This window comes from Pseudonocardia phyllosphaerae, assembly GCF_046546475.1.
GTDB lineage: Bacteria > Actinomycetota > Actinomycetes > Mycobacteriales > Pseudonocardiaceae > Pseudonocardia > Pseudonocardia phyllosphaerae.
The window spans coordinates 451576-566918 of record NZ_JBKGXS010000001.1; the positions used below are offsets into that span (position 1 = coordinate 451576).

A 115343-nucleotide genomic window follows, 5' to 3' on the forward strand; every position below is an offset into this window, starting at 1 on the left:
ACGCCGTCGCGACCCCGGCGTTGTCGACGAGCCGGTTGACGACCATGTCGGCCACGTCGGCCTCCGGGGCGATCCCGCCCGCGGCGACCTCGGCGATCTTCCAGGCCAGCTGGTCCGGCCGGGCGAGGTTCTCCTCGCTGCGGTGCACCCGGACCTTGTGGTCGACGGTCATCCGTTCCTCCATCACGACGCCTGCGTCCTGCTGTCCGGGCAGAGCGTGGCGGGATGGAGGCGGCCCGCGCGAGGGGCCGAAGATCGCGAATGTGTGCGTGTCTTTCCGGGGGATCCTGCGAACGTTGCGAAGAGCTGGGTTCGCGGGGGTGCGACCCGAAGGGGGTGTGGCTCAGTCGGCGGCCGGGGCCGCGCCCCAGCGCTCCTCGACCCGCCCGAGGCGCCACACCGCCACCGCCACCAGCCAGGCGAGCACGAACAGCGCGACGATGGCGTAGCCGGCGTAGTCCAGCGGGACGTCGGCGATCGCGGCGAGCGGGCCGTCCTCGATCCCGAGCTGGTCGCACAGCACCCCGACCAGCTCGATCGTGCCGATGACCAGCGCGACGACGACGGACAGCGCCGTGATGGTGATGTTGTAGTAGACCTTGCGCACCGGGCGGGCGAAGGCCCAGCCGTAGGCGAAGTTCATGACGACGCCGTCGATCGTGTCGAGCAGGCTCATCCCGGCCGCGAAGAGGACCGGCAGCACGAGGATCGCGTAGAACGGCAGCGAGAACGCCGCGGCGCCCCCGGCCAGCACCAGCAGGCTGACCTCGGTGGCGGTGTCGAAGCCGAGCCCGAACAGGAAGCCGATCGGGTAGATGTGCCAGGGCCTGCGCACCGCGCGGGTCAGGCCGCCGAGGAAGCGGTTCATGAACCCCCGCTTCTCCAGGTGCTCCTCCAGCTCGGCCTCGCTGTAGGTGCCGCGCCGCATCCGGCGGAACACCCCGACGATCCCGACCAGCACCACCAGGTTCAGGATCCCGATGATCCACAGGAACACCCCGGACACCGACGCGCCGACGATCCCGGTGACCGCGTGCAGCGTCGAGTTGTCGTCGCTGACCTCACCGGCCAGCGCGCGGACGCCCAGTGCGAGCAGCACGGTCAGCGCGAACACCACCGAGGAGTGGCCGAGGGAGAACCAGAAGCCCACCGAGAGCGGCTTGCGACCGCCGTCGGCCATGAGCTTGCGGGTGGTGTTGTCGATCGCGGCGATGTGGTCGGCGTCGAAGGCGTGCCGCATCCCGAGCGTGTAGGCGAGCACTCCGAGCCCGACGCCGAAGATGCCGCTCGGGCCCAGGTCGTAGTGCGCGGGGACGACGAGCACGAGCAGCACGCCGAACCCGGCGACGTGCAGCAGCAGGATGAACGCGGCCATGCCGAGCAGCGACCGCCGGTCGTGCGCGTCGAGGGCGGCGGCCATCCGGGACCAGCGGCCGGGGGTGTGTGCGGGGGCGGACAACGGCGTTCTCCTGCGGTGCGGTGGGACGTCGTCCGGCGTCCGGGCGGCGTTCGGTGCCCGCCGAGGTGTAGCCGGTCGTCTCACCACATGGCAGTAGTTGCATGCTGTTGGCGGCAACTCGTCCGGTGTGGGTGGTTCGTCCCCCGGCTTTCGGTCAGGTCCGTACGGCGCAGCGGCCGTGCCCCTGACACGAGTTGCCCCGCCACGAGTTGCCCCGCCACGAGTTGCCCCGAGGGGCACCCTCGTTCCCACCGGTGGTGGCGAGGGTGCCCCTCGGGGCAGGTGGCGCGGTGACGGAGTGGCCCAGTGGCGCGGTGACGGAGTGGCCCAGTGACGCAGTGACGGAGTGGCGCAGCGGCCCCGTGGGGCGGGGCTCAGCGACGCCGGCGGGGCGTCAGTCCCACTCGAGCGAGCCGCCGGTGCGGTACTCGGTCACCCGCGTCTCGAAGAAGTTCTTCTCCTTGCGCAGGTCCATGGCCTCGCTCATCCACGGGAACGGGTTCTCCGCCTGCCCGAACAGCGGCGCGAGGCCGATCTGCTCGGCGCGCCGGTCGGTGATGAACCGCAGGTACTGCTCGCAGGACTCCGCGGTCAGCCCGAGCATGCCGCGCGGCATGGTGTCGCGGGCGTAGGCGACCTCGAGCTCGCAGGCCTCGTGCAGCATCTGCCGGATCTCGGCGACGAAGTCCGCCGTCCACAGGTGCGGGTTCTCGATCTTGATCTGGTTGATGCAGTCGATGCCGAAGTTCAGGTGGATCGACTCGTCGCGCAGGATGTACTGGTACTGCTCGGCGACGCCGACCATCTTGTTCCGCCGGCCGAGCGAGAGGATCTGCGCGAAGCCGGTGTAGAACCACATGCCCTCGAAGATCACGTAGAACGCGACGAGGTCCCGCAGGAACGCCCGGTCCGCCTCGGGGGTGCCGGTGCGGAAGTCCGGGTCGGACAGCGCCTGGGTGTAGCGCAGCGCCCAGGAGTCCTTCTCGGTGATCGAGGGGACCTCGCGGTAGGCGTTGAACAGCTCGCCCTCGTCGAGGCCGAGGGACTCGCAGACGTACTGGAAGGTGTGCGTGTGCACGGCCTCCTCGAACGACTGCCGCAGCAGGTACTGCCGGCACTCGGGGTTGGTGAGGTGCCGGTAGACCGCGAGCACGATGTTGTTCGCGACCAGCGACTCCGCCGTGGCGAAGAAGCCGAGGTTGCGGATCAGCATGAGCCGCTCGTCCTCGGTCAGGCCGTTCGCCGAGCGCCACAGCGCGATGTCGGCCTGCATGGCGACCTCGGTCGGCATCCAGTGGTTCGAGCAGCCGGCCAGGTACTTCTCCCACGCCCAGTGGTACTTCAGCGGCAGGAGCTGGTTGACGTCGGCCCGCGCGTTGATCATGCGCTTGTCGTCGGCGTCGATCGGGGCGGCACCGCGCTCGATCTCGCCGAGCCCGGTGGTGTCGGCCGCGTCGGGGGAGACGGCGGGCTCGGCGTCGAAGCCGAGATGCCCGATGCCGTGGTTCCCGGTGTCGCGGTTCTCGGTGGTCGTCACTGGCAGGCCTCGCAGTCGGGGTCGTCGATCGAGCAGGCGGCGGCGGGGTTCAGGTCGAGGTCCATGCCGTTGCCGGTGTCCGGGGTCCCGGCGACCGGCACGGACGCGGACGGCCGCGCCGCCGGCTCCGGGGCCTCGGCCGGGGGAGTCGCGGCCGGGGGAGTCGCCGACGGGGTCACGGCGGGCCCGGCGGAGGCCGGCGGGACGGCGGACGCGGACGGCCCGGCCGGGGTGGTCGGCACGGCGGTCCCGGCCGGCCCGTCGGCCGGTGCGGACGCCGGAGCGCCGCCCGACGGCACCCCGGTCAGACGCCCGTCGGTGCCCTTGAGCGTGGACTTCTCCACCGACGTCGCCGCGCGGGTACGCAGGTAGTAGGTGGTCTTCAGGCCGCTGCGCCACGCCAGCCGGTACAGCTCGTCGAGCTTGCGACCGCTCGGACCGGCCAGGTAGAGGTTCAGCGACTGCGCCTGGTCCAGCCACTTCTGGCGGCGCGCGGCCGCCGTGACCAGCCAGTACGGGTCGATCTCGAACGCCGTCGCGTACAGCTCCTTGAGGTCGTCGGGCACCCGGTCGATCTCGGCGAGCGAGCCGTCGAAGTACTTCAGGTCCGAGACCATGACCTCGTCCCAGAGCCCGCGCTCCTTGAGGTCGCGGACCAGGTGCGGGTTCACCACGGTGAAGTCGCCGGACATGTTCGACTTCACGTACAGGTTCAGGTGGATCGGCTCGATCGACTGCCCGACCCCGCAGATGTTGGAGATCGTCGCCGTCGGGGCGATGGCCAGCACGTTGGAGTTGCGCATGCCCTGGCTGCGGACCTTGTCGCGCAGCCCGTCCCAGTCCAGCGTCGACGACGTGTCCTGGGTCAGCTCGCCCTCGCCGCGGGCGTCGGCCAGCAGCTGCAGCGAGTCGATCGGCAGGATCCCCCGGCTCCACAGCGAGCCGTCGAAGCTGGCGTAGCGGCCGCGCTCGGTCGCGAGGTCCGACGACGCCGAGATCGCGTGGTAGCTCAGCGCCTCGGCGCTGGTGTCGGCGAACGCGACGGCCGCCTCGCTGCCCGGGGCGATGCGCTGCAGGAACAGCGCGTCGGAGAAGCCCATCAGCCCGAGCCCGACGGGGCGGTGGCGCAGGTTGGACCGGCGCGCCTCGGGGATCGTGTAGAAGTTGATGTCCACGACGTTGTCGAGCATCCGCACCGCGGTGGTCACCGTGCTGCGCAGCTTGTCGGTGTCCAGGCCGTCCGGGCCGACGTGCGCGGCCAGGTTCACCGAGCCGAGGTTGCAGACCGCGACCTCACCGGCGTCGGCGTCGGCCTTGGTGTTCAGCGTGATCTCGGTGCACAGGTTCGACGAGTGCACGACACCGGCGTGCTGCTGCGGGCTGCGCAGGTTGCACGGGTCCTTGAACGTGATCCACGGGTGCCCGGTCTCGAACAGCATGGTGAGCATCCGGCGCCACAGGTCCACCGCGCGCACGGTGCGGTGCACGGTCAGCTCGCCGCGGGCGGCGGCCGCCTCGTACTCCCGGTAGCGCTGCGCGAACGCGTTGCCGTAGAGGTCGTGCAGGTCGGGGACCTCGTCCGGGGAGAACAGCGTCCACTCGCCGTCGGCCTCGACGCGGCGCAGGAACTCGTCCGGCACCCAGTTCGCGGTGTTCATGTCGTGCGTACGCCGGCGGTCGTCGCCGGTGTTCTTGCGCAGGTCGAGGAACTCCTCGATGTCCACGTGCCAGGTCTCGAGGTACGCGCACGCCGCGCCCTTGCGCTTGCCGCCCTGGTTGACCGCGACGGCGGTGTCACCGGCGATCTTGAGGAACGGCACGACGCCCTGCGAGACGCCGTTGGTGCCGCGGATGTGCGCGCCGAGGCCGCGGACCGGGGTCCAGTCGTTGCCCAGGCCGCCGGAGTACTTCGCGAGCAGGGCGTTGTTCTTGTAGCCCTGGAAGATCGAGTCCAGGTCGTCGTCGACGGTGGTCAGGAAGCACGACGACAGCTGCGGGCGGGTGGTGCCGGAGTTGAACAGCGTCGGCGTCGAGGCCATGAAGTCGAAGCTCGACAGCAGCTCGTAGAACTCGATCGCGCGCGCCTCGCGGTCGACCTCGCGGACCGCCAGGCCCATCGCCACCCGCAGGAAGAACGCCTGCGGCAGCTCGAAGCGCACGCCGCGCTCGTGCAGGAAGTAGCGGTCGTAGAGGGTCTGCAGGCCCAGGAAGCCGATCTGCAGGTCGCGCTCGGGGCGCAGCGCGGCGGTAACCCGGTCGAGGTCGAACGTGGCCAGCTCGGGGTCGACCAGCCCGATCTCGATCGCGTGCCGCAGGTAGCCCTTGGTGTAGGAGGCGTACGACGCGGCCATCTCGGCCTGGTCCGGCGTCTCCCGGGTGCCCGACAGGTGCGAGACGGCCTCGGCGCGCAGCCGGTCCATCAGCAGCCGGGACGCGACGAGCGAGTAGTCCGGCTCGCGCTCCACCAGCGTCCGCGCCGCCATGACCAGGGCCTGGGCCAGCTCGTCGGCGGTGATGCCGTCGTAGACGGTCCGCTCGAACTCGGCGAGCACCGGGCCGGCCTCGACGTCGTCGATGCCGTCGAGGGCCTCGGCGAGCACCGTCTCGACGCGGTCGCGGTCCAGCGGCACCGTGCTGCCGTCGGGCTGGGTGACGTGGACGACCGGCCCGGCCTCGGTGACCGCAGCGGCTTCCCCACCGCTGCCGCCACGGGCCTGGGCGTGCTCCTCGCGGTAGAGCACGTAGGAGCGGGCGACCTTGTGGTGCTCGCCGCGCATCAGCGCCAGCTCCACCTGGTCCTGGATCTGCTCGACGTTCACCGCAGGCGTCGGGTGGCGCAGCAGCGCGGCGACGACCTGGTCGGTCAGCCCCTTGACGACGTGGTGCAGCCGGGACGACGACGCCCCGGCGTCGCCCTCGACGGCGAGGAACGCCTTGGTCATCGCCACCGAGATCTTGGAGGCGTCGAACGCGGTCTCGGACCCGTCGCGCCGGATCACGCGCAGGGTCGGGGCGGTGGCAGCGTCCGTGGTGGACGCGGGGGGAGCGGTGGAAGCCGTCACAGGGCTGGTCTCCTCGCGGGTCGCCGTCGCTTCTCGGCCGCGCAGGGGAGTACCGGGGAACGGGACGCGACGCAGGCGCCCCCGCACCCTGGTGCCCTCCCGCGGGGCTCCGGAGCAGCGCACACCGGCGGTGTGCGCGCCGGTGGCAGGTCTTCGGACTCACGGGCCGACGAGCGGTCGTGCTGCTCGCTCCTACTGGCCGTCGCTTCCCGGGAGCGCGCGCTCCCAGTGCCATGACGGCGGTCGTTCCCGCTCACCGCTGCGGGGCAGTCCCGGAGTCGCACCGGGTTCCCTCTCGCCTCACCGGGCCCGTGCGGGACCGGTGAACCACCAGCGAGCGCGACACTACATCTTGGGCCCGACAACGGAAGGGACCCCTAGGTGTCCGGGTGTGTTGCTGTGACCTGGTCACGCGCGGTGAACGCCGCAGGTCCGGACCGGCGTGTCTCCGGCACGGGCCCCGCGGGCGCCGGTCGGCGGGCTCGAGGTCCACACCGGTGGGTGATCACACCCCACCCGTCGGTGCCGACGAGCGGTACCGCGGCCGCGTCGGGTGACCACCGCCGCCCGGGATCAGCCGAGCCGGGCCTTCGCGAAGTTCGCCCACGCGAACGTGTTCGGCCGGGCCGGGGTGAGACCGGTCAGTCCGCTCGCGACGCCGACGTTCCAGTCCCGCACACCCCACACCAGTGCACCGGAGTCGGCCCGCAGCAGCTCCATGATCTTTGCGAAGCCCGCGGCGCGCCGGCCGTCGTCGTTCGTCGCGGTGGCCGCGTAGTACAGCTCGTCGATCTTCGGGCTGCGGTAGCCGGTGAAGTCGTAGGTCGGGGTGGAGGTGAGCATCCGGCGTCCGATGTAGTCCGGGATCGGCAGCGTGCCGGTGCTGTTCTGGGAGAACACGCCCTGCTTGCGGATGGTCTTGAAGTAGCCGTCTTCGGGCAGCTGGCGGGCGGAGACCTTCAGCCCGATCTCGCCGAGCTGGCGGACGACGAGCGCGGTCGCGGCGTCGAACACCGGGTCGGCGCCGCTGGTCTGCAGCTCGACGGTCGCGTTCTGCGCGCCCGCCTGTGCGACCAGCGCCTTGGCCTTCTCGACGTCGCGCGTCACCTGCGGCACCGTGCCCGGGTAGTACTGCAGGCCCTGGCCGAACATGTCGTTGCCGACGCGGCCACGCCCCAGCAGGGCGACCCGCACCAGCTCCTCGCGGTCGATGCCGAGCCGGACGGCCTCCCGCAGCCGCGGGTCGGCGAACGGCGGCTTGTCCACCCGCATCACCAGGAACTGGTTCGCCGCGGCCGGGGCGGCGAGCGCAGTGGCGCGGCCGCTGCCGTCGAGCCGGGCGGCACCGGCCGGGGTGAGGTCGTGGGCGTAGGCGACCTGCCCGGACAGCAGCGCCCCGATCCGGGCCTCCTCCTCGTTCACCGGCAGGAACTCCAGCTCCTTGATCGCCGGGGCGCCGTCCCAGTGCCCGTCGAAGGCGCGGTAGAGCGCCGGGCCGCCGGGGGTGAAGGAGTCGAACCGGAACGGCCCGGTGCCGACGGGGCGCTCGAAGCCCGTCGCGCCCTGCTGCACGATCTCGGTGCCGGGCGCGCCCAGGGCCAGCGGGAACAGCGTGTTCGGCCGGCGCAGCACGAGCTCGACCTCGGTCGGAGACATCGCACGCGACGCGGTGAGGTCCAGGTCGCGGAACAGCGTCGCGGCGATGCCCGTCGTGGCCGGGTCGACGATCCGCTTCAGGGTGTAGAGGACGTCGTCGGCGGTGAGGTCGCGGCCGTCGTGGAACTTCGCGGCGCGCAGCGTGAGCCGCCACCGGGTGCCCTTCGGGTCGCTCTCCCAGGACTGCGCCAGCCGCGGCTCCGGGGTCATGTCCTGCGACCAGCCGGTCAGGGTGTCGAAGCAGGCCTTCGCGCGGGCCTGGTCGACGTAGAGCGGCAGGACGTGCGGGTCGAGCGACTCCCGCGAGCCACCCGCGGCGAACGCCACCCGCAGCCGGTCGGTCGACGACGAGGACCCGCCGCCGCAGCCTGCGAGCACGAGTGCGGCGGCACCGAGACCACCGGCGAGGACGGCGCGTCGGCCGATCCGGGGCGACGTGCGGGGCGGGATCGCGGGGAGCATGTGCGGACAGTACGACACACCTGATCAGGTGTTCATCAATCAGTGGCGGTGACCACCAGGTACGCGGCGTCGAGCCGGACCGGCTCGCCCGGCGGGCCGGTCATGGCCTCGATGTCGGCGAACATCGCGGCCGCCCGTTCCTCGCCCAGCCCGGCGGCGGCCGCGGCGTGCGCCGGCGAGTGGGCGCGGAAGAACGCCGTCATGTCCGCGGGGGAGTCGAAGTGCCACGGCAGCGCGCGCTCGGTGAGCGTGACCTCGCCGAACCCGGCCGCGGTCAGGCGGTCCCGCACGACGTCCGGGCGGGCCCAGTCCATCTGGTCGGGCAGGCCGGGCGGGGCGCCGGTGTGCGGCAGCATGGCCGCGGTCATCCGCCCCATGAACCCGTCCGGGGTCCAGGCGGTGAACCCGAGCCTGCCGCCGGGCACGAGCACCCGCCGGGCCTCGGCGAGCGCCACCTCGGGGCGCGGGGCGAAGATCAGGCCGAAGCTCGACTGCACGACCTCGGCGGCGCCGTCGGGCAGCGGAAGGGCCTCGGCGTCGGCCTCCAGCCACACGACGCCGGTCCCGGCCGTCGCGGCCCGGCCCAGCTCGACCATCCGGGGCGCCAGGTCCGTCGCGACCACCGCGGCGCCCCGCTCGCGGGCGAGCGCCGCGGCGCTGCCGGTCCCGGCCGCGACGTCGAGCACCCGGTCGGCCGGGCCGGGTGCGAGCGCGTCGACGAGGTCGTGGGCGGCTGGCGCGAGCCGCTCGGCCAGTGCCGGGTAGTCGGCACCGCCCCACACGCGGCGCATCCGGTCCCGGAACTCCGCCGGCTCGGTCATGAGGGCGAGACTATCGACAACTGTTGCCGTCTGCGAGGGGCCGGCGCTGCTCGGTCGTGCTCAGCGTCGCTCGGCCGGTTCCGGCGCGGGCTCCGCGGCGATCCGGCCGTCGACGACGCCGACGGTCCGGTCCGCGGCCGCCACCGCGACCGGGTCGTGGCTGATCAGCACCACCGCGGTGCCGTCGTCGCGGCAGGTTCGGCGCAGCTCGTCGAGCAGCCGGGCGCGGTGCTCGCCGTCCAGCGCGGAGGTGGCCTCGTCGGCGACCAGCACCGCGGGCCGGGCGAGCAGGGCGCGGGCCACCGAGGCCCGCTGCAGCTGCCCGCCCGACAGACCGCCCGGGCGACGACCGGCCGTGGCCTCGTCCAGCCCGAGCCGTTCCAGCAGTGCAACGGCCTCGGCCCGGGCGTCGGCCCGGGGGAGGCCGCGCAGCAGTACCGCGGGCCGGGCGACCTGCTCCAGCACCGGTCGGTGGTCCAGGAACGCCGACCGGCAGTCCTGGTGGACGTACTGCACGGCGCGCCGGTTCCCGGCCGGGTCGGCTCCGTCGACCCGCACGGTCCCGGTGTGCCCGACCAGCCCGGCGAGCGCGCGGCCGAGGGTGGTCTTGCCCGCCCCGGACGGCCCGGCGACCGCGACGAACCCGCCCCGGTCCACGGTGAGATCGGCACCCGACAGCAGCGTGACGCCGTCGCCCACCCGCACGGTCAGGTCCTGCACCTCCAGCACCGCCTCGGCACCGGACGCGGCCGGGGCGCCGTCGGGTTCGGACGCCGGACCGAGCAGCGCGGCGGCGGGGCCGGTGCGCACGACCCGCCCGTCGGCCAGCTCGAGCAGCTCGACCGGCAGTGCCGCGGCGAGCCTGCGGACCGCGTCGAGGTCGTGGGTGAGCAGCACCAGCGCGGTCCCGCCCGCCGCGAGCGCGGTCAGCCGGTCGATCACCGCGCGGGTGGTGACCGGGTCCAGGCCGGTGGTCGGCTCGTCCAGCACGACGACGTCCGGTCCGGTCACCAGCGTCTGCGCCAGCGCCATCCGCTGCTGCTGGCCGCCCGACAGCTCGTGCGGGTGCCGGCGGGCGAGCTGCGGTTCGGCGCCGAGCCCGGCCCGGTCGAGTGCCTCGGCGACGGCGCGGTCGCGAGCCGCCCGGTGTGCGCGGCCGCGGCCGTGCACGGTGGCGGCGAGCTCGTCGAGCACCGGGCCGGTGCGGCGCACCGGGTCCAGCACGACGCCCGGGTGCTGCGGCAGGTGCCCGACCCGCCCGGCGCGGCGCGCACGCAGCGTCCGGCGGTCCACCCCGAGCAGCTCGGTGTCGCCGACCCGGACCGAGCCGCCGAGCGTCACGCCGGTGGCGCACTCGCCGAGCAGCGCCAGGCCCAGCGTCGACTTGCCCGCCCCGGACGGACCGGCCACGGCCAGCACCGCGCCGGGTGCGAGATCGAGGTCGACGCCGTCGAGCACCGTGGTGCCCCCGGCGGCCGCCGTCAGCCCGCGCACGGTGAGGACGGAGTTCACACCACCGCTCCCGTCCGGTCGGCGACCCGGTCGACCAGCAGGTTCGCCCCCGCGGCGAGCGCGACGAGCAGCCCGGCCGGGACCAGCAGCGCGTACGGGGCCAGGAACAGCGACGCCGAGTTCTGCTCGATCACCACCGCCCAGTCCACGGTGTCCGGCGGCAGCCCGACGCCGAGGAAGCTCGCGCTGGTCAGCAGGGTCAGCACCAGCACGGCGCGGGTGCCTGCGTCGACCAGCAGCGTCCCGGCCACGAATCGCCCGGTCTCGACGAGGTGGATCCGCCACCACGGCTCCCCGTTCTGGGTCATCGTCTCCAGCGCCACCCGCCGGGCCGGGGCGCCTGCCGCGCCGCGCACGATCCGCACGATCGCGGGCAGCTGCAGCAGCGCGGTCACCACGAGCAGCCAGCCGACACCGCGACGCCCGGTGCCGGCCAGGATCAGCAGCACCAGCAGCGACGGCAGGACCAGCACGACGTCCAGCGTGCGCTGGGTGAGCAGGGCCGCCCAGCGGCGCCGCGTCGCGGAGAGCAGCAGCCCCAGCGGGATCCCGACGAGGTAGGCCAGAGCGAGGGTGCCCAGCGTCAGCAGGACCACGGTGGTGCCGCCGGTCAGGGCGAGCACGAGCACGTCGCGGCCGAGCGCGTCGGTGCCCAGTGGCAGGCCCGGGCCCGGTGGCATCAGCGCCCCGGCGCCGGAGGTGACCGGCAGCAGCGGGGCCACCAGCGGCCCGGCGAACGCGCACAGCAGCGGGACCCCGGTGAGCAGCAGCGCCACCGCGGTCGCCGGGCGCAGCGCCCTCACGCGAGGTCCTCGCGGACCGGGGTGAGCCGGGCGGTGACCACGTCGGCGAGCAGGTTGACCCCGATCGTGACGACGGCGGCGAGCAGCGCGTAGCCCTGGATCAGCGGGATGTCGCGGTTGCGCACCGCGTCGACGACGCCGGACCCGACCCCCGGCAGCGCGAACAGCGACTCGACGACGACCACGCCGCCCAGCGTGCCCTCGACGATCCGGGCGAGCTGCTGCACCGACGGCGCGAGCCCGCCGGGCAGCACGTGGCGCAGCACGACGTCGCGCTCGGGCAGGCCGAGCCGGCGCAGGTGTGTGACGTGCGGGGACCGATCGGTCTGCAGCACGCCCTGGCGGACCTGGCGGGACAGCCAGCCCAGCTGGGCGAACACGAGCACGACGACCGGCAGGATCAGCACCTCCGGGGTCAGCAGCGAACCGCCGCCGGCCGTGGCGGGCAGCCAGCCGAGCTGCAGCGAGAACAGCCCGACCAGCAGCAGCCCGGTCGCGAACTGCGGTGCGGCCTGCAGTGCCGACACCGTCGCCGTCGAGATGCGGTCGAACGCGCTGCCCGGCCGCAGGCCCGCCGCGGTCGCGATGACGACGGCCAGCGGCACCAGCACGGCGAGCCCTGTGCCGGCGAGCAGCAGGGTGCTGCCGAGCCGGCGCGTGACCTCGTCGAGCACCGGCTGCCCGGTGATCAGCGAGTTCCCGAGGTCACCGGTGAGCAGCCCGCCCAGCCAGTCCGCGAGGCGCTCGCCCGCGGGCAGGCTGGTGCCGAGCTCGGTGCGCAGCTGCTGGACCTGGTCGTCGGTGGCGTCCGGGCCGAGGACGATCTCGGCGGCGTCGCCGGGCAGGAACGTGGTCAGCGCGAACACCAGCAGCACCGCGGCGAGCAGCTGGGCGAGCGCGACCGCGGCCCGCACGGCCGCGGTGCGGCCCACCCCGCGCCGCCGGACGGCGACCGGCGCGGGGCCGGTGTCTGCGGTGTCGGTGGTGTCAGTGTTGTCGGTGGAGCCGGCGGCGACCATCAGCTCACCCGGGCCTTGTCGAACCGGCCCCACAGGTGGCTGTTTGGCTTGGCCGCCTCGATCCCGCTCAGCCCGGCGGCTACTCCGACGTTCCAGTCCGACAGTGCCCACACCAGTGCGCCGGAGTCGTTGCGCAGCAGGGTCTGCACGCGTTCGAGGTCGGCGGCGCGGGCGCTCTCGTCGCGGCGGGAGACCGCGGCGGCGTAGAGCTTGTCGATCTCGGTGCTGCGGTATCCCGTGTAGTTGGAGTTGTCGGCCTTGGACAGCCGCCGCCGCCCGATGAAGTCCGGGATCGGGAACGTGCCGGAGCGGGTGAACGACGCGACCCCCGACGTCCGGACGGCGGTGAAGTAGGTGGGGGCGTCGAGGACCCGCGGGGTGGCGCGCAGCCCGATCTCGGCCAGCTGCTCGGCGGCCAGCGTGGCGGCGGGACCGAAGTTGGCGTCGCTGCCCGAGGTCTGCAGCTCGAACGCGAGGTTCTCCGCCCGGGCCTCGCGCAGCAGTGCCCTTGCGCGGCCGACGTCCCGGGTGACCTGGGGGATGTCCGGGTAGTACTGCAGCTCCGGGCCGCCGAAGACGTCGTTGCCGACCTGGCCGGTACCGAGCAGCACCACCCGCACCAGCGCCTCGCGGTCGATCCCGACCCGCACCGCCTCGCGTACCCGCGGGTCGGCGAACGGCGGTCGGTCGACACGCAGGTTGAGGTACTGCGACGTCGACTGCGGTGCGGTGAGCAGAGCCGCGCGGCCCGGCTGTCCCTGGACCTGGCGGGCGCTCGCCGGACGCAGGTCGTGGGCGTAGGCGACCTGCCCGGACAGCAGCGCGCCGAGCCGGGCCTGCTCGTCCTCGATCGGGACGAACTCCAGCTCCGCCGACGGCGGCGCGCCGTCCCAGTAGGCGTCGTTGCGGGTGTAGACCGTGGCGCCGCCCGGGGTGAACGACTGCACCCGGAACGGGCCGGTGCCGACCGGCTTCGTGAAGTCGGTGGTCCCGGCCCTGACGATCTCCGCGCCCGGGGCGCCGAGCCACAGCGGGAAGGTGAAGTCCGGCGCGGCGAGCACGACCTCGACCTCGCGGGGCCCGGTCGAGCGGCTCGCGGTGAAGTCGACGCCCTTGAACAGCGACGCCGCCGATCCCTTGGTCGCGGGGTCGGCGATCCGGCGGAACGTGTACAGCACGTCGTCGCCGGTGAGCGGGCTCCCGTCGTGCCAGGTGGCCTGGCGCAGCCGGATCCGCCAGCGCCGGCCGGTGGCGTCGGGTTCGACGGTCTCGGCGAGCCGCATCTGCGCGGTCATCTCCTGGGTCCACCCGGTGAGCGTGTCGAAGCAGGCCTTGGCGCGGGCCTGGTCGACGAACTGGGTGGCCAGGTGCGGGTCCAGCGACTCCCGCGAGCCGCCGCCGGGGAAGGCCACCCGCAGCCGGTCGCTCGCGCCCGGCCCACCGCCGCAGGCGGCCAGTGCGGGGATCGCGGCGAGGGCGGCGGTGGTGCCGAGGAAACGGCGGCGGCTCAGCGTCACGGGTGCGGGTTCCTTCACGTCGAGGTGGGGGCGGGGCGTGCGGCGAGACGTCCGGTGCGCTGCATCCAGGCGATCACGGCGCCGCCGGTCAGGCCGATCCCGAGCAGCACCGCGAACGGCACCCAGCGACCCGTGCCGTCGGGGAAGCGGTCGAACAGACCGCCGATCGCCGGGGTGGTGATCGCGACGACGGCGGCCGCGACCAGGTAGAACCAGCCGTAGTAGGTGCCGGCCAGCGCCCTGCTCCCGACCGTGGGCAGCAGCGCCATGGTGAACGGGTTGGTCATCGCCTGGCCGACCGCGAACACGACCGTCCCGAGCAGCACCGGGGTGACGGCGAGCGAGCCGGCGGTCGTCCAGCCCCCGGCCGCGGCCGTGCCGACGAACGGTGCGGCGAGCCCGATCGGCACGAAGCCCACGCCCATCAGCACCAGCCCGACGGCCATCGAGCGGCCGTCGGTCCAGTGCGCCTTGCACCAGGCGGTGATCCGCACCTGGCCGGTGATGCCGACGACGGTGGACACCACGAACACCGCGCTGACCGCGCCCGCGACCCCGGACACGCGCTGCGCCTCGACCGGGAAGGCCAGGTAGAGCTGGTTGAACAACGAGAAGTAGCCGGCGCCGCCGAGCGCGAACACCAGGAACCGGCGGTTGGTGACGACCTCGCCCCAGCTGCCCAGCAGCCCGCGCTCCTGCGGCTCGACGGCCCGGGCGGGCAGCGCGAACAGCTGCGCCACGGTGAGCAGGGTGAACAGCGCGCAGGCGACCCCGGCGACGAGGCGGAAGTCCACGCTCAGCAGGGCGGCACCCAGCAGCGGGCCGAGCAGGGCGCCGACGTTGCCGAACACGTTGAACACCGAGAAGACCTCGGCGCGCCGGTCCCCGGCCTCCTGCATCAGGTACGCCCGCACCGCGGGGTTGAAGAACGCCCCGGCCAGCCCGGTGAGCACGGCCGCGGCGACCAGCCCCGGCAGCGAGTCGAACAGCACGAACAGTCCGAACGCGACGATCCGCATCGCGCAGCCGAGGATGATCACCGGCCGGGCGCCGATCCGGTCCGCGGCCGAGCCGCCGATCAGGAACAGCCCCTGCTGGGAGAGGTTCCGCAGGGCCAGGACCAGCCCGATCGTCGCCGCCGCGTAGCCGAGACCTGCCATGTGGGTCGCCAGGAACGGCAGCACCAGGTAGAAGCCGAGGTTGATGCCGAGCTGGTTCACCACGAGCAGCCGGGCGGGCAGCGTCAGCTCGCGGAACGCGCGCAGCACCGGGCTCCCTCCAGGTCATCTGATCGGCTGAACACGAACACAGATGACACTCGTGTGCAAGAGCCTCAGGACAGCGCGTGACCCAGCTCCCCGGCGCCGTCGAGCAGCTCGTCGGCGTCCCGGGCGACGAGCACGTGGTCGACGACGTGCGAGTACTCCTCCATCGCGCACGACGCCTGGTTCCAGTACCGGCGCTGCTCCGGGGTGATCCACCCGACCCGGTACGCGCGCCGGGCGAGCCGCTCCAGCTCCTCGGTACCCGGCGGCAGACCGTTGGAGCGGCCGTCGCCGACGAACAGCACCGCGGTCCGGTGGTCGACGGCGTCGGCGAACTGCTCGTTGATCTCGTGCAGGACGCGGCCGTAGTCGCTGGTGGCGTCGAGGTCGATACCCGGCTCGGCGAGCACGGCGGCCAGCGCGTGGTCGTCGTGTGCGCGCAGCAGTAGCTCGGTGACCTCCACCGGCGAGTCCACGAACGCGAGCACCCGGCACCGGAACGCCTGCCGATGCAGCGTGCGGGCCAGTTGCAGCACGAACGCGGTGATCGACCGGACCGACAGCGACACGTCCGCGACGACGAGCAGCCGGACCCGGTCCGGGACCTTCGCGCGGTGGTAGAGGTGGAACGGCACCCCGTCGCTGCGCATGCTGCGCCGCACCGTGTGCCGGACGTCGAGCGGACCGTGCGCGTGCTCGCGCGGCACGCGCCGCGGTGCGCCGCGCATCCGGTGCAGCAGCTCGTGGCAGGCCTGCTGCATGTCCGCCGAGCTCAGCCGGTCGGTGCCTCCGCCCTCGGGCTCCGGGCGGTCGGCCTCGCCTGCCTCGACCCGGTCGGCGAGCTGGGAGACGAACGCGGTGATCGCCTCCACCAGCTTGCCGAGCCGGGCGTCGGAGAGCTCCTCGCCCTCGGGACCGTCGGCGTAGACGGCGTGCGGGTCGTACTCGCCGAGCCAGGCCAGGATCGACTCCGGGTCGTCGAAGGCGATCTCGCCGGACACCGGCGTGCTCTCGCCGGAGGTCAGCTCCGTGCCGACGGCGGCTCCGGCCCGCTCCAGGTCGACGGTGTAGGTCATGCCGCGGCGGCCCTTGTCGTCGCCGGAGGACACCGACAGGTCCTTCTCCGAGCCGCCGAGCGAGACGTCGTCGTCGTCGCGGTGCGGGTTGAAGCCCTTCTCCTGCTCCTCGGCGTCGAGCAGGTCGCCGACCTCCGCCGTGGACGGGTCGTAGTCGGCATAGCGGCCGAGCGGGTCGTCGTCCTCGGTCAGCTCCAGGTCACCGGGCAGCCCCTCGGAACCGGGTCCGCGCAGGCCGGGGCCGGTGCCGTCGTCGTCGGTCCCGCTGTCGACGGGGGTGAAGAACGCGTCGAAGGCGCGCTCGAACCCGGGGCGCTCGTGGGCGTACTTCACCGTCACCGCGCGCAGCCCCGACCGCAGGCGATCGAGGTCGGCGGCGCCGAGCATCGCCAGCACCCGCCGGACCTCGATCGCCTCCGCCGGGGAGACGGCCACGCGCTGCGCCCGCAGCACCCGGGTGAACGCGGCGGCCAGCACGGCCAGCAGCCGGGACGCCGGGTCGCGCGGGCCGGCGCCGGTGTCCGTGGAGTCGCCGGTGCCAGGGGAGGCGCCGGTCATCGGCGGTTCCGGCGCGCCCGGTCCGCGGCCGCGCGGCCCCCGCTCGACGCGGCGCGCCCCTTCCCGAACGCTCCGGACGTCGTGTCCGCCGGCCGCGACGCCGCGCTCACCCAGCCGGCGTCCTCGGCGACCTCGACCTCGGGGGCGGGCTCGTCGCCGTCGAGCCTGCGCAGGGCCAGCTCGCGGTCCGAGCCGTACTTGAGCAGTGCCGCGAGCAGCGAGGACCGCACCTTCTCCAGCTCGCCGCCGCTCTCCAGCCCGAGCACCGCCGCGGCCCGCGAGGCGTCGATGACCTCGGAGATCGACGGCGCCTTGCGCAGCGGGAACTCCCGCAGCGTCCGGGCGAGATCGACGACGTCGGCGACGACCTCGGAGGCCACCTCCGGCGCGCGCCGGGACACGATCTCGGTCTCGCGCTCCGGAGTGGGGAAGTCGACCTGGAAGTGCAGGCAGCGCCGCTTGAGCGCCGGGGACAGCTCACGGGTGTCGTTCGAGGTCAGCACCACCCATGGCGCCGAGCGCGCGGTGAACGTACCGATCTCGGGAACCGTCACCTGCCGTTCGGCGAGCACCTCCAGCAGCAGCGCCTCCATCGACTCCTCGGTGCGGTCGACCTCGTCGACGAGCAGCACCACCGGCTCGGTGGAGAGCACCGCCTCCAGCAGCGGGCGGGCGGAGAGGAACTGCTCGGTGTAGAGGCCGGTGTCCTCGGCCTGCAGCCGCGCCGACGCCTCGGCCATGCTCGCCGTGCCCGCCAGCAGCTCGCCGATCCGGTCGCGCAGCATCTGGACGTGCATGAGCTGCTTGCCGTAGTCCCACTCGTAGAGGGCGCGGCCGTCGTCGAGACCCTCGTAGCACTGCAGCCGGACCAGCGCCCGGCCCGACGCCGCGGCGAGTGCCTTGGCCAGCTCCGTCTTCCCGACGCCGGCCGGTCCCTCCAGCAGCAGCGGCCGGTCCAGCGCCGTGGCCAGGTGCACCACGACCGCGAACTCGGGGTCGATCACGTAGTTCTCGGCGGCCAGCGCCTCGGTCAGCGCGTCGGCGTCGTCGAACGCGGCCCCGTCGAATGCGGCCCCGCCGGGCGTGGGCTGGTCTGTCGTTGCACTGCTCTCGGACACCGTTCTCCTCGCGCGTACGGGCATGGCCGGGACGGACGCGACCGCCGTGCCCGGGGGCTGATCCGGGCACGGCGGTCGCGGCCGACGGGGTGGAGCTGGTGGATCAGTAGGTGCCCTTGAAGGCGTGGTCCACCATCGGCACCAGCGCCTCGACCGTGCACTCGCGGGGATTACCGGGGGTGCAGTAGTCGCCCATCATGTGCTCGGCGATCGAGCGGATGGTCTTGTCGTCGGTCGGGATGGCGTTGCCCCGGCCGTCGTACTTGCCGGTGTTCATCCGGTTCTTCTCGTAGGTGTCGGTGGTGACCGACCCGAAGTTGTCCGGGATGCCGACGTCCTTGGACAGCCGGATGGCCTCCTCGACCGCGGCGTCGGCGGCCTGCACCGTGGTGAGGTTACGGGTGTCGACGCCGAGCGCGGACGCGATCTTGGCGTAGCGGTCGTAGCGCGAGGGCAGGTTGTACTCCCACACCCGCGGCAGGGCGATGGCGTTGTTCAGGCCGTGGTGGCTGTCGAAGAACGCCGAGACCGCGTGCGAGGTGGAGTGCACCAGCCCGAGGCCGCCGGAGTTGAACGCCTGCGCCGCGATGTACTGCGCGTGCATCATCTTCGAGCGGGCCTCGAGGTTGCGGGGCTCGTAGGTCGCCTCGCGCAGGTACTGCGCGACCAGCTCGATCGAGAACAGCGCGTTGCCCAGCGACGGCTCGAAGTCCAGCCGGGACACGTACGGCTCGGAGCCGTGGGCCAGCACGTCGAAGCCGCAGTAGGCGGTGAAGTGCTGCGGGCAGCTGTAGTAGAGCAGCGGGTCGTCGAGCGCGAGGGTGGTGACGACGGCGTCGTCGAACCCGACCCACTTCTTCGGGTCGTCCATGTCCGAGGTGTTGGTGATGACGTAGGCCCACGACGTCTCGGACCCGGTGCCCGCGGTGGTGGACACCGCGATGTGCGGCGGGTTCTCGGTGTTCGTGGACTTGGAGAAGCCCTCGAACTCGTTGATGTTGCGGCCGTCGTGGGCGATGACGACGCGGGCGCCCTTGGCGGCGTCGTGCGACGAGCCGCCGCCGATGGAGATGATGCCGTCGCACTTCTCGCTCTTGTAGAGCGCGGCGGCGTCCATGCAGTTGTAGTCCTTGGGGTTGGACTCGACCTGGTCGTAGACGACGACGTCGACGCCCTGGTACTCGACCTTGCCCTTGAGCTCCTCGATGATCCCCGAGCCGCGCAGGCCGGTGGTCACGAACAGCACGCGGGTCATCCCGAGGTTCTTGGCCTCCACGCCCAGGATGTCGTGTGCGCCCACCCCCAGGAGCGCCCGGGGGAACGGGTGGAACTCCTTGATCGGGAAGTCCCAGATCTGGTTGAGCTCGATGGCCATTGGCTCTCCTCGACGACCTCGTCGGCGTAGCGGACGAGCACAACCTTGGCTATTGCGAGTGATATGCAACAGCTACGGATGGGCACCTGACCACCTCGACGGTCGCCGGGGCAGGTTCCCCCTCCGGCCGGAGGGGGAACCGGGTGGCCGGGGTCAGGGGGTGACCGGCTCGGGGACCGGCACCGCACCGGTCACCCTGCGGCGGAACGCCGGGTCCTCGGCGAGGGTGACGGTGAGGTCGTACCAACCGTGGTCGGTGCCGCGGTCGACGTCGCGCGCGGTGTGCGGGGCGAGCGCGACGTCCGGGCCGCCGGTGATCCGGACGGTCAGGGCGGCGTCGCCGTCGTTGCGCAGGGTGACGGTGATCCGGTCGCCGGGGCCGGAGCGGGTGCCGACGGCCAGCCCGGCGCCGGGCCCGCCGACGGTGCCGGAGAGCTCGTGCCAGAACCGGTTCGGCCCCTGCACGCTCAGGTCGTAGCGGTCCGCGGGCGGGGTGACCGGCACGACGGTCTCGCCGCGCACGTCGTGGTGGGTGGGTAGCGGGAGCTCGCCGGCGTAGGGGTAGACCACGAAGTGCGCCGAGGACGCCCCGGCGTTGCGCAGCGTGATCGCCACCCGGCCGTCCCGGACGGCGGCCGACACGTCCGGCGCGTAGGGCAGCGGACGGGCCGGGCGCCTGCCGGGCTCCTGGGCGGGCAACCGCTGGTCGGCGGGCGGGACGGGCTTCCAGCGCTCCCGCTTCGACGGCGTCGGCGCGGGTCGCGACGGGTGGCTCACCGAGCGCGCGGTGCCGAAGTCGAACGCCGAGGTCAGGTCGCCGCACGCGGTGCGCCGCCAGCGGGAGATGTTCGGCTCGGCCACCCCGGTCCAGCGTTCGAGGAACCGCAGCACCGAGGTGTGGTCGAAGACCTCGGAGTCGACGTAGCCACCCACCGTCCACGGCGACACGATCGTCATCGGGACGCGCGGGCCGAGGCCGATCGGCTGCCCGTCGAACCAGTCGTCACCGTTGCCGCTCGCGGGGCGCGGCGCCACCGGCGGCGGGACGTGGTCGAAGAAGCCGTCGTTCTCGTCGAAGTTCAGCAGGAACACGGTGCGTGACCACATGCCGGGCGCCGAGGCGATGGCGTCGAGCAGCTCGTAGACCAGGGCGGCGCTGCCGAGCGGGGTGCCGGAGCTCGGGTGCTCCGAGGCGGCGGCCGGCGGTACGACCCAGCTGATTCGGGGCAGCGTGCCGCCGTCGATGTCGGCCCGGATCCGGTCCATCAGCGATCCGGGGCGGCCGCGGAACACCGCGCGGTCGAACAGGTCCCGGTCCGCCGCCGACAGCGACGCCCGGCCCTTCTCGACCCCGGCGAGGAGCCGCTCGCGCTCGTCGGCGGGCGCCTTCAGCAGGTGCTCGTAGAGCTCCTCGGTGGTGCGGTACGGGCCGCCGACCGCGCGGAGCACGGCGCTGCCGATCGCCTTGAACCGCCGGAAGTACTCCAGCGGGTTGTCGGTGAAGTTGTCCCACTCCTGGTAGACGCGCCAGTCGACGCCGGCGTCGGTCAGCCGCTCCGGGTAGGTGGTCCACTCGTAGCCGCGGTGGTCCTTCTCGTAGCCGTCGTTGGTGACGGCCCGGGCGCTGCTGCCCGGCTCGGTGCCGATCTTCCCGGACCAGTGCACCATCCGGTTCGGGTTCGTGGAGCCGTTGACCGAGCAGTGGTAGGCGTCGCAGACGGTGAAGGTCTCGGCGAGCTCGCGCTGCAGGGCGATGTCGGCGCGCTCGTAGTAGGTCATCGTGGCGGCGCCCTTGGCACGGACCCAGTCGTTCGTCCAGCCGCCTGCCCAGGCCTGGGTGGCGTCGCGGAAGCCGTGCGGGAGCGCGTCGAGGTACTGGGAGTCCGCGGCCGGGCGCCCGGCCGCCTTCGTGGCCTCGGCCAGCGAGAACGGCAGGACGGTGCCCGCGCCGTCGGGCTGGGAGAAGACCGAGCGGCCGTCCGGGAGGCGCAGCGGCGTCGTGTCGCCGAAGCCGCGCACCCCCGGCAGCGTCCCGAAGTAGTGGTCGAACGAGCGGTTCTCCTGCATCAGGACGACGACGTGCTCGATCGCGGGCAGCCCGCCCGGGCGCATCGGCTCGGCCATCGCCGCGCGCACCGACGGCGGCAGCAGCGAGCCGCCTGCCGCGAGCCCGCCGGCGGCGGCGAGCATGCCGAGGAACCGGCGTCGGGAGGGGTGTTCGGGCATGGCGGGGTGCTCCTGGGGCTGGTTCCGAAGTGCTGCGGAGGCCACGACGCCGGGACCGTTCGGCGCACAGGGAACCATTGCCACGCAGCCCGTCCGGTGACAGGCCCGCGCTCCCCGCGGGCGGTCTGACCAGCCGGGACACGGCGATGGACCGGTGCATGACGCCCCGCTGAACGAGACGTTGCCGCAGGGCCGCGCAGGCGCCGCGCTCAGCCCGCGAGGCCCTCCAGGTCCGGTGTGGTGAAGCCCTCCGGGCCCGGGCGGTAGGCCACCGAGCCGACGACGGCGGAGAACGGGACCGGGCCGTAGGCGTGCGGGAAGCGCATCGACTCCGGGTCGCCGGGCACGCCGGGCTCCCAGCGCACCTCGACGCCGGCGTGCCCCAGCGCGGCCGGGTCGACGACGAGCAGCTCGAGGTCCTCGCGGCCGGCGAACAGCCGGTTCGCGGGCAGCGCGACCTGCTCCGGCGTGGAGAGGTGCACGAAGCCGACCTCGTCCAGCGAGGCGGGGGCGATGGCGCCCTCGCGGGCGTAGCCGGCCCGCTCGTCGGGGGTGCAGAGGTGCAGCAGGACCTGCTCGTCGGCCGTCATGGCCGACAGCATGCCCGCCCGTCCGAACGGAGGGGCGTACCGGCCGATCCTTGCTTTCCGGCACCGGGTGCCAATAGCTTCGTGACCGCTGCCACCGCCGGCCGGCGGGGTGGCTCGTCACCTCTCTCGCCGAGAGCCGTAACCAGCGGAGGTTGCCCATGGACGAGCAGCGCAACGAGGACGCCCTGACCGAGGAGACCCTGGTCGAAGAGGTCTCCATCGACGGAATGTGCGGTGTCTACTGAGGCCTCGGTCGACACCACGGTGCTGAACACCGGCGGAGCCGCGGGGTCGTCGTTCGACCCCGCGGCCCCGTACCGGATCAGCGAGAGCGTCTCGGTCCGCCCCGAGCCGTTCGGAGCCCTGGTGTACGACTTCGTGACCCGCAAGCTGTCCTTCCTCAAGACCCCGCAGCTGGTCGAGGTCGTGACGACCCTCGAGCAGCACCCGGACGCCCGTAGCGCGGTCGAGGCCGCCGGCGTCCCCGAGGCCCAGCACGAGGCCTATCTGACGGCCCTGGCCGGACTGCTGAAGTCCGGCACGATCGTCGCTCGCTGATCCACCACCGCGGCACAGATCCACCACTGCGACTCACAACGAGGTGCGCCCGTGAAGCTGGTCGACCACTTCCAGTACGGCCTGAACTCGCCCATCTGCCTCACCTGGGAACTCACCTACGCGTGCAACCTCGCGTGCGTGCACTGCCTCTCCAGCTCGGGGCGGCGCGACCCGCGCGAGCTGACCACCGACGAGGCGAAGGCGGTGATCGACGAGCTCCAGCGGATGCAGGTCTTCTACATCAACATCGGTGGTGGGGAGCCGACCGTCCGCCCGGACTTCTGGGAGCTGCTGGACTACGCCATCGCCCACGACGTCGGCGTCAAGTTCTCCACCAACGGCGTCAAGCTGGACAAGGCGCGCGCCGCGCAGCTGGCCGCGACCGACTACGTCGACATCCAGATCTCGATGGACGGCGCGACCGCCGAGGTCAACGACTACGTCCGCGGGCCCGGCTCGTTCGACACCGCGATCACCGCGCTGGAGAACCTGGCCGAGGCCGGGTTCGTCGCGCCGAAGATCTCGGTCGTGATGACCCGGGAGAACGTCGACCAGCTCGACGAGTTCAAGGCCATCGCCGACAAGTACGGCGCCCAGCTGCGGATCACCCGGCTGCGCCCGTCCGGGCGTGGCGCCGACGTCTGGGACGAGCTGCACCCGACCCAGGCCCAGCAGAAGCAGCTCTACGACTGGCTGGTCGCGCACGGCGACCAGGTGCTGACCGGTGACTCGTTCTTCCACCTCTCGGCCTACGGCGAGGCGCTGCCCGGGCTGAACCTGTGCGGCGCGGGCCGGGTGGTCTGCCTGATCGACCCGGTCGGCGACGTCTACGCCTGCCCGTTCGCGATCCACGAGAACTTCCTGGCCGGCAACGTCCGCGACACCGGGGGCTTCAAGGAGGTCTGGGAGAGCTCGGAGCTGTTCACCGAGCTGCGCCAGCCGCAGACCGGTGGCGCCTGCTCGAAGTGCCAGCACTTCGACGCCTGCCAGGGCGGCTGCATGGCGGCGAAGTTCTTCACCGGGCTCCCGCTCGACGGCCCGGACCCGGAGTGCGTGCAGGGCTACGGCGAGCAGATGCTCGCCGCGCGCGACGGCGGGACGGTGATCCCGAAGTCCGACGTCGACCACTCGCGGTCCGCGCCGCGGAACTCCCGGGCGCCGAAGCAGCCGACGATGCTGTCGCTGGCGCCGCCGCCGCGGAGGCCCGACCGGGCGTGCGACGAGAACCCGCTGTCCGGGTTCACGCCGTCGGAGCAGGCTGCCGCCGCCGCGCCGGTCGCGGGGAGCTGACCACGGACCTGCTGACGGGGCCCGTCGACCTGCGTGGTCGGCGGGCCCCGTCGCGTGTGGTGTTCGGGCCGCACGAGACCAACCTCGGCGACCTCCGGCGCGGGATCACCGACGACCACGTGGCGTACTACGCGGCGCGCGCCGCCGGTGGGGCCGGGATCGTGGTGACCGAGCCGGCGTCGGTGCACGCCTCGGACCATCCGTACGCCTACGCGCCGTGCGCCGACGCCGCGGCGCCCGGCTGGGCCGCGGTGGTCACGGCGTGCCGCCCGTCCGGGGCACTCGTGCTCGCCGGGCTCGCGCACGCCGGTGGGCAGGGCAGCTCGGCGCACTCCGGGCACCCGCTGTGGGCGCCGTCGGCGGTGCCCGACGTCGTGTCCCGCGAGACGCCTGTCGCGATGGGCACCGCGGAGATCGACGCCGTGGTGCGCGGGTTCGCCGACGCCGCGCGCGCCGCCGTCGCGGCCGGCGCCGACGGCGTCGAGATCGGGGCCGGGCAGCATTCGCTGCTGCGCCAGTTCTGCTCCGGGCTGACCAACCGGCGCGACGACGGCTACGGCACCGATCGCGCCCGGTTCCTGGTCGAGGTCCTGGACGCCGTGCGCGACGCGATGGGGCCCGCGCCGTTGCTGGGCCTGCGGCTGTGCGTCGACGAGCTGGCGCCGTGGGCGGGGATCACGCCCGACGACGGTGCCGCCCTCGCCGCCCGGGTGGCGGGCCGGGTGGACCTGCTGGTGCCGGTCGTCGGGAGCGCGTTGTCGGTGGCGGCGACGCGACCGGACCTGCACACGCCGGAGGGGTTCCTGCGGGAGCGGTGCGGGCAGGTGCGCGTGGCCGTGCGGTCCGCGGTGGGTGTCACGGTGCCCGGCGGCGCGGTGCCCGGCGGTGCCGCGGGGGCTGGCGGCGCCGGCGCTGCAGGTCGCGCGGTGCCGGCGGTCGTGCTGGCGGGGAGCGTGGCGTCGCCGTGGCTCGCGCAGGCTGCGCTGAGCAGCGGCGATGCAGATCTCGTCGAGATGACGAGAGCGCAGATCGCGGACCCGCGGCTCGTGGTGCTGGCCCGCGCCGGGACGCCGGAGCGGATCCGGCCGTGCCTGCTGACCAACGCGCTCGCGGCGGCGCGGGACCCGCGGAACCCGGTCGTCGGGGACGAGCTGGAGTCGCGCGCGGGGCACGAGCGGCGCGACCCGGATCCGGAGACGGTCGTGCCGCGGGTGCGTTCCGCGGAACGCGCAGACGGCGGTGCTCGGTTACCCGGAACGGAGTACGACCTGCGTTCCGCGGAACGCGATGGCCGGCTGTCGGGGGTCGGGGAGCGTTCCGCGGAACGCACTGCGGGCACTGCGGGCACTGCGGGCACTGCGGGCGCTGCGGATGCGCCGGGGGCGGCGGAGCGGGACGCGCTCGTCGTCGGCGGCGGGCCTGCGGGGCTGGAGGCGGCTCGGACGCTCGCGTTGCGCGGGTACGCGGTCGCGCTGCACGAACGCGCGCACCGGCTCGGCGGGATGCTGCACGCGGCCGCGGCGATCCCGGGCCGCGACCGGCTGGCGCTGCCGATCACGTGGTGGGCGGCGGAGCTGGAACGGCTCGGCGTCCGGGTGCAGCTCGGGTCCGTGGTGGACGACGCGACGGTCGACGTCGCCCGGGCACGCGGTGACGTGGTGGTCCTGGCGACCGGGTCGCGAGCGGCACCATCGGACGTGGCCGCCGACGTCCCGGTGTGGCCGGCCGCGGAGCTGCTGGACGCGATGGCGCGGGACGACGAGTTCCGCGCAGGTCCAGGGTGTGGCGCGGCCGACCCCGGGGCGGCGAGTGTCGTGACCGGCACGGTCCGGGCAGTGGCGATGCGGGGCGAGGCGCCGTCCACCGGGCTCGCGCCGTTGCGGGACGCCGGTGTCCCGGACGGCGCGTCCGTGCTGGTCCGCGACCCGCTCGGCGACTGGACCGGCCCGGGCGTCGCTGAGCTGCTGGCCGCGTCGGGCTACGCGGTCACCCTCGCGACCCCCGACGCCGTCGCCGGGCACCAGCTCGGACGTTGCGGCGACATGGCCCCGGCCAACGCGCGGCTGGAGCGGGCCGGCGTGACCCGGGCGCTGTTCACCCGGCTCGTCGGTGTCACCGGCGGGCAGGCGGAGCTGGTCGACGTGCACACCGGCGCGACGACGACGGTGCCGTGCGCGGCCGTCGTCGACTGCGGTGCGCGGCTGCCGGACCGGTCACTGCCCGAGCGGCCCGGGGCGGTACCGGTGGGGGACCGGGTGGCGCCGCGGACGCTGGCCGAGGCGGTCCGGGAGGGGCGACGAGCCGGGATGCGGGCCGGGCGCGCCGTCACTTCGGAGCCTGTCGCTCCGGGGACCGCCACCCCGGGGCCCGGCATCTCGGAGCCCGGCCTCCCGGAGTGGCGTACTCCACGAACCGGCATCCTGCTGCTCAGTGCCCCGCATCTCGGCGCCGCACCGCAGCGCGACACCGCGCAGCCGGACACCGCGAGACCCGGCGCCCCGCACCTCGGCACCCCGCTGCGCCTCGGCCGCCTGGAGCTCCGCAACCGGGTCGTGTTCACCGCGCACCTCACCGGCTTCGCCGAGGCGGGCCTGCCGACCGAACGGCACACCGCGTACTACGCCGCCCGCGCGGCGGGCGGTGCCGGACTGGTGATCACCGAGGAGCACGCCGTCCACCCGGACGACCGGCCCTACGAACGCCTGATCCGCGGGCACGACCCTGCCGTGCTGCCCGGCTACCGCGCGCTCACCGACGCGGTGCACGCTCACGGCGCCGTCGTCCTCGCCCAGCTCAACCACAACGGCGCGCAGGGCACCGGGCTGTACTCGCGCGAGCCCGTCGTCGGGCCGTCGCCGTTGCCGGACCCGATGTTCCGCGAGGTTCCCGCCGAGCTCGACGCCGACGGCATCGCCGGGATCGTCACCGCGTTCGCCGACGTCGCCGCGCGCTGCGTCGCCGGCGGGTTCGACGGCGTCGAGCTGCAGTGCTCGCACGCCTCGCTGCTGCGGCTGTTCCTGTCCCCGGCGACCAACCGCCGCACCGACGCGTGGGGGCGGGACCGGGCGAAACTCGTGCTCGACGTCGTCGCCGCCGTCCGTGCGGCCATCGGCCCGACACCGGTGCTGGGCCTGCGGATCGGCGTCGACGAGCGCATCCCCGGCGGCATCACCCCCGACGAGGGCGCCGCGCTGGCCGCCCGCCTCGCCGCGACCGGACAGGTCGACCACCTCAACACCTCGATCGGTGTCGCGACCTCGACGCTGCACCTGATCGAGCCGTCGATGCACACACCGGCCGGCTACGCGGGGCACCTCGCCGCCACCGTGCGCCGCGCCGTGCGGGACGCCGGCTCGGCGATCCCGGTGATCGGTGTCGGCCGGTTCACCACGCCGGCGCAGGCGCAGGCGGCGCTGCAGCGCGGCGAGTGCGATCTGGTCGGCGTCGCGCGCGGGCAGATCGCCGACCCCGACTTCACGACGAAGGCCCTGGCCGGGCGGCCGGTGCGGCGCTGCGTCGGCTGCAACCAGGACTGCATCGGACGCGTCGGGCTGAACCTGCCGCTGACCTGCGCGGTCAACCCACGCGCCGGTCACGAGGCAGGCGACGGCCGGGCTCACGACACCGGCTCCGCCCGGGGACGCAGCTCGGCAGACGAACCAGGCGCGACCCGGGAGCCGGCGGAGGCGACGGCCCGGGCCCCGAGGCGGGTGCTCGTCGCCGGCGCCGGACCCGCGGGCCTCGCCGCGGCCGCCGTGCTCGCCCGGGCCGGGCACGAGGTGCTCGTCGCCGAACGCGCCGCCCACCCGGGCGGCCGGCTCGCGCTCGCCGCGACCGCACCCGGCCGCGCGGAGCTGGGGCACGCCGTCACCGACCTGCTGCGCGAGGCGCGGGAGGCGGGCGCGCAGATCCGGTACGGCGTCGTCGTCGACCGGGAGGTCGTGGCCGGGTACGGGCCGGACGACGTCGTCGTCGCCACCGGGTCGGTGCCCGCCCGGCCCGGCTGGGACCCGGACGGCCTGAGCGTTCCCGTGCACGACGTCCTCGCCGGGGCCGAGCTGCCGGAGGGGCCGGTCCTCGTCGTCGACGAGCTCGGCTTCCACCAGGCCACCTCGGCCGCGGAGCTGCTCGCCGCATGGGGACACGCCGTCGAGGTCGTGACGCCTGCGCTCGTCGTCGGGCAGGACCTGGGGCTCACCCTCGACCGCGAGGGGTTCCGCCGCCGCGCGTACGCCGCGGGCATCCGGTGCCGCACCGACCGGGCGGTTCTGGGGGTGCTGCGTATCGGTGAGCAGAGCAGTTCCGGTGAGCTGTGCGGTGCCGGTGAGCAGGGCAGTACCGCGGGACTGCGGGTCGAGCTGCTGCATCACCCGACCGGGCGGGTCGAGGAACGGCGGGTCGCGGCCGTCGTGCACGCCTGCTCGACCGTCCCCGACGACCGGCTGTGGACCGCGTTGGAGCACGGGCCGTGGACCCGGCACCGCATCGGCGACGCGCTCGCCCCGCGCCGGATGGACGCGGCGATCCGCGAGGGCGCCAGGATCGCGGAGACCCTGCGGCACGGTGCGGACGAACACCCCGTCGTGGTGACCGGTGCACGCTGACCGGGCGGCGCGGTCAGCTGCGTTCGTCGGCCGGGGTCGGGTCGGGGTCGGCCCCGACCGGGCCGGGCCGCCGGATCTCCGCCGGGCGGGTCTCCGCCGTCGTGTCGCCGTGCTGCGGGTCGCCGCCGAACAGGCTCTCGTGGTTGGTCCGCACGACGACGACCATGAACAGGACCGCGACCGCGACGAGCACGATCGGCGCGATGTAGGAGTACCCCGGCGCCCACTCCTGGACGAGGCCGTTGCCCGCCGCGCCGACCACCATCGCGAGGATCCGCAGCGGGGCGTTCCAGCTCAGGACGGTCGGGGTGCGGCCGTCGGCGAAGTCGGCGACCCAGTTCGTGACCGTCCCCGACAGGAAGCTCGTCGGCGTCCCGGCCGGCCCGATGTAGCGCGCCGCGGCGGCCTGGATGCCCATCGCGATCCCGGACCCGACCACCAGCAGCACCAGGTTCGCCAGGACGAATCCGTCCCCGCCGTCGTGGACGTCACGGGAATGCAGATAGGTGCCGCCGACGACGAGCACGAGGAGTTCGAAGGTGAGCGTGGCGCCGACGGCGTTCCGCCACGGGAAACGCCGCATCATCCGGACGCACAGCAGCGTTCCGAGGATCAGCCCGAGGCAGTAACCCCCGATGGCCGACACGTTGTCGAGGGCCTGCCACGGGTCGCGCTGGGCGATCGCGAGCCCGATCAGCACGAGGTTGCCGCTCATCGTCGACGCGAACACCTGGTTGAAGCTGAAGAAGGTGACCACGTTGAGGGCGCCCGCGGCGGCGGTGAGGAGCACCGTCACCGCGCCGAGAACGCGAGGGGCGGGTTCGTGCTCGTCGTATCCGGACACGTGCCGAACGTAGCAATCAGGCACGTCGTCGCATTGCGGACAGGATTTCTGGAATGCTCCTCACACTCGCTTGGCGTCGACCGGTCGCCGGCAATGCATGGGACGCCGTCGTGAATTCATCTGTTCGTATTCCGGTTCACTTCTGCGAAACAGATCGTGCCCGAGGAGGGTGCCTGCCGGAGGACGCGACCGGCGGGCGCGGCAGGATCGCGAGGACCCTGCGGAGCGGTACGAGCGAGGTGGGCACCGGTGCTCCTGGCTGAGGCGACCTGGGCCGAGGTGTCCGGTGGCACGCTCGTCGTCCCGATCGGCTCCACCGAGCAGCACGGCCCGCATCTGCCGCTGGGCACCGACACCCTGGTCGCGACGGCCGTCGGCGCCGCCCTGCACGACGCCGTCCCCTCGCTGGTGCTCGCCCCCGCCCTGCCCTACGGCGCCGCAGGCGAGCACGAGGGCTTCCCCGGCACCATCTCGATCGGCGAGGACGCGCTGCGCACCGTGCTCGTCGAGTACGGCCGCTCGGCCTGCCGCTGGGCGTCGCGGCTGATGTTCCTCAACGGGCACGGCGGCAACGTCGCCGCGCTGCGGGCGGCGACCACGCTGCTGCGGTACGAGGGCCGTGACGCCGCCTGGCTGCCGTGCGCGGCACCCGTCGACGGGGTGCCGCTCGACGCGCACGCCGGCCGTTACGAGACGTCGCTGCTGCACCACCTCGGTCCCGGCCTGGTGCGTGGCGACCGCGCCGAGTCGGGGGAGACCCGGCCGCTGCGCGAGGTCATGGAACAGCTGCGGGCTGGTGGTGTCGCCGCGGTCAGCCCGAACGGCGTACTCGGTGATCCCACGGCGGCCGGTGCAGGCGAGGGGCGTGCAGTGTTCGACGCGGTCGTCGCGGCCGCCGCGGGTGCTCTGACCGCGTGGGATCCCGACCCGGACACCGGCCGCCTCCACCCGCGCTGACCCGGCATCGCCGGTGAACCGGGCCCACCGATGCCGTGACTTATCACCGGTAAGTTGGTTATCGTCGGTATATGACCGAGACGACGACCTTCATCAACGTGTTCGAGATCCCGCGCGACGACGTGCCCGCGTTCAAGGAGAGCTGGGCCGAGCTCTCCCGGATCATGGCGGCCGCGCCCGGCTTCCGAGGGGCCCAGCTGCACGAGGCGGTGTCCGGGGAGACGCGGTTCCAGCTGGTCAACGTCGCGCACTGGGACAGCGAGCAGGCATGGCGCGACGCCGCCGCCAACCCCGAGATGCAGGCCGCGGCCCGCCGTCCGGGGGCGGAGCCACTCATGCGCGCGGTACACAACACCGGTCTCTACCGGCCCGCGCTCACCCTCGAAGGGCAGGAATGACCGCCGTGCCCGCCGGAGGGGACATCCCGCACCGCACCCGTGCCGTCCTGCTCGACTCCCGGCCGGACGGCCCGCCGACCGCCGCGAACTTCCGGGTCACCGAGGTCCCGGTGGCGGTGCCGGAGCCCGGGCACGTGCTCGTCCGGACCGGCCACCTCGGCGTCGCCGCGGTCATGCGGGAACGCATGGACGCCGGAGGCAACCTGCCGCTGCCACCGTTCGCGCTCGGCGAGCCGCCGGTCGGGCCCGCCGTCGGCACCGTCGTCGCGAGCGGTGACGACGCCGTGCCGGTCGGCGCCCAGGTCTCCTACTGGGGCCCGTGGGCCGGCTACGCCGACCTCGCGGCCGATGACGTGCAGGTGCTCGACCCGGCGCTGCTGCCCGCCCCGGAGTACCACCTGGCGACGCCGAACGGGTCCACCGCGCTCTACGGCGTCCGCGACATCGCCCGGGTCGGGCCGGGCGACGTCGTGCTCGTCTCCGGCGCCGCGGGTGGTGTCGGCTCGCTGGCCGGGCAGATCGCGCGCCGGCTCGGCGCGGACCGGGTGATCGGGACGGCCGGATCGGCGGACAAGTGCCGGCTGCTGACCACCGATCTCGGCTTCGACGCGGCCGTGAACCACCGCGACGACGACCTGGCCGGGAACCTGCGCGCCGCGGCCCCGGACGGCATCTCCGTGTACCTGGACCTCGTCGGCGGGGTCCAGTTCGAGGCGGCCGTCGCCGTCGCCGCGCCGTTCGCCCGGGTCGCGGTGGGCGGCGCGCTGGCCACCCAGCAGTCCGGGGCGGCGTGGCCGCGGCTCGACACCGGGTCCGCGATCATGAAGGGGCTCACGATCCGCGGTTTCGCGCTGGCCCACGCCCTGCACGTGACCGCGGAGTGGCCCGCGCTGTTCGCGGGCTGGCTCGGCGAGGGCATGGTCTTCCCGCACACCGTCGTCGAGGGCGACGTCGACGACGTCCCGCAGGCGCTGGCCGACCTGCTGGCCGGCAGGCACCACGGGCACGTCTCGGTCGCGCTGCGCGAGTAGCTGCGCGAGTAGAGGACGCGCGGGGTGTGCAGGGCGGCCGTCAGGCCGGCGGTGCCACCAGCAGCGGCACCAGCTGCTCGGCGGAGGTGAACGAGCCGTGCTGTCCCGGGAACGACGACAGATGCGGCTCGGCCTCGGACCGGATCACCGCGGCCGTGCCCCGCATCGCCGCGACGACGTCGCCGATCCGGTCGAGCACCCGGTCCTCGGTCGGGCCGAACCAGCCCTGCGCGACCGCCTCGTCCCGGGTCACGACGGCGGCGTCGTCGCCGAGCGCGGCCCGCCACGCGGCCAGTACGTCACCGGTGGCGCCGGGGCGGGTGTAGACGTGCCGGGCCCGCGGGTCCCCGCCGAGCAGTGCGACGCCGTCGGTCAGCTCGGGGCGGGTGTCGGCGTCGACGGGCTCGTCGACGGTGATCATCCCGTGGTCGCCGGTGACCGCGAGCAGGGTGCCGGGCGGCAGCGCGTCGAGCAGCATCCCGGCCAGCGCGTCGATCTGGCGGAGCTGCCAGCGCCAGGCCGGCGTCCCCGGCCCGTAGACGTGGCCGACCTTGTCCAGGTCGGCGAGGTAGGCGTAGACCAGCGCCGGGCCGGGGGTGGCGCCCACCCCGGCAGTGTTCACGCGGCCGGCGTTCATGCGGCCGGCGTTCATGCGGCCGGCGCCCACCCCGGCCAGGACCTCCGCGACGACGTCGCCGAGCGCGACCGTGCCCCGGTACTCGCCGCCGCGCAGCCCGGAGCGGGTGAGCCCGGACGTCGCGAACTCCCGTGGCGACACCGACCGCACCGCGACCCCGGCGGCCTCCGCCCGCTCCAGCGCCGTCGGCTCCGGCTGCACCCGCTCCGGGACGAGCTTCTCCCGCAGGTCCCGGCGGCCCGACGACCAGCCGAGCGCGTCGAGCAGCTCGCCGTCGACCCGGAACTTCAGGCCCAGCGTGCCGTGCGCGCCCGGTGGCAGCCCGGTGCCGAGCGAGGTGAGGCTGATCGGCGTCGTCGACGGGAAGCCCACGGTCAGCGGGCCCGCGTCGGCCAGCCCGGCCAGCACCGGAGCGTCGGCGGCGTGGGCGCGCAGCAGCTCGGACCCGAGCCCGTCGACGAGCAGCACCACCGCCGCCCGCGCCGGTGGCAGGCCGAACGCGGGTGCGGCCTCCGACAGCGGTGCCCCCAGCGCCGCCAGCACCGAGGGCAGGACGTCGGCCAGGGTCGCGGAGCCGTAGCGGGGCAGGACGTCGGCCATGCCCGTCAGCCTCCCCTCGCCCGCCGGGGAGCAGCAATCGACGTGCGCGGCCCGGCAGTGCGAGGCTGCCCCGGTGACCGCCGCCGCGCCCCGCAGAGACGCGACCCGCAGAGACACCGAGCCTGCGGGCCCGGCGGACCGGCGGCTCCCGGACGGCTTCCGCGTCGTGCTCGACCGCCGCACCCGCCGGATCGACGGCGGCGCGGTCCTGGTCGGCGGCGCACCGCCCCGGCTGGTGCACCTGTCCGCGACCGCCCGCGCGCTGCTGCCCACCCCGGGTGCGGAGCTGGTGGTCACCTCGCCGACGCACCGTGCGCTGGCCCGCACCCTGCTCGACGCCGGCCTGGCGAACCCGGTCCCGGCCGGCCTGCCCGGGGGCGTGACCCCGGCGCAGGTCACCGTCGTCGTCCCGGTGAAGGACCGGCCGCTCGACCGGCTGCTGGCCGCGCTCGGAGTCGCCTGCCTCGGCGGCCTGGTCGTCGTCGACGACGGCTCGGCCGACCCGGAACCGCTGCGGCGCAGCGTCGGCGCCGCCGGTGGCCGGGTGCTGCGGCACGAGCGGTCGCGCGGCCCCGCGGCCGCCCGCAACACCGGTCTGGCCGCCGCCACCACGCCGTACGTGGTGTTCCTCGACTCCGACGTCGTCCCCGAGCCGGGCTGGCTGGAGCCGCTGCTCGACCACCTCGCCGACCCGGCCGTCGCGCTCGTCGCGCCGCGGATCGTGGCCCTGGACCCGCAGAGGCTGCGCACCACGGTCGGGCGCTACGAGGCGCTGCGTTCCTCGCTCGACCTCGGCACCGACCCCGCCCTGATCGTGCCGCGATCCCGGGTCGCCTACGTGCCGAGCGCGGCGATGCTCGTGCGCACCGCCGCGGTCGGGGACACCGCGTTCGACCCGGGCATGCACGTGGCCGAGGACGTCGACCTCGTCCTGCGCCTGCACGACGCCGGCTGGGCGATGCGCTTCGAGCCCGCGTCCCGGGTCGCGCACGACCACCGCACCGCCCCCACCCAGTGGCTGCGCCGCAAGGCCTTCTACGGCACCGGCGCGGCCCCGCTCGCCCGCCGGCACCCGGGGGCGGTGCCGCCGATGGTGCTCTCGCCGTGGAGCGCCGCGGTCTGCCTGCTGCTGCTCGCCCAGCGCCGCAGCACGACGCTCGCCGCCGTCGCGGTGTCGGTGTCCGCCGCAGAACGCCTGTCCCGCAAGCTCACCCGGCTCGAGCGCCCGCGCCGGACGGCCGCGCACCTCACCCTGCTCGGGCTGCAGGGCGCGCTCTGGCAGACCGCGTCCGCGCTCACCCGGCACTTCTGGCCGGTCGCGATGCTCGCGCTGCCGTTCTCGGCGCGGGCCCGGCGGGCGGTCGCGGTGGCCGCGCTCGCCGAGGGCCTCGCCGACCGGTGGGTCCACCGCGCCGCCGACCCGCGCGTCCGGCTCGGCCTGCTGCGCTACGTGCTCGCCCACCGCGCCGACGACCTCGGCTACGGCGCCGGGCTCTGGTGGGGCGCGGCGCGGCACCGGACCCTCGCGCCGCTGCGCCCGTCCGGACCGGCTCGTCGGCACCGGCCCGGCGGCGCCCGGAAACCCGCCTGACCAGCAGAAACATAGGTGAGCCTCACCTCAGATGAGGCCCGCTCAACGCTCCGACCGGCGTGCTCCGACCGGGTGATTCCCGTTGCGTTCCGGATCCGATTCTGCGGGATGGCTCTACGAGTGTTTCCGCGGCTGCGGAGAACCCGCCGGAATCGCCGAGGAGCGGCGTGCGGACCGGCGTGACGGGGCTCCGTGCTGGGTCGCCGAGTGCCTTGCCTCACACGAAGATCGGGCGTGTGATGTGGGCGCCGCCACAGCTCTGACGGCGCTCCCAGGCGCGTCGCCTCGACGAGGAGTGAGAGTCCATGACAGAGGTCCGGGTCACCGTCGACGGCGTGAACTACGCCGACGACGTCGAACCCCGCTTGTTGCTCGCCCAGTACCTGCGGGAGACGTTGGGCAAGACGGGGACGCTGATCGGCTGCGATACCAGCAACTGCGGTGCCTGCACCGTCCACCTGAACGGGCAGAGTGTGAAGTCCTGCTCCGTGCTCGCCGTCCAGGCCGACGGCGGTGAGGTCACCACCATCGAGGGCCTGGCCCGTGACGGGCAGCTGCACCCCGTCCAGGAGGCCTTCCGCGAGTGCCACGGCCTGCAGTGCGGCTACTGCACCCCCGGAATGATCATGGCCGCGGTGGATCTGCTCGGGGACAACCCCGACCCCGACGAGCAGGAGGTCCGCGAGGGCATCGAGGGCAACCTCTGCCGCTGTACCGGCTACCAGAACATCGTCCGCGCGGTGCAGTCCGCGGCGCAGAACATGAAGCCCGGTGCGGCCGCGCGGACCGAGTCCGCCGCCGACACGGCGCTGCCCGTGAGCGCGGGAGGGAACTGAGTTGACCACGACCGCCGAACCCACCACGCCGAACCCGGAGATCGGTCGCGCCCGCGTCCGCAAGGAGGACGAGCGCCTCATCACCGGGCGGTCCCGCTACACCGACTCGATCACCCCGCAGGGCACCCTGCACATCGCGGTCGTCCGCTCGACGATCGCCCGCGCCACGATCACCTCGATCGACAAGTCCGAGGCGGAGTCCGCGCCCGGTGTGCACGGCGTGTTCACCGCCGCCGACCTCGACGCCGAGGGCGTCGGCATGCCGTGCGCCTGGCCGATCACCCCGGACCAGAAGGCCCCGCAGCGCCCGGTGCTCGCGCTGGGCCGGGTCAACTTCTCCGGCGAGGGCGTCGCCGTCGTCGTCGCCCGGTCCGCGGCCGCGGCGCGCGACGCCGCCGAGCTCGTCGAGGTCGACTACGAGCCGCTCGACCCGGTGCTCGACATGGAGGCCGCCGCCCAGGACGGCGCCGATCTCGTCCACCCCGACCTCGGCTCGAACGTGTCCGCGACCTGGGTCTTCGACTCCGCGGCCGCCGGCACCGGCGAGAACGTCGACGACGCGATCGCCGCGGCCGAGTCCGACCCGGACCAGGTCGTCGTCCGGCGGCGGTTCCGGCAGCAGCGCCTGATCCCCGGCTTCATGGAGCCCCGCTCCTGCGTCGTCGACCCGACCGGCGAGCAGATCACCATCTGGTCGGCCACCCAGGTGCCGCACATCCTGCGCACGATGACCACGGTGACCCTCGGCGTGCCGGAGTCCAAGCTGCGGGTGATCGCCCCGGACGTCGGCGGCGGTTTCGGCGGCAAGATCGGCGTGCTGCCCGAGGAGATGCTCTGCGTCCTGCTGGCGCAGAAGCTGAACCGGCCGATCAAGTGGACCGAGACCCGCAGCGAGTGCATGCTCACCGCGCACCACTCCCGGGACCAGATCCAGGACCTGGTGATGTCGGTCCGCAAGGACGGCACGATCACCGGCTTCGACATCCACCTCTACGCCGACATGGGCGCCTACCTGGGGCTGGTCGGCCCGGGTGTGCCGATCCTGGGCGCGTTCATGTTCAACGCGATCTACAAGATCCCGGCGCTGAAGTTCACCTGCTCCAACGTCTTCACCAACAAGACGCTGACCGACGCCTACCGCGGCGCCGGGCGGCCCGAGGCGACGTTCGCGATCGAGCGGATGATGGACGAGGTCGCCGCCGAGCTGGGCCGCGACCCGATGGAGCTGCGCGAGCAGAACTGGATCAACCACGACGAGTTCCCGTTCACCACCGTCGTCGGGCTGACCTACGACACCGGGAACTACGAGCAGGCCACCGACCGGGCCATGGAGCTCTTCGACTACGCCGGTCTGCGCCGCGAGCAGGAGGAGCGCCGCCGCAACGGCGACCCGGTCCAGCTCGGCATCGGCATCTCGACGTTCACCGAGATGTGCGGCCTCGCGCCGTCCCGGGTGCTGGGCTCGCTGGACTACGGCGCAGGCGGCTGGGAGGCGGCGAGCATCCGGATGCTCGCCACCGGCCAGGTCGAGGTCACCACCGGCACCTCGGCGCACGGCCAGGGCCACGAGACCGCGTTCTCCCAGATCGTCGCGGACAAGCTGGGCGTCGGGTTCGACGACGTCGAGATCCTGCACGGCGACACCCAGGTCTCGCCGAAGGGCCTCGACACCTATGGCTCGCGCTCGCTGGCCGTCGGCGGCATCGCGATCGTCAACGCTGCGGACAAGGTCATCGAGAAGGCGAAGAGGATCGCCGCACACCTGCTGGAGGCCTCCGAGGACGACCTCGAGTTCGAGGCGGGCCGGTTCTCGGTCAAGGGCACCGACCAGGGAAAGACGATCCAGGAGATCGCCTTCGCCACGTTCATGGCGCACGACTACCCGGAGGGCATGGAGCCCTCGCTGGACTCGGAGTCGGTGTTCGACCCGGAGAACTTCTCCTACCCGCACGGCACGCACCTGTGTGCGATGGAGGTCGACACCGAGACCGGCCGGGTGACCCTGCGCCGCTACGTCTGCGTCGACGACATCGGCACGGTGATCAACCCGCTGATCGTCGAGGGGCAGGTGCACGGCGGCCTGGCGCAGGGCATCGCGCAGGCACTGTTCGAGGAGGCGAACTACGACGACCAGGGCACCCTGGTCAACGCCACGTTCGTCGACTACACGCTGCCCTCGGCGGCGGACCTGCCGAGCTTCACCACCGAGACGGTCTCGACGCCGTCGACCACCAACCCGCTGGGCGTCAAGGGCGTCGGGGAGGCGGGCACCATCGCCTCCACCCCGGCGATCGTCAACGGCGTGCTCGACGCGGTCCGCCACCTCGGCGTCGACGACATCGAGATGCCGACGACCTCGCAGCGGGTCTGGCGGGCTCTGCAGCTCGCGAAGGGGAAGAACCCCGAGCAGACCCCGTCGGACACGCACTCGCCCGGCGCCGGCCTGGGTTCGATCGACCCGAACAACCCGAAGGGTGAGGTCCAGTGATCCCCGCGAAGTTCGACTACGTGCGGCCCGCGTCGCTGACCGAGGCCGTGTCGGCGCTGGCCGAGGCCGGGGAGGACGCCAAGATCCTCGCCGGCGGGCAGAGCCTGCTGCCGGTGCTGCGGCTGCGGATGGCGGCACCGTCCACGGTGATCGACCTGGGCGGGATCCCGGAGCTGCGCCGGATCGGAGCCGACGACGACTACGTCATGATCGGCTCGATGGCCACCCACCACGACGTCGTGCGCGACGACCTGGTGAACGAGCAGGTGGAGCTGCTCGCGAAGGCCACCGCGACCGTCGCCGACCCGCAGGTCCGTCACCGCGGCACGCTCGGCGGTGCACTCGCGCACGCCGACCCGGCCGGTGACCTCGGTGCGGTCGCGCTGGCGCTGGACGCCGAGTTCGTCGTCCTCGGTCCGAAGGGGACCCGGCTGATCCGCGCCGCGGACTTCTTCCAGGACTACTTCACCACCGCGATCGGCGAGGACGAGATCCTCACGATGGTGCGCTTCCCGAAGTTCGGCGGCTGGAAGTCGCACTACGAGAAGTTCAACCGGACCGCGCAGGCCTGGTCGATGGTGGCGATCGCCGTCGCACTGAAGGTCGACGGCGGCACGATCACCGAGGCCCGCGTCGGGCTCACCAACATGGGCAACACACCGATCCGCGCGTCCGGTGTGGAGCAGGCGCTGGTGGGGAAGTCGGCGGACATCGACGTCGCGAAGGCGGCGGCCGAACACGCCCTGGAGGGCACGGCCGCTCCGAGTGACGCCGACGCCGCGTCCGACTACCGTGAGCACCTGGCGAAGGTGCTGACCGGACGTGCGGTGCTGGCCGCCGCCGGCTGAGTACCGACGACGCACTTCGGACGGGGCGCCTGTTCTCCCGGGACGGGCGCCCCGCTCGTTTCACGGCCCTTCGAGGAGGCTCGACACCCCATGCAGCTGGAGAACAAGTTCACGATCGCGGCGCCGATCGAGGACGCCTGGAAGGCCCTCAACGACCCGGAGACCGTCGCCCCGTGCTTCCCCGGCGCGACGCTCACCGAGTACGAGGGTGACTCCTTCCAGGGCACCGTCAAGGTCAAGCTCGGCCCGATCTCCCTGACCTACAAGGGCAAGGGCACCTACGTCGAGCGCGACGAGGCCAACCACAAGGTCGTCATCGAGGCCTCCGGCCGCGACGCCCGCGGCAACGGAACGGCCAAGGCCACGGTCACCGGCACGATGGTCGCCGACGGCCCGGACAAGACCTCGGTCACGATGGCCACCGACATGACGGTGACCGGGCGCCCGGCGCAGTTCGGCCGCGGCGTGATCTCCGACGTCGCCGACAAGATCATCAGCCAGTTCTCGTCCTGCGTGGCGGAGAAGCTGACCGGCCCCGGCTCGTCCGGCTCGGGCTCCGGCCCGAAGCACGCGCTCGACGACGAGACCGCGCCGATCCCGGTCGTCCCGCCGGGCCCGGGTGAGAAGACCGCCCCGACCGCTCCGGCGGCCGCGGCGCACGCGTCGGACCCGGCGGCCCCGACGACGCCGAAGGCACCGGCCCAGCCCCAGGCCGGCCGCGTCGAGGCCATCGACCTGCTCGACTCCGCGGGCGCACCGGTGCTCAAGCGGGTCGCGCCGGCGCTGGGCGGCCTGGTCGCGCTGCTGCTGGTGTTCCTCGTGGTCAAGCGGCTGCGCGGCGGTGGCGACGACGACGAGTACGACGAGATCATCCTCGTCGAGGAGTAGGCCGGACAGAGTCCCTCGGTGACCCGGTGCGCCGCCCGCGCACCGGGTCACCGGCCGCCTGCGTCGGCCTCCAGCACCCGGATGGCGAGCTGCACCCGGTTGGTGACCTGCAGCTTCGCGAACAGGCTGCCCAGGTGGGTCTTCACCGTCGGCATGCCGAGGAAGAGCGTCTCGGCGATCTCGGCGTTGGTCAGGCCCTCCGCGACGAGCCGGCCCACGTCCCACTCCCGGGCGGTCACGCCCTCCGGCGGCCCGGTCTCCGCCGGGCTCTCCGGCACGGCGGCCGCCGGGCGGTCCTGCGCGGCCAGCCCGACGAGCCGGGACAGCACCGACGGCGAGAACGACGGCCGCCCGTGCGCGGCGTCGAGCACCGCCCCGACCACGGCCTCCGGCGGCGAGTCCTTCAGCAGGAACGACACCGCGCCCGCGCGCAGCGCCTCCAGCAGGTAGCCGTCGGTGTCGAACGCGGTCAGCACCACGACCCGCGCTCGGCTGCCCTGCAGCTCCCGGGTCGCGGCGATCCCGTCGGTGCCGGGCATCCGGATGTCCATCAGCACGACGTCCGGGTCGAGCGCGGCGACCTGCCGCACCGCCACCGCGCCGTCCGCGGCCTCCCCGACGACGACGATGCCCTCGGCCCCGTCGACCATCAGCCGCAGCCCGGTGCGCATCAGCGCCTCGTCGTCGACGACGAGCACCCGCACCGGCCCGTCCGGCCGTGTTCCCGGTTCCTGCTCGCTCACGTCCGCCTCGGTCATGTCCGCCACGGAATCCGTACCTCCACCTCGAACCGGCTCCCGGTCCGTTCGTGCCGTGCGGTCCCGCCGAGCAGCTGGGCCCGCTCCTGGACCCCGACCAGGCCGAGCCCACCGCCGGGGGCCGGGGGGACATCGTCGGGGACCGGGTTGACCGCATGGATGACCAGCTCGTCACCGCAGCGGTCGAACCGCAGTGTGACCACGGTGCCGGGGGCGTGCCGGACCGCGTTGGCCAGCAGCTCCCCGACGATGCGGTGCACCGCCGCCGCCGTCGCGGCCGTGACCGGCAGGTCCTCCGGCGCGATCCCGTCCGGGTCGACGACGACGCGGCCGTCGGCCCGGGCGCGGGCCAGCAGCGTCGTGGTCGTCTCCGTGGTCGGGTGCGGGGCGGTGTCCGGGCCGAGCGCCCCGTCGGCGGGGGCGGTGCGCAGCGCGGACAGCACGTGGCGCAGGACGCCGTTGGCGTCCTCGGCCGCGTCGCGGACGGTGCGGGCGGTGTCGCGCACCTGCTCCGGCGGCAGGTCCGTGCGGTAGGCCAGCGCGCCCGCGTGCATCGCGATGATCGACAGCTGGTGGGACAGGTCGTCGTGCATCTCGCGGGCGATCGCGGTGCGCTCCTCGGCGCGGGTGCGGGCGAGGTCGGCCTCCCGGCCCCGGACGGCGGCGACCCGGGCCGCCTCGGCCTGCTCGGCGCGGGTGCGCAGGGACTCGATCAACGCGGCGCGGGAGCTGCGGAACGCGCCCCAGAGCAGGGCCAGCGCGGTGGACCCGGCGGCCATCAGGATCGCCACCAGCGTCGCGACATCCAGGCCGACACCTCCCGGGTCGACTCCGACGGCCGACCGCACCCACGCCCGCGCGAGGGTGACCAGCACGGTGTAGGCGACGAGGACGGCGGCCAGCCGCCACGACCGCAGCCGCCCGAGCCGGACCAGGCCGACCAGGACGGCGCCGCCCCCGCCGTTGCTGAGGGACCCGACGGCGACCAGGGCCAGGTTCGGGGTGCGGCGGGACCGGACCGGACCCGCGGCGACCGCGGCGGCGAGCCCGATGATCCCGTCCACGGTGAAGAAGACGGGGTGGCTGCCGCGCCCGGTCCTGTCGTTCAGCCAGACGTCGAAGTACACCGACACGGCCCAGACCAGCGTGCACACCGTCGAGATGAGCACCGCCCGCCGGAACGCCCGGCGCCGCGCGTGCTCCGCGGCCGTGTCTCCCGTGTCTCCCGTGTCGGCCTCGCCGGAGGTGTCGGTCCCGGTCACGGGCGGGAGCCTAGGGCTACGACCCGTCGCCCGGATCGTCCTTATGGTCGAGACGGGTCGACCGTCCGGTGTGGTGAGAACGAGCCGGAGAGCCGATCCGCCACGGTGCCCGTCCGGCGCAGTGTCGTAGCCATGCCGAACACCGAGAACCTCCCTGACACCGAGAACCTCCCTGACACCGAGAACCTCCCTGACACCGAGAACCTCCGGAACACCGAGAAGATCCACAGCACCGGGAACCGCCGGCCCCCGGCCGCGGCCCCGCTCGCCTACCACCGCCTCGCGCACCGCGAACCGGAGACGGCGCACTGGTGGCGCCCGCTCGCCACGGTCGCCGCGACGGTGCTGGTGTACGTGGGCCTGCTCGTCCTCGTCGGCGGGGTCGCCGTGACCGCGGCGCTGCTCGCCGGGCCCGACTGGCTGCGGCTGTCGGAGTCGGGGATCCCCGACCCGCGCAACGCCGCCGACCTGGCGGTGGTGTTCGGGCCGCTCGCGCTGCTGGCCCCGGCCGTCGTGCTCGGCGTCCGCTGGGGCGGTGGCCGGGCCGGGACCGTCCACTCCGTCACCGGCCGGTTCCGCTGGGGCCTCGCCGCCCGGGCCGCGGCCGTGCTGGTCCCGCTCTACGCCGTGGGCACCGCGGCCGTCCTGCTGGTCTTCGGGCCGCCGGACCTGACCGCGCCGGTGCTCACCACCCCGCTGGTGACCGCGATCGTCGTCGCACTGGTGCTGGTCCCGGCGGCGTGCGCCGGGGAGGAGTACGCGCTGCGGGCACTGCCGCAGCAGGCGCTGGGCACCTGGCTGCGGGCGCCGTTCTGGGCGATCATGCTGCCGCTGCCGCTGGTCGTCTCCGGGCACCTGACCGACTGGTCGGCCGCGGTCGACGTCGCCGTCTGTGCGGTCGCGCTCGGCTTCCTGGTCTGGAAGACCGGTGGCGTGGAGCTCGCGGTCGTCGCGCACACCGCGACCAGCCTGGCCGCCGTCGGGGCGGGCATGTTCGTCCCGGCCGTCCTCGGCGGTGGCACGCTCGACCCGCTGTCGCTGGTCGCGTCGGTGCCGGCGACCGTCGTCGCCACGCTGGGGCTGACCTGGTGGGTGAGCCGCACGCACGGCCTGCGGTTCCTCGAGCCGGTGCGCGGCGATGTGCCCTGCCCCACGTCCTGACCGGCGGGGTCCGGGTGCACGATGGAACCCATGCAACCGGGACCGACGAACGGACTGACCGACGTGGCCGGCCTGCGGGTCGGCCACGCCGGCGTGTCCGGACCGGGCGCGCGCAGCGGGACGACCGTCGTGCTCGCCCCGCCCGGAGGCGCCCCGGCCGGCGTCGACGTGCGCGGCGCCGCCCCCGGCACGCGGGAGACCGACCTGCTCGACCCGCAGGCCACGGTGGCGCGGATCCACGCGATCACGCTGTCCGGCGGCAGCGCCTACGGCCTCGACGCCGCGTCCGGGGTGATGGCCCGCCTCGAACGTGACGGCGAGGGCTTCGCGGTGCCCGGCGCGGTCGTCCCGATCGTCCCGGCAGCGGTGGTGTTCGACCTCGGCCGCGGCGGGAACCCGCAGGCCAGGCCCACCGCGGACACCGGAACCGCCGCCTACGACGACGCCTCGCCCGGCCCGGTGCGCCAGGGATCGGTGGGTGCGGGCACCGGTGCCGTCGCGGGCGGGCTGCGCGGCGGGGTCGGCACCGCATCGGCCGTGCTGCCCGCCGGGGTCACCGTCGCCGCGCTCGTCGTCCTCAACGCCGCCGGGTCCGCCGTGGACCCGCGCACCGGCGAGGTGCTCGGCGCCCGCTACGGGTTCCCCGGCGAGTTCGACGCGCCCGCCCCGGGCGCCCCCGCTCTGGACAGTGCCGCCCGGGACCGCCTCGCCGAGGCCTACGCCGCGCACGTCCGCTCGTTCGGGACGGCGACGACGCTGGTCGTCGTCGGCACCGACGCCACACTGGACAAGGTCGGCTGCAGCCGGCTCGCCACCCTGGCCCACGACGGCCTGGCCCGCGCGATCTCCCCGGTGCACACGATCACCGACGGCGACACCGCGTTCGCACTGGCCACCGGCACCGGCCCGGCCCCGGACGACGCGAGACTGGTCGCCCTGCAGGCCGCGGTCGCCGACGTGACCGCCCGCGCCGTCGCGCACGCCCTGCTCGCCGCCGAGCCGGCGCCGGACCGGCCGTCGTACCGCTCCCTGGTGGAGGTCACGTGAGCGCACCGAACCCCTGGCACGGCCTGCCCCGCCCGCCGCGCCCCGAGCCGGCCCCGGACCCGGACGAGGTCCGGCTGGTCGGGCTGCGCCGCAAGGAGGCCGCCGCCCGCGCGATCTCGAACGCCACCCGCGGGATCGCGGTCCGCGCCTACGACCACGGCTGGACGGTCTCGTTCCTGTCCGGGCACTACACGCACTGCACGACGCTGGAGGGGCTGCTCGACGCCGTCTCCACCGCCGACGACCGCCGGATGCTGCGGATGACCGCGCTGATCGCCGCCGACCGCTCCGCGGGCAGCTCCGAGGGCCGCTCCGCGGACTGAGGGCGCCGAACTACAGTCGTCCGGGTGTCGACCACCAGCCCGGACGAGGGAGTGGCGCGCCGGCTGAAGGCCCTGGCCTGCACGGCGCCGCTGCACGACCTCGACGCCCGCAAGGGCCGCCTCGAGTGGGACGCCACCGGTTACCAGATGGGCGAGATCGGGCTGCAGGCGATCGACCAGGTCACCCTGGCCATGGACTTCGACCACGGCGCCGGGCACGCCGAGGTCGTGCGGCGGCTGCTGCCCTTCGTCGGGGCGCAGGTCCCGCACGCCCCGCGCGAGGAGCACGAGCGCGTCGCCCGCTGGGTGATCGACAACCTGATCAACGTCGGCAGCATCGACCGCGGCTTCGCCGTCGAGTACGGCACCACCGACGAGCAGGGGCGCTACGTCCGCCGCCGGTTCGACTTCAAGCTGCTCGTCGAGGTCGCCGCCGCCGACGGCTCGGTGTACCTGCGCGCGTCGGACGAGGCGATCAACGTGCTGGTCGGGGCACTCGACACCGACGTCGAGTCCGCCCAGGAGGCCGCGGAGACCAAGCTGGAGACGCTGATCGTCCGTGGCCGCCTCGGCGACGCGCGGCTGGCCGCCGAGCAGGCCCGCTACCGCACCGTGCAGTACGCCGAGCTGTTGCGCCGCAAGCTCGAGGCCACCCGGCGCGACGTCCGGTCTGTGGACTGGCTCGACGCCGTCCCGGAGTTGCTGAACGAGGCGCTGACCCACATCGAGGGCCGCTACCGCGCCGAGACGATGATCAAGGCCAACATCGCCGACGCCCGCGACGAGGCCACCGAGCCCGGCAGGCGGCGGCAGGCCGCGGAGCTGGTCGCCGTCGTCGACGACTGCATCCAGCGGCACACCCAGCTGCAGACCCGGCTGCAGGAGGCGGGCACCGCGTTCCGCGCCGAGCAGGATCGCCAGCAGTTCTCCGGCCGTCCGGTGCGGCCGTCGGTGGACGTGTTCGGGCAGCTGCTCAAGCCGTCGCTGGGGCTGACCGTCGAGGCGGCCCTGGACCCGGTGACCGCGTACTTCGCCGCCGGGACCGGGCTGCGGCACCCGTCGGTGGCGAGTCTCGGCGGGCTGGTGGAGACGCTGCTGACCCCGCCGACCGACCGCGACCCGTTCGGCGCCGAGGTGCCCGACCCGGAGCTCGCCCCGCAGCCGCGCGAGCGCTTCGGGGAGGACGTGTGGCGCCTCGCCGGGGCGGTGTTCCCGCAGGACACGGCGTCGCCGGTGCGGCTGTCCGAGGCGCTGCGCCGGGCCCGTGAGTCCGGGACCGACGTGGCCCAGCTGGTCGCGCTGCGCGCGGTGCACGCCGTCGGGACCGGGATCGGGACCGCCCGAACCCAGCACGACCCGTCGGTGCTGCTGGCGGTCGACGACGGCACGGTGCTCGACGACCCCGAGTTCGGCGGCGCCGACCTGTTGCTGGCCCTCGCCGATGTCGAGGTGGAACGGAACAGCACCGAGCGAGAGGTGAGCGGCGCGTGAGCGACACCGAGACCGCGGCCCGGCTGGTGGCGTTCGGGATGCGGCCCAAGGCGCTGCCCGGCCGCGACCCCGACTACGCCGACCTGGTCCGCCGCTACGGCGAGGACGACGACTTCCGCACGACCGTGCAGCGGGTCGCGTCCGGGCTCGGCCTGGTCGTGCTGCACGCCGGCGCCGCCGCGGGGCTGGTACTCGCCGCGACCGAGGGCTCGGTGTTCGAGATCCGGATGGACGAGTACGCGCGCCGCACGGCGCTGGCGAACCGGCAGGCGGACCGGGTGCTGCACGGGATCGCGCACCTCGCCGTCGCCGCGCTGGCGTTCCCGCGCCCGGACGACCTCGGCGACGACTCCTACGTCGGCCGCGTCTCGGTCGAGCTGGTCGACGGCGCCGTCCGCGAGGCCTGCCGGGTGCTCGGCGAGCGCGCCGAGGGTCCCGAGGACCCCGAGTCCGACGCGCCGCAGCTGGAGGAGGTCTGGCGGGTGTGGCAGCGCCGCCCAGAGGCCACCGCCACCAAGGACGGCCGGGTCGGGGAGTCCACGACCCGCGGCATCGTCGCGAAGGCCCTGCGGTTCCTGTCCGACCAGGGGTTCCTCGTGCCGGTCGGCACCGAGGGCGCGTACCGGACGACGCCGCGCTACCAGGTGCAGGTCCGCGAGCTGGCCGCGCAGCGGGCGTTCGACGAGCTGCTCTCGCTGGGGGTGCTCCCCGCCGCCGGTGCGGAGCCGTCGCTGGTGGGCGAGCCGGTGGTGGAGGAGAGCGATGTATGAGCTGACCCGGGTCCGGCTGTTCTCGGTCGGGCCCACCGCCGCCCGCTACCAGGACGTCGACCTGGACCTGCGCGGCGTAGGGAAGCCGGTCCGGGTGGCGGTGCAGGAGGACCTGTTCGCCGACGACGCCCTGGACCGCGACACCGTGCGCCGCCCGTCGCCGGCCTCGGTGCTGTTCCTGGAGAACGGCGGTGGCAAGTCCGTCCTGCTCAAACTGATCTTCTCGGTGCTGCTGCCCGGGCGGCGTCAGGTCGTCGGGACGACCAGCACGACGGTGCTGGAGAACTTCGTGCTCGCCGAGGACGTCGCGCACGTCGTCTGCGAGTGGATGCACGTGCGGACCGGTGCGCTGCTGGTCACCGGCAAGACCTCGGAGTGGCGCGGGCACGTCGCGTCGTCGGACCCGGAGAAGCTCGCCGACGCCTGGTACTCGTTCAAGCCGGTGCCCGGCTTCGGGATGGACGACCTGCCGTTCACCCACGACCGCAAGCGGATCACCCTGTCCGCGTTCCGCGAGCGGCTGCACACCGCGCACCGCGAGCACCCCGACACCGAGCTGGTGTGGGAGACCGGGCACCGCGACTGGACCCGCCACCTCGTCGAGGCCGGGCTGGACCCGGAGCTGTTCCGCTACCAGCGCGCGATGAACGCGGGGGAGGGCGAGGCCGCGGAGGCGTTCTCGTTCGCCTCCGACGAGGCGTTCGTCGACTTCCTGCTGCGTGCGGTGCTCGACCCGGCCGAGCCGCAGAACGTCGCCGAGCTCGTCGCGGGCTACGCCGACCGGCTCGCCCAGCGCGGCGAGCTGGAGACCGAGCGCGAGTTCGTCGAGGGCACGCTGTCGCGGCTCGAGCCGATGGTCGCCGCCGAGGAGGCCGCCGCGACCGCCCGCGGCGCCGAGACGAGCGCGCGGGACGCGTGGCGGGGCACCGCCGAGCGGATCGCGGCACGGCGGGTCGCCGAGTCCGCGCGGGAGGCGACGACGGCGTCGCAGGTCAGCGAGGCCGCCGAGACCGAACGCGCGGCCGCCCGCGCCGGGGACACGTTGCGCACCACGGTCGAGGAGCTGCGGCGCCGTACCGCGGTGCTCGCCGTCGAGGCCGCCGACGAGGTGGCGCGGACCGCGACCCGCGAGCGTGACGAGGCGTCGGCGACGTCGACGGCGTGGGAGGCCACCGAGCCCGTGCTGGCCTACCGGTCGGCGTCGGCGGAGGCCGGGCGGCTGCGCGAACGGGTCGACTCCGAGGAGCAGAAGGCCCGCCCAGCGCTGGCGGCCCGCCAGGACGCCGCCCGCGACCTCGCCGCCGCGCTGCTGCGGACCGCCGCGGAGGCCGACGAGGCCGCGGCCGCCGCCGAGGAGACCCGGGTCGTCGCCGAGGAGCGCGCCGCGGCCGGGCACGCCGAGCAGGTCGCCCGCGCCGAGGACGCCGTGCGCGCGGAGAGCCGTGCGGCGCAGGCGAGCTCCGCGCTGGAGGACCTGGACCGCCGGGTCGCCGAGGCGGTCACCGCCGGGCACCTGAAGGCCGGCTCCGACGCCGGCGACGTCGAGCACGAGGCCCCGGCCGCCGAGGCCGCCGCCGAGGCCGCGGAGCGTGCGCTGGCCGACGCCGACACCGCCGCCACCGGGATCCGGGAGGCCCGCCGGGACGCCGAGAAGCGACGCACCGCCGCCCAGGACGAGGCCGCCGCCGCCCGCGCCGCCGCGGCCGCCGCCGACGCCGCCCGGGACACCGCGGCCGAGCGCAGCGCGGAGCTGGGCGCCGAGCCGCGTCCCGCGGAGCTGCTCGGGGTCGCGACGATCCGGCCGGACGCCGACGCCGGGCTCGTCGTCGAGCGGCTGGGTGCGGCGATCACGGCGGCCGAGCGGGAGCGCACCGGGCTGCTCGGTGACCAGCGCCGTGACGAACGCGCGCTGGCCGCCCTCGGCGACGGCGGGCTGCTGCCGGACCCGCCGGAGATCGAAGCCGTGCTGGCGGTGCTGGAGAATGCCGGGATCACCGCATGGTCCGGGCGCCGCTACGTCGCCGTCCTGCCCGCCGAGCAGCGCGGCCCGCTGCTGGACCGGCTTCCGCACCTGGCAGGCGGGGTCCTGCTCAACGACGCAGACGACGCCCCGCGCGCCCGCGCCGCCCTCGACGAGGCCCGGCTGCTGCCGCCGTGCCTGGTCGCGGTGGGCACGACGGCCGCGTTCACCGGCGCCGATCCGGCCGCACCGGGCATCGAGCTCGTCGTCCCGCCGAACCCGGCGCTGTACGACGAGGACGCCGCCGAGCAGGTCCGCGTCCGGCTCGCCGCCGAGACCGCGGACCGCGCCGAGCGGATCGCCGCGCTGGAGGCGTCCGCCGAGGCCGACCGGTCGCTGCGGGAACGGTTCGCCGCGCTGCGCGACCGCCGCCCCACCCTGGACGAGCTGACCGACGCGGCCACCGAGGCCGAGCAGACCCGGGCGGCCGCGCAGCGGCGCTACGACGAGGTCCGCGCCGAGGTCGACGAGCTCGACGAGCGCGCGGACCGGCTCACCACCGACCGTCCGGAGACCGAGCGGACCGCGGCCGCCGCCCGCCGCCGGGCCGACGCGCTGGTGGCGCTGCGCCGCGAGCTGGGCCGCCGCGACGACCTCGCCGAGCAGTCCAGCACCGGGACCGCGGACGCGCAGCGGTACCGCACCGAGGCCGACGCGGCGGGGGAGACCGCCACGGCCGCCGCCCGCGAGGCCGCGGAGGCCCAGCGCACCCGCGACCGGCGCACCGGGGTCGCCGCCGGGGCCCGCGACGAGGTGGCGACGTTGCCGCTGGAGGAGACGCCACCGGTCCCCGAGCCGGACCCCGCCGGGCCGGGCGCCGGGGCGTCGTTGCCGGAGCTGCGCGACGCCTACCAGCGGGCCCGTGACGCGTACGCCTCCGCCGCCGTCGACACCGACCTACGGGCCGCGCTGGAGCGCGCCGAGGCCGACGCCGCGGACAAGCGGGTCTTCGTCGACGGGCTCGGCGCCGCGATCGTCGAGGCCGCGACGGCGTTCCTGCACAGCCCCGACGGTGCCGACGCGTCCAGCCGCCGGGCCGCGACCGAGCAGGCCCGCGCCGCCTACGACGCCGCCGAGGAACGGCGGCAGAAGGCGAGCACCGAGCTGGAGGTGCAGCGCCGGGAGCTGGCGAAGCTCCCCGGCGAGGAACGCCCGGTCGAGCCCTACGACGCCCCGCGCGACGCCGAGCACGGCCGCGAGCTGGTGAGCACGGCGTCGTCGGACCTGGCCGCGGCCGAGAAGGAGATCGAGCGGACCCGCCGGGCCCGGGAGACGGCTGAGGAGACCCACCGGTCGGCGGCTGAGCTGGCCCAGGGTTTCGCGCACGTCCTGGAGACGCTCGACGAGGCCCCGGAGCAGGGCGGGCCGCCGTTCGAGGGTGACGTCGACGCCGCGTTCGCCGCGCTGCGCAGGCACCGGTCGGAGGTCAACCAGGCCGTCGCCGAGCGGGGCCGGGCCGAGCGGCGGGTGCGTGAGGGCGTCGACGACGTGGCCCGCTTCGCCCAGGACCCGCGGTTCGCGACGCTGACCTCACCGGTGCACCGGCACATCGGCGGCGTCGACCGCTCCGAGATGCCCGGGCTGGCCGCGGAGTGGATCGAGGCGCTGCGGCCGCGGCTGCGTTCGCTCGACGACGATCTCGGCAACATCGAGCGGCACCGGTCGGGGATCGTCACCCGGCTGTCGGGGATGGTCGGCGAGGCGCTGCGCACGGTGCGGCTGGCGCAGAAGCTCTCGCAGCTGCCGGAGGGGCTCGGTGACTGGTCCGGTCAGCAGTTCCTGCGGATCCGGTTCGAGGAGCTGCCCGACGCGGCGCTGCGCCACGAGCTCGGTGAGGTCGTCGACCGGACTGCTTCCGGGATCGTCGGCGGGACGCGGTCCAAGGAGCGGCGCGACGGCATGTCGATGCTGCTGCGCGGGGTGCGGGCGGCGATGCCGAAGGGCGTGCGGGTGGAGATGCTCAAGCCCGACGCCGTGCTGCGCACCGAGCGGCTGCGGGTGTCGGCGATCTCCGACGTCTTCTCCGGCGGGCAGCAGCTGACCGCGGCGATCGTCCTGTACTGCACGATGGCCGCGCTGCGGGCGCACCAGCGCGGGTACGGCAGCCGCGGGCACGCGGGCGTGCTGTTCCTGGACAACCCGATCGGACGCGCGTCGGCCGGGTACCTGCTGGAGCTGCAGTTCGGTGTGGCACAGGCGCTCGGGGTGCAGCTGGTCTACACCACGGGCCTGTTCGACGCCGGTGCGCTCTCGGCGTTCCCGCTGGTCGTGCGGCTGCGCAACGACGCCGATCTGCGCGCGGGGCGCAAGTACCTCTCGGTCGACGAGCGGGTCGCCCGCACGCTGCCCGACGGCGGTGAGGGCGGCCGGATGAGCGCGGCGCGGGTGTACCGGCGACCGGGTGCTCCCGCCGGGGACGTGGTGTCCGCGGGGCAGGAGTGAGCGGGCCGGGCCCGGTCGCGCAGCGGCTGGCGGCGCTGCTGCGGGCGACCGGCCGCACCCGGATCCCGCGGGCGGCGGTGCAACGCGCGTTCCTCGAGGCCGACCCGACGCAGGTCGGCGCGGCGACCGCCCGTCGCGACCTGGCCGCTGCGATCGCCGAGCTGGCCGAGGCAGGCGTCGTCGTACCGACCCGGGACACCGACGACGGCGCTCCGCCCCTGCCGAAGTCGATCAAGCTGGTGCGTCCGGCCGCGGCGCCGGAGCCTGCACACCGCGACACCGCGCCCTGGCACCCGGAGCTGCGTGCGGCGGCCGGGTTGCGGTCGCCGCACGCGCTGCTCCGCCAGGTCGACGCGTGGTTGTTCCGCGGTGGGGACCGCGCCGAGCCTGCCCCGCTGCGTGAGCGGGCGTACGAGATCACCGGCGACGAGAAGGCCTTCGACGGACACCTGCCCGCCCCGCTGACCCTCGACGTCCTGCGGGCGTGGCGGGTGACGCTGCCGCTGCACCGCGAGCGGGTCGGCGACGGCACGGTGCTGCTGGTCGTCGAGAACGCGGACACCTTCGACTCGCTGCGCGCGGCGCTGCAGGCCGATCCCGGCCCGGTCGGCGAGGTCGCGTGGGGTGCGGGGAACGCGTTCCTGTCCTCGGTCGCGTCGCTCGCCGGGTCACTCGCCGGGCCGGCGGTCGGATCGCTCGCCGGGCCGGCGGACGCCCGGCCCGCGGAGATCCGCTACTTCGGTGATCTCGACGTGGCGGGCCTGCGGATCCCGGCGCGGGCGTCGGTGATCGCCGAGGCGGCGGGACTGCCGCCGGTGCTCCCGGCCACCGGGCTCTACCGGACGCTGCTCGACCAGGGCCGCCCCGCGCCCGCCCGCGGCGCCGACCCGGCCGAGCAGGCCGACGTCACCGACGTGACCTGGCTCGACCCGCCGCTGCGCGGCCCCGTGCGGGAGCTGTTCGCGGCCGGCTTCCGGCTGGCCCAGGAGGCCGTCGGACGGTCGGTGCTCGCCGCCGGCGACGGCTGGCGCGCCGGGCTCGGGGCGCTCGGCGGAGGCACCGGGGTGCCGTCCCCGGAATAGCTCAGCCACTGAGGCATTGCCCGTGTCCCGGGCCCGTCGCCACGAGCGTGTCTCTCCCCGGGCCCGGTTTCCGGTCGTCCAGCAGGTGCCGTACCTGCGAGATACGTCAGCAGGTGAAGCATCTCCCGAGGATGTCTCAGTCGGTGAGGTATCCCCGGAGCGGGACGCTCAGCCCCCGGCGAAGGGCGGCAGCACGTCCAGCGTCGCGGCCTCCCCGACGGGCGTGGTGCGGTCGCGCACCGCCACCTCGTCGAGCAGGAAGCTGCAGCGAGCCAGCACGGTCGCGAGCTGCGGGCCGTGCGCGGCGGCGAGCGCGGCGACGGCGCCGTCGACGGAGACGCCCTCAGGGAGCTCCAGCTTCTCCTCGGGCGTACCGGCGGCGGCCTTGGCGGCGGCGAAGTAACGCACCAGCAGCGGGCGCGTGGGCGCGCCGAGGTCGCCGGTGACGGGCGTGGTGGTGTCGAGCGTGGCGGTCATCGGGATCGTCATCCTCCGATCGAGCTCATGGGGCGGGCGGGCTGCAGGAACCCGGGGTCGTTGATGCCGTGCCCGGCCTTCTTGCCCCACATGGCGTTCCGCCAGGTGTCGGCGATCTCCGCGTCGGTGGCGCCGCCGCGGAGCATGGCCCGCAGATCGGTCTCACCGGTGGCGAACAGGCAGGTGCGGACCTGGCCGTCGGCGGTCAGCCGGGTGCGGTCGCAGGCGCCGCAGAACGGGCGGGTCACCGAGGCGATGACGCCGACGGTCGCGGGCCCGCCGTCGACCAGGAACTTCTCGGCGGGGGCGCCGCCACGGTCCTCGTCGGACTCGGTCAGCACGAAGCGCTGCTCGAGCTTCTCGATGATCTCGTTCGCGGTGATCATCTCGGTGCGCTCCCAGCCGTGCTGGGCGTCGAGCGGCATCTGCTCGATGAAGCGCAGCTGGTAGCCGTGCTCCAGGGCGAAGGCGAGCAGGTCGGGGGCCTCGTCGTCGTTCACCCCGCGCAGCAGCACCGAGTTGATCTTCACCGGGCTCAGGCCGGCGGCCTGGGCGGCGGCCATCCCGTCGAGGACGTCCTGGAGCCGGTCGCGGCGCGTGATGGTCGCGAACCGCTCGGGGCGCAGGGTGTCCATCGAGACGTTCAGCCGGTTCACCCCCGCGGCCGCGAGTGCCTCGGCACGGCGGGCGAGGCCGATGCCGTTGGTGGTGAGGGACATGTCGGGGCGTGGCTCCATGGCCGACGCCGCGGACAGCACGTGTTCGAGGCCCTTGCGCAGCATGGGCTCGCCGCCGGTGAACCGGAGCTCTTCGATGCCCAGTTCGTGGACGGCGACGCCGATCAGGCGGATCAGCTCGTCGTCGGTCAGCTGCTCCGAGCGCGGCATCCAGTCCAGCCCTTCGGCCGGCATGCAGTAGGTGCAGCGCAGGTTGCAGCGATCGGTCAGTGAGATCCGGAGGTCCGTCGCGACCCGCCCGAAGGTGTCGATCAGGCGGGGGTCCTGCGGTCGCTCAGGGTCTCGGGACGTGCCGCCCCGGAGGGTCGGCAGGCCGAGATCTGTGCTCATGTCTTCGAGGTTAGACCCCTCCCCGGGGGATCTTCCACCGGGGATTTCCGCAGCTCAGAGGCGGTTTCCGCAGCTGCGACACCGTCGCCCCGAAAGCGTCGCGGCTGCGGAATTAGTCACGCTGTAACTAGTGGCGGGGGCGACACTGCGTGAGCAGCCTCTCGTCCCGACGGGTGAGCCGGGCCTGTGAACGCCGCGCGCTACCGCGCCGCGTGCCGCCCCAGCTCCTGGCGGGCGACGGACCGGATGTGCACCTCGTCCGGGCCGTCGGCGAAACGCAGCGCGCGGGCCCAGGCGTAGAAGTAGGCCAGCGGGGTGTCGTCGCTCAGCGCGGCGCCGCCGTGCACCTGCATCGCCCGGTCGATCACCGCGCACGCCATTCGCGGCACGACGACCTTGATCGCGGCGATCTCGGTCGCGGCCCCCTTCGCGCCGAACGAGTCGATCAGCCACGCGGTCTTGAGCGTCAGCAGCCGCGCCTGCTCGATCTCCATCCGGGACAGCGCGATCTGGTCCCGGACGACGCCCTGCTCGGCCAGCGGGCGCCCGAACGCCACCCGCGCCTGTGCGCGCTCGACCATCAGGCTCAACGCCCGCTCGGCCATCCCGATCAGCCGCATGCAGTGGTGGATCCGGCCCGGGCCGAGCCGGGCCTGGGCGATCGCGAAGCCGCCCCCCTCCTCGCCCAGCAGGTTCGGCACCGGGATCCGGACGCTGTCGAGGCGCAGCTCGGAGTGCCCGTGCTGGTCCTGGTAGCCGAACGTCGGCAGGTGCCGGACGATCTCCAGGCCGGGGGTGTCCCGCGGGACGAGCACCATCGACTGCTGCCGGTGGGTGGAGGCCTCGGGGTCGGTCTTGCCCATCACGATGAACACCGCGCACCGCTCGTCGGCGGCACCGGAGATCCACCACTTGCGGCCGTCGAGCACGTACTCGTCGCCGTCGCGGCGGATCCGGGTCTCGATGTTCGTGGCGTCCGACGACGCGACGTCCGGCTCGGTCATCGCGAACGCCGACCGGATCTCCCCGGCCAGCAGCGGCTCCAGCCACTCCTGCTTCTGCTCCGGGGTGCCGAACAGATGCAGCGTCTCCATGTTGCCGGTGTCCGGGGCCTGGCAGTTGATCGCCTCCGGCGCGATCACCGGCGACCAGCCGGACACCTCGGCGACCGGCGCGTACTCCAGGTTGGACAGCCCGGAGACGTCGGGCAGGAACAGGTTCCACAGGCCCCGCTCGCGGGCCTCGGCCTTGAGTTCCTCGACGACCGGCGGCAGCTCCCACTCCTGCGGGGTGCCGCGGCGCTCCGCCCGGAACGCCTCGTACGCCGGCTCCGCGGGGAGGATCTTCTCGTCGAGGAAGGCGCGCATGCGCGCGGTGTAGTCGGCCGCCACGTCGTCGGGTGCGAAGTCCACGGCGCCGATCAGACCACAGCACCGATCCGGTGGCCCGGGAGAACCTGCGGGTGGTGACCTGATCACGCTGCGGGACCAGGCAGAATCCGCGATAACCAGAATCGATGATCTGATACGGAGTTGCGGCGTCTCTGACGTAGCTGCTCCGCAACCGCGAACATAGGATTCCCGCCGTGCCGCACTTCAGGATCTCCGAGGCCGCCCGCCTGCTCGGCGTCAGCGACGACACCGTCCGGCGCTGGGTCGACGGGGGCACCCTCCCGGTGCAGGCCGACGCCTCGAACCGCAAGGTCATCGACGGGGCCGCGCTCGCCGAGTTCGCTCGCGACCACGCCAGCGCCCCGCCGGACCCCTCGGTCGTGCAGCGCTCGGCCCGCAACCGGCTGGTCGGCCTCGTCACCTCGGTCATCTCCGACAAGGTCATGTCCCAGGTGGAGCTCCAGTGCGGCCCGCACCGTGTCGTCTCGCTGATGAGCAGCGAGGCGGTGCGCGACCTCGGGCTGGAGCCCGGCGCGCTCGCGGTGGCCGTCATCAAGTCGACGAACGTCGTCGTCGAGACGCCTGGAGGGCACCTGTGAAGACCCGATCCATCCGCCGGACCGCCGTAGCCATCACGGCCGCGGCCGCGCTCAGCGCGCTGGCCGGCTGCGGCGGCAGCGACGCCGGTGGCCAGGCCCAGGGCGGGAGCCAGAAGCTGACCGTGTTCGCGGCGGCGTCGCTGACCGGCACGTTCGGCGACCTGGAGAAGCAGTTCGAGGAGGCCAACCCGGGCACCGACGTGACGCTGAACTTCGCCGGCTCCTCGGCGCTGGCCCAGCAGATCGACCAGGGCGCCCCCGCCGACGTGTTCGCCTCGGCCGACGAGAAGAACATGAAGAAGGTGACCGACAAGGGCCAGGCCCAGGGCGAGCCGACCGTCTTCGCGACCAACACCCTGCAGATCGCCACCGCTCCCGGTGACCCGAAGGGCGTCAAGACCCTGAACGACCTCGCCCGCCCTGACCTGAAGACCGTCGTCTGCGCGGCGCAGGTGCCGTGCGGCTCGGCCTCGGAGAAGGTCGAGAAGGCGGCAGGAGTCACCATCAAGCCGGTGTCCGAGGAGCAGAACGTCAAGGCCGTGCTGCAGAAGGTCTCCAGCGGCAACGCCGACGCCGGGCTGGTCTACAAGACCGACGTGATCTCCTCGAAGGGCAAGGTCCAGGGCGTCGACTTCCCGCAGGCCGCCCAGGCGGTCAACAACTACCCGATCGCCGTGCTGAAGAACGCGCCGAACGCCGAGCTGGCGCAGAAGTGGGTGCAGTTCGTGACCGGTGAGCAGGGCAGGAAGGTCCTGTCCGAGGCGGGCTTCGGCAGCAAGTGACCGCGGCGACCGACCCCGGGACCACGAACGCCGCACCGGCGCGGCGCCGCGACCGCGGAGCCGACCGGCACGGGACCGGGGTCGGTCTGCCCGTGTGGATGTGGATACCGGCCGCGATCGGCTTCCTGCTGATCGCGCTGCCGGTGCTCGGCCTGCTGTGGGAGGCCGACTGGTCGGAGATGCCGACGCTGCTCACCAGCGACGCGGCGACCGACGCCCTGACCCTCTCCCTGGCCACCGCGGCCACCTCGACGCTGCTGTGCCTGCTGTTCGGCGGCCCGCTGGCCGTCGTGCTGGCCCGCGGATCGCTGAACCGGGCGCCGCGGCTGCTGCGCGCGCTGCGCTCGGTGGTGCTGCTGCCGCTGGTGCTGCCCCCGGTCGTCGGCGGGCTCGCGCTGCTGTTCCTGCTGGGCCGCAACGGCCTGGTCGGCAGCGTGCTCGACGCCGGCTTCGGGATCACCGTCCCGTTCAGCACGGCCGCGGTGATCCTGGCGCAGACCTTCGTCGCGATGCCGTTCCTGATCGTCTCGCTGGAGGGCGCGCTGCGCACCGCAGGCGAGCGCTACGAGGCCACCGCCGCCACCCTCGGCGCCTCGCCCGGGCTCGCGTTCCGCCGGGTGACGGTGCCGCTGGTGCTGCCCGGCCTCGCCTCCGGGCTGGTGCTGGCCTTCGCCCGCTGCATGGGCGAGTTCGGCGCCACGATCGCCTTCGCAGGCAGCCTGCAGGGCGTCACCCGCACCCTGCCGCTGCTGGTCTACCTGCAGGGGGAGAACGACACCGACGGCGCGATCGCGCTGTCGCTGCTGCTGGTCGTGGTCTCCCTGGTCGTGATCATCGTGGGCCGGCCGCGCGGTGTGGACGGCCGCGGATGAGCGCACGCGCCGACACCCCGGAAGCCGGTACCCCGGAAACGCCGGCCGACGGCGTCTCGCTCGCCGTGCGCCTGGACCGCGACGAGTTCTCCCTCGACGTCGAGCTCGAGGTCGCACCCGGCGAGGTGCTCGCCGTCCTCGGCCCGAACGGCGCGGGCAAGTCCACCCTGCTCGGCGTGCTGTCCGGGCTGCTGCGCCCGGACGCCGGACGGCTGCGCGTCGGCGGGCGCACCCTGTTCGACACCGCGTCCGGGGCGTTCGTGCCGCCGTACCGGCGGGGCGTGGGGATCCTCGCCCAGGAGGCGCTGCTGTTCCCGCACCTGTCCGCGCTGGCCAACGTGGCGTTCGGGCCGCGCGCCCAGGGCGTCGGGAAGGCCGAGGCCGAACAGCGCGCCCGCGGCCTGCTCGACGACGTCGGCGTCGGCGCGCTCGCCGCTCGCCGCCCGGCGCAGCTCTCCGGCGGCCAGCAGCAACGGGTCGCCCTGGCCCGGGCGATCGCCCCGCACCCCGGCCTGCTGCTGCTCGACGAGCCGCTGGCCGCACTCGACGTCGACGTCACCCCGGCCATGCGCTCGCTGCTGCGCCGGGTGATCGCCGACGGCAAGCAGACCGCGTTGCTCGTCACGCACGACGCTCTCGACGCGCTGGTGCTCGCCGACCGCGTCGTCGTGCTGGAGGCCGGGCGGATCGTGGAGCAGGGCGCCGCCCGCGACGTCCTGGCCCGTCCGCGCAGTGCGTTCGCCGCCCGGATCGCCGGGCTCGACCTGGTCCCCGGTACCGCCGAGGACGACGGCGTGCGGACCGGCGACGGCGTCGTCGTCGCCGGTCGGGGCGTCGAGGTGACGACCGGTGAGCCCGCGGTCGCGGTGTTCCCGCCGTCGGCGGTGTCGGTGCACCGGGACCGGCCGGAGGGCAGCCCGCGCAACGCCTTCCGGGTGACGGTCGCGGCGCTGGAACCGCGCGGGGACACCGTCCGGGTGCGGGCCGGTGCCGTCGACGGGGGCCCCGGCTGGGTGGACGGGCTCGCCGCCGACGTCACCCCGGCCGCCGTCGCCGACCTGGCGCTGGAACCGGGGCAGGGCGCCTGGTTCGCGGTGAAGGCGACCGAGGTCGCGGTGCACGGCCGCCAGGGCTGACGGGACCACCGTCCGTCACCCGTCCGATCCCATGCGTCACCCCAGCCACCATCGTGTCTCTCGCACCATGCGTCACAACCACATACCGTCGCTCCCCGTGAACGTCCTGTGCTCGCGCGTCGTCCGCATGGTCACTGTCAGTGCCGCTGTCCTCACTCTCGGTGTCGTCCCGGCGGTCGTCGCCCTGCCGTCGGCCCCGCCCGCCGCCGAGGCGGCCGAGGCGGCGCCCACCGGCGGCGGCTACCTGGTGCAGACCGAGTCGGCCGAGGGCACCCGGGACGCCGTGGCGTCGGTGGGCGTGCGGCCGAGCGCCACGTTCGACTCCGCGGTGCACGGGTTCGCCGCGAAGCTGGCCCCGGCCCAGGCCGCCGCGCTACGGGCCCGGCCGGGCGTCGTCGGCGTCGAGGACGACCGGACGATCAGCCCGCTGGTGGCCCAGGCGACCCGGCAGGACGCCCCGGCGGCCGGCGGGCTGACCGAGGCCACCCAGGACCCCGGCAACTGGGGCCTGGACCGCATCGACCAGCCGTCGCTGCCGCTGAACGGCAAGTACACCCACACCGCCGACGGCCGCGGCGTGGACGTGTTCGTCCTGGACACCGGCGTCGACGCGACCCACCCCGAGTTCGGCGGCCGCGCGAAGCTCGAGACCGACACCATCGACGACCGCATGGAGGACTGCGACGGGCACGGCACCGTCGTCTCCGGGATCGCCGCGTCGAAGACCTACGGCGTCGCGCCGGCCGCCCGGGTCCGCGGCGTGAAGGTGCTGGACTGCAACGGCACCGGCACCCTGTCCTCGCTGCTCGAGGGCATCGACTACGTGGTGAAGCACAAGAAGGCGCCGTCGGTGGCGGTCATGTCGTGGAGCTACGGCGACTCCCCGATCCTGCGCAAGGCCGTCCAGCGGATGCTCGACGCGGGGGTGTTCGCGTCGTCGTCGGCGGGCAACACCGGCGGCGACGACTGCGCGGCCCTGCCCCGGGCCATCCCGGGTGTCACGGTCGTCGCGAACTCGACGATCGAGGACGCCCGCGCTGCCAACTCCTCGACCGGGAAGTGCGTCTCGCTCTACGCGCCGGGCTCGCGGATCGTCGCGCCGGTCCCGGGCGGCGGCGTCGCCTCCTACAGCGGGACGTCGATGGCCGCCCCGTTCGCGGCCGGCGTCGCGGCGCTCTACAAGCAGGCCCGCGGAGACGCCCCGGCCCCTGCGGTCAAGAAATGGATCGTCGACCACGCGGTGCCGGGCAAGGTCTCCGGTGGCGGGACCGGCGGCACGGCGAACCGGCTGCTGCAGACCGGCGGGCTCTGACCGGACCGGCGCCGGGTTTCCGGTCGCCGGTGACTGTTCGTCGGGCCGGAGGTGTTGGCAGGGCGGTGGCTGCGCGACAGGATGTGAGGACGCGCACGCGAGTGCCGCGCCGTACCGCGAAGGAGACAGTGCCGTGACCTCCGCTCCCGCCGTCCCGTCCTACGCCTCGGGCGTCTCGGACACCCCGCTGCTCGGGGACACGATCGGCGACGACTTCGACCGCACCGCCGCCCGCGTCCCGGACGGCGACGCGCTCGTCGAGGTCGCCACCGGCCGCCGCTGGACCTACGCCGAGCTGCGCGAGGCCGTGGACGACCTGGCCTGCGGGCTGCTGGGCGCGGGCGTGGTGCCGGGGGACCGGCTGGGGATCTGGTCGCCGAACACGGCCGAGTGGACGCTCACCCAGTACGCGACGGCCAAGATCGGCGTCGTCCTGGTCAACATCAACCCGTCCTACCGGACGCACGAGCTGGAGTTCGTGCTGCGCCAGGCCGGGATCTCGACGCTGGTGTCGGCCGCGGCGTTCAAGACCTCGGACTACGTGTCGATGATCGACGACGTCCGCGGGAACTGCCCGGACCTGCAGCGGGTGCTCATCACCGGCTCGCCGGAGTGGGACGCCGTCGCCGCGGGCGGGGACGCCCCGGACCGGGAGCGGCTCGCCGGGATCCAGGCGTCGCTGTCCGCGGACGACCCGATCAACATCCAGTACACGTCCGGGACGACCGGGTTCCCGAAGGGCGCGACGCTCTCGCACCACAACATCCTCAACAACGGGTTCAACGTCGGGCGGATCTGCGGCTACACCGAGGCCGACCGGGTCTGCATCCCGGTGCCCTTCTACCACTGCTTCGGCATGGTCATGGGCAACCTGGCGTGCACCAGCAGCGGCGCGACGATGGTCATCCCGGCGCCGGGGTTCGACCCGAAGCTGACCCTGGCCGCCGTCGAGCAGGAGCGCTGCACCTCGCTCTACGGCGTCCCGACGATGTTCATCGCCGAGCTCAACGACCCCGAGTTCGAGAACTACGACGTCGCCACCCTGCGCACCGGGATCATGGCCGGCTCGCCGTGCCCGGTGGAGGTGATGAAGCAGGTCGTCGAGCGGATGGGCATGACCGAGGTGACGATCTGCTACGGCATGACCGAGACCAGCCCGGTGTCCACCCAGACCCGGGCCGACGACTCGCTGGACCGCCGGGTCTCCACGGTCGGGCGGGTGCACCCGCACCTGGAGGTGAAGGTCGTCGACCCGGACACCGGCGCGATCCTGCCCCGTGGCGAGCCCGGTGAGCTGTGCACCCGCGGCTACTCGGTGATGCTCGGCTACTGGGAGCAGCCGGACAAGACCGCCGAGGTGATCGACCGGGCGCGCTGGATGCACACCGGCGACCTCGCCGTCATGGACGACGACGGCTACGTCAACATCACCGGCCGGATCAAGGACATGGTGATCCGGGGCGGGGAGAACGTGTACCCGCGCGAGATCGAGGAGTTCCTCTACACCCACCCCGACGTCGTCGACGCCCAGGTCGTCGGGGTGCCGGACGCCAAGTACGGCGAGGAGCTCTGCGCGTGGGTGCAGCTGCGCGAGGACGCGCCGGAGCTCACCGCCGAGAGCCTGCGCGAGTACGCGACCGGGAAGCTGGCGCACTACAAGATCCCGCGCTACGTCCTGGTCGTCGACGAGTTCCCGATGACGGTCACCGGCAAGGTCCGCAAGGTCGAGATGCGCGAGCGCTCGGCGGACATGCTGGACCTGGGGGCCGGGGCGCGAAACTCCTGACCGGCCTCGTCGTCAGGAGTTACCATGGTGACCGGCGCGTCCGGATGACTCCGTGAGGGTCTTTCGGACGCGTTTGTCATGTACACAGCAGGAATCGAGGAACACGGTGCCCACCGGCAGGGTGAAGTGGTACGACGCGGAGAAGGGCTTCGGCTTCCTCTCCCAGGACGGCGGCGCGGACGTCTACGTCCGCAAGGACGCACTGCCGTCGGGCGTGGAGGCGCTCAAGTCCGGTCAGCGCGTGGAGTTCGGGATGGCCGAGGGCCGCCGCGGCCCGCAAGCGCTGTCCGTCCGCCTGGTCGAGAAGCAGGTGTCGGCGGTCGAGAACACCCGGCGCCCCGCCGAGGAGCTGCACGGTCTGATCGAGGACATGATGCGGCTGCTGGACACCAAGGTGCAGCCGTCCCTGCGGCACGGGCGCTACCCGGACCGCAAGACCTGCAAGCTCGCCGCGGACGTCGTGCGCGCGGTGGCACGCGACCTCGACGGCTGAGCCCGGACCCGCGGGCTCAGGCCGGGGCACCCTCGCCGACCAGCACCCAGGTGGCGCGGATCGGGAACTGGATCTGCCGGCTCTGCGGGTCGATCGACGGTGCCGGGCCGTAGAGCTGCACCTGGGCGGTGACCAGGGTGTCGCCCGGCTCGGGCAGGCGCAGGGTGTACTCGTTCCTGCCGCTCAGCTCGGTCAGCGGGACGCGCTGCTGGACGGCGGCCTTCTGCCCGGGGCGGGTGAAGGCGTAGACGATCTGCCAGGGCGCGGAGGAGACCTCGTCCGGCACGGAGATCTTCACCTCGGTGCCCGGCGGGACGGGTGCGGCGACCCGGGCGTTCGGCTCGTCGGCGCAGTTCTGCATCTTCGTGTCGCAGAACTGCGTCGGGGCCGCGACGAGGGCGTTGCCGCCTACGTCGAAGGTGACCGTGGGCTTGTCGGCGCCGCAGCCCGCGAGCAGCAGCGCCGCCGCGGCCAGCACCGCCGCCTGCCCGGTACGACGCTGCCCGGTGCGACGGCTGCCTGCGATCACCCGGCCAGCCTACGGACCCCCGGTTCCCGGCCCGAACGCCCGGGTCGGCGCCTCGTCCGGGCGGGCGAGCACCACCGTCGCGTCCGGGTCCGCGGCGCGGGGCCCGCCGGCTCCGCCGGTCGGGGCCTTCGCCGAGGACGGCCGCACCCCGAGTCCCGGCACCAGCGTCACGCCCTGGCGCAGCGCCGTCGCCTGCGCCGCGAACAGCCCCACCACCACGGCGACGATCACGAACCCGGTCCGGAACGAGTCGTGCGGGGCCAGCACCCCGATCGCGCCGCCGAGCACCCAGGCCAGCTGCAGCACCGTCTCCGACCGTCCGAACGCCGACGCCCGCGCGTGCTCGGGCAGGTCGCGCTGCACCACGGCGTCGAGGCACACCTTCGCCAGTGCGCTCGCCGACGACGCCACCAGCGCCGCGACCACCGCCGCCGGCACGACCGGGAACACGGCCACCCCGGCCGCGGCGAGCAGCGTCGCCGCCGCCGACCCCAGCACCACCGGCTCGGCCGCACCGAACCGCGTCCGCGCGCCGACGGCGTTGCCGAGGAACAGGCCCGCACCGGCGGCCGCGCCGACCAGGCCGATCACGAACAGCTGCGCCGACGGGTCCCCACCCGGCGCATGCTCGGTGCCGGCCTTGACCACGAACGCGACGAACAGCGTCAGGAACCCGGTCAGCACCCGGACCGCGCTGGTGCCCCACAGCGCGACCAGCACCGGCCGCCCGGCCGGGACCTTCGGCCGCTTCGGACGGCGCCGCCCGGCGGGGACCGCCGCGGTCTGCTCCCCGGCCGTCGACTCCACCCAGCGCGGGATCCGCAGGCACAGCACCGCCCCGGCGACGCCGACGACGGCCACCCACCACAGCGCACCCGGTGAGCCGAACCCCCAGGCCGCCGCGGCCGCGACCCCGCCGGCCACGCCACCGGCGGCCATGCCGAACGTGGTCAGCCGGGAGTTCGTCGTCGCCAGCGTGATCGTCGACGGCAGCACCCGCGGCGTCACCGCCGCCTTGAGCACCAGGAACGACTTGCTCAGCACCATGATCCCGAGCGCGGCCGGGTACAGCACCCAGGTGTCGAGCTGGAACACCAGCAGCACCGCCAGCGCCGACCGGCCCGCGCAGGAGGCGGCCATCGCGATCCGCCTGCCCCGCTGCATCCGGTCCAGCAGCGGCCCGATGACCGGCGCGACCAGCGCGAACGGGGCGACGGTGATCGCCAGGTAGAGCGCGACGTTGGCCTTCGACTCCGCGGTCGCGGCCGCGAAGAACAGCGTGTTGGCCAGCGCGACGGCGACCGCGGCGTCGAGCGCGTAGGTCGTCATCGTCGCGTAGGTCAGCGCGGTGAGTCCCGACCGGTCCGCGCCGTCGGCGGTCACCGCGCGGCGGAACTGCGCGACCGCGCGGCCGCTGAGCTCCCGGCTGCGGTGCGCGGCGACCCGGGTGACGGTCAGCTTCTTCGGGCCGCGCGGCCGCCCGCCCGGCCCGTCGGAGGGCGGTGGCCCGGGCACGCCGGTGCCGGGCGCCTGCTGGTTCGGGTCGCCGGATGCGTGCACCCGTCCATCGTGCAGTACGTCACCGACAGAAACCGGGGTACGTACCCCGAGCGTCACCCGGGCGGCGCAACCAGGCGCACCCGGAACAGCGACGGCCACAGCTTGCCGGTGAGCAGGTACTCGTCCCCGGCGACGTGTGCGATGCCGTTGAGCACGTCGGCGCCGGCGGCGCGGTCGTCGTCGAGCAGCCCGGCGGCGTCGACGACGAGGTCCACCACCCCCGTGGCCGGGTCGATCCGGACGATCCGGTCGGTCTGCCACACGTTCGCCCACACCCGGTCGCCGACGCACTCCAGCTCGTTCAGCTCCGGGACCGGGGCGCCGTTCAGCGTCACCGGTACCGGCGGGGCGGTCTCGGCGAGGTCTGTCGCGTCGTGGAACCGCAGCCGGTCCGAGCCGTCCGAGCGGATCATGCGGACCGCGCCACCGGGCAGCTCCTGGCGGCACAGGCCCCAGCCCTGGCCGTCGAGCGGCACGGTGCGGCGCAGGGTCAGCGACGCCCGATCCCACTCCAGCGCGACGCCGTCCTTCCAGGTCAGCTGCCAGATCGAGCCGCCGGAGACGGTGAGCCCCTCGCCGAACAGCTCGCCCGGCAGCGGCCGTGCGTCCCGCAGCGCACCGGTCGCCGGGTCCAGCGTGCGCAGCTGGGACAGGCCCTCGCGGCCGGTGCCCTCGTAGAGGGTGCCGCCGCGCAGCTCGAGCCCCTGGGTGAACGCCGTGGTGTCGTGCGGGAGCTCGGCGAGGACCTGCGGGCGGATCACCGGGACGCGGCCGGGGTCGGGCAGGCCGGGGCCGGAGCCGGTGGTGCAGGCCGCCGCGGCGAGGGCGACCGGGAGCAGCAGTGCGGTACGGCGGGGGAGCCGCGGGCGTTCGGGGGCGGGCACCGGGCCAGCATGCCCGGGCCCGGTGGCACACTGGGGAGGTGACTGGCGAGACGACCACCCGCGACCCGGAGCACGGCGCCGACCCCGCTGCGGAGATCGAGTTCGTCGTCGCGGAGCCCGCGCCTGTCCCGTCGCAGCTGCGCGACGCCGTCGACGTCGCCCGGGCCGCCGCGATCGACGAGGCCGCCGACGAGCTGGGCGAGGCCGCCGCGGCCACCGCCGTCGGCATGCACCTCGGCACGCACGACGAGGACGACGGCGCGCTGACCCACTCCTTCGCCGCCGAGCTGCCCGGCTACCGCGGCTGGCGCTGGGCCGTGACGCTGGCCAGCGCCGGCGAGGGCGAGCCGGTCACCGTCTCCGAGACCGTGCTGCTGCCCGGCGCGACCGCGCTCGTCGCCCCGGCCTGGGTGCCGTGGGACCAGCGCGTCCGCCCGGACGACCTCAAGCCCGGTGACCTGCTGCCCGTCGAGGCCGACGACCCGCGGCTGGTGCCCGGCTACGTCGACACCGGCGACCCGGCCGTCGACGACGTGGCCCGGGAGGTCGGCCTCGGCCGCGAGCGCGTGCTCTCCCCGGAGGGCCGCGACGCCGCCGCCGACCGCTGGGAGTCCGGCGAGCGCGGCCCGTCCGCGGACCTGGCCCGCTCGGCCCCCGCGCAGTGCGGGACCTGCGGCTTCCTGGTGCCACTGGCCGGTGCGCTGAGCGGCGCGTTCGGCGTGTGCGCCAACGGGTCCGCCCCGGCCGACGGCGAGGTCGTCGCGTTCGGCTTCGGCTGCGGCGCGCACTCCTCGGTCACTGGGGTCGGCGGGTCGCCGGTCCACGTCTCCGCCCTGGTCTACGACGACGGGGTGGACCTCGAGCCGGCCGGTTCGCGCTGAGCGGTGTCGCCGACCCGTTCGGCACGGCGGCGCTGCGGGACGGGGTCCTGGCCGCGTGGTCGTCGTCGCCGACCCGGTTCCGTGAGGACGTCAACGCCGAGGACGACCTGCGTCACGGCGGTTACGCCGACACCTGGGTCGCCGAGCTGCTGCAGAACGCCGCCGACGCCGCCACGGCCGCCGGAGTGCCCGGCCGGATCGTCGCCCGCGTCGTCGACGGCGAGCTGCGGGTCGCCAACACCGGCACGCCGCTGACCGCCGACGGCGTCGCCGCGCTCGCCGCGCTGCGGGCCTCGGCCAAGCGGGACGCCGACGGCCTGACCGGCCGGTTCGGCGTCGGGTTCTCCGCGGTGCTCGCCGTCTGCACCGCGCCCCGCCTGGTCACCGCGGCCGGCGGCGTCGCGTTCTCCGCTGCCCGCACCGCCACCACCGTCACCGGTCTCGGGGGCGCCGCGGCCGGGGAGCTGGCCCGCGACGGCCGCGTCCCCGCGCTGCGGCTGCCCTGGCCCAGCGACGAGGAGCCGCCACCGGAGGACTGCGCCACCGACGTCCGGCTGCCCGCCGCCGAGCCCGCCGCGCTGCTCGACGAGCTCGTCGCCACCGCAGGGGACCTGCTGCTCGCCCTGCCCGCGCTGCACCGCATCGAGGCCGGCGACGCGGTGCTCACCCGTACCGGCGACGGCGACCACGTCCGCATCGACGGCCCGGCCGGGGTACGGGAGTTCCGGGTCGCCGGGACCGGCGGGATCCGCTGGGCCCTGCCGCTGCACCCGGACGGCACCCCGGCCCCCTACGACGCCGACGCCGGCGAGGTCCTGCACGCCCCGACCGCGTCCGCCGAGCAGCTGTCGCTGCCCGCCCGGCTGCTCGCGCCGTTCCCGATGGAGCCCGACCGGCGCCGCGTCCGCACCGACGACCCGGCGACGTCCGCGCTGGTCACCGCGGCTGCGGCGGCCTACGCCGACCTGGTGCGGGCGGTCGCCCCGGCACACCGGACCGCGCTCGTGCCGGTCCCGGGGTTCCCGCGCTCCCCGCTGGACGGGCGGCTGCGCGACGCGGTCGCCGCCGAACTGGCCCGCACCCCGTGGCTGCCGGGCGCCGGGGGCACCGACCTCACCCCCGACCGCGCCGAGGTGCTCGACCTCGGCGCCCCCGATGCGGCCCCCGGTGTCGCCGAGCTCCTCGCCGCGGCCGACCCGGCGTTCGCCCGGCTGGTCGCCTCCGGGGTCGTCGCACCGGCGGCACTCGACGTCGACCGGGTCGGGGCGGCGGAGCTGGCGCGGCGGCTGACCGGGGCCGAGGCGACCCCGTCGTGGTGGCGGGAGCTGTACGCGCTGCTCGCCCCGGCCGTCGACGCCGTCCCCGGGCTCGCGTCCGAGCTCGGGACCCTGCCCGTCCCGCTCGCCGACGGCCGCCTCGCCGCCGGACCGGCCGGCGTCCTGCTGCCGGAGCCGGGCACCCCGGAGATCCCCGGCCTGCGCATCGCCGACCCGGACGCGGTGCACCCGCTGCTGCGCCGCCTCGGCGCCACCGACGCCGACCGGGACGCCCTGCTCGACGCGCCCGCGCTGCACGAGCTCGTCACCCGCTCCGTCGACGACGCCGAGGCCGGCCTGGATACCGAACCGCTGGCCCGCGCCGTGCTCACCCTGCTCGACACCCCGTCCGCCGAGCGCGACGACCGCTTCGGCGCCCTCGCGCTGACCGACGACGACGGCCGCCCCGCCCGCGCCGACGAGCTCGTCCTCCCGGCCGCGCGGGTCCGTGACCTGCTCGACCCGGACGCCCCGGTCGGCGTCCTCGACGACGCCTGGCTGGACGCGGGCCGCGACGCCCTGGGCGCCGCCGGGGTACTGGACGGCTTCGCGGTCGTCGCGTTCGACCCGGACGTCCTGCACGACGGCGACACCTACCTCGACGAACACCCGGACGCAGGCGAGGAACGGGCCGTGCGCGACCTCGACCTCGTCGCCGACGACCGCTGGCCCGCCGCGCTGGCGCTGCTCGCCGCCGAGCGGGACACCCGCGCCGCGCTGCTCACCGGCTACACCGCCTGGTGGCTGGCCCGCAACGCGCTGCTCGGCGGCCGCAGGCCGGACGCGTGGCGGCTGGCGTCGGCGTCGTCGCTGGCCGGGCTGTACGACCCGGTGCCCGCCCCGGACCTCGACGACACGGTGCTGGCGGCGATCGGCGTCCGCACCCGCGCCGGTGCCGCGAGCACCGGTGAGGCGGCCGCGCTGCTGGACCGGCTCGGCGACCAGGACCGCACGGTGACCGGCGAGGTCGCCGCCGCCGCGTACGGCGCGCTCGCCACGGCCCTCGCCGACGGCGTCGTGGATCTCGACGACCTCGACCCGCCCGGGCACGTCCGCACCGTCACCGGGGCGGTCGCGCGGGCCGGGGACGCCGTCGTCCTCGACGCGCCGTGGGTGCTGCCGGCGCTCGGCGGCACCGCGGCCGTCCCCGGCGGCGACGACCCGGCGGCGCTCGCCGACCTGCTCGACCTGCCGCTCGCGTCCGAGCAGGTCACCGGCACCGTCCGCGGCACCGGGGAGGCCGTGGCGTGGACCGCCGACGCGGAGGTCGTCCTGGCCTGTGCCGCGCTCGGCGCCACCCCGCCGGACGGGGTGCTGCGGCGGCACGACGAGCTGGTCGTGGACCTCGACGGCGGCGGATCGGTGACCGTCCCGGCCTGGCCGGGCACCGGCGGTGACTGGCACGCGTCCGACCCGGTCCGGGCGCTGGTGGCCGCGCTCGCCGGCGGGCGCCGTGTCAGGATGCAAGCGTGACTGAAGGACTGCCGAGACGGGTCGCCGTGGTCTCGGTCCACACCTCCCCGACCGAGCAGCCGGGCACCGGTGACGCCGGTGGGATGAACGTCTACGTCGCCCAGACCGCGATCCGGATGGCCCGCCGCGGCGTCGAGGTGGAGATCTTCACCCGGGCCACGTCGTCGGAGCAGCCGCCGGCGGTGGAGCTGGCGCCGGGCGCGACCGTCCGCTTCGTCGCCGCAGGCCCGTTCGAGGGCCTCGGCAAGGACGACCTGCCCAGCCAGCTGTGCGCGTTCACCGCGGGTGTGCTGCGGGCCGAGGCCCGCCACGACCCCGGCTGGTACGACGTCGTGCACTCGCACTACTGGCTGTCCGGGCAGGTCGGCTGGCTGGCCCGGGACCGCTGGGGCGTGCCGCTGGTGCACTCCGCGCACACCCTGGCCAAGGTCAAGAACGCCGCGCTGGCCGCCGGGGACACCCCGGAGCCGCGGGTGCGGGTGATCGGCGAGGACCAGGTCGTCGCCGAGGCCGACCGGCTCGTCGCGAACACCGAGATCGAGTCCAAGCAGCTCATCGACCTCTACGACGCCGACCCGCGCCGCACCGTCACGATCCCGCCGGGGGTGGACACCGACCGGTTCCGGCCGGGGGACACCGCCGCGGCCCGTGCCGCCCTGGACCTGCCGGGCGACGCCGTCGTGCTCGCCTTCGTCGGCCGGATCCAGCCGCTCAAGGCCCCCGACGTGCTGCTGCGCGCGGCCGCGGAGCTGCTGGCGCGCACCCCGTCGCTGCGCGAGCGGCTCGTCGTCCTGATCGCCGGCGGGCCGTCCGGGTCCGGGCTGGCCGAGCCGACGTCGCTGCACGAGCTGGCCGCCGAGCTGGGGATCACCGACGTCGTCCGGTTCCTCCCGCCGCGCGGCGGCGACGAGCTGGTGCACGTCTACCGGGCCGCCGACGTCGTCGCAGTCCCGAGCTACAACGAGTCGTTCGGCCTGGTCGCGCTGGAGGCGCAGGCCTGCGGCACGCCGGTCGTCGCCGCCCGGGTGGGCGGGCTGCCGGTCGCCGTCGCCGAGGGCCGCTCCGGGCTGCTGGTGACCGGGCACGACATCTCCGACTGGGCCGACGCACTCGGTGAGCTGGCGCTGGACCCGGCGCGCCGCGCGCGGATGTCCGGGGTCGCGGCCGAGCACGCCCGGCGGTTCTCCTGGGACCGCACCACCGACGCCCTGCTGGGCGCCTACGACGAGGCCCGCGCGGAGTTCCGCGCCCGGGCCCGGGGGGACGCATGAGCGAGCCGCTGGACACCGTGGTCGGCGACGCGCTGGCCGAGGCCGAGGTCGAGCACGTCCACCGCGGCGATGGCCAGTGGCTGGTCACGCTGCCCGGCGAGGCCCGGCTGCAGACCCAGACCTGGCTGATCGTGCGCGAGCAGACCCTCGCCGTGCAGGCGTTCGTGTGCAGGCGTCCCGACGAGAACTTCGAGGGCGTCTACCGGTTCATGCTGCTGCGCAACGCCAAGCTCTACGGCGTGCACTACTGCCTGGACCGGGTCGGCGACATCCACCTGGTCGGCCGGATCCCGCGGCACGCCGTCACCGCCGCGGAGATCGACCGGGTCCTCGGCTCCGTGCTGGCCGCCGCCGACGGCGACTTCAACACCTTCCTCGAGCTCGGCTTCGCCTCCTCGATCCGCCGCGAGTACGCGTGGCGCACCGACAACGGCGAGTCGACGGCCAACCTGAAGGCCTTCGAGCACCTGCTCGACTGACCGGCGTCAGCCGGGCAGCACCAGTGCGGGCACCGGCGAACTCCGCAGCAGCTTCGCCGCGCGCGAACCGAGGAACACCCGGGCCAGCGGCCCCGACCCGGACGACCCGACGGCGAGCAGGTCCCCGGGCTCCCAGCCGACGGCGGCCACCGCGGCGTCCCAGCCGGTGCCGGTGCCGGTCACGCACGGCACGTCCGGGCCGATGACGCCGTCGTCGACGAGCCGGCGCTGCGCGGCGTCGGCCTGGTCGGCCCACGAGTCCAGCACCGAGTCCTCGACGTCGAGGCCCACCTCGGGCGGGTACATCGTCGCGTTGCGCACGCCGAAGCTCGCCACCCGCAGCGTCAGCCCGAGCCCGGCGGCCAGCGGGACCGCGGCGGCGACGGTGCGCACCGAGGAGCTGCTGTCGGAGAACGCCACGGTCAGCCGGTCGAACCCGGCGGGCGCCTGCCGTCCGCGCGGGGCCAGCGCGACCGGCACCGGCGAGGCGTGCAGCAGCTTCTCCGCCGTCGACCCGGCCCGGATCCGGCCGTCCGGGGCGTCGTCGGCCGAGCCGAGGACCAGCGTGCTCGCGCCCAGCTCGGTGACGGCGTCGGCGAGCGCCGAGGTCACCGAGCGGCGCTGCACGATCCGGTGCTCGACGGGCACGGTGGCCCCGGCCAGGGCATCGCGGGCCAGGGCGAGCGCCTGCGCGCGGATCCGGCCGGCGGGTGTCCCGTCCTCGGCGTCGGCGAGCCGCGACGACCACTGCCGCGGCACCACCGTCACCAGCTCCAGGGGCTCGTCGCGGGTCCGGGCGAGCGCCGCGCCGAGCCCGAGGGCCTCCCGCCCGCCGTCGTGCGGCAGGTATCCGACGACGACGGTCACGACGCCTCCTCGTTGCGGGTGCGGGCGAGCACCGAGTGCTTCCGGCCGTAGAACACGTAGACCAGCAGGAACACCGCCACCCAGGCGGCGAAGACCAGCCACGTCGTCGCGCTGAGCCCGATCAGGATGTAGCCGCACACCAGGATCGACAGGATCGGGATCACCGGATGGCCGGGGACGACGAACCCGCGCGGCAGATCCGGCTCGCGGTGCCGCAGCACCAGCACCCCCAGCGACACGACGACGAAGGCGGTGAGCGTGCCGATCGAGACGACGTCGACGAGGTCGTCGAGCGGGACCAGCGCGGCCAGCACCGCGACGAACAGGCAGACGAGCACGGTGTTCTGCACCGGCGTCCGGGTCCGGTCGCTGACCCGCGCGAACAGCGGCGGGATCATGCCGTCGCGGCCCATCGCGAACAGCACGCGGGTCTGGCCGTAGAGCACGACCAGGGTCACCGAGAAGATCGACACGACGGCGCCGAGCGCCAGCACCGTTCCCCACACCGGGGCGCCGGTGACGTGGTCGAGGATCGTCGACAGACCCGCCTCGGACTGGCCCTCGAAGTCCTGCCAGGGCTGGGTGCCCAGCGCCGCGACCGTCACCAGCACGTAGAACACGATCACCACGACCAGCGCCAGCAGCAGGGCGCGCGGCATCGTGCGCTGCGGGTCGCGGACCTCGTCACCGGCGGTGGAGACGGCGTCGAGGCCGATGAAGGAGAAGAAGATGACCCCGGCCGCCGAGGTGACGCCGGTGGCGCCGAACGGGGCGAAGTCGGCGAAGCGGTCGATGTCGAACGCGGTGAAGCAGACGACCGCGAACATCGCCAGCACGACCAGCTTGATCACGACCATGATCATGTTGAGCCGGGCGGACTCGCTGGCTCCGCGGATCAGCAGCGTCATGCACAGCAGCACCAGGACGACCGCGGGCAGGTTGATCACCCCGGGGTCGGCGTCCCACGGGGCGGCGAGGATCGCGTGCGGCAGCTCGACGCCGGTCAGCGCCCGGATCGCCGCGGCCAGGTACCCGCTCCACCCGACGGCGACGGCGGCCGCGGAGACCGCGTACTCCAGCAGTAGGCAGGCGGCGACGCCCATCGCGACGACCTCGCCGAGCGTGGCGTAGGCATAGGAGTAGGTGCTGCCCGACAGCGGGACCGCCGACGCCATCTCCGCGTAGCAGAGCGCCGACAGCCCGGCCGCGACGCCGGCGAGCACGAACGACAGCACGACGGCGGGCCCGGCGTCGGGGACGGCGGAGGACAGCACGAAGAAGATGCCGGTGCCGATCGTCGCGCCGATTCCGAACGCGGCCAGCTGCCAGGTGCCGATCGTGCGGGCCAGCCCGCCGCTGCCGGTCGTGCTCGTCTCCGACGGCGGCCGGATGGGCTTGCGCCGGAACAGCTCCGTGCGCAGCGGGGATCGCCCGTGCGAGGTCGTCATCATCCTCCGTCCCGTCGCGCCCGTGGCGGGCTCGCGCCACCGTGGCTCTCGACGGCCGACAACGATCCCACGTGACGGGACGCGGCCGGCGCCCCACCGGGCCGCCCGTTCGGCCTAGCATGAGACCGGACACACCGGGCGGGCCCGCGGGCCCTGCCCGGCCCGCTGGACTCGCGAAGGAGCGAACCCTTGTCGATGCGTAGCCCGTACCCCGACGTCGAGATCCCGGACGTCTCGCTGACCGAGTACCTGTTCGCCGACGGGCTCCGCGGTGAGGGGTTCGGGGAGCAGGCCGACTCGGTGGCGCTGCTCGACGGCACCACCGGTGACCAGCTGACCTACACCCAGCTCTGGGACCTGGTCGAGAAGATCGCGGCCGGGCTGGCCGCCCGCGGCATCGGCAAGGGCGACGTCGTCGCGCTGTTCGCGCCGAACCTGCCGCAGTGGGCGGCGCTGTTCCACGGCATCCTGCGCGCCAACGGCATCGTGACCAGTGCGAACTCGATGTACACGTCCGGTGAGCTCGCGCACCAGCTGCGCGACTCCGGGGCGAAGCTGGTGATCACCGTGTCGCCGTTCCTGGAGACCGCGGTGGCCGCGGCCAAGGAGGTGGGTCTGTCCGCCGACGCGGTCCTCACCATCGACCCGGTCGATGGCCACGACTCGCTGGCCGACCTGGCGTCGTCGGGCGGGCCGGTGCCCGAGCTCGCGACGACCGCCGACGACACCGCGGTGCTGCCCTACTCGTCGGGGACCACCGGGCTCGCCAAGGGCGTCGTGCTCTCGCACCGCAACCTGATCGCGAACCTCGCGCAGATCGAGGTGATGGGCGACGTCACCGACCAGACCAAGATCATGGCGTTCCTGCCGTTCTTCCACATCTACGGCATGACGGTGATGATGAACCAGGGCCTCAAGGCCCGGGCCACGGTCGTCACGATGCCGAAGTTCGACCTCGAGCAGTTCCTCCGGATCGTGCAGGACTACGAGGTCGACCGGCTCTACATCGCCCCGCCGGTGGCGGTCGCGCTGGCCAAGCACCCGGTCGTCGACACCTACGACCTGTCCAGCGTCGACGTCATCTTCTCCGGCGCGGCGCCGCTCGACGGCGAGCTCGGCCGCACCGTGGCGAACAAGCTGAACTGCACCGTGCTGCAGGGATACGGCATGACCGAGACGTCCCCGGTCAGCCACTGCATGCCCGACGACCGCGGGGACCTCAGCCTCGACTCGTCCGGCTTCGCGCTGCCCAACATCGAGTGCAAGCTGGTCGACCCGGGCACCGGCGAGGAGGTCGGCGTCGGCGAGCGCGGCGAGCTGTGGATCAAGGGCCCGAACGTGATGGTGGGGTACCTGAACAACCCCGACGCCACCGCCGCGACCAAGGACGAGGACGGCTTCCTGCACACCGGCGACATCGCCGTGGTCGACGACGAGGGTGTCTTCTCGATCGTCGACCGGGTCAAGGAGCTGATCAAGTACAAGGGCTACCAGGTCCCGCCTGCCGAGCTGGAGGCCCTGCTGCTGACTCACGAGGCCATCGCCGACGCCGCCGTGATCGGCATCAAGGACGCCGACGGCGAGGAGATCCCGAAGGCGTTCGTGGTCAAGCAGGGGGGCACCGAGCTCTCCGAGGACGACGTCACGGCCTTCGTCGCCGAGCGCGTGGCGCCGCACAAGAAGGTGCGGGCCGTGGAGTTCATCGAGCAGATCCCGAAGTCGGCCGCGGGGAAGATTCTGCGCAAGGACCTGCGGGCGCGGGAGACCGAGAACGCCTGACCTGTCGTTCGCGGACCGGCCGGAACAGCGCTCTGACCAGCGGTGAAGCGGTAGGGGTGCTGTCCGGTCGTCCGTGAGCCTCAGCGACGCTCGGGCGTGCCGGTGAGAATCCGAGCGATCACGTCCGGGCGCTCGTGCCACGGCTGATGGCCCGCGCCGGGCACCTCGTAGAACCTTCCGTCCGGCAGGATCGAGGCGAGCAGCTCCGGACCGTCGGCAGGTCGGGGATCCTCCGCCCGTGGATGATCCACACCGGGCAGGTCACGTCGCTCCAGCGGCGACGCTCGTCATCCTCGGACCAGGCGGCGGCCTCGCGGCTGAAGGCGCGATTGCACTCCATGTTGAGCGCGAGTGGCGTCCGGGCGTCAGCCGCAGCGCGGTCGCGGGCGTCCTGCCCCACGAAGTCGGGGAGCCACGACAGCGTGCGCCATTCGATCTCTTCCGCCCACGTCCGGTCCCGCCGGCTCAGGTGCTCCAGCCGTTCGCTCTCGGCATCGGTGAGGCGCAGGCGCTGCCGGGCCTTGTAGGCGTCGAGGAGCGTCCGCATCCCCGCTGGTCGTAGCGGTGCGTCCGGTACGAGTCGCGGGCGAGCCCGGCCACGGGTTCGAGGTAGTCCCACATCCCGGCCCCGCCGTGCAGGAACACCAACCCGGACAGATCGTGCCGGTGCTCGTTGTCGGTGACCACCCACAAGGCTGCGCCGTCGCTCAGGCGGACCATCTCGCCGTCCGCGGAAACGTCGGCCACGACCTCACCGTACGACCGTGGGGCACGGATGCCAGCTTCCCGACCGGGAAACGTCGTGTGGGGTCACGACTGGAGTAGACAGGCAAGCAGTGACTTGCCTATCGTTCCGGACGTGGGTGACATCTACCGGGCCCTCGCCGATCCGACTCGGCGCGCGCTCCTCGATGCACTCGCAGCAGTCAACGGTCAGACGTTGTACGCACTCTGTGGCGCGTTACTCGAACGGGGAATCTCTCCGACCCGGCAGGCCGTCTCTCAGCATCTCGCGGTTCTGGAAGACGCCGGACTGGTCATCGTCAGGCGGCAAGGGCGTTACAAGTTCCACGACCTCGACACTCGCCCGCTGCGCGAGATAGCGCAGCGTTGGCCGGATACTCCGGGAGCAACGTGATGGTGAAGGTGTCCTACTGCAATGTCTACGTCGACGATCAAGACCAGGCGATGCGGTTCTATTGCGGTGTACTGGGTTTCGAGATCAAACACGACATCCCGCTCGGTGAGTATCGCTGGCTCACGGTCACGGCCCCCGGTGATACGGACGGCCCGGAACTGCTTCTCGAGCCCGATGTCCACCCGGCCGTGAAGGCTTTCAAGTCGGCGCTGGTCGAGGACGGCATCCCGCTGGCCGCCTTCGAGGTCGACGATGTGTGGGCAGAGGTGGAACGGCTCGATACGGATCAGGCGACCACCGTCGTCCAGCGCCCCACTCCTGCCGGCGAGGTGACGATCGCGGTTGTCGACGACACCTGCGGGAACCTGATCCAGCTGTTCTCCAGCTGAAAGCAGGTCCCGACAAGAAGGCGCGGGCCGTGGAACTCGTCGGACGACGCGCTGAGGCGCCGCCCGGCTCAGTCCGGTTCTCGTTCCGGTTCGGAAGCGGGTGGATCGGGCCCGAGGTACTGGTGACCCGTGGGTGTGGTGGTGCGGAATCCGTCCGGTGTCCGCTCCACGGTCCATCCGGGTTGCTCGCGGACGTGGTTGTGGAACTCGCAGACCCCGCGTCCGTTGTCGAACTCGGTGCGGCCGTCGTCGGCGGCCCGTAGTACGTGGTCGATGTGGCGGACGGGTGCGTCGCAGTAGGGCTCGGTGCAGCGGTTGCGGCTGCGGGCGCGGATGAACTCGGCGAGCGGGCCGGTGAAGGTGCGTCGGCGGGAGTCGCCGCCGATCACGGTCCCGTCGCGGGTCAGTAGGCGGCGCAACGTCTTCCGTCCGGTGGTCGACGCCAGAATGTCCGCGGGGATCGGCCCGTAGCCCGGGATCTCGGCCGGTAGCGGGCTGTCCTGGTCGAGCAGCGCCGCGAGCGGGACCATGACGTCGACGTCGACGTCGACGTCGGTCGCTGTCGTCTTGCCGGTGAGTCGTTCGACGAGGGTGTCGGCCATGACCTGAGCGCGGGTACGCGTGAGCGGTGCCGGGTTGCAGGAGAGGTTCGTGAACGCCTTCTGCAGTGCGGCCAGGCAGGCCGCACCTTGGGCGACCGGAAGGTACGCGGTCAGATATGCCATCCCGTCGGTCGCGGGCCGCAGCGTCACCCGTCGCTCGGCTTTCGCCTGTTCGGCGCGGTCGCGGAACTTCTCCGGCGCGATCTCGGCGACCAGCCGCCGGACGAGATCGCGCAGCCGCCCGATGCCACGGCCGGTGAGGTCGTGCTCGGCCAGACGCGAATCGAGCAGGGCCCGGTCCCGCGCCGACAGATCACCGGCCGCCGTCACGATCGCCGCGACGGTGTCCTCGGAGAGCTCCCCGGCGACGAACAGTGCCCGTAGGTGGGTGAATCCGTCGTGGAGATCGCGGGCGATCCGCATCCGGGACCGTGCGGTGAACGGCGAGATCTTGCAGGCCATCCCGATCTGCGAGGCGACGGAGCGTTCGAGCTTCTCGGGCTCGTCGGCGCCGGCCGCGATCTGGTTCGCCACGTGGGTGCGGGCGAAGTGCCGCATCCGGGTCGCGCGGAGGGCGGCGAGGGAGTTGGTCAACGCCTCCAGCTGCTGGAGCTCGTCGATCAGCTCGGCCTCGGAGACATCGGAGTCGCTGAGCGCCGCTTGTTCGATGGCGACCTGCATCAGGGCGTAGTCGACCCGCGCGGAACCATGGTCACCGGTGTCGGTGACGGGTGGTTCCTGGACCGCGGTCATGCTGCCAGTGTACCAGAAATCGAACGAGCGTGCGAATTGCGTTCGCAATCGCAAACGCTGCGACCGGCGATGATGCTTCGACGCACGGACCGGGCACCCCGGCCGCAGGATCAGCGCCGCGTACGCCGCGGCGGCGCGCCACCCTCCCGCGGACGCGGCGGGTTCCGCGGCGGGCTCGCCGAACGGTCCGACGTGCGCATCGCGGTCACGAACCTCTGCAGCGCACGGGCGTTCCGCGCCATGGTCGTACTCCTCTCGGACGAGCGGACGAGCGGACGAGCGGACGAGCGGACGAGCGGACAAGTGGACGAGCGGGCGGGTCAGACGAGCTCGGGTTCACGGACGGCGGCGGCGCGACGGACCCGGCGCCGGGCGAGCAGCCCGTGTCGCGGCCCGAACAGGTACGCCAGGAGGAACTGGGCGGTCAGGCAGAGCACGACGGAACCGCCGGTCGAGACGTTGCCGTGGTAGCTGACGTAGGTTCCGCCGACGGCCGCGAGCACCGCGACACCGACCGCGGCGAGCAGCATCCGGTCCATCCGGTCGGTCAGCAGGTACGCCGTCGCCCCCGGCACGATCAGCACCGCGACGACCAGCACGATCCCCACCGCCTGCAACGCGACGACGACGGCCAGCGCGAGCAGCCCCAGCAGCAGCGCCTCGACGCGACGCGGATCGATCCCGATCGCGTGCGCGTGCGTCCGGTCGAACGCGACGAGGGTGAAGTCGCGCCGCTTCACCGCGACCACCGCGGCGGTGAACAGCCCGAGGGCCACGACCTGGACGACGTCGGAGAAGGACAGGCCCAGCAGGTTCCCGAACAGGATGTGCATGAGATCGGTGTTGCTCGGCGTCCGCGAGATCAGCACCAGCCCGAGCGCGAACAGTCCGGTGAACACGACGCCGATCGCGGCGTCCTCCTTCACCCGCGACGTCCGCCGGACCACCCCGATCAGCCCGACGGCGCCGGCGCCGAACACGAACGCGCCCACCCCGAACGGGATGCCGATGATGTAGGACAGCACCACCCCGGGCAGCACGGCGTGCGACACGGCGTCGCCCATCAGCGACCAGCCGACCAGCGTCAGCCAGCAGGACAGCAGGCCGCCGGTGGCGCCGGCGACGATCGCGGCGATCAGCGCGCGCTGCATGAAGCCGTGCTGCAGCGGTTCGATCAGCCAGGCGATCACGGCGCCGCCACCTCCTCGGCGTCGGTGAACCCGAACACCCGCCCCAGGACGTCCGGGGTGAGCACCTGCGCGGGCGTCCCGTCGGCGAGCAGCCGGGTCGCGAGCAGCACCGCCCGGTCGCAGAGCCGCTCCACACCGGTGATGTCGTGGGTGGAGACGAGCACGGTGCGGCCGTCGTCGCGCAGTTCGTGCAGCACCCGGGTCATCTCCTCCTGCGTACCGCGGTCGACCCCGGCGAACGGCTCGTCGAGCAGCAGCAGCGGCGCGTCCTGCGCGATCGCCCGGGCCAGGAACACGCGTTTGCGCTGGCCCCCGGACAGTCGCCCGATCTGCCGGTCGGCGAGCCCGGTCATCCCGACGCGCTCCAGGGCGGTGTCGACGGCGTCGCGGTCGGCGCGCCGCGGGCGCCGGGTGATCCCCATGTGCGCGTAGCGGCCGGTCAGGACGACGTCGCGGGCGCCGACCGGGAAGTCGCGGTCGATCGCCTCGGTCTGCGGCATGTACGCCACGGCCGCACGGCGCCGGGCCTCGGCGACACCGCCGCCGAGCAGCCGGACCGTGCCCGACGACGGCCGGACCAGCCCGATCGTCGTCCCGAACAGGGTGGACTTGCCCGAGCCGTTGGTGCCGAGCAGCCCGCAGACGGTGCCGGTGCCGAGCCGCAGGCTCACCCCGGACAGCGCGGTGACCTCGCCGTAGTGCACCGAGACGTCCTCGATGTCGAGCACGGGGTCGTCGAGTACCGGATCGGGCGTCACGAGCGCTTCCCGGTGAGCCCGTCGCTGATCGTCTTCGCGTCGTGGCGCAGCAGCTCCAGGTAGCTGGGCACCGGGCCGTCGGCGGCGGACAGCGAGTCGACGTAGAGCGGCCCGGAGAACCGGGCGCCGGTCTCGTTGGCGACCTGGCGCTGCGCGGAGTCGTTGACGGTGCTCTCGCAGAACACCGCGGGCACCTTGTCCTTGCGGACGGTGCCGATCACCGACGCGATCTGCTGCGGGGTGCCCTCGGCCTCGCTGTTGACCGGCCACAGGTACGCCTCGCGCATGCCGGTGTCGCGGGCGAGGTAGGAGAAGGCGCCCTCGCAGCTCACCAGGGTGCGCTGGGCCGGGGGCAGCGCGCCGAGCTCCTTGCGCAGGGTGTCGCCGACCTGCCGGATCTCACCGGAGTAGCGCGCGGCGTTGGCGGCGTAGACGTCGCGGCCCGCCGGGTCGAGCCGGGTGAGCGCGTCGCGGATGTTCTCGACGTAGCGGACCCCGGCCACCGGCGACATCCAGGCGTGCGGGTTCGGCTTGTCGCGGTACTCGCCGGTCGCGATCGGCATCGGGGCGACGCCGTCGCTGAGCGTCGCGGTCTGCGCGCCGGTGCGGTCGACGAACCGCTCGAACCAACGCTCCAGGCCGAGTCCGTTGTCCAGCACCAGGTCCGCGTCCTCGCCGCGGACGAGGTCGTCGGGCACCGGCTCGTAGTCGTGGATCTCCGCGCCCGGGCGGGTGATCGAGTCGACCTGCACCCGGTCGCCGCCGACCTGGCGGGCCATGTCGGCGATGACGGTGAACGTCGCGAGCACCTTCGGCCGCCGCTCGCCCTCCTGCGCCCCGCCCGCGCCTCCGTCCGGGGCCGCCCCGCAGCCGGCCAGCACGGCTGCGGCCAGCGCGATCCCCAGCAGAGTTCGGAGCCAGCGGAGACGAGAGTTAGGCATGGCGAACACTATGCTTCGCCGTGCCGACCACGGCAAGGGCTCACCGTGTCTCGCCGACCACCCACTCCAGGTAGTCCGTGCCCCCGCCGCCGATCGGCGTCACGATCACCTCGGGGACGTCGTAGGAGTGCTGTTCGGTCAGGTGTGCGGTCAGCGCGTCGGCCCGGTCCGCGGCCGTCTTGATCTCGACCCGCCACTCGGGCTCGGTCTGCACCGCGCCCTCCCAACGGAAGACGCTCGTGACCGGTCCGACGATCTGGGCGCAGGCCCCGAGCCGGTTCTCGACGGCGCTGACGGCGAGGTCGCGCGCGGCCTCCGCGCTGTCGGTGGTGGTCGTGACGACGACGTGCTCGTTCATGCCCGGCACGCTAACCCGGCGCACCGGCCCGGCGCGGTTGTCCACAGGGTTGTGCACATGTGGGTCACCCTGTGGAGAAGTGCCGTCCACATGGCGGGCGCACACTCTCCCGATGACCACCGACCCGGCACCGCTCGCCGGAACCGCCCTCACCGACCGTGTCGCCGTCGTGCTGGCCGTACCGCTGCAGGCGGCGTTCGGTGCCCGGCTGATCGACCCGGCCGACCCGGCCGCCGGCGTCGAGTTCGAGGTCGGCGACCTGGCCGGGAACGGTGCGGGCGGCGCACACGCGGGCGCCCTGGCGGTCGGGCTGGAGGTCGCGGCGCTGCTGGCGGCGCTCCCGGCACTCAGCACGGCGGAGCACGCGGTCACCGTCTCGACCGCGTCGACCCTGATCGCCCCGGCGACGCACGGCGGGACGGTCGCGTTCCGCGGAACGCTCGACAGACGCACCGGGCGGTCGGTGTTCGCCGGTGCCGTCGCGACGTCCGCGGGGGTCACCGTCGCGCGGGCTCAGATCGTGAAGGCCGTGGTCCGCTACACCGGCGCGTAGGCGGCGTCGAAGAACGCGAGCTCCAGGTTCACGGCGCGGACGAACATCGCCGCGACCCGGGCCCGGCGCTCCTCGTCGAGACCGGCAGCGACCCGGTCCAGCTCGGCGCGCAGGAACTCCACCCACGCGGTGAACTCCGGCCCGCGGTGCAGGTCGATCCACTCCCGGCAGACCGGGTCGGCGGGCGCGTCGGCGTCCCGGGCGGCCCAGTCGGCGTAGAGCCACTCCGCGACGACGAGCACGGCCAGCGCCTCGGCGTACCCGTCGTCGCGCGCCTCGGCCATCAGGTCCAGGAACCCGGTCGTCGGCGCGGCCCTGGCCCGCAGCCCGGTGCTGCCGAGCGCGGCCAGCGACCGGGTGAAGAAGTCGTTCTCCGGGCCCGCGACCAGGCCGAGCTGCTGCGCGAGCCGCACCCGCGCGGCCGGGTCGTCGGCGTGCGCGACGGCGGCGCCGAGCAGCGCCAGGAACGCGTCGACGAACTCGTGATCCTGCTCCAGGTAGTGCCGCAGCACGCCACGGTCGACGGCCCCGGCCCACAGCTCGTCGACGAAGCGGTGGGTGACCGCGCTACGCCAGACGGAGTCGCACGCGCCTCGCCAATCGGCGCTGAATCCACTCCCGGATGCCGTCACGAGGGTCACGTTAACTCGACCGTCATGCACGGCGACGAACTCGTGATCGTCAGGGTCTTCCCGCGGACGTCCGGACGGGTGAACATTGCGCGGCGCACCGGCGACCGCCGGGCCACGCAGCACAGGGGGACTCACATGACCCAGACCGCCCCCGCGCAGGAGACCGGCGAACTCAGCGCCGGCCTGCGCCAGCGGCACGTGACGATGATCAGCATCGCAGGCGTCATCGGCGCCGGCCTGTTCATCGGTTCCGGCAGCGCGATCGCGAAGGCCGGACCGGCCGTCCTGCTCGCGTACCTGCTGGCGGGGACGCTGGTCGTCCTCGTGATGCGGATGCTCGGCGAGATGGCCGCGGCCCACCCGGACTCCGGCTCGTTCTCCACCTACGCCGACCGGGCGATCGGGCCGTGGGCCGGGTTCACCGTCGGCTGGCTCTACTGGTGGTTCTGGGTCCTGGTCATCCCGGTCGAGGCCACCGCCGCGGCGACGATCCTCAACTCCTGGGTCCCCGGCGTCCCGCAGTGGGGCTGGGCGCTGGTCGTGACCCTGCTGCTCACCGTCACCAACCTGTTCTCGGTCGCCAACTACGGCGAGTTCGAGTTCTGGTTCGCGCTGCTCAAGGTGGCCGCGATCATCGCGTTCATCGTCGTCGCGGCCCTGGCCGTGCTGGGGATCCTGCCCGGCGCGAGCGGGAACGTCAGCGGGTTCTCCCACCTCGTCGACCAAGGCGGGTTCATGCCGAACGGCCCCGGAGCGGTGATCGCGGCGGTCCTGGTGACGATGTTCAGCTTCATGGGCACCGAGATCGTGACGATCGCGGCGGCCGAGTCCGGTAACCCCGCGTACCAGATCGGCAAGGCGACCCGCTCGGTCATCTGGCGGATCGGGATCTTCTACCTGGCCTCGATCCTGCTGGTCGTCGCGATCGTGCCGTGGACCGACCCGCGACTGCCCGAGTCCGGCTCGTACCAGACCGCGCTCGAGGTGCTGGGTATCCCGGGCGCCAAGCTCATCGTCGACGTCGTGGTCCTGGTCGCCGTCGCGAGCTGCCTGAACTCCGCGCTCTACACCGCGTCGCGGATGCTGTTCTCGCTCGGCCGCCGCAACCAGGCCCCGGCGATCGTCAACCGGACCACCTCGCAAGGCGTCCCGCGCTACGCGGTGCTCGGCTCGACGATCATCGGGTTCCTCGCGGTGATCGCCAACTACGTCTTTCCCGACGACGTGTTCAAGACCCTGCTCGCCACCTCCGGTGCGGTCGCGCTGCTGGTCTACCTGGTCATCGCGGTCTCCCAGCTGCGGATGCGCCGCACGCTGGAGCGCGAGGGCGTCGCGATGCCGGTGAAGATGTGGGCGTTCCCGGTGCTCACCTGGGCCGTCATCGTCGTCATCCCGGTGGTGCTGATCTACATGGCCTCCCGCGAGGACTCGCGCCTCGACCTGGGCATGACGGCGCTGATCGCGGTGGGCGTGGTCGCGGTCGGCGTGTGGCTGACCCGACGCCGGACGATCGGCGCCGACACCTGAGCCCTACGGTGTGTCCATGAGTGGGCGCGTACTGGAGCGCGGCGGGGGGACGCCGCTGTGGCAGCAGCTGCTCGCCGATCTCCGCCGCCGGCTCGACGAGGGCGAGTTCGCGACGGCGCTGCCGGGTGAGTTCGCCCTCGCCTCGGAGTACTCGGTCAGCAGGCACACCGTGCGTGAGGCGTTGCGCCGCATGCGCGAGGACGGCGTCGTGGTCGCCGGGCGGGGCCGGGTCGCCCGGCCCGCCGGGCCGCTGCCGATCGAGCAGTCGCTCGACGAGCCCTACTCGCTCTACGTGGCCGTCGAGGCGGCCGGGCGGACCCAGCGCAGCGTGGTGCGGACCTTCGAGGTCCGGGCCGACGGCGTGATCGCCGCCCGGCTCGGTCTCGAGGAGTCCACCCCGCTGGTGCACCTGGAGCGGCTGCGGCTCGCGGACTCCGAGCCGCTGGCCGTCGACCGGGTGTGGTTGCCGGAGGACCTCGCCGCACCGCTGCTCGACATCGACTTCTCGCACACCGGTCTCTACCCGGAGTACCGCCGCCGCTGCGGCATCCGGGTCGACGGCGGCGACGAGAACATCCGCGCCGTGCTCCCGGCGCGCGGCGAGCAGGAGCTGCTCGGGATCGACGAGGGCGTCGCGGCGCTGTCGATCGAGCGGCTCGGGCTCGCCGGTGACCGGCCGGTGGAATGGCGGCACACGCTGGTGCGCGGCGACCGCTTCTCGGTCACCGCGCGGTTCTCCGCTCGCACCGGCTACCGGGTGGACCTCTCCGAGCCGTCCTGAGGGGCGGCCGTCCTGAGTTCTCAGGCGCTGACCGAGACGCCGATCCCGCCGGGGGTGTCCGCGCCGTAGCGGGCGATCTCGGCGTCGAGGTCCAGCGGTGCGGTGCGCATCGCGGTGTCCTCGCCCAGCAGGTCGGCGGGCAGCAGCCAGCACACCTCGAACTCCAGCCCGTCCGGGTCCTGGGCGTAGAGCGCCTTGGTGGAGCCGTGGTCGGAGGCGCCGACCAGCGCACCGGCGGCCTGCAGCTTCTGCCCGACGGCGGCCAGCTCGCCGAGGGTGTCGACCTCCCACGCCAGGTGGTAGAGCCCGACCGTGCTGCGGCCGGCCGGGGAGTCGCCCGCGCCGGCGCCGATCGCGAACACCGCGAGGTCGTGGTCGTTCGACGAGCCCGGGGCCTGCAGGAACGCGCCCGCGCCGTTCGGCAGCTCGACGACCGTGCGGAAGCCGAGGACGTCGGCGTAGAACGCGACGCTGCGGGCGGTGTCGCGGACGTAGAGGACGGCGTGGTTCAGGCGCTGGACGGGCATGACTCTCTCCATGAGGTTGAGCGTTCAACTCCAACCGTACGGCAAAGAAGGTGAGAGTTCAACGATTCACCAGGCGGGTGAGGACGACGGCCGAGCGCGTGTGGTCGACGTTGGCCGCCATCCGCAGCCGTTCCAGGGCGTCCTCCAGGGAGCGGACGTCGCGCGAGCGCAGGTGCACCAGGGCGTCGGCCTCGCCGGTGATCGTCCCGGCGGTGACGACCTCGGGCACCGCGGAGAGCATCCGCTGCAGCTCGGCGGGGGCGACGGTGCCGCGGCAGAACAGCTCGACGTAGGCCTCGACGCCGGGCCCGTCGTGCGCGTCGGGATCGACGAGCACGGTGAACCCGGTGATGACGCCGCGTGCGGTCAGCCGGTCGATCCGCCGGCGCACCGCCGAGGCGGACAGTCCGACCCGCGCGCCGAGGTCGGCCCAGGGTGCGCGCCCGTCGATGCGCAGCAGGTCCAGCAGCTTCCGGTCGGTCGCGTCGATCCCGTCCACGGCGCCACATGCTAGCTCCGTGCGTGAGATCGGCACACTACGCACGGATCGTGCGTCGAAAGCGGGGATACGCACGCGGGCGGCGCGCAAGGATGGGCCCATGACGACGCCGCAGGTGCTGATGTGCCGGCCCACGTACTTCACCGTGAGCTACCGGATCAACCCGTGGATGCGCCCCGAGGAACACACCGACACCGACCTGGCCCTGCGCCAGTGGGACACGCTGTACGCGACCTACCGCGACCTCGGGTTCGGCGTCGAGCTCGTCGACCCGCTGCCCGGCTACCCGGACATGGTCTTCGCCGCCAACGGCGGCACCGTGATCGACGGGATCGCGTGGACCGCGCGGTTCCGGCACACCGAGCGGGCCGCCGAGGGCCCCGCCTACGGCGCCTGGTTCGCCCGGCACGGGCTCACCGTGCGTGAGGCGTCCGCGGTCAACGAGGGCGAGGGCGACGTCCTGCTCGTCGGCGACACGATCTACGCCGGCACCGGCTTCCGCACCGACCCGGTCGCGCACGCCGAGGCCGCCGAGGTCTTCGGCCGCGAGGTCGTGAGCCTGCAGCTGGTCGACCCGCGCTTCTACCACCTCGACACCGCGTTCGCGGTGCTCGACCCGGCAGGCGGGCCCGGCTCGGTGGCCTACCTGCCCTCGGCGTTCGACGACGCCTCGCAGGAGGTCCTGCGCTTCCGCTTCCCCGACGCGGTGATCGCCTCCGAGGACGACGCGTCCGTGCTGGGGCTGAACTGCTTCTCCGACGGCCGCACCGTCGTCCACGCGCCGCAGGCCGAGAAGTTCGCCGCGGACCTGGCCGAGCGCGGGTTCGGCACCGTCGCCGTCGACACCTCCGAGCTCCGCCGCGGTGGCGGCGGGATCAAGTGCTGCACCCTCGAGCTCCGTCCCGACCGGGAGGCGTGATGACCGCAGTCACATCCGGGAACATGTCCACTGCCCGCACCGCGAGCCGGGAGCAGATCCTCCTGGCCGAGGCGCACGGCGCCACCAACTACGCCCCGCTGCCGGTGGTGCTCGCCTCCGGCGAGGGCGCCTGGGTCACCGACGTCGACGGCAACCGCTACCTCGACGCCCTCGCCGGCTACTCCGCGCTGAACTTCGGGCACCGGCACCCGGTGCTCACCGAGGTCGCGCACCGGCAGCTCGACACACTGACCCTCACCGCGCGGGCCTTCCACAACGACCGGCTGCCCGCGTTCCAGCGCGACCTCGCCGAGCTCACCGGCACCGAGACCGTGCTGCCGATGAACACCGGCGCCGAGGCCGTCGAGACCGCGGTGAAGGTGTCGCGGGCCTGGGGCTACCGGGTCAAGGGCGTCGCGCCGGGGCGGGCCCGGATCGTCGTCGCCGGCGGGAACTTCCACGGCCGCACCACCACCGTCGTCTCCTTCTCCGACGACGACTCCGCCCGCGACGGGTTCGGCCCGTTCACCCCCGGCTTCGACCGCGTGCCCTACGGCGACATCGGCGCCCTCGCCGCGGCGATCACCGACGACACCGTCGCGGTGCTGCTGGAGCCGGTGCAGGGCGAGGCCGGCGTGATCATCCCGCCGGAGGGCTACCTGCGGGCGGTCCGCGAGGTCACCGCGTCGCGCGGGGTGCTGTTCGTCTGCGACGAGATCCAGGCCGGGCTCGGCCGGTGCGGCGCGACCCGCTGCAGCGAGCTCGACGACGTCACCGCCGACCTCTACACGTTCGGCAAGGCGCTCGGCGGCGGCATCGTGCCGGTCAGCGCCGTCGCCGGCCGCCGGGACGTGCTGGGCGTGCTGCGCCCCGGCGAGCACGGCTCGACCTTCGGGGGCAACCCGTTCGCCGCCGCCGTGGGGTCGGCGGTGTGCGGGCTGCTCGCGACCGGTGAGTACCAGGGCGCGGCCCGGGAGCTGGGCGCCCACCTGGGGGCGGGTCTGCGGTCGCTGCCCGGGGTCACCGCGGTGCGCGGGATCGGGCTGTGGTTCGGCGTGGACGTCGACCCGGCCATCGGCGGCGACGACGTGGAGGCCGGTCGTGCGGTCTGCGTCGAGCTGGCGCGGCGCGGGGTGCTGGCGAAGGAGACCCACGGAGTGACCGTGCGGCTGTCGCCGCCGCTGGTCGTGACGCGGTCCGACCTGGACGTGCTGGTGGACACCCTGGGTGAGGTTCTGCGGGACCTGACGCGGGGATAGGTGGCAGGCTGTCCGCCATGCCGACCCTCGTACTGCTGCGCCACGGCCAGAGCGACTGGAACGCCAAGAACCTGTTCACCGGCTGGGTGGACGTCCCGCTGTCCGAGCAGGGGGAGGCGGAGGCCCGGCGCGGCGGCGAGCTGCTGGCCGAGTCGGGGGTCGACCCCGATGTCGTCCACACCTCGCTGCTGCGCCGCGCGATCTCCACGGCGAACATCGCCCTCGACGCCGCCGACCGGCACTGGATCCCGGTCAAGCGCGACTGGCGGCTCAACGAGCGGCACTACGGCGCGCTGCAGGGCAAGGACAAGAAGCAGACCCTCGACGAGTACGGCGAGGAGCAGTTCATGCTCTGGCGTCGCTCCTACGACACCCCGCCGCCGCCGATCGAGCCCGGCAGCGAGTTCTCCCAGGACGCCGACCCGCGCTACGCCGACATCGACGCGCCGCTGACCGAGTGCCTCGCCGACGTCGTCGAGCGGTTCCTGCCGTACTGGGAGGAGGCCGTCGTCCCGGACCTGCGCGACGGCAAGGTCGTGCTGCTCGCCGCGCACGGCAACTCGCTGCGGGCCCTGGTGAAGTACCTCGACGGCATCTCCGACGACGACATCGCCGGCCTCAACATCCCCACCGGCATCCCGCTGGTCTACGAGCTCGACGACGACCTGAAGCCCACCACCCCGGGCGGGCGATACCTCGACCCCGCCGCGGCCGAGGAGGCCATCGCCGGGGTCGCGAACCAGGGCCGCTGAGCCGGTCCCGGTGGCTCCCGGTGCGCTGTTCGGCCCGCCCCGTGAATCGGGGGTGAACGCGGGCCGAACAGTCCCACGGGAGGGGGTCGTGGACGTCACCATCCGGGGTCCGGCGCTGGTCACGCACCCGCCCCGACTGCCTAGGATGCGCTCGTGACCGCGCTCGCGTGGCTGATCGTGGCCGTCGCTCTGGGCCTCGGCCTGCTGGCCGGGGCGGCCTTCGCGCGCCGTCCTCCGAAGGAGGACCCGCGCCGCGTCCGCAGCTCCGACGACGAGCGTGTCGACGCCTCCGACGCCGACTCCCCGACGCTCGGCGACATGCTGCACCGGACGTTCCGGCAGTCGTCGTCGGGACTGGTGGTGATCTCCCCGGGCGGCGGCGTGCTGCTGCACAACCCGCGTGCCGCCTCGCTCGGCGCCGTCACGGAGGGGCGGCTCGACCCGCGTGCCTGGGCCGCCTGCCAGCGGGTGATGTCCGGTGCAGGCCGGCTCGAGGTCGACCTCTCGCCGCTGGAGCGCTCGCCGCGCGGCCCGGTCGCGGTCGAGGCCAGGGTGCGTCCGCTCGGCAACGGGTTCGCGCTGGTCGAGGCCGTCGACACCTCCGAGGTGGCGCGGCTGGAGGCCACCCGCCGCGACTTCGTCGCCAACGTCTCCCACGAGCTGAAGACCCCGGTCGGCGCGGTCGCGCTGCTGGCCGAGGCCCTGCTCGACACCCTCGACGGCCTCGAGCCCGCCGAGGGCAGTGAGCCCGACGCCGTCGAGGTGCGCCGGTTCGGCGACAAGATCCTCCGCGAGGCGACCCGGATGGGGAACCTCGTGTCCGAGCTGATCGCGCTGTCCCGGCTCACCGGCGCCGAGCGGCTGCCGGAGCTGGCCGCCGTCGAGATCGACGACATCGTCGCCGAGGCACTGGCGCGCAGCCGGACCTCCGCCGAGTCGGGCGCGGTCGAGATCGCCGCCGACCCGCCGTCGGGGCTGGTCGTCGACGGCGACCGCAGCCTGCTGGTCACCGCGCTCACCAACCTCGTCGAGAACGCGATCGCCTACTCGCCCGCCGACTCGTCGGTGTCGGTGAGCCGGCGCGAGGTCGACGGCTCGGTGGAGATCGCGGTGACCGACCGCGGCATCGGCATCGCCGCGGAGCACCAGCAGCGGGTCTTCGAGCGGTTCTTCCGCGTCGACCCGGCGCGTTCGCGGGCGACCGGCGGCACCGGGCTGGGCCTGGCGATCGTCAAGCACGTGTGCGCCAACCACGGCGGCGAGGTGCGCCTGTGGAGCCGGCCCGGAACCGGGTCGACGTTCACGATGCGCATCCCCGCCCGGCTCGCCCTCGACCCGGGCGCCGACGCCGCCGCCGACGACGAGGACGGCGCCACCGAGCACGCGGCCGAGCGACGCGACGGCCGCGACACCACCGACGCCGGTGGAACAACCAGCGGGCCCGCTGCGACCGGCCGACGCACCGACCCCGGTGCGGGGCACGGCGACGGCCACCCCGAGACCGCCGCCAGAACCGGAGGGACGACATGACCAGGGTGTTGATCGTGGAGGACGAGGAGTCCTTCGCCGACCCGCTCGCCTTCATGCTGCGCAAGGAGGGGTTCACGACCGCCGTCGCCGCCAACGGCAACGACGCGCTGTCGGAGTTCGACCGCAACGGCGCCGACATCGTGCTGCTCGACCTCATGCTCCCCGGCATGAGCGGCACCGACGTCTGCAAGGCACTGCGCTCCCGCTCCGCCGTCCCGGTGATCATGGTGACCGCGCGGGACAGCGAGATCGACAAGGTCGTCGGGCTGGAGCTCGGCGCCGACGACTACGTCACCAAGCCGTACTCGGCGCGCGAGCTGATCGCCCGCGTCCGCGCCGTGCTGCGCCGCGGCGGCGAGCCCGTCCCGGAGGCCGAGGGCGGCCCGGGGATCCTCGAGGCCGGTCCGGTTCGGATGGACGTCGAGCGGCACGTCGTGTCGGTCAACGGCGACGACGTCGCGCTCCCGCTCAAGGAGTTCGACCTCCTGGAGTACCTGCTGCGCAACGTCGGACGGGTGCTCACCCGCGCCCAGCTGATCGACCGGGTGTGGGGCGCGGACTACGTCGGCGACACCAAGACCCTCGACGTCCACGTGAAGCGGCTCCGCTCCAAGGTCGAGGACGACCCGTCGACGCCGAAGCACCTGGTCACCGTGCGCGGTCTGGGCTACAAGTTCGACGTGTGATCTCCGTGTGAGGCGGGGGCCGCCCCGGGAGTGGATAACGGCTCGGTAACCTGACCGGGTGCGTCTCGCCGTCCTCGATGTGGGGTCCAACACCGTCCACCTGCTCGTCGTGGATGCGCACCGTGGTGCGCACCCGACCCCGATGTCCTCGGACAAGGACCGGCTCCGGCTGGCCGAGCACCTCGACGACTCCGGAGCGCTGAGCAAGGACGGGGTCAAGGCCCTGCTCGAGAGCGTCCACCGGGCCCGGGACACCGCGAAGGCGTCCGGGTGCGACGACCTCATGGCGTTCGCGACGTCCGCGCTGCGCGACGCGACCAACTCCGCCGAGGTCCTGGCGAAGGTCGCCGACGAGACCGGGGTGACCCTGGAGGTCCTGCCCGGCGACGACGAGGCCCGGCTCACCTTCCTCGCCGTCCGCCGCTGGTTCGGCTGGTCGGCCGGGCGGCTGCTGGTCCTCGACATCGGCGGCGGCTCGCTGGAGCTGGCCGTCGGGCGCGACGAGATCCCCGACGAGGCCGCGTCGGTGCCGCTCGGTGCCGGCCGGCTGACCCGCGAGTGGTTCACCGCCGACCCGCCGCCGCGCTCGGAGATCGAGCGGCTCACCGAGAAGGTCCGCAAGGACCTCAAGCCGGTCGCCGAGCGGCTGAAGGCCGACGGGAAACCCGACCACGCCGTCGGGACCTCGAAGACGTTCCGGACGCTGGCCCGCCTGGCCGGTGCCGCGCCGTCGAGTGCGGGGCCGCGGGCGCACCGCACGCTGACCGCGCAGGGCCTGCGGCAGCTGTCGGCGTTCATCACCCGGATGTCCGGTCCGGACCTCGCCGAGTTCGACGGCGTCAGCGCGGGCCGCGCGCACCAGCTCGTCGCCGGGTCGATCGTCGCGCAGGCCGCGATGGACGCCCTCGGCGTGGAGGAACTGGACATCTGCCCGTGGGCGCTGCGGGAGGGAGTCATCCTCCGACGGTTCGACATGCTCGACGGAACGACGGTGGACGACCGCTCGGCGCACGACGCGGACTCCGGACTTGGACCCTTGACGACGCGCAGGGCACGGTGATCGGGATGAGTGTGGACAGCGGAGAGCCCCGCCAGCGGACGGTCGCCGAGCTGCTCGCGGCCAACGGCGGCTCCCAGAGCGGGCGTCGCCGCCGGCGGCGCGCGGCCGAGGAGGACGGCACACCCGTCACCGGTGCGCCCGAGGGCGGCGCGCCCGCGGGACAGGCGCCCGAGCTCCCGTCCGCACGTCGCCCGGAGCAGTCCGGGTACACCGAGTTCCCCGGCGCCGGGAGCGTGCCGCAGGGCCGTGCCCCGCAGGGCTACGGCGTCCCGCAGGGTGCTGCCCCGCAGGGGGTAGGCCCGCAGGGGGCGCCCCAGAACGGCGCCGCTCCCAACGCTGCCGCTCCCAACGGTGCCCCCCAGAACGGTGCTGCTCCGAACGGTGCGGCGCCCTACGGCGCGGCCCCCGGCGGTGCGCAGAGCTGGGGTGCGGCCCCGAACGGTGGGCCGGCGTGGAACCCCGCGGGCAACGGCGTGGCCCGTAACGGCGCCGCCCCCGACGACGCCGCCCAGGCCCGCGGCCGCTGGCAGGACGAGCGCGCCCCCGAGGGGTGGGACGCGTTCGCTCCCCGGAACCGGGCCGCGCAGAACCCCGGGCAGCAGAACCCCGGGCAGCAGAACCCCGGGCAGCAGAACCCGGCCGGGCAGAACGGCGGTGCCGGCTACGGCCGTCCGGACGCCTACGGCCGCAACCCGTACGGCCCGGGGCAGCAGGGGCCGCAGGGTGCGGACGGCTACGCCCGCAACCCGTACGCCCCGGACGCCGCGCCCCGCAACGGTGCCACCACCGACGGCCCGCCCGCCCCCGGCGCCGCAGCGACCGCCGCGTTCGCCGGAGCCGGTGCGGCCGGCCTCGCGAGCAGCCCCGGCACGGCCCGGCCGGACACGGCGCAGCCCGGCGCAGCCCAGCCCGGCACGGCGCAGCCCGGCGCAGCCCAGCCCGGCGCAGCCCAGACCGGCACGGCGCAGCAGCCCGAGTCCCCGGCCGACGAGGCCGCCACCGGCCGCTTCGACGCCCGTCCGGCAGCCCGCCCCGCCGACGCCGACGGTGGCCCGCCGACCATGCTCGGCGCCCCGCCGCTCGACGACGAGGACGACGACCTCGACGGTGCCGGCGACCCGCACGGCGTCCCGGACGCGCACCGCGCACCCGGCCCGCACGGTGCGGACCTCTCCGCGGCCCGCACCGGCGTCCTCCCGGCCCGGCCCGACGTCGCCGGTGACGAGCCCGGACACCCCGGCGTCCACGAGCAGCCCGGGGACGACCACGACCTCGCGGACCCCGACGAGACCGTTCACGGGCTCCACGAGCACGACGCGGACCACGCCCACGCCGCCGAGTACGTCCCCGAGGGCACCCAGCGCATCGCGCACGGCCACGAGGCCGCGCCCGAGGGCGTCGCGCCGGCCGGCCTGGAGCAGGGCGCGGAGGGCGCGGCCGGGACCGGGCAGGGCTGGGCCGTCGTCATCGCGCAGTGGATCGGCGGCGCGGTCGTCGGTGCCGCGGTGTGGGTCGGCTTCCGCTACCTGTGGTTCTCGCTGCCGTTCGTCGCGCTGGTCCTGGCCGTCGTCGTCACCGTGGGCCTGGTGCTCGGCGTCCGCGCGCTGCTGCGCAACGACGACCTCAAGACCACGCTGCTCGCCGTGCTGGTGGGTCTGCTGCTCACCGTGTCACCAGCACTTCTGGTACTCCTGGACCGGTGACGACGCGCGACGGCGGGGCCTTCCGCACGGCCCCGTCGTCCGTGCCCGTCGCCCTGTCGACCGCCTCGGTCTACCCCGAGGGCGTCGCCGCCGGGTTCGAGATCGCCGCCGAGCTCGGCTACGACGGCGTCGAGCTGATGATCTGGACGGACCCGGTCAGCCGGGACCCGCGCGCCGTCGAGCGCTTGGCCCACCGCTACGGCGTCCCGGTGCTCGCCGTCCACGCGCCCTGCCTGGCCGTCACCCAGCGGGTCTGGGGCTCCGACCCGGTGCACCGGCTGCGCCGCACCGTCGAGACCGCCGGGCGGCTCGGTGCGCGCACCGTCGTCGTCCACCCGCCGTTCCGCTGGCAGCACCGCTACGCCCGGGTGTTCGCCGACGAGGTCGCCCGCGCCCACGACGAGCACGGCGTCACCCTGCCGGTCGAGAACATGTTCCCGGTGCGCCGCGCCGGTATCGAGGCCGTCCCGTACGCGCTCGGCCACGATCCCACCGCGATCGGGTTCGACGCCTACACCCTCGACCTCTCGCACACCGCCGCCGCCGGCGTCGACGCGCTGGACCTGCTGCGGCGCATGGGCGGCAACCTCACCCACCTGCACCTGACCGACGGCTCCGGTGGCCCGCACGACGAGCACCTCGTGCCCGGCCGCGGCGGGCAGCCCTGCGCCGAGGTGTGCCGGGCGCTGGCCGGCGGCGGGTTCGCCGCGGGCGGCGGCACCGTCGTCCTCGAGGTGTCGACGCGACGCTGCCGGACCCGCCTGGAACGCACCGGCCTGCTCGCCGAGTCCCTGCTCTACGCCCGCCTGCACCTGGCCGCCGATCGCGACGTCCCGATCGGTGCCGCCTGAGGCTACCCGTGGGTAACATGCGGGTCATGAGCAACGCAGGCGTGCGCACCGGGCGGCCGTTCTCCGACGCCCACGTCCTCCAGGACCTGGGGGAGGGCCGGTTCCGCGCCGACCTCGACGACGTCTGGGCGATCGGCCCGAAGGCGTTCGGCGGCCTGCTCATGGTCCTGATGACCGACGCCGCCCTGGCCCGCCTGGCCGCCGGTGGCGCGCCCGGCCTCGATCCGCTGGCCGTCTCCGCGGACTTCCTGCGCGCACCCGACCTGGCACCGGTCGACATCGAGGCCGAGCCGCTCAAGCTCGGCCGGACCATCTCCTCGGTCGTCGTCCGGCTCTCCCAGGGCGGCAGGCTCATGCTGCACGCCACGGTCACCGCCGGGGTACTGGCCGACCCGGCCGCCGACGGCGCCGTCCGCTGGCAGGGCGCGCCGAGCCCGCTGGAGCCCGCCCCGCCCGCCGACGCGATCGACCCCGCCGACGCTCCCGGCGGCCCGCAGGGCATCGCCGCGGCCTGCGAGATGCGCTACCGCCGCGGGTCGCTGCCCTTCCTGACCGGGGACACCGGCGCCCCGGAGATGGCCGGCTGGGTACGCCCGCGCGGCGAGGAACCCGACCTGCTCTTCGCGCTGATGGCCGGGGACATCCTGCCGCCCACCGTGTTCAACCTCGGCGGCTCGACCGGCTGGGCGCCGACGGTGCAGCTCACGGCGCTGTTGCGGGCCCGTCCCGCGCCGGGCTGGCTGCGGGTGAGCTCGCACGCCTCGGCCGTGGTCGGGACGCAGTTCGACGAGGACGTGACCGTCGTCGACTCGGCGGGCCGGGTCGTCTGTCAGGCCCGCCAGCTCGCGCTCGCCCCGCTGCAGGGCTGAGACCCCTCAGGACCGAGACCCCGCAGAGCTGAGACCCCGCAGAGCTGAGGCCCGGAGCCGTCCGGCCCGCCGTCCGGCGGCTCCTTAGGCTCGGGGCATGACACGCATCGCGGTACTGGGTGGCGGACGGATCGGCGAGGCCCTGCTCGGCGGGCTGGTCGCCGCGGGATACGACACCGGCGACCTCGTCGTCGCCGAGCGCAGTGAGAGCCGGGCGGCGGAGCTGGCCGACAGGCTCGGGATCGTCTCCGCACCGGTCGAGGAGGCCGTGCGCGGGGCCGGGACGGTCGTCGTCGCGGTCAAGCCGCAGGACGCCGTCGCGCTGATCTCCCAGGTCGCGCCGGTGATCGGGAAGGACGCCACGGTGATCTCGCTGTGCGCGGGGCTGCCGACGTCGCTGTTCGAGGGCGCCCTGCCCGAGGGCACGCCGGTCGTGCGGGTCATGCCGAACACCCCGATGCTGCTCGGCGAGGCCATGTGCGCGCTGTCGGCGGGCACCCACGCGAGCGACGACGACCTGGCCCGCGCCCGGGAGCTGCTGTCCACCGTCGGGTCCACGCTGGTGCTCCCCGAGACCAAGCAGGACGTGGCGACGGCGCTGTCCGGCTCCGGGCCCGCGTACTTCTTCCTGGTCGTCGAGTCGATGATCGAGGCGGGGGTCGCGCAGGGGCTCGCGCGCCCGGACGCCACCGAGCTCGTCGTGCAGACCGCGCTCGGTGCGGCCCGGATGCTGCGCGAGACGGGCGAGCACCCGGCCGTGCTGCGGGAGAACGTGACCTCGCCCGGCGGCACCACCGCCGCCGCACTGGCGCAGCTGGAGCGGCACGGGATCCGCACCGCCTTCGCCGACGCCGTCACCGCCGCGCACGACCGCTCGGTGGAGCTCGGACAGGGCTGACGCCGGGGTGCTGCCGACCCCACCGGGTGTGACGGCGGGCCACCGGATCGGCGGTTGCTGCACGCGGTCGCCACTCGTTCAGCGCATCGGATGACCCCTCGTCACCCTGGCGCGCCGGACGGTCACTGGATCGGGCCACCACAGCGACTGCCGGCCGTCACATCCGCCCCGGTAGACTCCATCCGCACATCCCCCACCACCGGGGCGTCCGGAGCCGGGGAGAGGAAGGCGGTGCCTGATGGCGGAGCGAGCCGAACCCCTGCGCCCCAACCAGGTCCAGTTCCTGACGGTGGCCGAGGTGGCCTCGATGATGCGGGTCTCGAAGATGACCGTGTACCGGCTCGTGCACTCGGGCGAGCTGCCCGCGGCACGGGTGGGCCGGTCGTTCCGGGTGCCGCAGCGCGCGGTCGAGGACTACCTGCGCAACGCCTACTTCGACGCAGGCTGAGCCTCCCTCCCGGCGCCGCCGGGCGCACGTGCTCCCACCAGGCGTGACGAGGGCCCTCGTCGGGGGCGGTACGAGGCCGCCCGGTAGAGTGGTCCACCGGCTGTCGACCCCCACCGGTCACACCTCCGCGCCGCCGTTCGCCGTGTGTGCGCGGTCGGCCTCCTCGTTGGCCTCCCGGTGGTGCGGTCGCCGGACGATCTGCGTCGACACAGGAGGAGCACCCCATGGGCTCGGTCATCAAGAAGCGCCGCAAGCGGATGTCGAAGAAGAAGCACCGCAAGCTGCTGCGCAAGACCCGGGTGCAGCGCCGCAAGCTCGGCAAGTGACCCCTCCGGCCGCGCGCCCGTCTGCACGGGCTGCGCGGCCGGACGTGTCTGCGGCCGGACGCGTGCCGGGGGTCGGGCGTGTCACGCCCGCCTTCTCCTGCGTTCCGTGACCGGCGAGGACTAGCATCGGCGGTACCACCGTGGCCCCGCGATCCGGTGGTCCCGGCTCCAGTCGCAACCCAGCCGCAGTGAGGTGAGGTCGCTCCATGCCCCAGCCGACCCCGTCCGTCGTGCTGGTCACCGGCGTGAGCGGTTTCCTCGGCGGCCACCTGGCCGCCCGGCTGGCGGCGAACCCGGACATCGACCGGGTGCTCGGCGTCGACACCGTCCCGCCCCCGCGGGACCTGCTGCGGCGGATGGGCCGCGCGGAGTTCGTCCGCGCCGACATCCGCAACCCGCTCATCGCGAAGGTCATCTCCTCGGCCGGGGTCGACACCGTCGTCCACGCGTCGCTCTCGGCGAGCCCCGGCTCGTCCGGCGGCCGGGCGACGATGAAGGAGATGAACGTCATCGGCACGATGCAGCTGCTCGCGGCGTGCCAGAAGGCACCCAGCGTGCGGCGGGTCGTGCTGAAGTCGACCACCGCGGTCTACGGCTCCAGTCCCCGTGACCCCGCGGTGTTCGACGAGGCCACACCCCCGAAGAACCTGCCGTCGGGCGGCTACGCCAAGGACGCCGTCGAGATCGAGGGCTACCTGCGCGGTTTCAGCCGCCGCCGCCCGGACGTGACCACCACCGTCCTGCGGTTCGCGAACTTCATCGGGCCCCGCATGGACACCGTGCTGAGCCGCTACTTCTCGCTGCCCGTCGTCCCGACCGTGTTCGGCTACGACGCCCGGATGCAGCTGCTGCACGAGGAGGACGGCCTGGCCGTCCTCGAGCGGGCCGCCACCCACGAGCTGCCCGGCGTGTACAACGTCGCCGCGCACGGCGTCCTGATGCTCTCCCAGGCCATCCGCCGCGCCGGCAAGGTCGCGGTCCCGGTGCCCAGTACGGCCGTCGGCCCGGTGAGCCGGGTGCTGCGCGGCGCCCGGGTGGTCGACTTCTCCCCGGAGCAGATGCGCTTCCTGAACTTCGGCCGGGTGGTCGACCTGAGCCGGCTGATCGGCGAGTTCGGCTTCGAGCCGCGCTGGACGACCACCCAGGCCTTCGACGACTTCGTCCGCGGCAAGGCGCTCAGCCCCGTCCTCGGCGCGGACCGCATCGCCGCCGTCGAGCGCGGGGTGCTGAGCGCGGCCCGGGCCCTGCGGTGATCCGGCCCGGCGCATGACGGCACACGACGACAGGCGACCGCAGGTGCGGTCCGGCGAGACGAGAGGCGACCGAATGGCCGAGGCCCGGGTGATCCCGATCCGTGGCAACCGTGGCCCCGCACGTCCGCCGACGGCCACGGAGCCGGCCACGCGCGCGGTCGAGGACGCCCGGATCGCGGCGGCCGAGGCCGCCCTGGAACTCGAGGGCATCGACCCCGCGGACCAGCCGGCCTGGGAAGCCGCCCTGGAGCGGGTGCTGGAGTTCCTGCGCCGCAGGCTCACCGGCGAGTACCAGGTCGACGACTTCGGGTTCGACCCCGAGCTCACCGAGGCCATGGTGCTGCCCACGCTGCGCCCGCTCTACAAGCGCTGGTTCCGGGTGGAGACGATCGGGATGCACAACATCCCGTCCGAGGGCGGTGCGCTGATCGTCGCCAACCACTCCGGCACCCTCCCGCTCGACGCGGCCATGGTCACCGTCGGCACGCACGACGACCACCCCGCCCGGCGCCACCTGCGCCTGCTCGGCGCGGACCTGATGTTCAAGCTGCCGGTGTCCGGGTCGATCGCCCGCAAGTCCGGCGCGACGCTGGCCTGCAACCCCGACGCCGAGCGCCTGATGAGCTCCGGCGAGCTCGTCGGGGTGTTCCCCGAGGGCTTCAAGGGCGTCGGCAAGCCCTTCCGGGACCGCTACAAGCTGCAGCGCTTCGGCCGCGGCGGCTTCGTGTCCGCGGCGCTGCGCACCGGCGTGCCGATCATCCCGTGCTCGATCGTCGGCGCCGAGGAGATCTACCCGAAGATCGGCGACATCCCGGCGCTGGCCCGGCTGTTCGGGGCGCCGTACTTCCCGATCACGCCGACGTTCCCGCTGCTCGGCCCGGCGGGGCTGATCCCGCTGCCGTCGAAGTGGTACATCGAGTTCGGCGAGCCGATCCGCACCGACGACCACACCCCGGCCGACGCCGAGGACCCGATGCTGGTCTTCAACCTCACCGACCAGGTGCGGGAGACCATCCAGCACACGCTGTACCGGCTGCTGTCCCAGCGGCGCAACGTCTTCCTGGGGTAGGTCCCGGCCGTCCCTGGCAGGGCCGCTCAGCGCTTGCGGTAGGCCAGCCCGGCCGCGACCGCACCGGCGACCGCGCCCGCACCCAGCACCGACGGCACCCCGATCCGGGCCGCCTTGCGCCCGGTGCGGAAGTCACGGATCTGCCAGTTCCGGGCCTTCGCCACGTCGCGCAGCTCCGAGTCCGGGTTCACCGCGACCGCGGTGCCGACCGCGGAGAGCATCGGGACGTCGTTGACCGAGTCCGAGTACGCCGTGCAGCGGCGCAGGTCCAGCCCCTCCGACGCGGCCAGCGCCCGCACCGCGTGCGCCTTGGCCGGGCCGTGCAGGATCTCGCCGACCAGCCGCCCGGTGAACAGCCCGTCGGTGGACTCCGCGACCGTGCCGAGCGCCCCGGTGAGGCCGAGACGGCGGGCGATGATCCGGGCCAGCTCCACCGGCGTCGCGGTGACCAGCCAGACCCGCTGGCCCGCGTCGAGGTGCATCTGGGCGAGGGCCCGGGTGCCTGCCCAGATCCGGTCGGCCATGAGCTCGTCGTAGATCTCCTCGCCGAGCGAGACGACCTCGTCGACCGGGCGCCCGGCGACGAAGGACAGCGCGGTGTCGCGGTGGCCGGACACGTCGCTCTCCCGGCCGCCGACCCGGAACTTGATCTGCTCCCAGGCGAACCCGGCCAGGTCGGAGGTGGTGAAGAACTTCCGCGCGGCCAGCCCGCGGGCGAAGTGGAAGATCGAGGCGCCGACCATCATCGTGTTGTCGACGTCGAAGAACGCGGCTGCGGTCAGGTCCGGCGGCGGGCCGCCGTCCCCGTCCAGGGCGTCCTCGGCCTCCGCGGCGACCGCGGCCGCCGCCGACGCCTGCCCGGCGCGCTGGGCGGGATCCACGGCCTCGCCGGGCTCGCGGGGGAGGGGCTCGCGCGGGAACGCCGGGACGGCACCGTATGAGGTCCCGGCGGGCGGCTCCCCGGACGTACCGGTCCCGGTGCCGGGCTCCCCGGACACGTCGACCTCGTCGGAGGGGGACCCCGGATCGCTCACCACGGCGGCCTTCCTGCTGCGAACTGCGCTGCTGACGTCCCCACCCTACTGGGGCCGACGCCGCGGCGGCCCGGCGCGGAACGTGACGCTCCGCGGACCGGGCCGCGCGGACTCCGGGATCACCCCGGCGCGGGTGTCAGCCGCCGAGTTTGACGGGCCCCAGGCCCGGCAGCAGCGGCGGGACCTGGACCGGGGGCAGCGGACCGGTCTGCTTCTGCGTGCTCGGCGCGGGCGTGCCGGCACCGCCGGCCGGGACGCCGCCGCCACCCAGCAGCGGCAGCTTCGGCGCGGACCCGGTGGTCTTCTCCGGCTCCCGCTCCGAGTCCTGGGCGCTGTCCCGGCCGCTGTCCGTGGTGCCGGTCGACGGCGCCTCGGTCGTCGACGACGGCGCGGAGGACGAGGTGGACGGCGAGGGCGACGTGGACGACGACGAGGACGACGCGGCGGACTGCTCCGGCGTGTTGCTCGGCGACGGCGTCGCCGACTCCGCCGAGGACTGCCCGGTGGCGGACTCCGACGAGGGCGTCGTGGAACCGGCGGCCGACGTGCCGGTCGCCTGCTCCGAGCTCTCCGCGGCGGGGGAGCCGGTCGAGGACGCCTTCGCGCGCTGGTCGGTGCCCGAGGACCCGCAGCGGCCGGGGATCGGGCCGAGGTCGTCGACCGCGCCACCGTCGGTGCTGCAGCTCGTCGCCCGCATCGCCTCGGCCCGGGCGAGCACCCGGTCGAGCAGCTGCGCGGACTCCGCGGCCTCCGGACGGTCCGCCGCGGGCATCCGGCCCTGGAGCGCACCGAGCCGCTGGGACTGGGTCTGTGCCCAGGTCCGCAGGTCGGCGAGGCGGGCCGGGTCGGCGCCGTCGGAGTCGTTGCCGCTGAGCATCATCCGCGAGCCGTTGCCGGTCGCGCGGTCGAAGTCGTCGAGGCTGCCGGCGATCGCGTCCGGCGACGGCGACGAGTTGCGCGCCATCAGGTTCTCGATCTCGTCCACCCGGGAGCGGGCGATGTCGAGCTGGCGTGCGGCCTCGGCCTGGTCACCCATGGTGAACAGGCCGCCCGCGCTCTCGTTGGCCCGCTTGACCCCGTACATCGTGTCGCCGGGCAGCGCGTCGCGGCTCATCGTCGAGGTCACCCCGGCGACGACGGCCAGCGCGGCGAACCCGCCGACGACGATCCCGAAACGCTTGCGGACGCTCGGCCGGCGGCGGTCCAGCATCCGCGGCGCCGGGCGCTCGTCGCCGTCCCGGCCGGGACCGTTGCGGTCACCGGCGGCACCGGCTGCGGCGGTCGTCCGTTCCGGGTGGTCCGGGTGGTCGGCCGGCAGCACGTGCCGCGGCCTGCGCCGCGGGCGCGACCCCGGGTCGTCGGTCTCGGGGAGGTGCTCCCCGGCCGTACGACGGGTGGTCGCCGCCTCGTGCGGCAGGTCGTCGGAGATCGGCGGGCCGATCGGCGCGGTCGGGTCCGGCGGCTCGACGTGGCGGCGCCCGAACGGCGACTCCACCGGCCGGGTGCTGCCGGGCTGCTCCGCAGCGGTGTTGCCGACGCCCTCCCGGGCGAGTGTCTCGAACAGCCGGGCCCGCATCCGTGCGGATGCGTGCGGGTCCGGGGAGAGGTCACGCCGGCTGCGGTCGAGCGACGCGGCGAGGGCGGTCTCGTGCTCCAGCTCCTCGGACGCGGGCGCATCGGCGGGACCGGCGGCCCACGCGTCGTGGTCCCCGATCCGCTGCTCGTCATCCCATCGCCTGGACATGCCGTCCGTCCTCACTGCAGTTTCGCGCTGCTCGTCGGCGCGGTCGTGCCGCGCTCGCCTGCACAACGACGCGGCGTGCGAGAGGTTACGGCCATTCGACCGTTCACCGCTTCGAGTCGTGCGCTCGGCGCAGTGACGCGCCCGTGCGCGGCGGCAGCGGCTATGTGGGCCGCTCCGTCGGTCACCGCAGGCCGTCCGGCAGGAGCTGGGCCAGCCGTCGGACGGCGCGGTGCTGCAGCGCCTTGACCGCCCCTTCGTTGCGGTCCATGAGCTCGGCCGTCTCCGCCACCGACAGCCCGCGCAGGAAGCGGTACTGGATGCACTCCCGCTGGTCGGAGTTGAGCTTCTCGACCGAGGCGAGGAGCTCGGCGTTGGTCGCCATGTCGAGGACCTGCTGCTCCGGGCCACCGGTGGCCGGCGAGATCTCGACCATCTCCGACGTCGCCTGCTCCAGCCGGTACCGGCTGGACTTGACGTGGTCGAAGATCAGGTTCCGGGCGATGGTCACGAACCAGGCGCCGATGTCACGGCCCTGGTAGCTGACCGAGGTGATCCGGCGCAGCGCGCGGACGAAGGTCTCCTGCGTGACGTCCTCGGCGAAGGCGCGGTCGCCCATCCGGAACAGCACGTACCGGAACACGACCTCGTGGTAGCGCTCGTAGAGCTCGCCGAACGCGGCGGCGTCCCCGGCCTGGCAGCGCTCGACGAGCGCCCACGACTCGTTGTGCTCGGCGGCCTTCGGCTCGGCGGGGGCCACCGGAGCGGCCGGCGCGGCCTGCGGGGGAGCGGTTCGGGTGACGGGCTCGGGGCGCGCCACGCTCTGCGACGCCCGGGGGGCGCGTCGCGGGGCGGGCATCCCCTGCTGGGGAGCGGGGGCCTCACCCGATCGGGTGGGCTGTGCCTGCGAGGGGTGAGACGCGCCGCGGGTGGGGTACCCGGGGTTCACGACGCGATCGTCGAAGCGGGGCATCGGCCCGGTGGGGGCCGGGCTCGCTGAGGTCGCTGATGTCACGGACACCTCCCCGTCCGGCTGGGGTCGGACGGCGTCGGGTCGGTCCGGTCCGGGGTCGGGGACCCGGCCGGGACGAACGGCGGACACTGCGGGGTCGTGCTGTCTTGCTGGGTCTTTCTGCCGTGCGGGGTGGTTCTGCGGTGCGGGGTCGTGCAGGGGGTGCATGACGGGGGTCATCGATCCCGCGGTCGCGGTCGCCGATGGTCCATGCCACTCCCTCGGGTGAGTCCGCGCGACGAACCGGAGGCTCACGCGTTGATCTCCTGTAGCGGCGGAGCATAAACGGCGATCCGGGCGTTGTGATCCCGCGTCGCCATTCGTCGCGCCTCGGGTCCGACAAGCGGCCCCGTGTGCGCGGTCAGTGCACACCCGCGGCCCTTCTCGCCCGCTGTGCCGGGGCGGACACGGTTCGTGTGCGGCGACGAGCGGTCCCCCGTGCCGCCTGGCGTTTGCCAGACTGGGGCCGCCCCGCCGCCGAGGAGACGAGGAGACGTCCCGTGCCGCACCCCCCGGTCCACCTCGACGAGCTGATCACCCGCGCGGCCGCCGACCGTCCCGCGCACGAGGCGATCCGTGATCTCTCCGGCGCCGATCCGATCAGCCTGACCTGGGCGGACGTCGACGCGGCCGTCTCGGCCGAGGCGGCCAGGCTGCGGACGGCGGGGGTGTCGCCCGGCGACCGGGTCGCGGTCTCGCTGCCCGACGGCGCGGCCTTCTGCGTGGCGCTGCTCGGCGCGGTCCGTGCCGACGCCGCGGTGGTGCCCGTCGGGCCCCGTTCGGTGCCGCGCGAGCTGGACGCCGTGCTCGGCCAGGCGTCACCGTCCGTGGTGGTCGCCGACGCCGACGACCGGGCCGCCGCCGACGCCGCGGCCGCCGTCGGGGCCACCCTGCTGGCGCCGCCCGACCCGTCCGCAGTACCTCCGGCAGCACCGGCCGGCGCCGCAGCGGCCGATCCGGAATCCGCGGATCCCGAGGCGATCGCGCTGATCGTCTTCACCTCCGGGACCACCGGCCGTCCGCGCGGGGTGTGCCTGTCGCACCGGGCGCTGCTGGCGAACCGGGACCAGGCCGCGGCGCTGCGCCCTGCGCCGGTCACCGCCGTCGACCGGGTGCTGCTGGCGCTGCCGCTGTTCCACGTCTACGGCCTCGCGGCCGGGCTGCTGCAGGTCTGCCGGGCCGCCGCGACGGTCGTGCTGACCGGGCGGTTCGACCCCGGGCGCACGCTCGACGCCGTCGCCCGGGAGCGGGTCAGCGTGATCGCCGGGGTGCCGTCGATGTTCCGGATGCTGCTCGACACCGGGGACGGGGACGACCTGCGGGCCGCGCTCGCCGGCGTCCGGCTCTGTACCTCCGGCGGCGCGCCGCTGCCGTCGGGCTGGCTGGCCGCGTTCCGCTCCGCGACCGGCCTCGAGCTGCACGAGGGCTACGGCCTGAGCGAGGCCGGACCCGTCGTGACCACCAACGACCTGGGGCGGCCTGCCAAGCCGGGCTCCGTCGGGCGCCCGCTGCCCGGCGTCGAGCTGCGGCTGGTCGACGCCGACGGCCGTCCGCTGGCGACGGCGGACGACGCCGCACCCGAGCCGGAGGGAGCCGGGGACGACCTCTTCGACGGCTCCGACCCCTCCGGCGACACCGGCCTGATCGCGCTGCGCGGGCCGAACCTGTTCTCCGGCTACTGGCCGGACCTCGACGGCGGCCCGGACGCCGACGGCTGGTTCCGCACTGCCGACGTCGGCTACCTCGACGCCGACGGTGACCTGCACCTGGTGGACCGGTCGTCGGACCTGGTGATCGTGAACGGGTTCAACGTCTACCCGCGCGAGGTCGAGCAGGTCATCGCCGAGCTCGACGGCGTGGCCGAGGTCGCCGTCGTCGGGATCCCGGACGACCGGACCGGCGCCGCGGTGAAGGCCGTGGTCGTGGCGGGGGACGGCGACGGCTCCACCGAGGAGCAGGTGCGCGAGCACTGCGCGGCCCGGCTGGCCCGGTTCAAGCGGCCCACGGTCGTCTCATTCGCCGACGAGCTGCCACGCACCCCCACCGGCAAGATCGCCCGTCGTGCGCTGGCGAGGGCCTGACGTGCGGGTCCAACTGCTCACCCGGGCCGGCTGCCACCTCTGCGACGACGCCGCCGCCGTCGTCGCGCAGGTGTGCGCGGCCACCGGCACCGGCTGGGAGCCGGTCGACGTCGACGCCGACGACGAGCTGCGCGCCGAGTACGGCGACCAGGTGCCCGTCGTGCTGGTCGACGGCGCCGAGCACGCGTCGTTCCGGGTCGACCCGCAACGCCTGCGCGCCGCCCTGGCCTGCTGAGACCGGAGGCCGGGCCCGGGGTGCGCCCGCGCACGCGAGAGCTGTGTCACGCGTGGTCGCGGCACGGCGGCCACGGTGGTGTCCTGGAAGCCGGTACCGACGGCACTGAGCACGGTGAACGGTCCGTGGTGGTCGATCACCGGTAGGTCCGGGTGATGGTCCGGTCACAGCCCGCACGGAGCACGTCACGGTTCAAGATCGCAACTTTGTGCAGGCGTTCACAAGCGGCTACCGTGGTTTCCCGTCGCCGGTCCCGGCGGTGTGGTTCCCGAGGGATTCCCGCGGGTGCGGCACGGTGCCGGGGCTCGCCCGTGCACGTACCGCTCGGCCATCCGGCCATGGCGCGTGCGGGCACCGGCGACCGCGCGTCCCGGAGCGTTCGGTACCGACCAGGCACCGGACGGTGCCGCGGAGGCGTGGCACGACGCCCCCGAACGGAGCGCGACCAGTCTCGACGACCGGCGGCCCGCGGACAACCCCCCGCGAGCAGGTCGTGTCGTCGTCCGGCCGCGCCGCCCACCACCAGCCCGCGACCGACGCCGGAGGAGGAAGGCCCGTGAGCCTGCCACCCGAACCCGGTGTCCCGGCCGTCCCCGACGCGACCGGGACCGGTGCCGTCGACGGCGACCGCCCGGCCGCCCGTCCGGTGCCCGAGGCCACCGTGTCCCGGCTGGCCGTCTACCTGCGCGTGCTCGGCGACCTGTGCGAGTCCGGCGTCGAGACCGTCTCCTCCGAGGAGCTGGCCGGTGCGTCCGGGGTGAACTCGGCGAAGCTGCGCAAGGACCTGTCCTACCTCGGCTCCTACGGCGTCCGCGGTGTCGGCTACGACGTCGCCTCGCTGCAGGAGCGCCTCGAGGGCGAGCTCGGCATGGACCACCGCCAGTCGGTGGCCCTGGTCGGCGTCGGCAACCTCGGCCACGCCCTCGCCGGGTACGCCGGGTTCTCCGGCCGCGGCTTCCCGGTCAGCGCGCTGTTCGACGTCGACCCGGACCTCGTCGGGGCCGAGATCGGCGGCATCACGGTGCGTCACGTGTCCGACATCCCCGCGGTGTGCGCCGAGCTCGGTGTGACCATCGGGATGCTCGCGACGCCCGGGCCCGCCGCCCAGCAGGCCTGCGACCTGCTCGTCCGGGCCGGGGTGCAGTCCATCCTCAACTTCGCGCCGGTGCTGCTGCAGGTGCCGGACGACGTCGAGGTCCGCAAGGTCGACCTGTCGGTCGAGCTGCAGGTCCTCGCGTTCCACGTGGCCCGCCGGCACGGCGGAGCCCAGGCCCCGGTCGACCACCGGGACCGCAGCGAGACGAACGGATCGGTGGTGTCCCCGCGATGAGCGTCCTCGTGGTCGGGCTGTCGCATCGGAGCGCTCCGGTCGAGGTGCTGGAGCGCCTGGCCGTCGCCCCCGGCGACCTGCCCAAGCTGCTCGAGGAGATGCTCGACCGCACGCACGTGGAAGAGGCGCTGATCCTCTCGACGTGCAACCGGATCGAGGTCTGTGCGGTCGTGGACGCGTTCCACGGCGGCCTGGGCGACGTCACCGACGTCCTCGGCGGGTACGCCGGGTTCCCGATCGGGGAGCTGTCGGACCACCTCTTCGTCCACTACGCCGGCTCGGCCGTGCAGCACCTGTTCTCCCTGGCCGCGGGCCTGGACTCGATGGTCGTCGGGGAGTCGCAGATCCTCGGCCAGCTCCGCTCCGCCTACGCCGCGGCGGACGAGGCGGGCTCGGTCGGCAAGGTGCTCCACGAGCTGGTGCAGCAGTCGCTGCGCGTCGGCAAGCGGGTGCACGCCGGCACCGGGATCGACGAGGCCGGTGCCTCGGTGGTCTCCGAGGCGCTGCGCGACGCCGACCGCGAGCTGGGCGGCCCGGCCGGTGCCGGCCTGGACGGCGCCCGCGCCGTGATCGTCGGCGCCGGGGCGATGGGCGCGCTGGCCGCGGCCCACCTGCGCCGCGCCGGGGCCGGCGAGATCGTCGTCGTGAACCGGTCGGCCGAGCGCGGCGAGCGCCTGGTCGAGAAGGTGCTCGAGCACGGCACCCCGGCCCGCTCCGCCGGGTTCGACGACCTGCCCGCCGAGCTGCGCGCCGCGGACCTGCTGCTGGCCTGTACCGGGGCGATCGGGCACGTCGTGGGCGTGGACCCCGTCGCCGAGGCACTGGCCGACGGTCGCGAGCACCCGCTGGTCGTCTGCGACCTGGGCCTGCCGCGCGATGTCGACCCGGCCGTGGGCGAGCTGCCCGGCATCCGGATGGTCGACCTCGTGACCCTGCAGCGCAGGCTGCTCGACTCCGCCGACGGCGGGGCGATCGCCGCGGCGCAGCAGATGGTCGAGGCCGAGGCCCAGCAGTACCTCGCCGGGCAGCGCTCCGCCGAGGTCACCCCGACCGTGACGGCCCTGCGCCGCCGCGCGTCCGAGGTCGTCGACGCCGAGCTGCTGCGGCTGGACTCCCGGCTCCCCGAGCTGGACGGGCAGGTCCGCGAGGAGCTCTCGCGCACCGTCCGCCGGGTCGTCGACAAGCTGCTGCACACCCCGACGGTGCAGGTCAAGCGCCTGGCCGAGGGCCCGGACGGGGACAGCTACGCGGCCGCGCTGCGCACGCTGTTCGAGCTGGACCCGCAGGCCGCCGCCGCGGTGGCCGCCCCGGTGCGCGGCGCCGACGCCACGGTCGACGGCTCCGACGTCACCGCCGCCCTGCAGGCCCAGCTCGACGGCACGCCGTCGATCGGGTCCCGTCCCCCGGAGCAGCTGTCGTGACCGTTCTCAAGATCGGCACGCGCCCGTCGAAGCTGGCGGTCGCGCAGTCCATGCAGATCGCCGACCGGCTCACCGAGGCCGGGTACCCGTGCGAGCTGGTCAGCATCTCGACGAGCGGTGACCGCTCCTCGAAGCCGGTGACCCAGCTCGGCGTCGGCGTGTTCGTCTCGGCACTGCGCGACGCACTCGCCGCCGGCGAGATCGACGTGGCCGTGCACTCGTTCAAGGACCTTCCCACCGCCCAGCCGGACGACCTGCGGATCGCCGCGGTCCCCGGCCGGGAGGACCCCCGCGACGCGCTCGTCTCGAACGGGCGCGTGCTGGGGGAGCTGGGCCGCGGGGCCCGCGTCGGGACCGGATCGCCGCGCCGCGCCGCGCAGCTCTACGCCCTCGGGCAGGGGCTCGAGGTGCAGCCGATCCGCGGCAACGTCGACACCCGGATCGGGAAGGTCCGTTCCGGCGAGCTGGACGCGGTGGTCGTCGCCGCGGCCGGGCTCCGCCGGCTGGGCCGCATCGAGGAGGCGGACGAGCTCGTCGATCCGCTGCAGATGCTGCCCGCACCCGCCCAGGGGGCGCTCGCGATCGAGTGCCGCACCTCGGACACCGCGCTGGTTGACTCGCTGCGCTCGGTGCTCGACGACCCGGGCGTGCGCGCCGCCGTCGCCGCCGAGCGCGCCGTCCTGGCCACCCTGGAGGCCGGCTGCACCGCCCCGGTCGGTGCACTGGCCGACGTCGTCTCCGACCTGGACGACGACGGACGCGCGATCGACAGGCTGTCGCTGCGCGCCGTCCTCGGGGTCGGGGACATCCCGGAGGGCCACGTCGTGCGCGCCTCCGTCACCGGAGAGATGGACACCGCCGAGAAGCTCGGCGCCGCACTGGCGCACGAGCTGCTCGACCTGGGAGGAGAGGACCTGCGCCCCGCGGGCCTCGGCTCCGTGAACCGCTGGATCGGGAGTACCGAATGACTGACCCTGCCAACACCTCGGGGCGGATCGCCTTCGTGGGCAGCGGACCGGGGGACCCGGCTCTGCTCACCGTCCGCGCCCGGGACGTGCTCGCCGGCTCGCCGCTGGTGATCACCGACCCGGACGTGCCGGAGGGCATCCTCGCCCTGGCCGCCGACGGCGCCGAGGTGCGCCCGGCCGTCGGGCAGCCCTCCGACATCGCCGGCGACCTGCTCGGCGAGGCCGGGCAGGGCCGCTCCGTCGCCCGCCTGGTGACCGGTGACCCGCTGACCAACGACGCCGTCGTGGCCGAGGCCATGGCCGTCTCGGCCTCCGGCACGCCGTTCGACGTCGTGCCCGGGGTGCCCGCCTCCACCGCGGTCCCGGCCTACGCCGGTGTCGCGCTGGGGTCGGCGCACGTCGAGGCCGACGTGCGCGCCGGCGTCGACTGGGCCGCGCTGGCCGCGTCGCCCGGGCCGGTCGTGCTGCACGCCACCGGCGCGCTGCTCGCCGACGTCGCCGCCGGGCTGACCGCCCAGGGCGTCCCCGGCGAGACCGCCGTCGCGATCACCTCCGGGGGCACCACCTCCACCCAGAAGACGATCTCCTCGACGGTCGCGAAGCTCGCCGCCGACGGCGGGGACCTCGACGGCGCGCTCGTGCTGACCGTCGGCGACGCGGCCGGCCGCCGCGGCGAGCTGTCCTGGTGGGAGTCCCGCGCGCTCTACGGCTGGCGTGTCCTGGTCCCGCGGACCAAGGACCAGGCCGGCGTGATGAGCGAGCGGCTGCGCATGCACGGCGCCATCCCGGAGGAGGTGCCGACGATCGCCGTCGAGCCGCCCCGGTCGCCCGCGCAGATGGAGCGCTCGGTCAAGGGCCTTGTCGACGGCCGCTACCAGTGGGTCGTGTTCACCTCGACCAACGCGGTGAAGGCCGTCTGGGAGAAGTTCGCCGAGTTCGGCCTGGACGCCCGCGCGTTCTCCGGCGTGAAGATCGCCTGCGTCGGCCGGTCGACCGCGGAGAAGGTCCGCGAGTTCGGCGTGCAGCCCGAGCTGGTCCCGGACGTCGACGAGGCCCAGTCCTCGACGTCGGAGGGCCTGCTGGAGATCTTCCCGCCCTACGACGACGTCCTCGACCCGGTCGACCGCGTGCTGCTGCCGCGCGCCGACATCGCCACCGAGACGCTGTCTGCCGGCCTGCAGGAGCGTGGCTGGGAGGTCGACGACGTGACGGCCTACCGGACCGTGCGCGCCGCGCCGCCGCCCGCGCCGATCCGCGAGGCGATCAAGACCGGCGGGTTCGACGCGGTGTGCTTCACCTCGTCGTCGACGGTGCGGAACCTGGTCGGCATCGCAGGCAAGCCGCACGCCCGCACCCTGGTCGCCTGCATCGGCCCGGCCACCGCGGAGACCGCGCGGGAGTTCGGCCTGCGGGTGGACGTGCAGCCCGAGGAGTCCCGGGTCCCGACCCTGGTCGACGCGCTGGCCACGCACACCGCGAAGCTGCGCGCCGAGGGCAACCTGCCGCCGCCGAAGAAGGTCAAGGCCCGCCGCCGATAGTGCGCGCGTAAGGGCAGCGGGTGGGGTGCTGCGGAGAGATCCGCATCGCCCCACCCGCTTTCTCATGTCCACCCGTTCTCAACACTGTCGATGGAAAGTATCTTCTGGATCGATCCGCCGCCGTTCCTCCGACCTCGGCGGCGTCCCAGGAGGTAACCCGTGCCCCCACCCACGAACGCCGAGCGGTTCGAGCTCGGTGACGTCGTCCTGCAGCACGGCGCGACGCTGCGCGACGCGTGGCTCGGCTACACGACCTACGGCGAGCTGAACGCCGACCGGAGCAACGCCGTCGTCTACCCGACGTGGTTCTCCGGCTGGCACACCGACAACGAGTGGCTGATCGGGCCGGGGCACACCCTGGACCCGGAGCAGTACTTCGTGATCGTGCCGAACATGCTCGGCAATGGGATCTCCAGCTCGCCGTCGAACACCCCGCCGCCCTACGACCGGGCGCGCTTCCCGGGGGTGACGTTCCTGGACCAGGTCGACGCGCAGTACCGGCTGGTGACCGAGCGCTTCGGCATCGAGTCGCTCGCACTGGTCACCGGCTGGTCGATGGGTGCGGCGCAGACCTACCAGTGGGCGGTGCGCTACCCGGAGATGGTGCAGCGCGCCGCGCCGTTCTGCGGGTCCGCGGTCACCGCCGACCACAACAAGGTGTTCCTGTACTCCCTGGCCGAGGCGATGCGCGCCGACGCGACGTTCGACGGCGGCTGGTACGACGCCGACGACCTCCCGGTCCGTGGGCTGCGCGCGTTCGCCCGGATCTACGCCGGCTGGGGCTTCTCGCAGGCGTTCTACTGGCAGGAACGCTGGCGGGACATGGGCTACAGCTCGCTGCAGGACTTCCTCGTCGGGTTCTGGGAGGGCTTCTTCCTCGACGGCCGCGACCCGAACGACCTGCTGGCGATGCTGTGGACGTGGGAGCACGGCGATGTCGGCAACACCCCCGGCTTCGACGGCGACACCGCGGCCGCGCTGCGCTCGATCCGTTGCCCGCTGCTGTCGATGCCGGCGGAGAAGGACCTGTACTTCCCGCCGGAGGACGAGGCCTGGTCGTCGCAGTTCATCGAGCACGGCGAGGTCCGCGTGATCCCCGGTGTCTACGGTCACTTCGCCGGGAACGGGGAGAACGCGCAGGACACGGCATTCGTCGACGCCGGCCTCGCCGACCTGCTCGCCCGGCCGGGGTACACCGGCTGACCTGCGGCGAGCGGCCTGCCGGGACGGGCCTACCCTGGGACGCATGGGTTTCCCGGCGCAGCGTCCCCGTCGGTTGCGGACCACCCCCGCGATGCGACGCCTGGTCTCCGAGACCGAGGTCCGGCCCCGGCAGCTGGTGCTGCCGGTGTTCGTCCGGGAGGGGGCGACCGAGCCCACGCCGATCGCCTCGATGCCCGGTGTGGTGCAGCACAGCCGTGACTCGCTGCGCAAGGCGGCGGCGGACGCGGCGTCGGCCGGCGTCGGCGGGATCATGCTGTTCGGCGTGCCCGAGCACCACGACGCCATCGGCTCCGGCGCGACCGACCCGGACGGGATCCTCAACGTCGGCCTGCGCGACGTGCGCGCCGAGGTCGGGGACGACCTCGTCGTCATGGCGGACCTGTGCCTGGACGAGTTCACCGACCACGGCCACTGCGGCGTGCTCGACGAGCAGGGGGTCGTCGACAACGACGCGACCCTGGAGGTCTACGCGCGGATGGGTGTCGAGCAGGCCCGCGCCGGGGCGCACGTGGTCGGCCCGAGCGGGATGATGGACGGCCAGGTCGGTGTCATCCGGGCCGCGCTCGACGACGAGGGCTTCCACGACACCGGCATCCTCGCCTACACCGCGAAGTACGCCTCGGCGTTCTACGGGCCGTTCCGCGAGGCGGTGAACTCCCAGCTCAAGGGCGACCGGCGGACCTACCAGCAGGACGGCGCGAACGGCCGCGAGGGCCTGCGCGAGCTCGCGCTCGACCTGGAGGAGGGCGCGGACATGGTGATGGTGAAGCCCGGCATGCCCTACCTGGACGTGCTGGCGCGGATCGCCGAGGTGTCCGACGTGCCCGTCGCGACGTACCAGATCTCCGGGGAGTACGCGATGATCGAGGCCGCGGCCGCCCAGGGCTGGCTGGACCGCGACCGCACGATCCTCGAGGCGCTGACGTCGTTCCGCCGCGCCGGCGCCGACGTGATCCTGACCTACTGGGCCACCGAGGCCGCCGGCTGGCTGGACTGAGCGCGCCGGGCGCCGGGTTGCCGAGTTCGCCGGGCTGCCGAGTTCGCCGGGCTCGCCGAGTTCGACAGGTTCGCTGAGTTCGACAGGTTCGCGGGGCACCGGGACACCGCACCCGTACCTCAGGAATGCCTCACCAGGTGAGACGTTCCCGGAGATGTTTCAGCAGCTGAGGTATTCCGGAGGTGGGTACCCCGGACCTCGGCCGGTGTGCGGCGCAGCGACCTGCTGGTCGACCCGCCGCACCGGTGATCGGATTCCGCTCCGCACGGGTACCGCCGATCGTGGCAAACCGGACAGGGGCCCGGCTACCGTGGCGGTGTGAGCACCGAGCCCGGGCAGGACGAGCAACCGTCCACCCCGCAGTACTACCGGCCCGGCCCGTCGTCCGGGACGTATCCGCAGTACCCGCAGAACCCGTACCCCAACGGCTGGGCCCCGGGCACGTCCCCGGCGCCGTATCCGCAGCAGCCGTCCCCGGCGCCGCAGGCACCCGCCCCGGAGCAGGCCCCGCACCAGCAGCCGTCGGGCCCGTACCCGGCGTGGCCCGGTGGCACCGGGTCGTCGCCGCAGCCTGCCACCCGGCCCACCCAGGTCCGTCTCGCGCTGGTCCTGCTGCTGCTGTCGGCGCTGCCGTTCGTGCTGATGGGCGTCGTCGCGATGAGGACGACGATCGACCAGGCCACCCTCGACGGCTCCGGCATCCCGCGGGCCCTGGCGGAGCAGGCGCTCACCAATTCCGGGTTCACGTTCGAGGCGCTCACCACGGCGGTGCGGGTGATGGGCGGCGTCTTCGTGGTGCTCGCGCTGGTCTACGCGGTGGTCGCGTTCGTCGCCTTCCGCGGAAGCTCGGGGGCTCGCTTCGTGCTCGTCGTGCTGACCGTCGTCTACGGCATCCCGCTGTTGCTGATGATGGCGCCGACGCTGCCGTCGTTCGCCGTCGCGATCCTCGCCCTGGCCGCCGTCGGCATCTGGCTGCTGTTCACCCCCGCCGCCCGGACCTGGTACGACGCCCGCAGCTCGCGTCCGTCGCAGCCCGGGGCCCCGGGCGCGCGGTGACTCCGGCTGGGAGACTGGCAGCGTGAGCGCCGCGAATCCTGCAGGGAACCCCGAACCGACGGAGTCGGCCCGCCTCTTCGACCGGGCCTCCGAGCTGATCCCGGGCGGGGTGAACTCACCCGTCCGCGCGTTCAACTCCGTCGGCGGCACGCCCCGGTTCATGGTCTCCGGCGAGGGCTGCCGGCTGACCGACGCCGACGGCGGCACCTACGTCGACCTCGTCTCCTCGTGGGGCCCGATGATCCTGGGCCATGCGCATCCGGCCGTCGTCGAGGCGGCCCGGACCGCGGCGTCGCACGGGCTGTCGTTCGGCACCCCGACCCCGGGCGAGATCGACCTGGCCGAGCAGATCATCGGCCGCACCCCGGTCGAGCAGGTCCGCCTGGTCAACTCCGGCACCGAGGCCACGATGAGCGCGATCCGGCTGGCCCGCGGGATCACCGGGCGCACCGTCGTCGTCAAGTTCTCCGGCTGCTACCACGGCCACGTCGACGCGCTGCTCGCCGACGCCGGCTCCGGCCTTGCGACGCTGGGCCTGCCGACCAGCCCCGGCGTCACCGGGGCGTCGGCCGCCGACACCGTCGTCATCCCCTACAACGACCTCGACGCCGTCCGGCAGGTCTTCGCCGAGCGCGGCCCCGAGATCGCCTGCGTGATCACCGAGGCGGCGGCCGGGAACATGGGCGTCGTCCCGCCGGTCGAGGGCTTCAACGCCGCGCTGCGCGACCTCTGCCACGAGAACGGCGCCCTGTTCGTCGTCGACGAGGTCATGACGGGCTTCCGCGCGTCGCGCGAGGGCTGGTACGGCGTCGACGGCGTCGCCGGGGACCTCTACACCTTCGGCAAGGTCATGTCCGGCGGGCTCCCGGCCGCGGCGTTCGGCGGCTCGCGCGAGCACATGTCGTACCTGGCCCCGGCCGGGCCCGTCTACCAGGCGGGGACGCTGTCCGGGAACCCCGTGGCCGTCGCCGCGGGCGCCACCACGCTGCGCCTCGCCGACGACGAGGTCTACGCGACCCTGCAGCGCAACGCCGACCGGATCGGTCAGATGGCCTCGGCCGCGCTGTCGAAGGAGGGTGTCCCGCACACCCTGCAGTACGCGGGCACGATGTTCTCCCCGTTCTTCACCGACACCGCGGTCACCGACTACGCGAGCGCGAAGGCCGCCGAGACCTGGCGCTACCCGGCGTTCTTCCACGCCGCGCTGGACCACGGCGTCTACCTGCCGCCGTCGGCGTTCGAGGGCTGGTTCGTCAACACCGCCTTCGACGACGACGCGTTCGCGCAGATCGAGACCGCGCTCGGTGCCGCCGCGCAGGCCGCCGCGGCCGCGACCCGCCCGGACGGTGCCTGAGCCGTGGGAGACCGTTCGACCCCGGAGCCGACAGGCCCCGTCACCGTCGTGCACCTGCTGCGCCACGGCGAGGTGCACAACCCGGAGAAGATCCTCTACGGCCGTCGTCCCGGTTTCCGGCTCTCCGACCACGGCGCGGCGCAGGCCAAGACCGTCGCCGAGTACCTGGCAGACAACGACGTCGCCGCCGTCGTCGCGTCCCCGCTGCTGCGGGCCCAGCTGACCGCGGAGCCGATCGCGGCCGAGCACGGTGTCGACATCGGCACCGACGACGGCCTGATCGAGTCCGGGAACCTGTTCGAGGGCAAGCGGTTCGCCGTCGGCGACGGCGCCCTCAAACGGCCCGAGGCCTGGCGGCTGCTGCGCGACCCGTTCACCCCGTCCTGGGGCGAGCCGTACCTGCGGATCGCGCACCGCATGCTCGGTGCGGTGCACGCCGCCCGTGCGCTCGCCCCCGGCCGCGAGGTCGTCTGCGTGTCCCATCAGCTGCCGATCTGGACGCTGCGCCGCTACCTGCTCGGGCAGCGTCTCTGGCACGACCCGCGCCGCAGGCAGTGCGCGCTGGCCTCGCTGACCAGCGTCGAGTTCACCGGCACCCGGATGACGGGCCTGCGCTACGCCGAGCCGGCCGGCCCCAGCGGCGCACTGGTGACCGGGGCATGAGACGGCTCCTGCTCCCGCTGCTGGCGGCGTTCCT

Annotated in this window: 103 protein-coding genes and 1 riboswitch (2 of these 104 only partly in view); of the genes, 62 read left to right on the plus strand and 41 right to left on the minus strand. The window is 74.1% G+C overall.

What is annotated here, in order from left to right; all coding sequences use genetic code 11:
* From ACLE50_RS02155 to ACLE50_RS02230, 16 genes are all read right to left on the minus strand, one after another.
* Positions 1-172 carry the beginning of an MmgE/PrpD family protein gene (locus ACLE50_RS02155; protein WP_410941628.1) on the minus strand. The gene continues 1340 nt to the left of window position 1, outside the view, so the window shows 172 of its 1512 coding nt (coding positions 1-172); the start codon lies at positions 170-172; the stop codon falls past the left edge of the window.
* Between the two features lie 171 nt (positions 173-343).
* Positions 344-1420, minus strand: coding sequence for a Nickel transporter NicT (gene nicT, locus ACLE50_RS02160; protein WP_410942242.1), 1077 nt, complete (start codon positions 1418-1420; stop codon positions 344-346).
* Positions 1421-1853: 433 nt separating this feature from the next.
* Positions 1854-2957 carry a ribonucleotide-diphosphate reductase subunit beta gene (locus ACLE50_RS02165; protein WP_410942243.1) on the minus strand — a complete coding sequence of 368 codons (1104 nt, stop codon included), beginning with the start codon at positions 2955-2957 and terminating at the stop codon, positions 1854-1856.
* Between the two features lie 35 nt (positions 2958-2992).
* Entirely contained in the window at positions 2993-6058 is a 3066-nt protein-coding gene (locus tag ACLE50_RS02170; RefSeq protein WP_410941629.1) for a ribonucleoside-diphosphate reductase subunit alpha, read from the minus strand.
* Between the two features lie 127 nt (positions 6059-6185).
* Positions 6186-6405, minus strand: a riboswitch (cobalamin riboswitch).
* A 226-nt stretch (positions 6406-6631) separates the two neighbouring features.
* The gene (locus ACLE50_RS02175) at positions 6632-8176 is read right to left on the minus strand and encodes an ABC transporter substrate-binding protein (protein WP_410941630.1); all 1545 of its coding nucleotides are present in this window, start codon (positions 8174-8176) and stop codon (positions 6632-6634) included.
* A 35-nt stretch (positions 8177-8211) separates the two neighbouring features.
* The gene (locus tag ACLE50_RS02180; RefSeq protein WP_410941631.1) at positions 8212-8997 is read right to left on the minus strand and encodes a class I SAM-dependent methyltransferase; all 786 of its coding nucleotides are present in this window, start codon (positions 8995-8997) and stop codon (positions 8212-8214) included.
* Between the two features lie 60 nt (positions 8998-9057).
* Entirely contained in the window at positions 9058-10509 is a 1452-nt protein-coding gene (locus tag ACLE50_RS02185; protein ID WP_410941632.1) for an ABC transporter ATP-binding protein, read from the minus strand.
* Entirely contained in the window at positions 10506-11312 is an 807-nt protein-coding gene (locus ACLE50_RS02190; protein ID WP_410941633.1) for an ABC transporter permease subunit, read from the minus strand. Before ACLE50_RS02190 ends, ACLE50_RS02185 begins: the two co-directional genes overlap by 4 nt.
* Positions 11309-12331 (minus strand): ABC transporter permease, encoded by a 1023-nt coding sequence (locus tag ACLE50_RS02195; RefSeq protein WP_410941634.1) that lies wholly within the window; start codon positions 12329-12331, stop codon positions 11309-11311. The genes ACLE50_RS02190 and ACLE50_RS02195 overlap by 4 nt, the downstream gene beginning before the upstream one ends.
* Positions 12331-13848: an ABC transporter substrate-binding protein gene (locus ACLE50_RS02200; RefSeq protein WP_410941635.1), complete on the minus strand. Its 1518-nt coding sequence runs from the start codon at positions 13846-13848 to the stop codon at positions 12331-12333. Before ACLE50_RS02200 ends, ACLE50_RS02195 begins: the two co-directional genes overlap by 1 nt.
* Positions 13849-13862: 14 nt before the next feature.
* Entirely contained in the window at positions 13863-15116 is a 1254-nt protein-coding gene (locus ACLE50_RS02205) for an MFS transporter (RefSeq protein ID WP_410941636.1), read from the minus strand.
* A gap of 65 nt (positions 15117-15181) precedes the next feature.
* Positions 15182-16747 carry a MadC family VWA domain-containing protein gene (gene madC / locus ACLE50_RS02210; RefSeq protein ID WP_410941637.1) on the minus strand — a complete coding sequence of 522 codons (1566 nt, stop codon included), beginning with the start codon at positions 16745-16747 and terminating at the stop codon, positions 15182-15184.
* The gene (locus tag ACLE50_RS02215; RefSeq protein ID WP_410941638.1) at positions 16744-17865 is read right to left on the minus strand and encodes a MadB family AAA-type ATPase; all 1122 of its coding nucleotides are present in this window, start codon (positions 17863-17865) and stop codon (positions 16744-16746) included. Before ACLE50_RS02215 ends, madC begins: the two co-directional genes overlap by 4 nt.
* A gap of 103 nt (positions 17866-17968) precedes the next feature.
* Positions 17969-19240, minus strand: a complete 1272-nt coding sequence (gene mdo, locus ACLE50_RS02220; protein ID WP_410941639.1) for an NDMA-dependent methanol dehydrogenase — start codon at positions 19238-19240, stop codon at positions 17969-17971.
* Between the two features lie 153 nt (positions 19241-19393).
* Positions 19394-21466, minus strand: a complete 2073-nt coding sequence (locus tag ACLE50_RS02225; protein ID WP_410941640.1) for a phosphocholine-specific phospholipase C — start codon at positions 21464-21466, stop codon at positions 19394-19396.
* Between the two features lie 209 nt (positions 21467-21675).
* Positions 21676-22056: a DUF952 domain-containing protein gene (locus ACLE50_RS02230; protein WP_410941641.1), complete on the minus strand. Its 381-nt coding sequence runs from the start codon at positions 22054-22056 to the stop codon at positions 21676-21678.
* 158 nt (positions 22057-22214) lie between these two features.
* Between ACLE50_RS02230 and mftA the strand changes: the two genes are divergently transcribed.
* The 4 genes from mftA to ACLE50_RS02250 are packed head-to-tail and all read left to right on the plus strand — an operon-like array spanning position 22215 to position 28508.
* On the plus strand, positions 22215-22301 hold the full coding sequence (gene mftA, locus ACLE50_RS02235; RefSeq protein WP_410942244.1) for a mycofactocin precursor MftA: 87 nt from the start codon (positions 22215-22217) through the stop codon (positions 22299-22301).
* Complete coding sequence (mftB, locus tag ACLE50_RS02240; RefSeq protein WP_410941642.1) at positions 22291-22614, plus strand: mycofactocin biosynthesis chaperone MftB; 324 nt, start codon at positions 22291-22293, stop codon at positions 22612-22614. The genes mftA and mftB overlap by 11 nt, the downstream gene beginning before the upstream one ends.
* 51 nt (positions 22615-22665) lie before the next feature.
* Entirely contained in the window at positions 22666-23904 is a 1239-nt protein-coding gene (gene mftC, locus ACLE50_RS02245) for a mycofactocin radical SAM maturase (RefSeq protein WP_410941643.1), read from the plus strand.
* Entirely contained in the window at positions 23829-28508 is a 4680-nt protein-coding gene (locus ACLE50_RS02250) for an oxidoreductase (protein ID WP_410941644.1), read from the plus strand. The genes mftC and ACLE50_RS02250 overlap by 76 nt, the downstream gene beginning before the upstream one ends.
* A gap of 13 nt (positions 28509-28521) precedes the next feature.
* On the opposite strand, the gene ACLE50_RS02255 is transcribed toward ACLE50_RS02250, so the two are convergent.
* Entirely contained in the window at positions 28522-29352 is an 831-nt protein-coding gene (locus ACLE50_RS02255) for a YoaK family protein (protein WP_410941645.1), read from the minus strand.
* A gap of 249 nt (positions 29353-29601) precedes the next feature.
* Between ACLE50_RS02255 and mftE the strand changes: the two genes are divergently transcribed.
* From mftE to ACLE50_RS02270, 3 genes are all read left to right on the plus strand, one after another.
* Positions 29602-30309 (plus strand): mycofactocin biosynthesis peptidyl-dipeptidase MftE, encoded by a 708-nt coding sequence (gene mftE, locus ACLE50_RS02260; protein ID WP_410941646.1) that lies wholly within the window; start codon positions 29602-29604, stop codon positions 30307-30309.
* A gap of 71 nt (positions 30310-30380) precedes the next feature.
* A complete protein-coding gene (locus ACLE50_RS02265; protein WP_410941647.1) occupies positions 30381-30707 on the plus strand; it encodes an antibiotic biosynthesis monooxygenase family protein in 327 nt (108 codons plus the stop codon).
* 5 nt (positions 30708-30712) lie between these two features.
* A complete protein-coding gene (locus ACLE50_RS02270) occupies positions 30713-31738 on the plus strand; it encodes a zinc-binding dehydrogenase (RefSeq protein ID WP_410941648.1) in 1026 nt (341 codons plus the stop codon).
* A 40-nt stretch (positions 31739-31778) separates the two neighbouring features.
* Here the strand turns inward: ACLE50_RS02270 and ACLE50_RS02275 are convergent, their stop codons facing one another.
* Positions 31779-32975: an alkaline phosphatase family protein gene (locus ACLE50_RS02275; RefSeq protein ID WP_410941649.1), complete on the minus strand. Its 1197-nt coding sequence runs from the start codon at positions 32973-32975 to the stop codon at positions 31779-31781.
* A 73-nt stretch (positions 32976-33048) separates the two neighbouring features.
* Between ACLE50_RS02275 and mftF the strand changes: the two genes are divergently transcribed.
* The 5 genes from mftF to ACLE50_RS02300 all read left to right on the plus strand — a co-directional run bounded on the left by mftF (position 33049) and on the right by ACLE50_RS02300 (position 39626).
* A complete protein-coding gene (gene mftF / locus ACLE50_RS02280; protein WP_410941650.1) occupies positions 33049-34566 on the plus strand; it encodes a mycofactocin biosynthesis glycosyltransferase MftF in 1518 nt (505 codons plus the stop codon).
* Positions 34567-34871: 305 nt separating this feature from the next.
* Positions 34872-35402 (plus strand): (2Fe-2S)-binding protein, encoded by a 531-nt coding sequence (locus ACLE50_RS02285; protein WP_410941651.1) that lies wholly within the window; start codon positions 34872-34874, stop codon positions 35400-35402.
* A gap of 1 nt (position 35403) precedes the next feature.
* Positions 35404-37890, plus strand: a complete 2487-nt coding sequence (locus ACLE50_RS02290; RefSeq protein ID WP_410941652.1) for a xanthine dehydrogenase family protein molybdopterin-binding subunit — start codon at positions 35404-35406, stop codon at positions 37888-37890.
* On the plus strand, positions 37887-38738 hold the full coding sequence (locus ACLE50_RS02295; RefSeq protein ID WP_410941653.1) for an FAD binding domain-containing protein: 852 nt from the start codon (positions 37887-37889) through the stop codon (positions 38736-38738). Before ACLE50_RS02290 ends, ACLE50_RS02295 begins: the two co-directional genes overlap by 4 nt.
* 90 nt (positions 38739-38828) lie before the next feature.
* On the plus strand, positions 38829-39626 hold the full coding sequence (locus tag ACLE50_RS02300) for an SRPBCC family protein (RefSeq protein WP_410941654.1): 798 nt from the start codon (positions 38829-38831) through the stop codon (positions 39624-39626).
* Between the two features lie 47 nt (positions 39627-39673).
* On the opposite strand, the gene ACLE50_RS02305 is transcribed toward ACLE50_RS02300, so the two are convergent.
* Together ACLE50_RS02305 and ACLE50_RS02310 are read right to left on the minus strand one after the other, a co-directional pair.
* Entirely contained in the window at positions 39674-40384 is a 711-nt protein-coding gene (locus ACLE50_RS02305) for a response regulator transcription factor (protein ID WP_410941655.1), read from the minus strand.
* Positions 40381-41646, minus strand: a complete 1266-nt coding sequence (locus ACLE50_RS02310; protein WP_410941656.1) for a sensor histidine kinase — start codon at positions 41644-41646, stop codon at positions 40381-40383. The genes ACLE50_RS02305 and ACLE50_RS02310 overlap by 4 nt, the downstream gene beginning before the upstream one ends.
* A gap of 132 nt (positions 41647-41778) precedes the next feature.
* Here ACLE50_RS02310 and ACLE50_RS02315 point away from each other — a divergent pair, with 132 nt between their 5' ends.
* From ACLE50_RS02315 to ACLE50_RS02345, 7 genes are read left to right on the plus strand one after another with little or no spacing between them, the layout of a single operon-like run.
* Positions 41779-42807, plus strand: coding sequence for a CPBP family glutamic-type intramembrane protease (locus ACLE50_RS02315; protein WP_410941657.1), 1029 nt, complete (start codon positions 41779-41781; stop codon positions 42805-42807).
* Between the two features lie 30 nt (positions 42808-42837).
* Positions 42838-43854, plus strand: coding sequence for a P1 family peptidase (locus ACLE50_RS02320; RefSeq protein ID WP_410941658.1), 1017 nt, complete (start codon positions 42838-42840; stop codon positions 43852-43854).
* Complete coding sequence (locus ACLE50_RS02325; RefSeq protein ID WP_410941659.1) at positions 43851-44177, plus strand: hypothetical protein; 327 nt, start codon at positions 43851-43853, stop codon at positions 44175-44177. The genes ACLE50_RS02320 and ACLE50_RS02325 overlap by 4 nt, the downstream gene beginning before the upstream one ends.
* Before the next feature lie 24 nt (positions 44178-44201).
* On the plus strand, positions 44202-45668 hold the full coding sequence (locus tag ACLE50_RS02330; RefSeq protein WP_410941660.1) for a hypothetical protein: 1467 nt from the start codon (positions 44202-44204) through the stop codon (positions 45666-45668).
* A 38-nt stretch (positions 45669-45706) separates the two neighbouring features.
* A complete protein-coding gene (locus tag ACLE50_RS02335) occupies positions 45707-46438 on the plus strand; it encodes a hypothetical protein (RefSeq protein ID WP_410942245.1) in 732 nt (243 codons plus the stop codon).
* Complete coding sequence (locus ACLE50_RS02340) at positions 46431-50900, plus strand: hypothetical protein (protein WP_410941661.1); 4470 nt, start codon at positions 46431-46433, stop codon at positions 50898-50900. The genes ACLE50_RS02335 and ACLE50_RS02340 overlap by 8 nt, the downstream gene beginning before the upstream one ends.
* The gene (locus ACLE50_RS02345) at positions 50897-51982 is read left to right on the plus strand and encodes a hypothetical protein (protein WP_410941662.1); all 1086 of its coding nucleotides are present in this window, start codon (positions 50897-50899) and stop codon (positions 51980-51982) included. The genes ACLE50_RS02340 and ACLE50_RS02345 overlap by 4 nt, the downstream gene beginning before the upstream one ends.
* A gap of 168 nt (positions 51983-52150) precedes the next feature.
* On the opposite strand, the gene ACLE50_RS02350 is transcribed toward ACLE50_RS02345, so the two are convergent.
* From ACLE50_RS02350 to ACLE50_RS02360, 3 genes are all read right to left on the minus strand, one after another.
* Positions 52151-52459 carry a MoaD/ThiS family protein gene (locus ACLE50_RS02350; RefSeq protein WP_410941663.1) on the minus strand — a complete coding sequence of 103 codons (309 nt, stop codon included), beginning with the start codon at positions 52457-52459 and terminating at the stop codon, positions 52151-52153.
* 8 nt (positions 52460-52467) lie between these two features.
* Positions 52468-53526 carry a GTP 3',8-cyclase MoaA gene (gene moaA / locus ACLE50_RS02355; protein WP_410941664.1) on the minus strand — a complete coding sequence of 353 codons (1059 nt, stop codon included), beginning with the start codon at positions 53524-53526 and terminating at the stop codon, positions 52468-52470.
* A 200-nt stretch (positions 53527-53726) separates the two neighbouring features.
* On the minus strand, positions 53727-54938 hold the full coding sequence (locus ACLE50_RS02360) for an acyl-CoA dehydrogenase family protein (RefSeq protein WP_410941665.1): 1212 nt from the start codon (positions 54936-54938) through the stop codon (positions 53727-53729).
* A gap of 173 nt (positions 54939-55111) precedes the next feature.
* On the opposite strand from ACLE50_RS02360, the gene ACLE50_RS02365 reads away from it, so the two are divergent.
* The 7 genes from ACLE50_RS02365 (at position 55112) to ACLE50_RS02395 (ending at position 61897) form a co-directional block, all read left to right on the plus strand.
* Complete coding sequence (locus ACLE50_RS02365) at positions 55112-55516, plus strand: TOBE domain-containing protein (RefSeq protein WP_410941666.1); 405 nt, start codon at positions 55112-55114, stop codon at positions 55514-55516.
* Positions 55513-56298, plus strand: a complete 786-nt coding sequence (gene modA, locus ACLE50_RS02370) for a molybdate ABC transporter substrate-binding protein (RefSeq protein ID WP_410941667.1) — start codon at positions 55513-55515, stop codon at positions 56296-56298. The genes ACLE50_RS02365 and modA overlap by 4 nt, the downstream gene beginning before the upstream one ends.
* Positions 56299-56396: 98 nt before the next feature.
* Entirely contained in the window at positions 56397-57170 is a 774-nt protein-coding gene (locus tag ACLE50_RS02375) for an ABC transporter permease (protein WP_410942246.1), read from the plus strand.
* Positions 57167-58306, plus strand: coding sequence for a sulfate/molybdate ABC transporter ATP-binding protein (locus ACLE50_RS02380; protein WP_410941668.1), 1140 nt, complete (start codon positions 57167-57169; stop codon positions 58304-58306). The genes ACLE50_RS02375 and ACLE50_RS02380 overlap by 4 nt, the downstream gene beginning before the upstream one ends.
* A gap of 97 nt (positions 58307-58403) precedes the next feature.
* Positions 58404-59618: a S8 family peptidase gene (locus tag ACLE50_RS02385; protein WP_410941669.1), complete on the plus strand. Its 1215-nt coding sequence runs from the start codon at positions 58404-58406 to the stop codon at positions 59616-59618.
* A 133-nt stretch (positions 59619-59751) separates the two neighbouring features.
* The gene (locus tag ACLE50_RS02390) at positions 59752-61404 is read left to right on the plus strand and encodes an AMP-binding protein (RefSeq protein WP_410941670.1); all 1653 of its coding nucleotides are present in this window, start codon (positions 59752-59754) and stop codon (positions 61402-61404) included.
* Between the two features lie 106 nt (positions 61405-61510).
* A complete protein-coding gene (locus ACLE50_RS02395) occupies positions 61511-61897 on the plus strand; it encodes a cold-shock protein (protein ID WP_410941671.1) in 387 nt (128 codons plus the stop codon).
* Positions 61898-61913: 16 nt separating this feature from the next.
* Here the strand turns inward: ACLE50_RS02395 and ACLE50_RS02400 are convergent, their stop codons facing one another.
* The 3 genes from ACLE50_RS02400 to ACLE50_RS02410 are packed head-to-tail and all read right to left on the minus strand — an operon-like array spanning position 61914 to position 64870.
* Positions 61914-62426, minus strand: a complete 513-nt coding sequence (locus tag ACLE50_RS02400; protein ID WP_410941672.1) for a DUF2771 family protein — start codon at positions 62424-62426, stop codon at positions 61914-61916.
* Positions 62427-62435: 9 nt separating this feature from the next.
* Complete coding sequence (locus ACLE50_RS02405; protein WP_410941673.1) at positions 62436-63986, minus strand: MFS transporter; 1551 nt, start codon at positions 63984-63986, stop codon at positions 62436-62438.
* Positions 63987-64039: 53 nt separating this feature from the next.
* A complete protein-coding gene (locus ACLE50_RS02410) occupies positions 64040-64870 on the minus strand; it encodes a glutaminyl-peptide cyclotransferase (protein ID WP_410941674.1) in 831 nt (276 codons plus the stop codon).
* A 38-nt stretch (positions 64871-64908) separates the two neighbouring features.
* Between ACLE50_RS02410 and ACLE50_RS02415 the strand changes: the two genes are divergently transcribed.
* From ACLE50_RS02415 to ACLE50_RS02430, 4 genes are all read left to right on the plus strand, one after another.
* Positions 64909-65751, plus strand: coding sequence for a DUF3027 domain-containing protein (locus tag ACLE50_RS02415; protein ID WP_410941675.1), 843 nt, complete (start codon positions 64909-64911; stop codon positions 65749-65751).
* A gap of 185 nt (positions 65752-65936) precedes the next feature.
* On the plus strand, positions 65937-68540 hold the full coding sequence (locus ACLE50_RS02420) for a sacsin N-terminal ATP-binding-like domain-containing protein (RefSeq protein WP_410941676.1): 2604 nt from the start codon (positions 65937-65939) through the stop codon (positions 68538-68540).
* A complete protein-coding gene (mshA, locus tag ACLE50_RS02425; RefSeq protein WP_410941677.1) occupies positions 68537-69811 on the plus strand; it encodes a D-inositol-3-phosphate glycosyltransferase in 1275 nt (424 codons plus the stop codon). Before ACLE50_RS02420 ends, mshA begins: the two co-directional genes overlap by 4 nt.
* Positions 69808-70290, plus strand: a complete 483-nt coding sequence (locus ACLE50_RS02430) for a type III secretion system chaperone family protein (protein WP_410941678.1) — start codon at positions 69808-69810, stop codon at positions 70288-70290. Before mshA ends, ACLE50_RS02430 begins: the two co-directional genes overlap by 4 nt.
* Positions 70291-70296: 6 nt before the next feature.
* On the opposite strand, the gene ACLE50_RS02435 is transcribed toward ACLE50_RS02430, so the two are convergent.
* Positions 70297-71157 carry a universal stress protein gene (locus ACLE50_RS02435; protein WP_410941679.1) on the minus strand — a complete coding sequence of 287 codons (861 nt, stop codon included), beginning with the start codon at positions 71155-71157 and terminating at the stop codon, positions 70297-70299.
* On the minus strand, positions 71154-72605 hold the full coding sequence (locus ACLE50_RS02440) for an amino acid permease (RefSeq protein WP_410941680.1): 1452 nt from the start codon (positions 72603-72605) through the stop codon (positions 71154-71156). The genes ACLE50_RS02435 and ACLE50_RS02440 overlap by 4 nt, the downstream gene beginning before the upstream one ends.
* Before the next feature lie 195 nt (positions 72606-72800).
* On the opposite strand from ACLE50_RS02440, the gene ACLE50_RS02445 reads away from it, so the two are divergent.
* Entirely contained in the window at positions 72801-74384 is a 1584-nt protein-coding gene (locus ACLE50_RS02445) for an AMP-binding protein (protein ID WP_410942247.1), read from the plus strand.
* Between the two features lie 118 nt (positions 74385-74502).
* On the opposite strand, the gene ACLE50_RS02450 is transcribed toward ACLE50_RS02445, so the two are convergent.
* Complete coding sequence (locus tag ACLE50_RS02450; protein WP_410941681.1) at positions 74503-74931, minus strand: hypothetical protein; 429 nt, start codon at positions 74929-74931, stop codon at positions 74503-74505.
* Positions 74850-75131: an alpha/beta fold hydrolase gene (locus tag ACLE50_RS02455; protein WP_410941682.1), complete on the minus strand. Its 282-nt coding sequence runs from the start codon at positions 75129-75131 to the stop codon at positions 74850-74852. Before ACLE50_RS02455 ends, ACLE50_RS02450 begins: the two co-directional genes overlap by 82 nt.
* A 112-nt stretch (positions 75132-75243) precedes the next feature.
* On the opposite strand from ACLE50_RS02455, the gene ACLE50_RS02460 reads away from it, so the two are divergent.
* Together ACLE50_RS02460 and ACLE50_RS02465 are read left to right on the plus strand one after the other, a co-directional pair.
* Positions 75244-75522 carry an ArsR/SmtB family transcription factor gene (locus ACLE50_RS02460; RefSeq protein ID WP_410941683.1) on the plus strand — a complete coding sequence of 93 codons (279 nt, stop codon included), beginning with the start codon at positions 75244-75246 and terminating at the stop codon, positions 75520-75522.
* A complete protein-coding gene (locus tag ACLE50_RS02465) occupies positions 75522-75911 on the plus strand; it encodes a VOC family protein (RefSeq protein WP_410941684.1) in 390 nt (129 codons plus the stop codon). The genes ACLE50_RS02460 and ACLE50_RS02465 overlap by 1 nt, the downstream gene beginning before the upstream one ends.
* A gap of 68 nt (positions 75912-75979) precedes the next feature.
* On the opposite strand, the gene ACLE50_RS02470 is transcribed toward ACLE50_RS02465, so the two are convergent.
* The 5 genes from ACLE50_RS02470 to cutA all read right to left on the minus strand — a co-directional run bounded on the left by ACLE50_RS02470 (position 75980) and on the right by cutA (position 80513).
* The gene (locus ACLE50_RS02470; RefSeq protein ID WP_410941685.1) at positions 75980-77266 is read right to left on the minus strand and encodes an HNH endonuclease; all 1287 of its coding nucleotides are present in this window, start codon (positions 77264-77266) and stop codon (positions 75980-75982) included.
* 320 nt (positions 77267-77586) lie between these two features.
* Positions 77587-78453, minus strand: coding sequence for a metal ABC transporter permease (locus ACLE50_RS02475; RefSeq protein ID WP_410942248.1), 867 nt, complete (start codon positions 78451-78453; stop codon positions 77587-77589).
* Entirely contained in the window at positions 78453-79214 is a 762-nt protein-coding gene (locus ACLE50_RS02480; RefSeq protein WP_410941686.1) for a metal ABC transporter ATP-binding protein, read from the minus strand. Before ACLE50_RS02480 ends, ACLE50_RS02475 begins: the two co-directional genes overlap by 1 nt.
* Complete coding sequence (locus ACLE50_RS02485) at positions 79211-80155, minus strand: metal ABC transporter substrate-binding protein (protein WP_410941687.1); 945 nt, start codon at positions 80153-80155, stop codon at positions 79211-79213. Before ACLE50_RS02485 ends, ACLE50_RS02480 begins: the two co-directional genes overlap by 4 nt.
* Before the next feature lie 40 nt (positions 80156-80195).
* Positions 80196-80513: a divalent-cation tolerance protein CutA gene (gene cutA / locus ACLE50_RS02490; RefSeq protein WP_410941688.1), complete on the minus strand. Its 318-nt coding sequence runs from the start codon at positions 80511-80513 to the stop codon at positions 80196-80198.
* Positions 80514-80625: 112 nt separating this feature from the next.
* On the opposite strand from cutA, the gene ACLE50_RS02495 reads away from it, so the two are divergent.
* Positions 80626-81066, plus strand: a complete 441-nt coding sequence (locus ACLE50_RS02495) for a hypothetical protein (RefSeq protein WP_410941689.1) — start codon at positions 80626-80628, stop codon at positions 81064-81066.
* Here the strand turns inward: ACLE50_RS02495 and ACLE50_RS02500 are convergent.
* Positions 81051-81698 (minus strand): TenA family protein, encoded by a 648-nt coding sequence (locus ACLE50_RS02500; protein ID WP_410941690.1) that lies wholly within the window; start codon positions 81696-81698, stop codon positions 81051-81053. The genes ACLE50_RS02495 and ACLE50_RS02500 overlap by 16 nt on opposite strands.
* A 135-nt stretch (positions 81699-81833) precedes the next feature.
* Here ACLE50_RS02500 and gabP point away from each other — a divergent pair, with 135 nt between their 5' ends.
* Both gabP and ACLE50_RS02510 read left to right on the plus strand, forming a co-directional pair.
* Positions 81834-83225 carry a GABA permease gene (gene gabP, locus ACLE50_RS02505; protein ID WP_410941691.1) on the plus strand — a complete coding sequence of 464 codons (1392 nt, stop codon included), beginning with the start codon at positions 81834-81836 and terminating at the stop codon, positions 83223-83225.
* A gap of 16 nt (positions 83226-83241) precedes the next feature.
* A complete protein-coding gene (locus ACLE50_RS02510) occupies positions 83242-84006 on the plus strand; it encodes a GntR family transcriptional regulator (RefSeq protein WP_410941692.1) in 765 nt (254 codons plus the stop codon).
* Between the two features lie 20 nt (positions 84007-84026).
* Here the strand turns inward: ACLE50_RS02510 and ACLE50_RS02515 are convergent, their stop codons facing one another.
* Entirely contained in the window at positions 84027-84533 is a 507-nt protein-coding gene (locus ACLE50_RS02515; RefSeq protein ID WP_410941693.1) for a VOC family protein, read from the minus strand.
* A gap of 58 nt (positions 84534-84591) precedes the next feature.
* Positions 84592-85032, minus strand: coding sequence for an Lrp/AsnC family transcriptional regulator (locus ACLE50_RS02520; protein ID WP_410941694.1), 441 nt, complete (start codon positions 85030-85032; stop codon positions 84592-84594).
* 67 nt (positions 85033-85099) lie between these two features.
* On the opposite strand from ACLE50_RS02520, the gene ddaH reads away from it, so the two are divergent.
* From ddaH to ACLE50_RS02590, 14 genes are all read left to right on the plus strand, one after another.
* Positions 85100-85951, plus strand: coding sequence for a dimethylargininase (ddaH, locus tag ACLE50_RS02525; protein WP_410942249.1), 852 nt, complete (start codon positions 85100-85102; stop codon positions 85949-85951).
* A complete protein-coding gene (rocD, locus tag ACLE50_RS02530; protein WP_410941695.1) occupies positions 85951-87210 on the plus strand; it encodes an ornithine--oxo-acid transaminase in 1260 nt (419 codons plus the stop codon). Before ddaH ends, rocD begins: the two co-directional genes overlap by 1 nt.
* A gap of 17 nt (positions 87211-87227) precedes the next feature.
* Positions 87228-87962, plus strand: coding sequence for a phosphoglyceromutase (locus ACLE50_RS02535; RefSeq protein ID WP_410941696.1), 735 nt, complete (start codon positions 87228-87230; stop codon positions 87960-87962).
* A gap of 153 nt (positions 87963-88115) precedes the next feature.
* Positions 88116-89492, plus strand: a complete 1377-nt coding sequence (locus tag ACLE50_RS02540; RefSeq protein WP_410941697.1) for a sensor histidine kinase — start codon at positions 88116-88118, stop codon at positions 89490-89492.
* Positions 89489-90178, plus strand: coding sequence for a response regulator (locus tag ACLE50_RS02545; protein WP_410941698.1), 690 nt, complete (start codon positions 89489-89491; stop codon positions 90176-90178). The genes ACLE50_RS02540 and ACLE50_RS02545 overlap by 4 nt, the downstream gene beginning before the upstream one ends.
* A gap of 58 nt (positions 90179-90236) precedes the next feature.
* Complete coding sequence (locus tag ACLE50_RS02550; RefSeq protein ID WP_410941699.1) at positions 90237-91238, plus strand: Ppx/GppA phosphatase family protein; 1002 nt, start codon at positions 90237-90239, stop codon at positions 91236-91238.
* A gap of 5 nt (positions 91239-91243) precedes the next feature.
* Positions 91244-92941, plus strand: coding sequence for a hypothetical protein (locus ACLE50_RS02555; RefSeq protein ID WP_410941700.1), 1698 nt, complete (start codon positions 91244-91246; stop codon positions 92939-92941).
* Positions 92938-93792 (plus strand): sugar phosphate isomerase/epimerase family protein, encoded by an 855-nt coding sequence (locus ACLE50_RS02560; RefSeq protein ID WP_410941701.1) that lies wholly within the window; start codon positions 92938-92940, stop codon positions 93790-93792. The genes ACLE50_RS02555 and ACLE50_RS02560 overlap by 4 nt, the downstream gene beginning before the upstream one ends.
* Before the next feature lie 26 nt (positions 93793-93818).
* On the plus strand, positions 93819-94661 hold the full coding sequence (locus tag ACLE50_RS02565; RefSeq protein WP_410941702.1) for a thioesterase family protein: 843 nt from the start codon (positions 93819-93821) through the stop codon (positions 94659-94661).
* 97 nt (positions 94662-94758) lie between these two features.
* Positions 94759-95559: a pyrroline-5-carboxylate reductase gene (gene proC, locus ACLE50_RS02570; RefSeq protein ID WP_410941703.1), complete on the plus strand. Its 801-nt coding sequence runs from the start codon at positions 94759-94761 to the stop codon at positions 95557-95559.
* A 238-nt stretch (positions 95560-95797) separates the two neighbouring features.
* The gene (locus ACLE50_RS02575; protein WP_410941704.1) at positions 95798-96007 is read left to right on the plus strand and encodes a helix-turn-helix domain-containing protein; all 210 of its coding nucleotides are present in this window, start codon (positions 95798-95800) and stop codon (positions 96005-96007) included.
* 224 nt (positions 96008-96231) lie between these two features.
* Positions 96232-96333, plus strand: a complete 102-nt coding sequence (locus ACLE50_RS02580) for a 30S ribosomal protein bS22 (RefSeq protein ID WP_010241351.1) — start codon at positions 96232-96234, stop codon at positions 96331-96333.
* A 206-nt stretch (positions 96334-96539) separates the two neighbouring features.
* Positions 96540-97586 (plus strand): NAD-dependent epimerase/dehydratase family protein, encoded by a 1047-nt coding sequence (locus ACLE50_RS02585; RefSeq protein WP_410941705.1) that lies wholly within the window; start codon positions 96540-96542, stop codon positions 97584-97586.
* 73 nt (positions 97587-97659) lie between these two features.
* Entirely contained in the window at positions 97660-98655 is a 996-nt protein-coding gene (locus ACLE50_RS02590; RefSeq protein WP_410941706.1) for a lysophospholipid acyltransferase family protein, read from the plus strand.
* A gap of 26 nt (positions 98656-98681) precedes the next feature.
* Here the strand turns inward: ACLE50_RS02590 and ACLE50_RS02595 are convergent, their stop codons facing one another.
* The 3 genes from ACLE50_RS02595 to ACLE50_RS02605 form a co-directional block, all read right to left on the minus strand.
* Positions 98682-99536, minus strand: coding sequence for an HAD family hydrolase (locus tag ACLE50_RS02595; RefSeq protein ID WP_410942250.1), 855 nt, complete (start codon positions 99534-99536; stop codon positions 98682-98684).
* Positions 99537-99825: 289 nt separating this feature from the next.
* On the minus strand, positions 99826-101433 hold the full coding sequence (locus tag ACLE50_RS02600) for a DUF5667 domain-containing protein (protein ID WP_410941707.1): 1608 nt from the start codon (positions 101431-101433) through the stop codon (positions 99826-99828).
* A gap of 181 nt (positions 101434-101614) precedes the next feature.
* A complete protein-coding gene (locus tag ACLE50_RS02605) occupies positions 101615-102289 on the minus strand; it encodes a sigma-70 family RNA polymerase sigma factor (RefSeq protein ID WP_410941708.1) in 675 nt (224 codons plus the stop codon).
* 653 nt (positions 102290-102942) lie between these two features.
* Here ACLE50_RS02605 and ACLE50_RS02610 point away from each other — a divergent pair.
* From ACLE50_RS02610 to ACLE50_RS02665, 12 genes are all read left to right on the plus strand, one after another.
* Positions 102943-104523, plus strand: a complete 1581-nt coding sequence (locus ACLE50_RS02610) for an AMP-binding protein (RefSeq protein ID WP_410941709.1) — start codon at positions 102943-102945, stop codon at positions 104521-104523.
* A 1-nt stretch (position 104524) separates the two neighbouring features.
* Positions 104525-104758 carry a glutaredoxin family protein gene (locus ACLE50_RS02615; RefSeq protein WP_410941710.1) on the plus strand — a complete coding sequence of 78 codons (234 nt, stop codon included), beginning with the start codon at positions 104525-104527 and terminating at the stop codon, positions 104756-104758.
* A gap of 556 nt (positions 104759-105314) precedes the next feature.
* A complete protein-coding gene (locus ACLE50_RS02620) occupies positions 105315-106088 on the plus strand; it encodes a redox-sensing transcriptional repressor Rex (RefSeq protein WP_410941711.1) in 774 nt (257 codons plus the stop codon).
* On the plus strand, positions 106085-107509 hold the full coding sequence (locus ACLE50_RS02625) for a glutamyl-tRNA reductase (protein ID WP_410941712.1): 1425 nt from the start codon (positions 106085-106087) through the stop codon (positions 107507-107509). The genes ACLE50_RS02620 and ACLE50_RS02625 overlap by 4 nt, the downstream gene beginning before the upstream one ends.
* Positions 107506-108477 carry a hydroxymethylbilane synthase gene (gene hemC / locus ACLE50_RS02630; RefSeq protein ID WP_410941713.1) on the plus strand — a complete coding sequence of 324 codons (972 nt, stop codon included), beginning with the start codon at positions 107506-107508 and terminating at the stop codon, positions 108475-108477. Before ACLE50_RS02625 ends, hemC begins: the two co-directional genes overlap by 4 nt.
* Complete coding sequence (locus tag ACLE50_RS02635; protein ID WP_410941714.1) at positions 108474-110015, plus strand: bifunctional uroporphyrinogen-III C-methyltransferase/uroporphyrinogen-III synthase; 1542 nt, start codon at positions 108474-108476, stop codon at positions 110013-110015. Before hemC ends, ACLE50_RS02635 begins: the two co-directional genes overlap by 4 nt.
* Positions 110016-110174: 159 nt before the next feature.
* Positions 110175-111218 (plus strand): alpha/beta fold hydrolase, encoded by a 1044-nt coding sequence (locus ACLE50_RS02640; RefSeq protein ID WP_410941715.1) that lies wholly within the window; start codon positions 110175-110177, stop codon positions 111216-111218.
* 43 nt (positions 111219-111261) lie between these two features.
* Positions 111262-112236 carry a porphobilinogen synthase gene (gene hemB, locus ACLE50_RS02645; protein WP_410941716.1) on the plus strand — a complete coding sequence of 325 codons (975 nt, stop codon included), beginning with the start codon at positions 111262-111264 and terminating at the stop codon, positions 112234-112236.
* A gap of 318 nt (positions 112237-112554) precedes the next feature.
* Positions 112555-113292 (plus strand): hypothetical protein, encoded by a 738-nt coding sequence (locus ACLE50_RS02650; RefSeq protein WP_410941717.1) that lies wholly within the window; start codon positions 112555-112557, stop codon positions 113290-113292.
* A 22-nt stretch (positions 113293-113314) separates the two neighbouring features.
* Positions 113315-114646, plus strand: coding sequence for a glutamate-1-semialdehyde 2,1-aminomutase (gene hemL / locus ACLE50_RS02655; protein ID WP_410941718.1), 1332 nt, complete (start codon positions 113315-113317; stop codon positions 114644-114646).
* 3 nt (positions 114647-114649) lie between these two features.
* A complete protein-coding gene (locus tag ACLE50_RS02660; RefSeq protein ID WP_410941719.1) occupies positions 114650-115309 on the plus strand; it encodes a histidine phosphatase family protein in 660 nt (219 codons plus the stop codon).
* Positions 115306-115343: the 5' portion of a TlpA family protein disulfide reductase gene (locus ACLE50_RS02665; protein ID WP_410941720.1), read on the plus strand. Its footprint extends 562 nt past the window's final position; 38 of the gene's 600 nt are visible here — the first part of the coding sequence; its start codon is at positions 115306-115308; its stop codon lies beyond the right edge, outside the window. Before ACLE50_RS02660 ends, ACLE50_RS02665 begins: the two co-directional genes overlap by 4 nt.

What these genes read in the sequence shown, in the direction of transcription:
- gabP (WP_410941691.1), top strand. Translation starts at nt 81,834, where the DNA reads ATGACCCAGACCGCCCCCGCGCAGGAGACCGGCGAACTCAGCGCCGGC.
- ACLE50_RS02375 (WP_410942246.1), top strand. Translation starts at nt 56,397, where the DNA reads ATGTGGATACCGGCCGCGATCGGCTTCCTGCTGATCGCGCTGCCGGTG.
- ACLE50_RS02545 (WP_410941698.1), top strand. Translation starts at nt 89,489, where the DNA reads ATGACCAGGGTGTTGATCGTGGAGGACGAGGAGTCCTTCGCCGACCCG.
- nicT (WP_410942242.1), bottom strand. Translation starts at nt 1,420, where the DNA reads ATGGCCGCCGCCCTCGACGCGCACGACCGGCGGTCGCTGCTCGGCATG.
- ACLE50_RS02230 (WP_410941641.1), bottom strand. Translation starts at nt 22,056, where the DNA reads ATGACGGCCGACGAGCAGGTCCTGCTGCACCTCTGCACCCCCGACGAG.
- ACLE50_RS02335 (WP_410942245.1), top strand. Translation starts at nt 45,707, where the DNA reads ATGCGGCCCAAGGCGCTGCCCGGCCGCGACCCCGACTACGCCGACCTG.
- rocD (WP_410941695.1), top strand. Translation starts at nt 85,951, where the DNA reads ATGACCGCAGTCACATCCGGGAACATGTCCACTGCCCGCACCGCGAGC.
- ACLE50_RS02555 (WP_410941700.1), top strand. Translation starts at nt 91,244, where the DNA reads ATGAGTGTGGACAGCGGAGAGCCCCGCCAGCGGACGGTCGCCGAGCTG.
- mftA (WP_410942244.1), top strand. Translation starts at nt 22,215, where the DNA reads ATGGACGAGCAGCGCAACGAGGACGCCCTGACCGAGGAGACCCTGGTC.
- ACLE50_RS02445 (WP_410942247.1), top strand. Translation starts at nt 72,801, where the DNA reads ATGCGTAGCCCGTACCCCGACGTCGAGATCCCGGACGTCTCGCTGACC.
- ACLE50_RS02605 (WP_410941708.1), bottom strand. Translation starts at nt 102,289, where the DNA reads ATGCCCGCCCCGCGACGCGCCCCCCGGGCGTCGCAGAGCGTGGCGCGC.
- ACLE50_RS02430 (WP_410941678.1), top strand. Translation starts at nt 69,808, where the DNA reads ATGAGCGAGCCGCTGGACACCGTGGTCGGCGACGCGCTGGCCGAGGCC.
- madC (WP_410941637.1), bottom strand. Translation starts at nt 16,747, where the DNA reads ATGACCGGCGCCTCCCCTGGCACCGGCGACTCCACGGACACCGGCGCC.
- ACLE50_RS02285 (WP_410941651.1), top strand. Translation starts at nt 34,872, where the DNA reads ATGACAGAGGTCCGGGTCACCGTCGACGGCGTGAACTACGCCGACGAC.
- ACLE50_RS02450 (WP_410941681.1), bottom strand. Translation starts at nt 74,931, where the DNA reads ATGCGGACGCTCCTCGACGCCTACAAGGCCCGGCAGCGCCTGCGCCTC.
- ACLE50_RS02300 (WP_410941654.1), top strand. Translation starts at nt 38,829, where the DNA reads ATGCAGCTGGAGAACAAGTTCACGATCGCGGCGCCGATCGAGGACGCC.
- ACLE50_RS02315 (WP_410941657.1), top strand. Translation starts at nt 41,779, where the DNA reads ATGCCGAACACCGAGAACCTCCCTGACACCGAGAACCTCCCTGACACC.
- ACLE50_RS02305 (WP_410941655.1), bottom strand. Translation starts at nt 40,384, where the DNA reads ATGACCGAGGCGGACGTGAGCGAGCAGGAACCGGGAACACGGCCGGAC.
- ACLE50_RS02350 (WP_410941663.1), bottom strand. Translation starts at nt 52,459, where the DNA reads ATGACCGCCACGCTCGACACCACCACGCCCGTCACCGGCGACCTCGGC.
- ACLE50_RS02465 (WP_410941684.1), top strand. Translation starts at nt 75,522, where the DNA reads ATGGTGAAGGTGTCCTACTGCAATGTCTACGTCGACGATCAAGACCAG.
- proC (WP_410941703.1), top strand. Translation starts at nt 94,759, where the DNA reads ATGACACGCATCGCGGTACTGGGTGGCGGACGGATCGGCGAGGCCCTG.
- ACLE50_RS02320 (WP_410941658.1), top strand. Translation starts at nt 42,838, where the DNA reads ATGCAACCGGGACCGACGAACGGACTGACCGACGTGGCCGGCCTGCGG.
- cutA (WP_410941688.1), bottom strand. Translation starts at nt 80,513, where the DNA reads ATGAACGAGCACGTCGTCGTCACGACCACCACCGACAGCGCGGAGGCC.
- ACLE50_RS02510 (WP_410941692.1), top strand. Translation starts at nt 83,242, where the DNA reads ATGAGTGGGCGCGTACTGGAGCGCGGCGGGGGGACGCCGCTGTGGCAG.
- ACLE50_RS02275 (WP_410941649.1), bottom strand. Translation starts at nt 32,975, where the DNA reads ATGGCCGACGTCCTGCCCCGCTACGGCTCCGCGACCCTGGCCGACGTC.
- ACLE50_RS02380 (WP_410941668.1), top strand. Translation starts at nt 57,167, where the DNA reads ATGAGCGCACGCGCCGACACCCCGGAAGCCGGTACCCCGGAAACGCCG.
- ACLE50_RS02440 (WP_410941680.1), bottom strand. Translation starts at nt 72,605, where the DNA reads ATGACGACCTCGCACGGGCGATCCCCGCTGCGCACGGAGCTGTTCCGG.
- mdo (WP_410941639.1), bottom strand. Translation starts at nt 19,240, where the DNA reads ATGGCCATCGAGCTCAACCAGATCTGGGACTTCCCGATCAAGGAGTTC.
- ACLE50_RS02635 (WP_410941714.1), top strand. Translation starts at nt 108,474, where the DNA reads ATGACTGACCCTGCCAACACCTCGGGGCGGATCGCCTTCGTGGGCAGC.
- ACLE50_RS02180 (WP_410941631.1), bottom strand. Translation starts at nt 8,997, where the DNA reads ATGACCGAGCCGGCGGAGTTCCGGGACCGGATGCGCCGCGTGTGGGGC.
- ACLE50_RS02535 (WP_410941696.1), top strand. Translation starts at nt 87,228, where the DNA reads ATGCCGACCCTCGTACTGCTGCGCCACGGCCAGAGCGACTGGAACGCC.
- ACLE50_RS02470 (WP_410941685.1), bottom strand. Translation starts at nt 77,266, where the DNA reads ATGACCGCGGTCCAGGAACCACCCGTCACCGACACCGGTGACCATGGT.
- ACLE50_RS02600 (WP_410941707.1), bottom strand. Translation starts at nt 101,433, where the DNA reads ATGTCCAGGCGATGGGATGACGAGCAGCGGATCGGGGACCACGACGCG.
- hemB (WP_410941716.1), top strand. Translation starts at nt 111,262, where the DNA reads ATGGGTTTCCCGGCGCAGCGTCCCCGTCGGTTGCGGACCACCCCCGCG.
- ACLE50_RS02580 (WP_010241351.1), top strand. Translation starts at nt 96,232, where the DNA reads ATGGGCTCGGTCATCAAGAAGCGCCGCAAGCGGATGTCGAAGAAGAAG.
- ACLE50_RS02340 (WP_410941661.1), top strand. Translation starts at nt 46,431, where the DNA reads ATGTATGAGCTGACCCGGGTCCGGCTGTTCTCGGTCGGGCCCACCGCC.
- ACLE50_RS02225 (WP_410941640.1), bottom strand. Translation starts at nt 21,466, where the DNA reads ATGCCCGAACACCCCTCCCGACGCCGGTTCCTCGGCATGCTCGCCGCC.
- ACLE50_RS02515 (WP_410941693.1), bottom strand. Translation starts at nt 84,533, where the DNA reads ATGCCCGTCCAGCGCCTGAACCACGCCGTCCTCTACGTCCGCGACACC.
- ACLE50_RS02585 (WP_410941705.1), top strand. Translation starts at nt 96,540, where the DNA reads ATGCCCCAGCCGACCCCGTCCGTCGTGCTGGTCACCGGCGTGAGCGGT.
- ACLE50_RS02175 (WP_410941630.1), bottom strand. Translation starts at nt 8,176, where the DNA reads ATGCTCCCCGCGATCCCGCCCCGCACGTCGCCCCGGATCGGCCGACGC.
- ACLE50_RS02195 (WP_410941634.1), bottom strand. Translation starts at nt 12,331, where the DNA reads ATGGTCGCCGCCGGCTCCACCGACAACACTGACACCACCGACACCGCA.
- ACLE50_RS02590 (WP_410941706.1), top strand. Translation starts at nt 97,660, where the DNA reads ATGGCCGAGGCCCGGGTGATCCCGATCCGTGGCAACCGTGGCCCCGCA.
- ACLE50_RS02495 (WP_410941689.1), top strand. Translation starts at nt 80,626, where the DNA reads ATGACCACCGACCCGGCACCGCTCGCCGGAACCGCCCTCACCGACCGT.
- ACLE50_RS02575 (WP_410941704.1), top strand. Translation starts at nt 95,798, where the DNA reads ATGGCGGAGCGAGCCGAACCCCTGCGCCCCAACCAGGTCCAGTTCCTG.
- ACLE50_RS02625 (WP_410941712.1), top strand. Translation starts at nt 106,085, where the DNA reads ATGAGCGTCCTCGTGGTCGGGCTGTCGCATCGGAGCGCTCCGGTCGAG.
- ACLE50_RS02485 (WP_410941687.1), bottom strand. Translation starts at nt 80,155, where the DNA reads ATGCCTAACTCTCGTCTCCGCTGGCTCCGAACTCTGCTGGGGATCGCG.
- ACLE50_RS02265 (WP_410941647.1), top strand. Translation starts at nt 30,381, where the DNA reads ATGACCGAGACGACGACCTTCATCAACGTGTTCGAGATCCCGCGCGAC.
- ACLE50_RS02565 (WP_410941702.1), top strand. Translation starts at nt 93,819, where the DNA reads ATGAGCAACGCAGGCGTGCGCACCGGGCGGCCGTTCTCCGACGCCCAC.
- moaA (WP_410941664.1), bottom strand. Translation starts at nt 53,526, where the DNA reads ATGAGCACAGATCTCGGCCTGCCGACCCTCCGGGGCGGCACGTCCCGA.